The sequence below is a fragment of the Priestia sp. HNGD-A6 genome (assembly GCF_045784335.1).
Taxonomy (GTDB): Bacteria; Bacillota; Bacilli; order Bacillales; family Bacillaceae_H; genus Priestia; species Priestia zanthoxyli.
Genome location: NZ_CP138621.1, coordinates 922,743 through 1,038,085, shown reverse-complemented (window position 1 = coordinate 1,038,085; position 115,343 = coordinate 922,743). Strand labels below are relative to the sequence as shown.

The following is a 115,343-nucleotide window of genomic DNA, read 5'->3' as shown; positions in this document are numbered from 1 at the left end:
TGTCGCTACTGCTATGGGAACTATAGTTGGAGAGCTTGGTGGGCTCGATAAATTTGTCTGGGTTACATCAGCTTATATGGTAGCCGAAATGGCGGGAATGCCAATATTCGGTAAGCTCTCAGATATGTTTGGACGTAAGTTGTTTTTTATTTTTGGACTAATCGTCTTTTTAATTGGATCCATTTTGTGTGGTACAGCAGAAAGTATTATCCAACTCAGTATTTACCGAGCAATTCAAGGGATTGGCGGCGGAGCACTTATCCCAATTGCTTTTACTATTATGTTTGATACGGTTCCTGTTGAGAAACGTGGTAAACTAGGTGGTTTATTTGGAGCAGTTTTTGGTTTGTCGAGTATTTTTGGGCCTTTGTTAGGTGCTTATATTACAGATTACATCAACTGGCACTGGGTATTTTATGTGAATATTCCTTTGGGACTTCTAGCATTAGCATTTATCGTATTTTTCTACAAGGAATCACCAGTGCATACCAAACAAAAAATTGATTGGTGGGGTGCTGTAACTCTGGTTGGCTCTATTGTCAGCTTAATGTTTGCCTTAGAGCTTGGCGGTAATAAATATGAGTGGAGTTCTGGAGAAATCTTAAGTTTATTCATTGCTTTTGTCGTATTATTTGTTGCTTTTATTTTAATTGAAAGAAAAGTAAAAGATCCTATTATATCTTTTCAAATGTTCAAAGTTCGTTTATTTACTACAAGTAACCTCTTGGGTCTTTTTAGTGGGATGGCATTCATCACGGCTTCAGTTTATATCCCTATCTATATCCAAGGTGTGCTTGGAGGAACAGCTACTAACTCAGGTCTTGTATTGCTTCCGATGATGTTAGGCTCTGTCGTTTCAGCCACAACCGGTGGTTTTCTAATGAATAAATTAAGCTATCGTAGTATTATGATTGTCGTTACAATTATTCTAGGAGCAGGTGTATTCTTACTAACAACGTTGAGTCCTGATACAAGTCGTTTCTTGGTTACAATCTATATGATTCTTACAGGACTAGGAATTGGAGCAACATTCTCTGTTCTTAGTAACGCAGCAATTCATCATTTTGAGCCGGCACAAAGAGGATCCGTTAACTCAACCGTTTCTTTTATTCGCTCATTAGGCATGACGCTTGGTATTACCATTTTTGGAATCATTCAACGGGACGAATTTTCTTCTAAACTTAAGGAGATTTTTGCAGGACAAGATCAAATGGTCAACAACCCAACATTTAACGATCCTCGCGTAATTCTTGCGCCTGAGGCTCGTGCTCATATCCCAGCACCTGTGTTAGATAAAATTGTAGGAGTTCTTTCTTCTTCTATCGCCCATACATTTATGTGGGCGCTCATTCCTACCGTGCTTGCATTTGTGGCCGCACTAATAATGAGCAAAGAACAACTAAAAACATCTCTGGAAAATGAAATGTCGAATAAAAAAATGAAAATAAACAATTAAAGTAATTCAGTTATAATAAGAGTTAATAACTTTATAGATATTCATAATAAAAAAGAAGTTATCCCTTGATAACTTCTTTTTTATTTTAATATGCATGTGTAATCAATATCACAAGGAATAGTAGAGACCAAGCAGTTCCAAGAATCATGAATGAGACCCGCGTGAGTTTTTCTGCTGACACCTTTCTACATAAAAACAGCTTATATGGTTAAAGTAATAAAAACTAAAAGAAGGGTGTTTAAATCTATGCCTTCGTTTTTTAAAGATCGTAAACAAAAAAAGAAACGAACACAGGATAAAGAGAACCAAGATACTAATCATCAAGAAGAATTGATACAAATTTCTTTGTCAGACAATCTCAACATAATCAAACAAAAAACTGGAAATAGTTCAGATGTCGTCATTCGAGAGATAAAAATAGGAGAAAATTATAACATGAGAACGGCAATTGTCTATATAGAAGGAATTGTAGACAATCAATCGATTCAAGAGTACATTTTGCAATCTATCATGAAAGATAATAATAAGAACGAAATAAATCGATACAATGTGATAGATTTGTTTTCTAAAGATATAATGACGATTGGAAACATATCTCCCATCACTAATTTTGATGATTTATTTGGAGCTTTAATGGCAGGAGATACTCTTATCTTAGTGGATGGAGTAGAACAAGCGTTAAGTGCTAGTACAGCAGGCGGTGAGAAACGTTCTATTGCGGAATCTACTACCGAGATGGTTGTGCGAGGACCAAAAGGAGCGTTTACAGAGTCCCTGGGAACAAATACAGCTATGGTACGTCGCATCATTAAGACTCCCGATTTATGGATGGAATCTATAAAAGTTGGACGTGTAACAAAGACAGATGTAACGTTCATGTACATACATGGCATTGCCAATGATAAAGTTGTTAATGAAGTTCGTGAGCGATTAGAACGAATTGACATTGATAGCATCTTGGAGTCAGGTTATATTGAACAATTGATAGAGGATCAAACAGCTACTCCTTTTCCAACTGTATACAACACGGAAAGACCTGACGTTGTAGCAGGAAATCTGTTAGAAGGACGCATTGCTATATTTGTGGATGGAACCCCTTTTGTACTTATTGCACCAGCTGTGTTTATACAGTTTTTCCAATCGGCTGAAGATTATTATGCGCGTTTTGATATTGCGACTTCTATTCGTCTTTTGCGTATTTTGATGTTTATGATTTCGCTAATTGCGCCAGCTACATACGTGGCAGTTACAACTTTTCATCAAGAAATGGTACCAACAACTCTTATTGTCGCAATCGCAGCACAAAGAGAGGCCGTTCCCTTTCCAGCCTTCGTAGAAGCTTTACTAATGGAATTAACCTTTGAGATTTTACGAGAAGCAGGTATACGTTTGCCAAAAGCCATTGGTTCAGCCGTCTCGATTGTTGGAGCTCTCGTAATTGGTCAAGCAGCTGTTCAAGCAAGTATTGTGTCCCCCGCAATGGTCATTATTGTATCGATTACAGCCATTGCAAGTTTTGCTACACCTTCTTTTAATATGGCCATTTCAGCTCGCTTAATTCGTTTTTTATTTATGATTGGTGCAGCAACATTTGGTTTCTATGGTATTATTTTATGTCTTCTACTGATCGTTGTACATTTGTCTAGCTTACGGTCGTTTGGAATTCCTTATATGTCTCCATTTGCTCCCTTTATCCCCGTTGACAATGGTGACACTGTTGTAAGGCTACCATGGTGGACGTTGAGACAGAGACCTCGATTAGTTACTTCTAACACGATTCGGGAAGCTGAAGATCAACAGCCACGTCCTCCTGCATCTCGTAATATGGTAAATCGTGATTTTGAAGAGGGTGACAACAATGAAGCGTAGAGCAATTTTTCTATTATTGATAGCGACAATGACACTATTTCTTACAAGTTGTTGGAGTAAAAAAGAATTAACAGACCTTGCTATTGTCGCAGCTCTGGGCATTGATAAAACAAAAGATGGAAGATATCACATAACGCTTCAAATTATTAATCCTGGTAACGTTGCAGGAGGAATGCAAGGAGGAGGTGGAGGCACACAAAGCCCTCCTATTACAATCTATTCAGCTTCAGGGGATAATTTAGTCGAAGCAAGTAGACGAGCTTCCGGACGAATCTCTCGACGATTATATTATGCCCATACAAATTTGGTTGTAGTTGGAGAGAAATTAGCCAAAGAAGAAGGGCTAAATACCTTAATTGATGGTCTAGATCGAGATCCAGAGTTTCGGAATACATCAACAATTGTGATTGCTAATCATTCTTCTGCAGCTGATATTGTAAAAACGCTAACTCCCGTTGATAAGATTCCAGCAAACAAAATACTGAAAACCTTAGAATTTACACAAAGAAAATGGGGAGAGAATTTAAAAACATCCCTCCAAGAGGTGATGAAGAGCCTTGAATCTTCTGGAAGAGGAACCGTTGTATCAGGTTTTCGTCTAGTGGGTAATCCTCAGGAAGCACAAAAGCTAGATAACCTTCAGGAAAGTGCACCAGAAGCAACACTTCAAGCTTCTGGTATTGCAGTATTAAAAGAGGGAAAACTAGTCGATTGGTTATATGGAAAACCAGCACTAGGAACAGTATGGCTCCTTGATAAAGTTCAAGGTACTGATGTTGATATTGATTGGGAAGGAAAGAAACAAGCCATTGCTTACCAAACTGTAAGACAAAAAACAATTGTCACTGGGCAAGTAAAGAATGGCCAACCGCATATTTCTGTTCATACACGTGTTGAAGGAGATATTGGTGATATGGAGGTACCTGTTGATATTACGAATCCAGAGATCATCACAAAGATGGAACAATCCGTAAGGCAAAAGATTAAAAAAGACTTAAAGATGGCTATTAGACGAGCACAAAAAAACAGAACAGATATTCTAGGATTTGGCGAGGTAATTCATCGTACTAGACCGAATCAATTTAAAAAACTAGAATCAGAATGGAATGATGTGTATTTTCCAAAAATAGATGTGGATATTACAGTGGAGGCCTATATACGTCGAGCTGGTTTGCGAAATAAATCTTTCCTTTCAGGAGTAAAAGAAAATCAAAAGTAAAGAAAGGGAGGTGCCATTCAACTCTTTATTTTAATGGACCTATACCAACTAGGAAGTGATTTAATGGTACCTCTTGTTATCGTGATTTTTGTCATTCTTCTTTTGATAGATTTTTAAAAAAAGGAATGATATGGAGATAAAGTACGTTTAATTAGCTAAAAAAAGTATTTTTAGACTGTTGTTACTTTTATAAGAAATTCATTATCTATTGCAAAAAAATCCAAAAACAAAGGAAAATGGAAAGGAGGAGAACTAGATGGAAAAAGCTAAAATTAGTGCTAGTCAGCTTTTTATATTAATGATCTTATTTGAACTAGGCAGCGCTTTGTTAGTTCCTCTTGCAATTGATGCGAAACAAGATGCATGGCTTGCAATTCTACTTGGAATGTTGGTCAGCTTTGTTTTACTGCTGGTCTACCACAGGCTTTACCTCTATTACCCAGATATTTTGCCCACTCAATACATGCAAAAAATTTTAGGTAAAGTATTAGGCAGCATATTAGCCTTTGTTTACATTCTTTACTTTATGTACGACGCTTCAAGGGTTTTGCGTGATTTTGGTGAAATGCTATTGACTTTTGCCTATCCAGATACACCTTTATTTATCGCGAACGCCCTATTAATTCTTGTCATCATTTATACCGTTAGAAAAGGCATTGAGGTCATTGCTCGATCAGGAGAGCTACTTTTTATATTTATGTATGTTCTTGCAATTGGTGGATTCATTCTAATTGTATCTTCTGGATTAATTGATTTTAAAAATTTACAGCCTATTTTGGAAAATGGGTTATCACCGGTCTTAAAAGTGGTATTTACGCAAACTTTATATTTCCCATTTACTGAAGTTATTGTAATTACGATGATTTTGCCTTATTTGAACAATCCTAAGAAGGCAAAAGTGACTATGTTATGTGCAACCGGGTTAAGTGGAATTAATTTGGTTATTACGATGCTCATTAATATTAGTGTGCTCGGTGTTAATCTAACTGCACGTTCCCAATTCCCTCTTCTTAGTACAGTTGAAAGTATCCAGGTGGCCGATTTCTTAGAACGACTTGATGTATTTTTTATGCTTGGTTTAATTATCACTATTTTCTTTAAAATCTGCTTGTTATTTTATGCAGCTGTAATAGGAGCAGCTAATTTATTTCATGTGAAGTCGCCATCAAGGTTATCGTACCCATTTGGGCTAATCATTCTCTTTTTGTCAATTACTATTGCTAGCAATGTTCAAGAACATAACTATGAAGGACTAAAGATGGCAATGTTTGTTGTTCATATTCCTCTCGTAGCAATTATTCCGGTTCTGCTTTTTCTAGTTGCATTCTTGAAAAATAGAAAGAAGCAGAAAGCATAACAGGTTTGTTTACTAATTTTCAGGATAATAAAAAATTCAAACGCCACTAATAATTACGAAACATTAGTTATAAGCGCGAATTCCAATCATGAGAGGTGTTTTTTCTGTATACGTGGTTCTATGATCATTTTATCAATACGATCCTCTTTCCCCTTACATGCATTGTCACAGTATCTATTGCGCTAAGTGTATATGCATACTTTCAATTAAGAAAAAACTAACTATCTTAAGACTCCTTATTTAAAAAATATTCTATCTGCCATTAGTTATTAGTCCCCTGCAAAATACCTTTAAGCTGGCATCAAGACATGTAGGTATACTAGTGTAAACATGTCTTAGAAAACTTGATACTTGTTGACTATAAGTAAATGATAAGACACTTCTTTTTTCTACTTGGTACAATGTAGCTTACAGCGTAAAAAACACTAGCTTAAGGCTAGTGTTTTTTATCTATAGATAGTTACTTATCCAAATCCTATCCGAAGAACGAAAAACCAACGTATAAAACCACAGAAATACCTGCAGCTATCAGTGCTGGAACAAGTTTTGAACGAGCATATTTAACTACATCTATTCCTAAAACTGTACAGGTTGTCACGGTGTTGTCGCTGAGAGGGGACGCAAATGCTCCAAATGTACCACTAGCAAAGACAGCACCAATTGCCATTAAAATGCTTGTATGCGATTGGGTTGCTAATGTTACGCCGAGAGGCATTAAAAGTCCCCATGTTCCCCACGATGAGCCAATAAAATAGGAAATCACGGCTCCTAAGATGAAAAGTGATGGAGCAATAAACATATGAGGTATCCAAGATGTTAAATGAGAAGTAATGTACTTGGAAAATCCTAGATCTTCCGAAACAGCTGTTACAGCCCAAATAAGTGCTAACATAATGATAACGTTAACCAATTCGTTTCCACCCTTCACAAAATGGGTAACAAGGGTGCTAACTGGAAATCGCTGAAAGATAAAAATAGCAAATGCTATGATAATAGCGATTAATAACGAAGTTAACATGACTCCTAACATATCGCTCTTTATAAACGCATTAAAAAAGCCATTTGCTTTGGAATGACCATCCCACCAGCTGAGAAACAGAGTTAACAATAAAAATAAAGCTATAGGGACAATTAAATTCCACGGACGTATTGGCGTATCCTTAATATAGGCACGGTGAGCTGCATCTAAATCTTCTTGCTGATCCGCATGGTTTGGAGTGTTTCGATCAAACATTCCCGTCCTTTCCCCATGAATATCTGGTTCATCAACGATTGTTCCTGCCTCCATGTTAAATGAACTCTTTAAATTGCTTCTTTTAGCATTAAAAACAGTCGTGTGTGGTGGTTTATGTTTTGTATTTTCATTTTGATTAAAAGATTTTGCTTGATGATTCTTTTGGGCGTTCTCCATATGTTCGTCTTCGTTTTCTTTCTCTTTTTTGAAAAAACTGTAATATACGCCCACTAAGATAATGACAATGGAGAAAAAATTAAAAGGTATACTCTTTACATAAACCATGTAAGCTGATTCATGGATTCCAGATGTTTTGAGGGATTGGCCAATAATGGATACCATGTACCCTACAAAAGCCGTTGCAACTGGAATCAAAGCAATAGCTGGGTTTGCGGTAAATTCAATTGCATAAGCGATTCTCTTTTTAGACATACCAAGACGTTTACTTAATGCTTTCATAATCGGAGCAATCGTTACGATACGAAAATCAGGCTCGCTGAATGTACCAAGAGTGGAAACCCATGCAAGGATCATGGCACTCTTTTTTGTTTTTACCTTTTTACTAATTAAATGAACAAATCCTTTAATTCCTCCGGTTAATTTTATAATCCCTACTAGCCCAGCGAATGCATATAGAAAAACAATAATTCGAATATTATTTGTGACAACAATATTGTTAATTAAGTATTTAATTACGTGTTCAGCCCCACCTAATATGTCCGGATAAAGGAGGTAGCTCCCAACTAACAGCCCCACAAATAAACCAGACTGTACTTGTTTGGTCAATATTGAAATTGGAATTACGAGAATAAATGGAATTAGGCACGCCCAAGTTCCTGCCATAAAAACAACACCTCTTTCAAACACTTTTTTTTGTTCTTTTTGAAAAGAGGGTATCTTATGCATTTGAGCAATATCCTTCGAACAAACTACTTAAGAAGCATTGTAGCTCCACTTACAACCTAACGTACTTGTAGACATAGCTACCTTTATGAAAGGTAGCTTTTCATTTTTTAATAAATTGTCATACGTTCTAAAGGGCAAACATACTATTAAAAAAAGAACTCAACACACCTTTCTATGAATTGAGCTAGTAAATGCCCCTAAATTAGACCGTTTAGGGGCATTTACTTTTATATGGGTATGAAAATATTTTAACCGGACCAAAATAGAAAGGACGCTGTGAAGCGTCAGTTTGGTAATTCTCACTGTTGCAAATTGAAAATCGTGAACCAGAAAAAACTACTTGAAAAATCAACTGAACAATTAGATGGAGTGGTTTTTTCTGGTTTTCAATTTACTATGACACAGATACTTCATTTGTATAAGACTCTATTCTCAACACTATATCTAATCTTACCTTTTCGTTACATAACAACCTAGGTTTTGGAGCATGATGCAAATGATCGCATAAGGTCTCAATACGTTATCACCTAAAACTTTTGAGCGAATCTAAGCCAAGAGTTTTCTATCGTTGATGATAAATATGTTTCTTCTTTTTGAATCAAATGTTCTTAAAACGAACAACCTATTAAAGGTTTATTAAAGCTTCAAAATTACACTGTAAAGTATTGATGGTAAGAGACAAAAAAGCATCTTCGAGAGAAGGTGCTTTTTTGGTTGAAAGGAATAGATGACACGTGAAAAAAGCACTCAAATATTTGTTTTTCTTAATTGGTGGAGCTATTTGTATTAGCCTCTTGCTATTTTCCATCTACACCGACCTTACTTACCTTAATGGATACAGCCCTATTCCTGTTGAGAAGTAAAAAGTGCGCGTGCACACATATTTATACTGCGAATAAACTTGTTTTTTGAGTAGAAATGCGTTTTGATGCGTAAACTACCCAAGATGGATGGAATCATCAAAAATAAGATTGCGTTACAAAAGAAACTATCGCAGATGGGGTAGTTTCTTTTGTTTTTGAGACCTATTATTAAATTGAATTTCAATTAAAATAAAACGGATTTCAGGAACACATTACAATCTGCAACACCTGAATTATTCTTTTTTTCCTTTTTTAGCAATGCTGTTATCTATAAAATTAAATGTACCATCAGTTATACGACCCATACCACCACATTTAGGGCATGGTCCAGCAGTATTTCCCAAAAGAGTTATTTCTGATCCCTCTATAGATATTCCTGAAGGGAAAGGGCTTTTACAGTTATCACAAATTGCAGATACCATTGGCATATAATACCCTCCCGTTCTAAAAATGTATAAGCCAGCTATTCAATAAATTACCTTTATGTATAATAGATAAGTCTAGTTACCATTATGATTTTTCTAGGTATCATCATATGCTCTATTGATAGATAATACCTTATTAGCAAATATAAATTATGATATGGTCTGAAGAAAGATTAACAAACGAAGTATGATATAATGACAAGAGCCCTCTGATCGTAAAACGGTTAGAGGTTTTTTCTATTTTAACGAGAAATATATAGTGTTTCCTCCATATAACTAAAAGATAAAGGGAGCCATCTAACATGCAACTTATAACTATTGAGCAACTACATCCCATTAGAGATGCGATTATACAACGTAAAGAAGAGCTTGCTGAAAGAAAAAAACAAAACCTGGCTGTTCTTCATGATGTTTATACAGAATTAACCACCTTTCGACTCGACCTTCTGACTATTTATGCTGACTCTATTCTTGTAGAGAAAGACATTGCTGCTGATATGATTAAGGGATGGGGAGAGACTTTATCTAATCTACTTGTTAATCGCGGACTTCCTTTAGACCTAGCTTTAGATGAAATTAGCTACTACAGAGATATTATTGGAGAGATTATTAAAGACGAAGCAAACGATAAAAGATTCTCTGTTACCATGTTCTATGAAATCATTTCACATTTTAATACCATCGTAGATGATGCTGTCCAGTGGGTCAGTAGATCATACTTACAAGATTACACAAAACAAATAAAACATGCTCAATATGCAATTGATGAGTTATCCGTACCTATCGTCCAAATGACAAAAGAAACAGGTATTCTTCCTCTAGTAGGGGATTTAGATACTCAAAGAGCTCAGATACTGATGGAAAATGCATTATCTAAAGGGAGCGAGTACAAGTTAAAATGGCTCATTATTGATTTATCGGCTGTACCTATTATAGATACGATGGTCGCAGATCAGCTCTTTAAAGTCATTGCAGGATTACAACTAATAGGGGTAAGTGTGGTTTTAAGTGGTATTCGTTCAGAGATTGCCCAGACTATGGTCAATTTAGGAATAACAATTGATCACATTAAAACGTTTGCTAGCTTACATCAAGCTGTTTCTTATACAAATTCTTTTATCCCATCAGTAGGATAAATTATTTATATTAAGTATAAAAGCCAGATACACTAAGCACACTATATAAGATACCATCAGGTGTCATTGGATAAAGTCGTGCGACAAACCAGCCTTTAGGTACTTAAAGGTAGTTTTTTGCGTTTTCTGTAGTTAACATAAACACTCTTATAGGTAGTCATAATAAATAAAAAAGATAAGCCGTTAATTAAGGCTTACCTTTTTATTAACTTTGTAGTTGTTCGTGAGTATCTATTTTCTCCTTTTGTGTAACCTTACGAGGTTCAGGCAGTAACAAGTTTAAAATGCGTGCTCCTGCTAAGATCATAATTGAAACATAAAAAGAAATATTATAACTACCTGTTTCGTTATAAAATAAGCCTGGTAAATAAGCGCCCAATACCGATCCGATTTGATGACTAAGAAATAACCATCCTAAAATAAACCCAATGGAGTATTCTTTAAAATATTGAGTAGCTAGTAATTGAGTTGGAGCTACAGTTGCAAAGTCAACTAATCCAAATAATACTGCAAAAATAAGCAATAATGCAGAATTATGACTGTATAAGAGAATACAAATAGATATTGCCCTCATTCCATATAAAAGGAATAACATTTTGCGACTACTCCAGCGATCAGCCACAATAATACATAGTAAGATACTATAATATTAAAACAAGCAAGTATACTTACCCCAGCACAAGTAACACTTGTTGAGAATCCATGATCATGTGAAAAAGGAAAAAGGTGCGTATCCATTAATCCTGTTGAAATTTATGGTTTAAAATATAAAAAATAGATAAAATTGTTTATTTATTTTGAAACAAATGGTAGAATTATAATCGATTGTAAAAAATGTATATAAAAGGAGTATTTAATTATGAAAAAAATTGTCTCTACATTATTATTATCTGGTTGTCTGATTAGCAGTACAATAGGTGTATCTGCTGCTTCACTAGGAGATGGAAATACTGGAGAAGTAAACCTTGACAACTATAAACAACAATATGAGGCTTGGAAAGATACTCATACAACTGGTACTTTTAAGATTTTCCCAACATCTACTACTACAGATTCTGGATCTTACTCAACTGCCGCAGTTAAAAAGACTGACGCTGGAGGGGGGAAATTCTGGGTTGAATGGGGAGGAGACCGTCACTGGTCTAACTATGAACACGCAAAAAAAACTCATAGGTCAAGTGCATCAAATCATAGAGGTACAAATCGTAGTGATTGGATGCCAAAAGGAGAATTGGCGAATATAGGAATAAAATCATCTCTTTATGGAAATAAAGCAGGGTGGGCAACTAAATAATTAATAAGCCACTAGATGAGTATTAATACTCATCTAGTGGCTTATTAAACTTATTAAAAGGAGTACTATTTTGTGAAAAAGCTGCTTTATACATTGCTAGCATTAGTATTAATATTAGTAAATATATTTAGTTATTCTATATTGAATAATAAACGTTTCTTTGATTTTCTATATAATGATAACCAGGTTGTACATATTAATTATAATGCTTCTATAGCATCTATGAATAATTCAAAATTTATAAATGGTTTAATGAAGTTTTCTAAACAAAACGACGTTAATATCAGTCAGTATACTTTCTTAAGTGATACTGATTTAAATATATATTCTACCAATATAGAAAATGATCCGAAAGTTCAGTTGGTTTCAGGTTCGTTTCCCGTAGGGAGTAAGTACATTTCTAATGAAAATTTAAATCCTTTAAACGCTGAACAATCGGGTGTTTTTGCATTTCCATTATCTAGATTTCAAATTCATATCTATGATATTAAAGAATTTGAGAATGTTGGGCTGAGTAATGATTTTTATATAAGTGGAGCTAATAAAAATATTCTAGATGATTTTATAAAGGAATTTTCTAATTACGGTAAAATATCGAAGGTTGAAAAAGGTATTAACAGTCTAGTTATAATGAATGTACCCTTACTAATGGTAGTAATTCTCTCTTTTATAATCTTCCTTATTGTACTATTCTATTTCCTTATCCAAGATCGAAAGAATATTTTGTTACAGGAACTTTGGGGATATTCAAAGTACTTAGTCCTTTCTTCACTCTTTAAGAAATTTGCGAAATTTTTGTGTATATTCCTAATTTCTTTAATTTTAGGTGGTTTGTTGTTTGTATTACTTTATAACCAATTACATTTCTTAGTTTATTATATATTACTGTTTGTTATAACTAACACATTGACTATAGTTATACTTCTTTCTCTTATATTTTTAGGTGTAATTTTTGTACAAAGATTTAATACTTCAGCTGGAAATATTAGAGGAAAGCTGCCCTTTCAAAGAATACAATGGATATCTTTTATTATAAAGACAGTAATTTCTTTAGTATTATTTGGACTTTTAATAATGTCTCTAGATAATTTTTATTATTTAAAGAGAAAAGTGGATAGTCTACATTATTGGGAACATACACAGAATATATTTAAAGTTGAAGTAGGACCACTTAGCGAGGATATAGATAATAACTTAAAGTTAGATAGAGACTTAAATAATCGCCTTTTTAATTTCTATAAAAAGTTAGAATCTAATAATGATGGCTTTTTAATGAAGTCTAATAATTTTAATGTAGTTAACTATGTGGATAATAAACCTATTTATAGTTATAAATATAATGTAAATGATAAGAAAGAAATTTATTCTCCGCAAGGAAGAAGTGTAACAATAAACAGAAACTATTTGAATGTTAATCCTATAAAAACTATTAATGGAGAAAATGTTACTTCCCAGATAGATGATAGTAAAAATACTCTAAATGTATTAGTACCGATTAAATTCAAAAAGATGGAAAAAACAATTGTGGAATCTTATAAAGAATGGTTCTATTTCCAAAAAGTTGATGTTAATAATATGTATAATAAGGATTTAGGTTATAACTTAAATAAGACATCTATAACTGATCTCAACATTAATATTATATATACTGCAAACAAACAAAATTATTTTACATTTGATAGCAATACTGGTGATAAAAAGAATAATATACAAGATCCATTGGCAATTATATATAACGATACTATAGATACTTCAGCTATAGGTGCATATGCTACAACTTCCCTTTTCTTTTTGGATAATTCAAAAGGACAAGCTTTTGCAAATATTTCACCTTTATTAAATGAAACCAAGGTATCCGAAATACATAGTGTATCATCTATTTATGATGAGAATAAGAATGATATTGTCCAACAGAAATGGCTATTATTTCAGAAAATAGTCAGTTTAATAATCTCTATTATTTCTTCAACAATCTTTTTTATCATTTTTATTTGGTCTTACTATAAATCAAATATTTATCAAATAAATATCAAATATTTGTTTGGATATTCGTACCTGAAAAGAAATAAAACTGTTATACTGCTTGTTTCAATTTCTAATACCTTGTCAGGTTTAATAGTTTATGCTGTTTTTAATCGTCATATTATTTTCGTAATGTTAACGACAGTTTTAATAATAGATATAATTATCATAAGTTTGTTAAGCAATTATCTAGTTAAGAAAAATATTAACAAAGTCTTAAAAGGGGATCATACATGATCATATTAGAAAACGTAAATAAAAAATATGACAATAAGAGTATATTGTCGAATTTTTCACTAAATGTGGATAAAGGTGAGTTCGTCTCGATAATAGGTCCAAGTGGATCTGGTAAAACAACTATTCTAAACTTAATAGGGTTACTAGATAGTCCAGAATCAGGTAACGTTAGGATTGACAAGTATATGAACCCTAATAAAAAGGAAACAGTATATCTAAGACGTTACATTTATGGGTATATATTCCAAAATTATGTATTGATGGAAAATGAAACAGTTTCCAAAAATCTGTTGATTTCAAAAGCTTATAATCAAAATTTCACTCAAGAAATGATGGCCGAAACTCTCGAAAGTGTAGGACTTTCTTCTGCAATTCTAAATAAAAAAGTGTATCAATTAAGTGGTGGGGAACAACAGAGGGTTTCTATAGCACGAGTTATGTTAAAGCCTTGCAAAATTATTCTAGCTGATGAACCAACTGGTAATCTTGATAACTCTAATAAAGATATAATAATTTCCTTATTTCATTATTTTAAAAAAGTAGGAAAGACTATTGTCTGTGTAACTCACGATAAAGAAGTTGCAGGAAATTCCGACAGAATTATAACATTAAATTAATAAGGAGACATAACATGATCAAAATAATGAGTATTTCTTTGCTTAATTGTATTTTAATTCTTTTTACTATTTTAGTGCATAAACTAATTTATAGAGTAATGTTGTGGGACTATGCAAGCTTAACTAAGTATTGGACCCTTTTTATTGTTATATTCTTAATTTTAAACTTAATTACAAACTTTTTATTTCTTAAGCCTAAAAGAAATTAGGTTAATATATATTAACAAAAATTAGATAATTAAAGCAAAAATGTTTCTGTAATATACCTTCTAGAATAGACTGGTTGCAATCTCATTCTAGAGGGCATATATAGAATTAATGAAACAAATTAAAAGTTAAACGAACAATAGTGACAAGACAGTTATCTATTTTAACAATGGACATACCGAAATTATTTAGTACCATCAAAAAAAGAATAATTTTGATAGGTTCAGATAAATCTTCCAATATTCTATCAATGATATTAAATTATAAAGGTGGTTTTTGCAGTGAATAAACCTAATTTGATTTATCAAGATTTAAATAAGGTTAAAATAGATATAGAAAATTATGTTATATATGACCTTACCGCTGAAGAAAAAGACGTTCTCAAAAAGAAAATATTAAAAAAATTAAAGCTATAATGAAATAAAACTCAATTGTAGTAAAAAGGGGGAGCAAAATGTTTTGCCTTTTTGCTCTTCGCTATTTTACAACTAAACCAATAGATAAACACTTCATAATTATTAAACATAAATAATACTTCGAACTAAATCTACTATATTAATCTAACTTCTACTAATACTTTAAAATAGTTTGTGTACCAAAATTGCTGGTAAAGTAATAATATAAAGTCACTTTAAGTAAGCTTAAAGGTCTTAGTTTGTTTATAAAACCTCTAAGAGTTTTCTAAAGTTAAATAAAAAAATTTTATATGTATACGACTCTTTATTTCTATTTTTATACTCCTTTACCCTACTAAAAACCGTCCGTAAAAGTATACGTTTACAAACTCTTCTTGTATATAGGAAAACTATTATTTTCATTGTTCGCTTAAGTTATAAAAACAATTACGAACGTCTTCTGGAATCCATGCACTTTTACGAACGTTTTTAGTAATAAAAAAGGATTCATACCGGTTAAGCGATATGAATCCTTTTGAAACATAGTTATGTACCAATAGGTATTTCTTATAATAAAATTAATCCACCTATTATAAGAACAGCACCAAGCATAATACGGAACCCCGAAGACGACACTGGATCAGTAACTATATCGGATGCTACTGCTAAAAAAACTAAAGTTTTTTTAGTCTTTCCTTTTGTGTTTTTATCTTTTACGATGATTAAAATTCCCGAGACTAATAGATACAAACCAATTAGTAAAACTAATATAGGTATAAAAATTATTTCCACCTGCTCTTATGTATTATAGTGTATTTATTTTCTATGCTTTTTATAACGTACATAGCTCTTTGTGTATGTATAGATAAACCATTAGAAAACATTCAATATTGCTCCAACAATAATAGTAAGAGGTATAAAAATGTTTTTAGCAATAATATTCAACTCCTATTTAAAATACATTTAACAAAGTACCAACTCCTATAGAAGCTAAATAAAAGAAGAAGAAGATAACGGCTAAAAGGTGTTCCTTTGTTTCTCTTGCAAATTTCCATTCCATAAATATATTAAATCCCTGATAAACAATACAAAAAGCAGCTAAAATAATCCACATAGGAACTTGATTATAATAGCTTAGGGAAAATAAAAATATTATGTATAATACAACTTCTATTCTTGAGTGCCACCTGTTTACTTTTTTTCTATAAATATCTGGATCGGTTTCTAAGTGCATCTTTTTTCTTAAGTATTTTTCGACATAATGAGCGATATAAAACGCTACTATAATAAAAATCAAAAATTTGTACATAAATACCTCCTAATATCCAATAATATCATTTTTTTCTATTTTAATTAAATTAATCCACTTACTGTGGAATTAATCATATGATTTAAGGCAGGTTTTATTGAACAGTAAGAAGAGGCTTCACTTGTGAATGAAGACATAGTAGCAATTGAAAGTTATAAAATTGAGTTTTATAAAGATTTAAAATATATGTTACTGGAGAAGATGATGCAATAAAAAAATAACTGTGTGACGAAAAATATGAAAGGGTAAAGAGCCCTTGTATATCAAGAGCTCATATTTTGTACGATTCCGATAATCAAACGCATGTTAACTAAATTAGAAAAGAAAAAAGCCTGGATCTCCTTAGATACAGGCTTTTTCTCAACTCTGTTGTTTAAGTAGAAAAAAGTACTTACTTTAAATTCAAGGTTACTTCCTTATTTAGATATGGAGATGTAAAAGTTACTGTTTGTTCATTTCCTCATTGTGCATCATGAGCTCCTAAAACATTTAAATCGCTCATATCCGTATTTCGTGTCATAACATGAAGAGGTTCTTGATTTATTCGTTTTTTCACCAAAGGGAATTCCGTTTGTTTATAAAAATCATAGTAATGATTAGTTTCTCCAAGACTCCAATTAGAATAACCAATAATAAGTTTTTGGGTATTCTTAGGGGAACTTAGATCATAATAGTCAACTTTATTAGTATAAAAGAACGTGAACCACCCAACGATTGCCATAGGTACAATAAAAAACGGCCCAATTACTCCCCAAAACACTTTAGACTCTTTTGTTTTGCTAACGGTTATAAGGACTATGTATAAATAGATAAAGTGTAGAACAAATATCAGAAAATATATCGAAACCTTTGAAGAGAAAACGTATAGGCTCTTTAGTGCTAAAAGATAAAAGAATAGATCTATAGAAAGAAGGATGATAGCTAACATTTTTAGTATACTCTTATTATTTTTATATTTCATTGACTACGAACCCTCCTCCTTTTAATTTAGAAATGTTAAATATCGCTGCTATTAATATCAAGTGAGTAGCTACGAGGTATATAATTTTGGACTTTTCCAGGTGAGTTAAATAGATCACTCTTACTGAATATCGTAAATCCAACCTCTTCCACATCCACAAATGTATCGACTTTATCTATATCGACATTTTTAAATTCTATAGGTTTATTCCATTGTCTCGAAGGAATTAAATCCTGCTCTACAATACCTTCTCCGTAGAAAATGAATATACTCAGCCCATTATTAACTAATTCTTCTGCTAATCCACTAACATGGCTCAATTTTTCTTCAGAATCAACTTTAATAATAGCACCATCTAATGAATGCTCATAAAAAGGAATTTTATTTTTAATCAATGTTTCTTTTCCATGTCCAGAGAGCATTGAGTCTAAAACAAAAAAAACAGGTAAACCAAACATTTTTCGAACTAAAGAGATGATTAGATCATGATTAATGTCCCTAATCCCTACAGTAATAGATACAAATTTATCTTCTGGAAAGTCAAAACTATCAATTATACTTTGGTCTGAATATTGCACAAAATATTCTTTTTTCAACATTTATCCCCCTTTAGGGTTTAGTCTTTTTGAACTCTTACTATTACGTTATGTAGTAGTTACTTCTGTTAATGTAACAATAAATTCTATGCAAGTGATAGCAATAATCGGGAAAAATTTAGAATTTCCATTGAATAAAGAACGTTTGTTCGTATATAATAGAGAACAAACGTTCTTTATCTAAGGAGTTCTTTCAATGGATTATGCCCAGCTACCAAACAGAGTCATTATATGCATCGACATGAAAGCATTTTTTGCTTCAGTTTCTTCTGTCATACGGGGGTTAGATCCGCTGAAAACAAAGCTTGCGGTGGTAGGAGATATCAAACGGTCTGGATCGGTTGTGTTAGCTGCCACACCTTTATTAAAGAAAAAAGGAATCAAAACAGGAAGTCGTCTTTTCGACATTCCTAAAAGAAAAGATATCCATGTCGTGAATCCATCTATGGAGAGGTATATCAAAGCTTCGAACTATATTTCTAGTTTGGTGTTACAGTATGTGGCTCCTGAAGATTTTCATGCGTACAGCATTGATGAGTTGTTTATTGATGCGACAGCTTCGTTGCATTTATTCGCTAAAACACCAGAAGAATTAGCTCATAAAATCATCAACGAGATTTACCGTAAGACACGGCTGACAGCTACCGCAGGCATCGGTCCCAATCTCTTACTGGCAAAAGTGAGCTTAGATCATGAGGCTAAGAATAGCCCAACAGGAGTTGCTTATTGGCGATATGAGGATATTCCCTTTAAGCTGTGGTCCATTCATCCGATGAAGGATTTCTGGGGAATTTCGTCTGCTACGGAAAGACGCTTACAACGGTTAGGCATTCACACCATCAAAGAACTCGCTCTTTCTTCAAAGGAGATGTTACAAAAAGAATTTGGCATTCTGGGTGAAGAGTTGCATCAACACGCGAATGGGATTGATTACAGTCGCATTTCTGATGTGTACATTCCTAGCTCTCGTTCATTTGGAAAAAGTCAGATTCTATTCCATGATTATACAAACCGAAAAGAAGTGGAGTTATTGCTGTTGGAGCTATTAGACGATGTATGTTTTCGTTTACGCATGCATCAAGTAGTGGCTCAGACTGTTCATTTATCCATTGGTTACAGCAAACGAACAGGTGGAGGCTTCTCAAGACAAAAGAAAATGAGGAGAGCTTCGAATTTAAGCCAAGATATCTTTCCGTATTGTTTAACCATCTTACATACACATGATAGCGGAATGCCGATTCGTTCCATTGGGATTTCCTTGGCGAACACACGCATTCAAGAAGAAGAACAAATGAGCTTATTTGAGGATATTGATCAGCGGGAAAGAGCCTATGCACTTGCAAAAACGATCGATGACATTCGTCTTCGTTATGGAAAGAATAGCGTTCTACGGGCCTCAAGCTATCTCGATCATTCAACGGCTCGTTATCGAAACGGCCTTCTAGGAGGTCATAAAGCATAAAGGAGGAAGCTGCTATGCAGAACAGAGGAATGAAAAAATGGCGACCGTTCGCCACTATGCCAGAGCAATACAAAGGATTACAGGAAATTATAAAAAAACAAGCAGAAATACCACAACCTTTTTTAACAGAAGATCAAATGGAACAGATTAATTTCACTTTGATTGAAGCGCTTCATACACATAAAAAAGTGTACCTGACGTATTACAAGCATGGGCAGTGTATAACAGAAACAGGAGTTATTCAGTTCGTTGATTCTCTAGGAGGATTATTTGTTTTTATAGATGAGGGGGGTAACCAGGCAAATAAAATGAGGTTAAGCGAGCTAATTGATATTCGTTTCATGTAGTAGAAAGTAATAAAACAGTTTATTTACATAAGATTTCCATACATAATTAGTATAAGCTTAAAAAGTACAGAATCATTTTTCATAGATTCATTTAGTGATGTTATATAAGGAGGCCTTTAAAATGAAGCAGGTTTGGCATGAATTTGAACAGTGGTTGAGAATAAATCGTCCAGAAGCAGTAGGAACACTTAACGAAGCAGCTGCTGAATCAGAAATTGCAGCGGTTGAACAAAAGGTGGGACTAACCTTCCCCCAAAACCTTAAAGACTGGTTAATGATACATAATGGACAGAGCGATGAGTATATAGGAGTTATTGAAAATTATACTCTATTACCTCTAGAGGAGATTCTTTATACGTGGCAAACCTTAAAAGAGCTTTTAGACGGAGGAGAATTTGAAGATTTTCCAGAAGTAGAACCTGTTGGACCAGTGAAAAAAGAATTGTGGTGGAACCCGCGTTGGATTTCGATTGCCACGAATGGGGGAGGAGATGATATTTGTATAGACTTGGATCCGGCTGAAGGAGGAAAAGTCGGCCAAATTATCACCTTTTGGCACGATTGGGAACAGCGCGAAGTAATAGCAGACAGCTTAGAAGAATGGGTAATGGCCACGATAAATCATACAGATCATTAAAGGGGAGAAGCAAATGATAAAGCCGGATATAGAGAAAATCTATAAAATTCTTAAAGCACTTCCAGGTACGTCGGTGAAAGTAGAATTTGAAGATGAAGTGGGAGAAATTCTTTCTACTCCTTATTATATCTATCTTAAAAGCGAGTTTTTAGATGGACAATTAGGCTATAGAGAAGATCTAGAAGCCAATTTCCTTATAGGGAATCAAGAAGGAGATTGGCAAGAAAGCTGGTTTGTCATAGGGTATGATGAAGAAATCGGCGGTGACCCGCTTTTTATTGATATAGCGAATGAAGATTATCCAGTTTTCACAGCTGAACATGGTATGGGTGAATGGGACGCTTTAGAAATATATGATTCTCTGAAAGAGTTTGTAGAAGGTGTTACTTAATTGTGGGTTAGTTAAATACTTACCGAAAAGGCAGTTACTCCAAAAGAGTAACTGCCTTTTTTTCATTAGCAGTCATCAAATTTTCAAATTGACTTAGTACTTCTATACCTAATTCTGTAATCTCTGTTCCTTGTTTTCTCTTTCCGACTTTAATACAGTTAACCTTATTTAACATAGATAACCGATGCCTCAATTGTGAATCAGAAAGAAAATGGGGGAGCATTTCTTGTATAACTCCTCTTCCTATACTTAAGCCCTTTTTTTTACAAACCTTTAGTATTTTTAGTATAGATTTATAATCTTCTATGAACTTTCCATTTTTTAAAAAGAGAAGAGCTTCTTCAATCTCCGAAAATGAATCATTTGCTAAATTAGAAGTAGAAGTCCTTTGTGATGTCAAAATTTGATCTGGCAAGTGATTTTTAGTTACTGTATTACCTTCGACGATAACTATTAAATAGCGAATGAAATTTTCGAGTTCACGTATATTGCCTGGCCAATTATAATTTATTAAAAAATTTTTAACAATTGAATCGAATGTTAAACATTTTTTATTTAGCTTAAAAAAGAAATCTATTAATATGAATAAATCCTCTTTTCTTTCTCGAAGTGGCGGAATGTTTAGTGGTAAGACGTTGAGTCGAAAATATAAATCTTCTCGAAACGTACCTTCCTTAATCATTTCCTGTAAGTTTTTATTGGTTGCAGCAATTACTCGTACATTAATTGGTATAACTTTATGACCGCCTACACGCATTACCTGTCGTTCCTGAAGGACTCGTAAAAGGGATGCTTGAATACTTAAAGAGGCGTCTCCAATTTCGTCCATAAAAATAGTTCCATTATGAGCTAATTCAAACAATCCCATTTTGCCTTCCTTTTTAGCACCTGTAAATGCTCCACCCTCATAACCAAACAATTCACTTTCGATTAAAGTCTCGGTTAATCCTGCAAAGTTTACTGCTACAAACGGTCCATCTTTTCTTTCAGAATCATTATGTATAGCTTGGGCAAAGACTTCTTTTCCTGTCCCATTCTCTCCAGTAATTAAAACTGTATAGTCACTTTGAGCTAAACGATTTGCTTTCTGTTTGGCGGATACAATTAAATGGCTATTTCCAATAATATTATCAAATGAGTATTTAGTTGTTAGACCCAGTTCTGTACTTTTTCGTCTAATTTCTTGTTCCATTCTTTGAACTCTCGTAACATCTTGAAACGTAATGACCAGTCCTGTAAGTTTTTGATTAACGGTTAAGGGGACTTTTGACACTAGCAACGATCGGTTATTTATTTGAAATATGCTATTTAGTTGTTCTTTCTGCTCGTTTAAATTTTCACTTATCTGAAAATTAGGTATAACCTCATTGTAATGCTTTCCAATATAATTTATAGAAGGGAGTTGTAGAATTCGATGAGCATCTTCATTAATTAATGTAATGAATCCTTTTTCATCTAGTCCTATAATTCCTTCGTGCACTGCATTTAAAACAGATTCTAATTTCTGCGTTAACTCTTTCTCATTCTGAATAGATAATGATAAATTCCTTCCCATTTTCACAAAATCCCTAAAGAATTCTGCTGTATAAAAATGAGCATTTTCTAAAGATAGATTTAAAAGACGAGCAATATCGAGCATAGTGGTTAAATCGATCGGTCGGTTCTCTAAATCAATGATTTTTTTAATATGACTAGGAACTAACTCAACTTGTCCAAGTGTAATTGCTAGCTCGATATTGTGAGTCTCTTTGGCATTTGTAACTCCTGGAACATAAGGAATTAATGTTAAATGACCAAACCCAAACGCATGCAGAAGGTCAATAGAATCCCTAACATTCTGTATATAATTAGTAACCAATAAAATTTTTGTTTGAGGAGCCAAATCTAGAAGTTGCTCTAACTTCGCAATTCGGATAGATCGTCTAGCAAGCATAACAGGAATGCTCGGTTTCAGGACTTTAATAGTATCTTCAAGCACTGGGCTTGATAATACAACCAAATCTGCTTTATTGATCCTCTCCTTATTTAATTTTAGAGATTCATAACATGTCTCAATACGAATTTTTGATCCAAAAAACATCCTTAGATTTTCCTCAAACGTTTTGCATACTTTTTTACTGATAGTCACCAGAAGTATAGTAGGTTTTTTCATTCTTTTCTCCTTACCCCACGGTTGCATTTTGCTCTTATTCTATCAGATTTTAAATGGAATTAAAAAGGACCCCATTTTATTAATACACCAATCGTTAAAAAGATAGCAGCCAATACAGCCCAGATGACAGTTAAAGGAATCATAAATCTCAGCCATTTACCATATGAGATACCACTAGTAGCCAATATAGCCATTAAAACCCCTGATGTTGGATTAATACAGTTTACTACTCCCTCACCAAACAAAACGGACTGTACGGCTACTTGACGGGTAATGTGTAACAAATCTGCAAGCGGTACTAGTATTGGCATTAACATCGTTGATTCACCAGAGCCAGATGAAATTAAAAAGTGAATAGCGGCACTACCTATGAACATACCTAACGTTCCAGTAACTGGCGAAAGGGGCGCTAAAAGAGTTGAAAGGCCATGAACAATTGTATCTAAAAGTTGGCCTTGCTCAAGCAAAATAATGACTGCGCGTGCCATTCCTACAATTAAAGCTCCATATACAAGTTTTTGACATCCATCCATGAATGTTTTAGCAATATCATTAACTTTCATACGAGAAATAATCCCTGCACCTATAGCAATAAAAATAAACAAGCCTGCCATCTCGTTTTCAGTCCATTTAAAGATAAGTGTGCAGATAATGAATGCTAATAGAGAACCTCCTGAAAATAATAAAACAATTTTGTGTTGCAATGTTAATTTCTCTGTTTTTATTTCGTTCTCGTTTATACCTAAAGAATTAGGAAAACGTTCTAAACCCAAAATACTTTGGCTAATATCCTTCTTGATTTTACGTGCATACCAATAGATATAACATATGGTACACAATAGAAAAGTTAGATAAATCACAATACGAAAACTCATCCCAGATAACAAAGGAAGCTCCGCAATTCGTTGGGATAACCCTAAGGTTTGTGGACTTATTAATGAAACATTCCATCCTGCATACGTACCAAGATAGATAAGAGATACACCAAAAATGGCATCTAATTTTAATTTACGCGCAATCATTACTCCTATTGGAATAAAAGCTATAACAGAATTAACAATGATACCTGTGGTGCCTAGTATAGAAAACATTAAACAAATAGGAATGATAAGAAGAAGAACTCTTCCTTTACATAAATTTATAACATTACGAATAAATGTATCAATGGCTCCGGTTTTATCAATAACAGCTAGTGCGCCACCTGTAAATAAAATAAGGAAAATTAAGGGCGCTCCAGCTACCATTCCAGCTTGAATAGCTGTAAAAATCTCAAGGAAATTAACAGGAGTGGACTTAACCAAGTGATAGCTTCCAGGAACGGTCATGGTAATGTCACCTTTTTTTACTCGATCAAATACTCCAGATGGAACAAGGTACGTAGCAATAGTGCAGAAGATTAAAATATAAAATAAAAGGACATAGGCGTCAGGTTTAAATAACTTACGTTTAATAGGTTTATGGACTGTTTTTTCAGCTGTAGATTGCATAAATATAAATCCCCCTTCAATTTAACTTGTACACAGTTCAGAAAAATGCTCGCTCCTCTCTAATGATTTTAATTATTCAGAATTTTAAACCCCTGAAAATTTTTGTTACTTTACACACTTACAATAAATGCAAAAAGCATGCCAAATACTTAAACCCCTAAATTAAGCCTTTAAAGTATTTTACATTAAAAGAATAGAATTTATAGGATCATTTATAGGTTATTAACCAGACAAAAAACATCCTATAAAAAGAAAGTAAATTAAAAATATACAAATTTACTAAGAAAACAAAGTTGGCAAGGTTCTTGCATTGGTATTAATTGAGGCCGCGTACGGCTCACCAAACAGATATTGTAGAGCTCAGAGGAGGAATTATATTGGGTAAGCTGTTAACACCGCAAACTATTCATAGTTATTTAGAAGAACATGAACAAGCTATGCTAGATGATTTAATTAAATTTGTAAAAAAAGAATCGCCTTCACGTAATAAAAAGTTAGTAGACGAATGTGGTGCATATTTAACTGACCTGTTCCAATACCGATTAGATGTGGAACACTATGAAGTAATAAAAGAAGATAAAGTGGGAAATCACATGAAGTTTACAATGGGAAAAGGAGAACAACAAATTTTAATTATAGGACACTTTGATACGGTTTGGGAGAAAGGTAGACTTAAACTTAAAAAAGAAGGAAACAAGTTGTTTGGCCCTGGAATCTTGGATATGAAAGGGGGAATTATTCAATCTCTATGGGCAATAAAAGCAATTCAAGAATTGCAGCTTCCTCTTAATAAAAAAATTGTTTTTCTTTGCAACTCCGATGAAGAAATTGGTTCGATTGCCTCTAAAAAATATATTGAAGAGGAAGCTAAAAAAAGTGAAGCCGTGCTCGTTGCTGAGCCTGCTGTGGCTGGTTCAGGAGCCTTAAAAACTTCTCGTAAAGGGGCAGGGATTTTCAACTTAAAAATATGGGGACGTGCAGCTCATGCCGGTAATCATCATGAAGACGGTGTAAATGCGATTGAAGAATTAGCTAAACAAGTAATAGTACTACAAAGATTAACTGACTATCAAAAAGGGACAACTGTTAATGTGGGAACAATTACTGGAGGAAGTGGAATAAACGTGGTTCCCGAATACGCAGAAGCAAATATTGATTTGCGTGTCTCGACAGAAGAAGAGGCAAAAAGAGTGACGGACATCATTTTAAACTTAAAACCACTTTCAAAAGGAATCAAACTTGAAGTAACTGGCGGGATGAATCGACCTCCTATGGTCAAAACTGAACAAACAAAGGAACTATTCGAATGTGCTCAATCTATTGCTAACGAATTAGATATAGCGTTAACAGAGGAAGCTGTTGGAGGGGGCAGTGATGGAAATTTCACCGCCGCGATAGGTACTCCTACACTGGATGGTTTAGGTGCTTGTGGTAAAGGAATTCATGCTGCGCATGAACATATACAAATTGATAAGCTAGCTGAACGTTCATCTTTATTGGCTAATTTATTGTTGAAAATATAAGGATTACACTACAATTTAATCATTTTAGCCAAACGGAAAAACAGTACGCCGGGCGTGAAAATGAAAAAGTTCAGTTACAATTAAAACTCTATGAGCGCAGCAGTAGTATATAAAAACGCAATATTCTCTAGTAAACAAAGAATGTTTAATTAAAACAAATATATTATTTTAAGTAAATATACTTTAAAAAAGCACTCCTGTGAGTGCTTTTTCACTTTGCCTTAAGGAACAATTCTAAAAACAATCATTTTATGTATAGGTACTTCCACACTCTCCATGTGCAAAAAACTGGAAAAAACTCTCTCTAATAATTTATAATAATAGAGAACTATGTCGAATCCTAAATATTGGAGAGATTACTATATGAGAAGAATATTTCCTTTTATAATTTTTACCATTTATTGCATTCCATATGTTTATCTATCTATACGAAAAGATTTTGAAGATGATTCAAAAATAAACTATATAATCATGGCCATGGTTACAGTCGTACTATCTTATCTAAGCGGGCTGATTAGAGCAGATTTGTCACTTATTTTAGGAAATATCGTTTCTTTTAGTACTTCATATTTTTATAACGCGTTAAGACTTCCTGATCCAAAATGGGAAAAATACTTTTCGCCTGTTACTTCGGTTGAGCAAATCGTACTCATAAGCCTTGCGGCGCTTGTACTGCAGATGATTGTTTATACAGTTGCTAGAAAGCGAGCGAAGAGATACATTCGTAACGCTATGGTTTCAAAATAGCAAAAAAGAGAGTTAGTCATTTGATGGGCCAGACTCTTCAGATGACTAGCTGAAAGAAGGGGTAAAAAGAAATTCATTCTGTATGAGAAGATAAAGCGATTAAAAACATTGAAAAAAATTCTCTTGCAGTCAAACGAGGAGGGAAGAATAGAAGCGTTATTAGGCATATACTTACCTGCTTTAAACAGGATACGAATCAATTAGGTAAGCTATTTATTACAACTTTTAAATATGTAACCGCAAACAAAAAGGTATGTACTTCTCTTCCTACTTTAATTATACCACATAAAAAAATGCCGATATAGACTGTTTATTCTCATTTACTGCTGGTAAAATCAATAAAACATTACCGGTTAGGAGAGATGTTGAATGAACTCTTTAGTTCTTAGCTTTCAAGAAATAAAAGATACACAGCTTTCACTTGTTGGAGGAAAAGCTTTAAATTTAGGCGCGTTATCAAAAATTCAAGGAATACAAGTACCGGAAGGATTTTGTGTGACAGCGGCCGGGTATCAAAAAGCTCTTGAACAAAATGAAACATTTCAAGCGTTACTGAACCAGCTGACGATTCTAAATGCTGATGATCGAGATCAAATTGGTGAAATCAGCGAAAAAATTCGCCAAACCATTATGGAAATAAAAATTCCTTCTGACGTTGTAAAAGCAGTTATTCATTCTCTCTCTCAGTTTGGGGAAGAGCATGCTTATGCAGTTCGTTCAAGTGCGACAGCTGAAGATCTGCCACATGCTTCTTTTGCTGGTCAGCATGACACCTATTTAAATATCAGAGGCAAAGAAGCCATCCTTGAGCACATTAGCAAATGCTGGGCTTCCCTGTTTACAAATCGCGCGGTAACCTACCGTATAAAAAATGGATTTGACCATAGTCAAGTGCACGCATCGGTTATTGTTCAACGAATGGTTTTCCCGCAGGCTTCAGGTATTTTATTTACCGCTGACCCAATTACTTCTAACCGAAAGCTGTTATCCATTGATGCAGGATTTGGACTTGGAGAAGCGCTGGTGTCTGGTTTCGTATCTGCCGATTGCTATAAAGTACAAGAAGGAGAAATCGTCGATAAAAAAATAGCAGCTAAAAAGGTAGCTATCTACGGATTAAAAGAAGGTGGAACAGAAACCAAGGAAGTTCATTTTGATCTGCAAAAAACGCAAGCGCTCACTGACTCTCAAATTTTACAATTAGAACGTGTTGGAAGACAGCTTGAAGCTTATTTTGATTGTCCTCAAGATATTGAATGGTGCTTGGCTGATGATACATTTTACATTGTCCAAAGTCGCCCAATCACTACTTTATATCCAATTCCTGAAGCAGCTGATCAAGAAAATCACGTGTATGTATCTGTTGGACACCAACAAATGATGACCGATGCCATGAAACCACTGGGATTGTCTTTTTTTCTGTTAACGACTAATGCACCGATGCGTACAGCCGGTGGAAGGTTGTTTGTTGATGTCACCCCTATGCTGGCTTCACCTGACAGCAGAAAAATGATGTTAGGTGCCATGGGACAGCATGATCCGCTCATGAAAGACGCACTTACAAGCATAATAGAGCGAGGAGATTTCATAAAATTTTTATCTAATGATCAAAGTTCCGGTAAAAGCAATAAAAGCGTGCCGCCTACGAAACCTAAGGTACAAATCGAAAACGACTTTACAATCGTTTTTGACTTGATCAAGAAGAATCAAGCTTCAATAGAAGAGCTAAAACAAACCATCCAAACGAAGTCAGGGTCGGAATTAGTCGATTTTATTTCAGAAGATATCGGGACATTAAAGAAGATTTTATTTGATCCACAAAGTACAGCTGTGTTTATGGCCGCTATGGATGCTTCATCATGGATTAATGAAAAAATGGAGACATGGTTAGGTGAAAAAAACGCAGCAGACGCGCTTTCTCAATCCGTCCCAAACAATATTACTTCAGAAATGGGTCTGGCGCTATTGGATGTCGCAGATGTAATTCGCCCTTATCCAGAAGTCATTCATTATTTAAAACATGTAAAAGGTGATAACTTTTCGGAGAACCTGGTTAAGTTAGAAGGCGGACAGGAAACCCGAGACGCTATCTATGATTATCTCAGCAAATACGGAATGCGATGTCCCGGCGAAATTGATATTACGAAAACTCGGTGGAGCGAAAAGCCAGCTGCACTTATCCCTGTGATTCTTGGTAATATTAAAAACTTTGAGGCTAACGCCAGCAAACAAAAATTTGAAAAAGGTTTGCAGGAAGCCTTTAAAAAAGAGAAAGAGCTATTAAGTCGATTAAAGCAATTGCCCGATGGCGAACAAAAAGCAAAAGAAACAAAAGAAAGAATTGATCTCCTCCGAAATTTTATCGGTTATCGTGAATATCCCAAATACGGGATGATTAACCGTTATTTTGTTTATAAGCAGGCTCTCCTGAAAGAAGCCGCTCTGCTAGTAAAAGCCCGCGTTATTGATGAATCAGAAGATATATACTATTTGACGTTTGAAGAACTTCAAGGAGTTGTACGCACACGTAAACTAGATTACCAAATCATCAGTAAACGAAAAGAAGAGTACAAATTATATGAAAAGCTAACACCTCCGCGTGTGATTACGTCTCAGGGTGAAATTATTACAGGTGCGTACAAACGAGAAAACCTCCCGCCCCAAGCAATTGTAGGTTTACCGGTTTCTTCCGGAGTGATAGAAGGGCGCGCGCGCGTCATTTTAAACATGGAAAAAGCTAATCTATCAGATGGAGATATATTAGTCACTTCCTTTACTGACCCTAGCTGGACCCCGTTATTCGTAGGAATAAAGGGGCTTGTTACGGAAGTTGGGGGATTGATGACTCACGGCGCAGTCATTGCCCGCGAATACGGATTGCCAGCGGTTGTTGGAGTAGAGAATGCTACTCGGCTAATAAAAGACGGTCAGCGAATTCGCGTACATGGAACAGAAGGGTATATTGAAATACTGTAAAAGCCAAAAATACTTGCACTATTTTATCTAATTAATAGATGAAGATTTGTCTAGATTTCTTTGCGCATCTTCAGTTCATACAAAAAGGCAGGCCACAATGGCCTGCCTTTTTTATATTGGTAACAAAGTAGATTGAAACGTCAAATGCTGACTTTTTTCGTAGCTGTCTGCTGCACATGCTCCATAAACAGTTTAAACAAGTTCAGCATTGAAATATGTTCTTTTGCCATCATTTCTGGATGCCACTGGACGCCGACTACAAATTGATTTCCTTGTTTTTCAATGGCTTCAATGACTCCGTCTTTTGCCCATGCGGAAACTTCAAAGCCTGGCGCTACGTCTTTAATCGCTTGATGGTGAAACGAATTAATAAGAGCTTGATTACCGTAAAGGTCATGTAGGTGTGTTCCGTCTTTAATCATGATGGAATGAGAAGGGTCGCTTGTATTGTTGTATTGATCATGTTTGATAAATGACTCTTTAATGTCTGACATGTCTTGATAAAGCGTGCCGCCGTAAGCAACGTTTAAAATTTGTAAACCGCGGCAAATCGCTAATACGGGCTTTCCTTGATCAATCACATGCTTTAACAATAGATGTTCAGACTGATCTCGTGCTAAAAAAGGTGAACCTGTTTTTGTTGTAGGTTCTTCACCGTATAAAAGGGGATTGACGTCTTGTCCACCTGATAAAATCAACCCGTCTATACTTTCTGCCTGCGCTTTAATCATTTCTTCATCTTCTAGTACTGGCAAGATAAAAGGAACTCCGCCGCTGAGCGCTGTTGATTCGATATAGTCGTTATTCACATACGCTCGCTTATAGCCTGGAAAGCGTCCTCCTTGATCCACAATAATGCTTCCTGATATACCAATTAAAAATCCCACTGTTGTTTTCTCCTTTTTTGTTAAATTACCATTTCTTAAGATGTTTTCTCTTTTTTACTGCGTTGATAAAGTATTTTCAATCGCTTGCTTTATAAGAAATAAATGGTTCTTTTATTCAACTATTATACATATATACCATATTTATTTAATAGAAAATGGTATAATAGCCTCTGTGTGTCAAAAATACTAATTGCCAAAGGTAGAAGGTAGTGCTACAATTGTTCACATTCCTACTATTCTTCTTATTATAGTCGGATTAAAATTTTATACAAGGAAATAGGAGTGATTTTAGTGAAAAGGACTTATTTACTTTTCATCTCTCTTTTAACCATTGTCCTCATGGTAGCAGGGTGCAGTGGTAACGCAAGTAAAAATACTTCAAGTGAAAAAGAAGGAAAAGAAGGCGGAACGCTAAACGTCGCGTCTCAAAGTGAGCCAGCAACGCTAGATGCTCAAATCACTGGGGACTCAGATGTGAAAGATGCAACGCGCAGTATCTATGAAGGGTTAATGATTTTAGACGACAAAGGAAATCCTAAGCCTGACTTAGCGTCTAAAGTAGATATTAGCGATGATAAAAAAACATACACGTTCCAATTAAGAAAAGGGGTTAAATTCCATAACGGTAAAGAAATGACTGCAGATGACGTTGTCGCTTCTATTAACCGCTGGATTAAGCTATCATCCCTTGGGAAAACAAACTTCTCTGGTGCTGAAATGACAAAAACCGGTGATTATACGGTAGAGCTTCATTTACCATCACCAAATGTTAACACGCTATCTTTATTAGCTGATCCAATCCCCGCAGCAGCTATTTTACCAAAAGAAGTGGTTGACAATGCATCTGATGAAGGGATCAAAGACTACATAGGAACAGGTCCATATAAAGTAAAAGAGTGGAAGAAAAATCAATATCTTTTATTAGAAAAATTTAAAGATTATTCTTCGAAAGGCCGCGAAGTTAAGAAAACTCCTCACGTCGATGAAATTAAGATTAGTTTCGTAAGCGATGAGTCAACTAGGATTTCTGGTATTACAACCGGACAATTTGACGTTGCGCTATCTGTATCAAGCGATAATGCCAAACAAGTTGAAGGCAGTCAAAATGCAAAAGTAGAAACATCACCAGGCGGATTTATGGGACTTTTCTACAACGCAGATAAAGGCGTCTTTAAAGACATCAATGCGCGAAAAGCAGTTAACGCAGCTCTTAACTCAAAAGATATCTTAGACAGTTCTTACGGAAGCTCAGATTATTACAAGCTTTCTTCATCCATTGTGAACAAAGAGTATCCAAACTACTACAGTACAGCTGGAAAAGAAGAATATAACCAGCATGATAAGAAAAAAGCAAAAGAATATTTGAAGAAATCTAGTTATAACGGAGAAGAAATTCGCTTAATGGCGTCTCGCGATTACCAAGATCAATACAATACAGCTGTTGTGGTTCAACAAGAATTAAAAGACATTGGTATGAATGTAAAATTAGAAGTATACGACTGGGCGACATTCAGCGATAAAATGAGTGATACAAACCAATGGGACATCTATCCTGTTGACTGGAATGCTCGTTCTACCATCTTCCAAGGATTCTGGACGACAAAAGGTACATCAGTTGAAAAATCAATGGACTACTTAAACAAAATTAAAGCTGCTCCTTCTGTTAAAGAAGCTCGCGGTGACATTGATGCCATCCAGCAATACGTATGGGACGAGCTTCCATTCACGCTTATTGGTCATAAAGTGAACATCAATGCCGTTTCTAACAATGCAAAAGGCTATGAGTATAATTTAGGTCCAATTTTCTACAATATGAGTTTAACAAAATAATATCTTATCATTCTAATAAACAGAGGGCTTATGCTCTCTGTTTTAGAAAGGAGTTTACGATGGGAGCTTATACACTTAAGAGACTTTTTGCACTAATTCCTGTTTTATTCATTGTATCTATTGTTGTGTTCTTAATTACGCGCTTAACGCCTGGGAGTCCCGCAGCAATCATTTTAGGACAAGGCGCAAGTCCGGAACAAATTGCAGCGCTAAGCAAAGAAATGGGATTGGATGAGCCTGTTGTCAATCAATACTTTATCTGGCTATCTAACATCTTTCACGGAGATTTTGGTTATTCCTACTTTTTAAATAAACCTGTGCTCGGGGCAATTTGGGATAACGTAGGTCCTACGGTTTCTCTAGCTATACTTGCGCAAATTTTTGGCGTGGTGTTTGCTTTACTATTTGGTATATATGCAGCTAAACATAAAGGAACGATTCGTGATGAAAGCATTATGGGAGCCAGCCTTTTAGGTATCTCTATTCCTAGCTTTCTTCTCGGTTCATTCCTTATTTTGCTTTTTGCTGTACAGCTTCGAATTTTCCCTGTTTCAGGATACGTTCCGTTAAATGCCGGATTATTTGAATACTTAAAGTATTTAGTTTTACCAACGATTACGCTTGGAGCGATTCAAGCTGCATTAATTACGCGTATGACGCGTTCATCTTTACTCGATACCATTTCTGAGAACTTTGTTAAAACGGCAAAAGCAAAAGGATTAAATGAACGCACAATTATGCTTAAGCATACGCTGCGCGTGAGTTTTTTACCGATTTTAACAGTTATCGGAGAATCATTTGCGGGACTTGTGACCGGAGCGGCAGTAACAGAATCATTATTTAACATCCCGGGATTAGGGCAGCTGATTGTTTCATCAATTGAACGCCGAGATTACGCGCTTATTCAAGGAGCTGTACTTTTAATTACGGTTGCTTACGTGGTCATCAATTTAGTTGTTGATTTGCTGTATGCCGTGATCGATCCGCGTGTACGCAATTCTTATCATGATTAAAGGAGGGTGATGAATGTGAACGCACAACAAAATACAGAGACCATTTCAGTAACTTCAAAGAAAAAAAGAAACCCAGCGGCAGCGCGTTTCTTCTCAAATCGTTTGCTAGTAAGAGGAGCGATACTTATTTTATTATCTATTTTGATTGCTGTTTTTGCTCCGCTCATTTCTCCTTTTGGCAGCTTACAAATCGACCCTGCAAATCGATTAGCACCGCCGTCAAGCACGCACTGGTTTGGAACGGATAACTTTGGGCGAGATGTATTTAGTCGGACAATGTACGGCGTCAGAATATCGTTAATGATTGGAGCCGCAGTAACGATTATTGCTACTGTACTTGGTTTAATCGTTGGACTTTTATCTTCTTATTATAAAATTCTTGATTATATTTTAATGAGAATTTGTGACGGCTTGTTTGCTTTCCCGTCTATTTTACTAGCAATTGCCATCATGTCTGCTTTAGGACCTAAAACAAGCAATGTTATTATCGCACTGAGCCTTGTATTTATTCCTTCGATTGCGAGAATTGTTCGTTCAGCTGCGCTTGTTGTAAAAGAAAAAACATTTATTGAAGCGCTAAAAGCTCAAGGAGCAAGCTCACTTCGAATCATTTGTTTTCATATGGCACCAAACGTCTTATCACCTTTAATCGTTCAAGTAACATACGTGTTTGCCGTGACGATTTTAACAGAGGCTTCGCTAAGCTTTTTAGGAGCTGGAATTCCTGCGCCAACACCAAGCTTAGGAAATATGCTGTATGACGGAAAGCTTGCGATTTACAACGCGTGGTGGATGACCGTGTTTCCGGGTGTATTTATCATTTTAATTGTACTTGGCCTTAATTTATTTGGTGACGGTCTGCGCGATTGGTTAAATCCGAAAAACGTAATGCTGAAGAAAAGGAGGAAAAAACGTTGAGTAACGCCCTTTTAAAATTAGAAGACTTACAAGTAACTTTTACAACGTATAGCGGAGAAGTAACGGCTGTTGACAATGTATCTCTTCAATTAAATAAAGGAGAAGTATTGGGCATTGTCGGTGAATCCGGATCTGGAAAAAGCGTAACGTCCGAATCTATTCTTCAGTTATTAGATGAAGACCTAACAAGCTACGATGGTAAGATTTTGTTTGAAGGAAAAAACTTATTAGACATGTCTTCAAAGCAAATTCAAAAGCTAAGAGGAAACGCAATCTCAATGATTTTCCAGGATCCCATGTCGTCATTAAATCCCGTTATGCCAATTGGAAAACAAATTGCTGAAGTGATTCGTCTGCATCAAAAAGTCTCTAAAAAAGAAGCGCAAAAGAAAGTCGTAGAGCTTTTGAGACTAACTGGCATTCCGTCTCCAGAACAGCGAGCAAAAGAGTATCCGCATGAAATCTCGGGAGGAATGAGGCAGCGCACTATGATTGCGATGGCTTTAGCCTGTGAGCCGAAGCTTCTTATTGCCGACGAGCCAACAACGGCTTTAGATGTAACCATTCAAGCGCAAATCCTTGACCTTATGATGGATTTAAAGGACAAGCTCAACATGGGCGTGCTGTTCATCACCCATGACTTAGGCGTTGTCGCTAATATTTGTACAAAAGTAGCCGTGATGTATTTAGGACAAGTGATGGAAGAAACGGACGTTAAAACGCTGTTTTCAAAACCGCTTCATCCTTATACAATGGGCTTAATTAAGTCGGTTCCTCACTTAGATGGCGACAGAGCAAAAGAGCTTTCGTCCATTCCAGGAACGGTTCCGCCGCTTTCAAACGTGCCAGACGGCTGTCGTTTTGCACCAAGATGCCCGTTTGCAACGGAAAAATGCCATAAAGAAGTACCTGTTTTAGAGCATGCCGATGAGACGCATCGCGTTCGATGCTGGCACTATGAAAAAATTCAAGAAGGAGAGGTTGCGTATGTCTAGTGAAGCAAAGCAGCAAAGCGCCAAGCCCTTGCTTGAAGTTCGCAACCTGCAAAAATACTATCCGGTTCGTTCAGCCTTAGGAAAAGCGAAGGGACAAATCAAAGCGGTTCAAGATTTGTCTTTTGATATTTATGAAGGCGAAACGTACGGATTAGTAGGTGAATCTGGGTGCGGGAAAAGTACAGCGGGGCGCACGCTTTTAAAGTTAGTAGAACCAACGGGCGGGGAAGCACAGTTTAATGGAGAAAGTATTTTCGAATCTAAAGCATCACGCTTACGGACGATTCGTAAAGATTTGCAAATGATTTTCCAAGATCCGCATACTTCCCTTAACCCAAGGAAAAAGATTGGAGCTTCCATTCAAGAAACATTAACAATTCATAATGTAGGCGCAAAAAGCGAGCGAAAGCAGCTTGTCATTGAGTTATTAAAAAAGCTTGGATTTAACGAAGAAGATTACAACCGTTATCCGCACGAATTTTCAGGCGGCCAGCGCCAGCGTATAGGCATTGCGCGTTCATTGATTTTGAATCCAAAGCTTATCATTTGTGATGAGCCGGTTTCAGCGCTGGACGTATCCATTCAAGCACAAATCTTGAACTTACTGCGCAGTTTGCAAAGAGAAATGAAGCTTTCATATCTCTTTATCTCCCACGATTTAAGCGTTGTAAGACATATTGCAGACCGCGTTGGCGTAATGTATTTAGGAAGATTAGTAGAAGAAGGGCCAACAGATGAGATTTTTTCAAATCCTCGTCATCCTTACACAAAACTTCTTTTATCCTCTGTCCCGGCGATTCATGAACATGAAAAACGTGAAAAAATTGAGGTTAAAGGTGAAATTCCTTCTCCTCTTAATCCACCTTCAGGCTGTGCGTTTCATAAAAGATGCCCGTTCGCATTTAACCGCTGCATGAAAGAAACACCTGAAGATACAGTGATTGATAGCAAGCATAAAGTAAAATGTCATCTATATAGTTAAGGTGAAAATCTGTAGCGATAGAGAAAACAACCATATTGATGCAGCAGCATAATTGAATGAATAGAAATGAAAAAGTCACTAGTGTCTCTAGTGGCTTTTTTCTTTGAAAACATCGGGTTCCAAGGGTAGTGAAAAGTCATTATTTAGCATATTAGATTCATTTTTATATAAAAAACGAATATTTTAATGATAATATAGTTCTATAAATATACATAAAAAGGGGTTTTTAGATGAAAAAGGGATCTTTTGTTTTGGGAATTTCACTACTGTTATGTGTAGGTAGCTTAACCGGGTGTAGTTTTTCAGATGAAAAGGAAGCCGCTACAAGCTCTCAAGAAACCAAGGAGAACGCAACAAAGAAAAACGTAGAAGCAAAAGAAGAAAGTAACGAAGCAATCAAGAAAAAAGAGCCTCAAGACAATGCTACAGAAGAGTCGGATAAAAAAACAAATAAAGTCACAGAAAAAGAGAAAGAATCCTCAAAACCAGGGGATAAACAGAAAGAAGATTCTACGCAAGCAGCAGATAAAACTGAATCAGCGTCTAGTCAAGTTGACTGGGGTAGCACGTGGAGCAGAAATATTGATACAGACCCCGCTGGAATAGATATTACTAATTTAAAAGGCGACACGTTTAAGTTCAAATTAAACGCAAATCATTTTGACAACCCAGAAGATGTTAGTACAGGAATTGTGAGTGCAGGGGATGTGGAAGGAATTGCAAAGATTAAAGGAAATGTCGCTACTCAAATAACGGATGATATAGACGGTGGTTGTATGATTACGATGACTAACTATACAAGTTATATAGAAGTTAAAATTCAGCCGAGCTGCACTAGTTCTGGTGGTGGAGTAGGCGTTTATTATGATGGGAAATATCAAAAAGGTGATATAGTGTCACAAGAAGAGAACACCGATAACAATACAACTTCAGAAGATGCCGAACAAGAGAAGCAAGACCAAGAAAAGAGCGAAAAATCAAGTAAAAAAGAAATTCCATCAGGGAAATCACAAAATCTGTTGACACATGAAGAAGCAGAACAGCGTGTAAAAGAATTTTTGAGTTTATCAATGGATAATATGTATTATGTATATGACGGGGATACTCCAGAAGGAAATTATTCAATACGTGTCTATCAATATCAAGAGGCAACAGCCGATTCCACTGAACACGAAGCTTTTTATGGTTTTTATACAGTAAATCCGCAAACTGGAGAAGTAGCTGATGCATATGCTGATTTAAAAGAAAGTAACTAAAATATCTTTATAAACAAAAGACCCCTTACTAACCTATCCATCCTAATATATGGAGATATGAAAACAAAACGTGTTATGATGGTATCGGTGATAATTATGGGTAAAAAAGCAGATAAAACAAACGTAATGCGAATTTTAGATCAGAAAAAAATTGAGTACAATTATTATTCTTATGAAACTAAAAATCTGAGTGGGGTACAGGTAGCTACTTCGCTCGGAGAGGATCTTGCTAAAGTCTTCAAGACACTTGTGACCGTAGGGAAATCAAAAGAACATTATGTCTTCATGGTACCAGTTGAAAAGGAGCTTGACTTAAAGAAAGCGGCAAAAGCAGCTGGTGAAAAGTCCTTAGAAATGATTCCTCAAAGAGAGCTGTTGCCACTTACAGGATATGTTCACGGCGGGTGTTCTCCTATCGGAATGAAAAAGCAGTTCATAACCTTCATTGACTCTACAGCAGAAGACTGTGAAACGATTTACTTTTCAGGCGGGCGTGTAGGTCATCAGATACAGTTACCACTAAGTGACTTATCAAAAGTAATTCGTATACGTCCGGCAGACATCACAAAAGATAGTTGAAATGTAGTTCCCTTGAGCGAAACGCACTTAGACATAAGCGTTTCGCTTTTTTAGTTGCTTTAATTACTGTTGGAATAACGAAAAATAAAAGTAAAAATATAGAAAAAATGATATTATATAGATAATGCATGGGGGTTTTATAAAAAAACTAGGAGGAAGACAGAAATGATTAAATCAATTATTGGTGGGTTCATTTTATCTTTTATTCTTTTAGTAGCATGTACAATAGCTAACGTAAATTCAGAAACAGTACTTTTCACCGCTTTCATTATATTAGTGGGGCTAGCTCTTATCATATCTGGAGCAGCTGTAAGCGGTGATCGAATGAGAGCTAACCTTTCCACAGAATCAAAAACGGACAAGAAGTGGAGAATTACAAACTCTATAAACCTTATGTTAGCTGCCGCTCCAGTTCTCGGGGTATTTCTTCTCATTCATTACTTTGTATAGTTTATTCTTCGACATGTAAGAGCAAGCCGCAAGGTCCTAAAAAAACAAACTAATTATTTTATTCATAAGATAATAGTGAAAAGAGGTGCTAGGGTGAAAGAAATTACTTCAACTGCAGTGAATCCAACAATAAAAAAGCTGTTATCTTATGCCACTTTAGAAGAGAAGGTTAATGAGGAGTATAAAAAATACACGTGTTTGCCAAGTCGGAAATTATATAGTATTGAAGTAAATGGAGACACAGTTAGCTGTATGGGAGTTAAATTTCTTAACCCCAAGGAAGCTGTTATAAAACATATAGCTGTTTTACCAAAAGAGAGAGGGAAAGGAATAGGAAGCAGCATGATTCGCTTTCTTTGTAAGAACTATGATATACATTCTATTTTTGCTGAGACAGATAAAGAGGCAGTAAACTTTTATTCTAAGTTTGGCTTCCAAATAACAAGTTTAGGTGAAAAATATCTCGGAGTGGAGCGCTTTTTGTGTGAATTTAAAGTTCAATGAGATAAATTAAGGTCGCCGATGTAACAAAATTATAGAGCATCTATGGCTGTATATATAATAAGGGATAAGATTAAAATTCAATAATTATCTTAAATTTAGGTTAGAGCTCAGTACAAGTTATGTTTATTCTACATATTATGTCAATGTAAGCAGCTTACACTCACAAGTTGAAAAGAGTATTTTCTTAACCATGTTCTCACTTAAAGAACATGGCTTTTTTCTGTTTGTCATATAAATTAGAAAGCCGAACTTTGTAAAATTTTTGTATTAATAATTAGAAAATATTATATTTTCTAATTAATCAATAGTACAATATATAAATAGAAGGGAGGGTTAACACTACATATATAATAGACAGCAGCCGCTTTTAAAACCCTTATTTTGTTACCTATAAATGATATTGAAATGGATTATTCAACCTTTTTTAAGCGCTCTCATTATATAAGTGATTGGTTGAATAGGTTTTATAGAAAGCAATACAATCTAGCTGTTTAAAAAGATTTACTGGTAAATTACTTACTACTTCATGTTACAGGAGAACCAACATTAAACACTCAAAGAAAAGAGGGATTGCTCATGGCTCATACTAGTGAAGCTGCAAACAACAGGCGTGTTACAAGTAATATTTTTAAGGGGTCTGTTGGAAATTTAATTGAATGGTACGATTGGTACGTTTACTCTGCTTTTGCCGTCTATTTTTCATCGCAATTTTTCCCAGAAGGCGATCCAACAAGTCAGCTGCTTAACACAGCCGCAATCTTCGCTGTTGGTTTCTTAATGCGTCCAATCGGTAGTTTGCTAATGGGACGCTATGCCGATCGATATGGTCGCCGTGCTGCGCTTACCTTATCTATTACCATCATGGCGAGCGGTTCTTTGATTATCGCTTGTACCCCTAGCTATGGCACAATAGGGTTATTATCTCCTATTATTCTAGTACTCGCACGTTTGCTTCAAGGAATCTCCTTAGGGGGAGAATACGGAACGTCTGCAACTTATCTTTCTGAAATGGCGAGCAGCGGGCGAAGAGGATTTTATTCAAGCTTTCAGTATGTAACGCTTGTTGCTGGTCAGCTGGTAGCATTAGGTGTTCAAATTATTCTGCAAAACGTTCTTAGTGAAGCAGATATGATTTCATGGGGCTGGCGTATTCCTTTTGTTATTGGAGCCATCGGCGCGCTAAGCGTTTTATGGCTGCGACGTACCATGGATGAGTCAGAGCAATTTTCTAAAATGGACTCTGAAAGCCGTGAAAATGCAGGGACTATTAAAGCACTTATGAAGCACCCTAAAGCAGTGTTGACCGTTATTGGTTTAACATTAGGAGGAACGGTTGCATTTTATACGTATACAACGTATCTACAAAAATTCATGGTAAACAGTGTAGGGCTGGATAAAGGGGTCGTAAGCTGGATTAACTTCTGTGCGCTGCTTGTATTTGTTGTCATTCAGCCAATAGCAGGGATGCTATCTGATAAAATTGGACGCAGACCTCTGTTAATGAGCTTTGGTATTTTGGGAACATTGCTGACTGTACCGCTGTTTCTTTTTATGAAACAAGCACATAACCCAGTCATGGCCTTTCTATTAATGACAGTTGGACTTATCATTGTAACCGGTTATACATCTATTAACGCAATTGTAAAAGCTGAGCTTTTCCCAACGGAGATTCGAGCTCTTGGTGTAGGATTACCGTACGGACTTACAGTTGCCATATTTGGAGGGACAGCAGAATTTATCGCACTATGGCTAAAAAGTATTGGCCATGAATCAATTTTCTTCTTCTATGTAGCAGGGTGTATTGCCATCAGCTTTCTTGTTTATTGGCGTATGGGAGAATCCTCTAAAGATTCATATATAGAATCTGAGCTGAAGACAGATGACAAAGATGACAACGTCCCGCCAAATAATATCAGCTTTTAATTTTGGTTAAATAAATAATCGTTTGGTAACATAAAAAAGACGGGCTTTTTATAGCCAGTCTTTTTTTATACCCTTAATTCTATAATAGGATTTTCGTATATTATTTAGTGATAATAAGTCCTTGTATGATCTCATTCCAGTAATGTTTAAAACTAGGCTTTATTTTCGGCATTTTGAACACTCCCTTTAAAATTTTCCCAATTGGATAGTCGTTATAGTAAGTTTAATAAAATTAACCAAAGTTGTTACCCAACGCAGAGCGTAACTTACTCTATGAATTTGTACCACTAAAGAGTGAAGAGAAAAATAATGAAAGACATATATGAAAGATAAGATACATAATAAAAGGATTATTTTGTGATATAACGAAATAGAGAGTATATACATCAGAAATAGAGAGAGGGTAAACTTCGTGAATACTTTATGTTCCTTTTTTATGAATCCAGTTTTAAGCGCTTCAACTTTTTTAATAGAATTACAGAGTGCGTTCTTTCGCCCTATTTGGAAAGAGTATAATTATGATGATTACTTTACCTACAAGGTATATGTTCCAAGTACATATACTGGGTTAAGTAAAGTACCATTAATCGTTATGCTTCATGGGTGTCAACAAGACGCAGATGATTTTGCTGCGGGTACGGAAATGAATAAGCTAGCGGAAGAAAAAGGTTTTATTGTTCTCTATCCCCAAATGAATTACTTTGCTAATTCCAACGGGTGCTGGAATTGGTTTTATGAGTATAACCAGTTTCGCGGTAATGGAGAGCCAGACATAATAAAAGATATGATTGATCACATAACCACTAAGTATGCGATTGATTCTACTAATATATACCTTGCTGGCATGTCAGCTGGAGGCTTTATGGCGAATGTGATGGCTATTGCTTATCCTGATATATTTAAAGCGGTAGGCATTCATTCAGCAGGCAGTAATGCGTATGCTGTAGACCTCATAACAGCCGGAGAAGTTATGCTATATGGATCTCTAAATCCTGAATTTGACGGTGATGAAGCTTATAAGAAAATGGGATCTTACGCACGGCCTGTTCCCATCATTACGTTTCATGGCCAATCAGATACAACAGTTAATCCAATTAATGCGTCTACACTAATTCAGCAGTGGATTTATACATATAAGTATTTCGGTATCGACCTACATGAAAATGCTGCTTCTTACACTTCAAGGGAAAACGAAAATCATTATAGTTACATAACTTATGACTACGTAGATGCAGAAAATAAAATCTGGATGAAAAAAATTATGGTAGAGGATATGGGGCATGCATGGTCAGGTGGAAATGACAATGGATCAGATACTGATTCAAAAGGTCCTAATGCTTCAAAAATGATGTGGAATTTTTTTGAAGCACAGAATGTTTAACTAGAATATGAACGAGCGATCAAGATGTACTACTAAATAACATCAGCCTTCATTTTTTTGAAACAAATAATTGTCGACCAACAGCAAAAAAAGGATCTTATCGAAAGATCCTTTTTCTGTTATCAACCAGCATTTCTTAACAAGTAGCTTCAAACCGATTTAACAATACATCTAGATCCTGACTGATTTTAATCGTATTACTACTTGTAAACCCTTCTTCTAGGGCAATCATCATCATCATTTTTCGTATAAATTCTATCTTTATCAGCAGTAGTCTACATTTGAAACACATTAAGTTTCCTCCACTTGCCACGTCATTTTAAAGGTTTAAATTATTGAATTTTTTATGTAAAAACGGTTCAAATCTAAAAATAGAACCTAAAAAATATAGTAACAAATAGATAGTGTCGAAGTCTGTCGTATTTTGAATTCAGATATTTTCATTTAAAAAGAATTAACTCTTAAACGTTTTGCTGGAAGCTGCGCTCTGTCTTAATTATAATTGTTCCACCGGTTGTAAATAACTGACGGAGTAACAGAGCTTCCCCTGTTTTTTGGATATAGGCATAATCAGATTACATTTAGGCATGTTAACATAAGATTGGACTTATTTAAGTTAGTCAACTTTAAACAAAAACATATCTTTTTTTCATTTATTGGTTTCTGTTTAACTATTTATGGCTATCAGGCACTGACAAATAAAGATAAATGATAGGTGAGGGCCGTTTCTAACCGCTATAGACTTTGTAAAAAGCGCAACAAAAAAGCGTCTGTTAAGACGCTTTATATATAATACATATACTGCTCTTCTTTATTGGCATTTGTTGTTTCATGGATTATTTCTTCCGGGATATTGGACGTCCGGTTAGTAAAAAGCATAAACAACGCAATAATTGATGCCACAAAACCTAAAGTAACAATCACAATAAATCCCTCCCTTTAGAATATATATTCTACTTTCATCTTCATTTTCCTATATTTATTTTATACCCTTATTTTATTTTCTCAACACATAGAATAAAAAGAGGGTATGCATCGCCTGAATATCCATCCAAAGTAAATACAATCAAGGGAGCTTAAAAAAGTAGGAAAACATAAAAATTTCTTCGTATTCGGGGCATGAATCATTAAAATTATTAATCATTAAGATAACTTATTTATATTGTACGAATGAAAGAAATTTATATATATTAAAAATACGAAATATTCATTAAATTATACAAGGGTTTGTTTTAAGTTAAAAAGAAAAAAGCTGCTGCTTTAAAGGCAACAAGTAAGCAGTATAAGATTAAGGAGTTACACGGAATATAAAAGTTATAGAAATGAATACAAGTAGAATTCTTTTTGCTCAAATATTCACATAGTTTTCATTCGTAAAAAAGACTGAAAATTTTGATAATAAATTTCACTTTTATTAAGGGGGACTTTTTATGACAACAACGGTTTTAAATGTATCAACTTATTCTTTTTATCTGAATGGTGAGTGGAAAGAAAGCAAATCAGGGCAGACGATCGATATTGTTTCTCCATATCGTCATGATGTGATTGGAAAAGTGCAGGCTATCACAAAAGAAGAAGTCGATGAAGCGGTACATGCCGCACAGAAAGCTCAGCAAGGGTGGACAGAAACTTCTCTGCAAGACCGTGCCAAATATTTATATAAGTGGGCAGATGAGCTGGTAAAAATGCAGAGTGAAATTGCCGAAATTATTATGAGAGAAGTTGGAAAAAGCTTAAAAGATGCAAGGAATGAAGTCGTACGCACGGCAGATTTCATTCGCTATACAGTTGAAGAAGCTCTTCATATGAACGGAGAAAGCATGAAAGGAGATAGCTTTCCTGGAGGTTCTAAGTCAAAGGTTGCGATTGTTGAACGCGTGCCTTTAGGCGTGGTACTCGCGATTCCTCCTTTTAACTATCCGGTAAATTTGTCTGCTGCTAAGCTTGCGCCTGCTCTTATTTCAGGAAATGCAGTTATCTTCAAACCCGCAACGCAAGGAGCGATCAGCGGTATTAAGATGATTGAAGCTCTTGATCAAGCAGGGATTCCACAAGGACTTGTAAACGTCGTAACGGGCCGGGGATCTGTAATTGGTGATTACTTGGTTGAACATAAAGGCATTAACATGATTTCGTTTACCGGAGGAACAAATACGGGTACTCAGTTAGCTAAAAAGGCAGGCATGATTCCTCTTGTACTAGAACTTGGAGGAAAAGACCCGGGTATTATATGTGAAGATGCAGATTTACAGGAGGCAGCAAAACATATTATAAGCGGAGCATTTTCTTATTCGGGTCAGCGCTGTACAGCTATTAAACGTGTACTTGTACATGAAAAAGTGGCAAACGAGCTGGTCGACATCCTAAAAGAAGAAGTACATAAACTATCAGTGGGTTCTCCTGAAGATGGATGTACAATCGTTCCATTAATTGATAGTAAGGCAGCGGACTTTATTCAAATTTTAATTGCAGACGCGCTCGGAAAAGGTGCAGAAGTTGTGACTGGGAACAAGCGTGAAGGCAACCTTATCTATCCTACTCTTTTAGATAACGTGAATGATACTATGCGTGTAGCATGGGAAGAACCATTTGGTCCTGTGTTACCAATTATCCGCGTCGCTTCTGACCAAGAAGCCATTGACATCGCAAACGAATCAGAATTTGGCTTACAAGCAAGCGTTTTTACAAAAGATATTAATAAAGCTTTCTCAATTGCAAATAAAATGGAAGTCGGTTCCGTTCAAATCAACGGCCGCACAGAACGCGGCCCTGATCATTTTCCTTTTATCGGCGTAAAAGGATCCGGTATGGGCGCTCAAGGCATTCGTAAAAGCATTGAATCCATGACTCGTGAAAAAGTAACGGTATTAAATCTTCAATGATTGAATTCCAAGAGCTATCCAAATCGAGTCAGTAAAATGTAGAGAATCTCATGGAAAAAAGCCTGTGCTCCAAAAAGCACAGGCTTTTAAACGTCTTATTTACCTATCACTCGATTCCATCTTTATAGTTCTTATGCCAGTTTTTATCACCTTTGTGCTCGATATCTTCAACGGTTTTTTCGAGCTCTGACATAATGAGTGTTTTTACTTCATAGATGGTATCAAAAAAAGCTTTCTCTTCATCCGGATTCGGCTTTATTTTGGCTGCTGCCGAAATATCAACATATCTGCGATGTTCAGTTGTTAATTTATCAAGCGCATCAAAAATATGAGAGGTAAGAACAGCAACCTCTTTATGATTATCAGGCAGCTTTTCTTTTAATGTTTCAATTCTTTTATCCATGTTAAAGTCCCCCTATAACGTGTTGTATTTATGTAACTTTCCCACTAATAAAAACGAATAACCTTAAAAAGTAAAAAAATATGGGAATTAGCACGTGAAACAAAAGTATACTACAGGATATCATGTTAAAGTGAAAAATTGGTGAAATGGGTGGGTATATTTTCAATATAGAGAAGTTTGTACTAATAAAAGAAGAGGTCATTTAGCAGGTAACCTTTGTCCGTGTTTTCAAGCCTTACCTATATTTAATCGATATAAAGCTTTTTAAAAATATTTGTAAGTTGATTCATTTTGCATCAAAAGAATTTTTTGGTATATTATAGATGTGTTTAAAAATGCAACAGAAGGTGATTGAATGAAAGTACTGGCTATCGCTCCTTATAACGGTTTAAAAGAGCTAATGATTACCCTAGGAGAAAAAGAAGAGTTCGAGTTGCAAGTAGAGATAGGTGATTTAGAAGAAGGCCTGACTCTTGCTAAAGATGCAATACATAATGGCATAGATATCATCATCAGTCGAGGAGGAACGGCGGAACTCATCCAAAGAGAGTTGACTATCCCGGTTGTTGAAATTGAAGTTTCTGGTTACGATATGCTTCGCGTGCTGACGCTTGCTAAAGGTTACCCAGGAAAAAAAGCAATTGTTGGGTTCTCTCCTATTTCAGAAGGAGCTTCTACAATTTGTGAAATACTAGATATCAATATGTCTGCATACAAAGTCAAAAGTGAGAAAGAAATCGAGCCTATTTTAGTTCAATTACAGCAAGATGGATATACAAATATTATTGGAGATGCCATTACGGTAAAAATAGCTGAAAAGCTTGGACTCAATGGTATATTGCTGACTTCTGGAAAAGAAAGTGTTTTAAAATCTTTTCAAAATGCAAAGAAAATATATGGATTTCTTTCGTCTTTCAAAAAAAACTACTTGATGTCTTATGATATTATTCAAAATGAAATGGAAGGAATTGTTGTATACAATTCAACGTCTCGGGCTATTTTTTCTAATCCTTATTTTAATAAGAATTTTACTGACAGCTTTAAACAAAACCTCAATGTAGAAGAGGCTGTAAAGACTGTATGTAACACAGGTTCTTTTGAAACAGTCTTTAGTAGGAATGATGACTTTTGGACAGTAAAAGGATATCCTCTGGAAACCTCACATTCAAAATTGATTATGTTTCGCATTAATCAATATAAGTCCAATGAAAATCAAGGTATAGATGGAATCTCAATTGTGTCTTTACAAAACGAAGTAAGCTCTGCAAGTAACCTTACTACTATCGTCACAAAAAATGAGAGAATGCAAGGTGTTTTAAAAGCTGCAACTATTTATGCTGATACGGAAGAACCTGTATGGATTAGCGGTGAAGAAGGAACTGGAAAAGAACGACTAGCAAAGCTTATTCATCTTAATAGTGAAAGACGTGAATATCCACTGCTTATTATAGATTGTGAAGTTCTCTCAAAAGCACAGTGGGCGCGCCTTCTAGACAAAAGTTCCTATGATGATTTATTAGCCCATAATCCGCATGGAAGCGTTATTTTAAACAATATAGACCTTTTAGAATTGGATACTCAAAAACAATTAGCGAGTTATTTAAAAAAGAATTCAACTACGTGCCGTTTTATAACTTTATCGCGTAAAAGTATCGAATACTTAACTGAAACACAGCGTTTTGATCAAGAGTTGTATTATTTATTAGCTAGTTTAACCTTGGACCTTCCTTCATTAACAGAAAGAAAAGAAGATATCGAAAGCTTAGCTCTTTTCTTTATCGGAGAATACAATATAAAATTCGGCAAGCAAATCGTAGGGATACGTAGCGATGCAAACGAAAACTTAAAGAATTTTGAATGGACTGGTAATATAAAGCAGCTAAAACAGATCATTAAAGAGAGTGTACTATTAGCTGAAGGGGCTTTTTTAGAGCTTCATGATCTAAAGAAAGTAATAAGTACCATTCGCGTTACAAGTGACAATCAGGAAATTGATTTAAACGGAACGTTAGAAGAAATCGAACGAAAAATCATAAAAAGAATATGGTTAGAAGAGGGTATGAATCAAACAAAGACAGCTGAAAGGCTAGGTATAAATCGAACCACTCTGTGGCGGAAACTAAAATGAAATTTCCTATATATATTCGATTGAGTCAAATTTAAAACCACTTTATCTATAAGTTAGTAAAGATAAAGTGGTTTTTCCTGTTGAATTTTTAAACAATTTAGAAAAGATTAAATTTTACCACTTTTAACTGTTGATTAATTAAACGTTTATGTATATAATTCAAATTGTAAACGTTTTAAAAAAGTAAATCGTACATAAACGTTGCAAAAATAAACAATTAACTAAATTCAAATAGATAGTGTAGGGAGGAAGGAATATGGAGTTAAAAGGAATTATTCCAGCGTTATTAACGCCTTTAACAAAAGAGCAGAAAATAAACGAACCGGTACTGCGTCAATTAACTAGTCACCTTATTGAATCAGGTGTCCATGGCATTTTTGCTTTAGGAACAAATGGTGAATTTCATCTCTTCACAAAAGAAGAGAAATTAAAAATTGCTCAAGTGATCATTGATGAGGTCAAAGGAAGAATCCCCGTAATTGTTGGTACGGGAGGGAACAGTACAGAAGAAGTTATTGAATTATCAAAGCAGATGGAAAACCTTGGAGCAAATGCTCTTTCTGTTATTACTCCTTACTTTGTTACACCAACTCAAGAAGAAGTGATCGTTCATTTTCAGCAAATAGCAGAAGAAACATCATTACCAGTTCTTTTATACAATATCCCTTCAAAAACGGGAATGAGCTTAGAGCCCGATACTGTCGCCAAGCTAGCAGACGTTCCTAATATAGTAGGAATTAAAGATAGCAGCGGCAGCTTCGAAAATATCAAAAACTATATTCATGTAACAAAAGACAAAGACTTTTCCGTGTTTGCGGGAACGGATTCTTTAATACTAAAGACCTTAGAAGCAGGAGGAGTAGGAGCAGTTGCAGCAACTGCAAATATGGTCCCTGATATTGTCGTATCTATTTACACCAGCTGGTTAAAGGGATTTAATAACGAAGCGGAAGAAGCTCAAAAAAAATTACAGCCTCTTCGAGACACATTCCAATACGGTACGCTTCCATCGGCTTTGAAAAAAGCTGTAGAACTATATGGAATTCCGGTAGGCCCTCCTAAACTGCCAGTCTCTGAACTATCAGGAGAGGGCCTTGAAAAGGTAAAAGAAATGGTTGCGGGCTATAAAAAACAGAATGCACTTTAAAATAAACTAACTATAAGGGAAAGAGGTTAAAATGATGCAAAAGCTTTATCAATTTCAAACAGCAAATCATCTTATCGCAGGACCAAATTCAATTGAAAAAGTAGGAGAATACCTTTCTCTATTAGGTACAGAAGTCAAGTCAGCCTTAATTATTACTCAACCATCGATGAAAAGGTTAGGTTTTGTCGAGAAGCTTATGCATCATTTATCTGACAAAGGCGTATCAGCCTATGTGAATATTGATGTTCTTCCAGAGCCAACGCTTGAAAACATTGAAGAAGTTTTTCAAGCCATTAGCAAAGAACAGTATGATGTATTAATTGGATTTGGTGGAGGAAGCGTGCTGGATGCAACAAAAATTCTTTCAGTCTTACAAACAAATAACCAATCTATCCGTGAACTATTAGGTACAGATTTAGTTAAAAACCCAGGTACACCAACTATCTTAATTCCAACTACTTCAGGAACAGGTTCGGAAGTAACGCCTAATGCGATTGTTACACTGCCCGATGAAGAATTGAAGATTGGAATCGTAAGTAAGTATTTACTGCCTAAATTAGTGGTACTCGATCCAGTTCTAACATTAAGTTTGCCAAGACCTATCACAGCTGCAACCGGGATGGATGCATTTACTCACTCATTAGAATCATTTATTTCAAATAAATCAAATTTAATAAGCGATATGGTTGCATTAGAATCAATTCGTCTCATCTCGTCTAGTATTATAGAAGCTTATCAAAATGGGAATTCGGTCGAGGCGAGAGAAAAAATGCTTGTAGGTTCTATGTACGGCGGAATGGCTTTAACAAGTGCAGGTACTGCTGCGGTTCATGCATTAGCATATCCGCTAGGCGGAAAATTTAAAATTCCTCACGGTGTAGCTAATTCGATGCTTTTACCCCATGTGATGGAGTTTAACATGGATGCGATTGAAGATCGGTTGTTCCTCGTAGCTGAGCCTATGGGAATTAAAATAGAGGGTTTTTCAAAGACGGAAGTAGCTCAAAAAGTAGTAAATCGTATTGTAAAGTGGACAAACGTTTTAGAAATCCCACAAAATCTAAAAGAATATGGAGTAAAGGAAGAAGATGTTCCAGAGCTAGCTCTTTCCGCTTCAAAAGTAACGCGATTATTAAATAATAATCCTAAAGAAGTAAGTTTGAAAGATATGGAAGGAATTTACCGTAAATTACTTGTTTAAAAAGGTGATGACATTCTATGAAAATATCCGTTATTTCTGATGATTTAACAGGCGCAAGTGATTGCGGAGGACAATTAGTTCGTTATGGGTTAGATGTTTCTGTCGTTTTAACCGATGACAATAGTAATTTAAGTAAAAAAGAAGCTTTTATATTTAATACGGATAGCCGCGCTGTTTCAGGGAAAGAGGCTTACGAAAGAGTTAAAAACGTTTGTGAAAGAATTCAAGGTGAAACATTTGATGTTATTTACAAAAAAATTGACTCCACAATGAGAGGCAATATTGGACAAGAAATTAATGCTGTGTACGACGTATTTCAACCTGATTTTGTTTTTATCGCTCCAGCCTTTCCAAACGCCGGAAGACAAGTAATTAACGGCGTACATTTTCTGAATCAAAAACGTTTAGATGAAACTGAAGTAGCGAACGATCCTAAAACTCCCGTAAAGGATTCTTTAATTGCCAGACTGGTTAAAAACCAAGCGCAAAAGGAAGTGGGCCATCTTTCGTACAAAGATCTTCATGCAGGATATGAATTTATCTTCAAAAAGCTTAAAGCATACAAAAATCAAAACATTTCATACATCACAGTAGATTCAATTCATGAATCAGATCTTAAATGTCTCGTTGAAACGATAAAAAAGACGGAATTTTCTGTTGTATGGTCCGGTTCAAGCGGATTAATTAACTATTTACCTCAAGCTTATGGACTACAGCCATCCACAAAGAAAGTCAGTTTTCTAAGAAATGATCAACCCGTGCTATTTGTTATTGGAAGCGTAAGTAAAGTTGGAAGAAATCAGCTGAACCAACTATTACTATACTCTGACACCATTAGTGTAGAAATGAACCCATCAAAAATCATTTTAGACGGTGTTTCCAGACAAAAAGAAATAGATCAGGTAATAGAGAGGGCCTTAACATTTCTGAAAACAGGAAAAAGTATTGCTTTATTCTCTTCAGAAGAAGTAAAAGAAACACAAGAGATTGGTAAAAAACAAGGCTATAGCGCTATTGAAATAAGTGACTATATTTCAATGGCCATGGGAGAAGTAGCTGTAGATCTAATTAATCAATGTACTATTACTAATCTTTTTCTTACAGGAGGAGACACGGCTCAACAAGTGTTAAGTCAATTACAGGTTCATAGACTTCATTTGGTTGACGAAGTGGAGCCTGGTATACCGCTTGGCAAGTTAGATTATAAAAGAGAGATTTTTGCTGTAACGAAAGCAGGAAGTTTTGGTACAGATGTAGCTATGCTTAAAGCTAAATCGAAGCTGCAGGGGAAAAAAGATGTTTGGGAACCCTCTGTAAGATTAAGCAAATAATTAAACAGTGCAATAAAAATGGAAGTGAATTTTAAAGGAGGCATATGATGAAACCTGTTATCGGAATTACAATGGGCGATGCAGCTGGAGTAGGTCCAGAAGTTATTGTAAAAGCACTAGCAGATCCATCGGTTTATGAAGCTTGTCGTCCTATTGTTGTAGGAGACGCTAAGATAGTAGAAAGAGCGATCAAAATGACACGAACCTCGTTAACTGTCCATCGCGTTAACGAGGTAAATCAAGGAGAATTTACTCATGGCGTAATTGATTGTCTGCATTTGGACTTAGTGCCGGAAGATCTTCCAGTTGGAGAAATCTCATCATTAGCTGGGAGCGCAGCGTTTAAATTTATTAAAAAAGCGATTGAATTAGCAAAGCAGCAAGAGATACAGGCCATTTGTACGGCACCTTTAAATAAAGAAGCGTTACATAAAGGCGGCTACACTTACCCTGGCCATACTGAAATTTTGGCAGAGCTTACGAATACAAAGGATTATTCCATGATGTTATCTTCACCAAAGCTAAAAGTCATCCACCTTACTACTCATGTAGGATTAAAAAAAGCAATAGATGCTATTACACCGGAACGAACATACACCGTTATCAAACTTGCTCATGAAACATTAAGTCGCGCAGGGTATAAAAACCCGCGAATTGCCGTTTGCGGAATTAATCCTCACGCTGGAGAGAACGGTTTATTTGGAGAAGGAGAAGAGGAAGAAAAACTAATTCCTGGTATTCAAATTGCAGCTTCTGAAGGGATAAATGTTACAGGTCCATACCCTGCGGATACGCTATTTTTCCGTGCAGTTCGCGGAGATTTCGATATTGTCATCGCTTGTTATCACGATCAGGGACATGTGCCTATTAAAGTCCTAGGGTTAGAAGAGGGTGTCAACATCACAGTTGGTTTAAACGGCGGCGTTATTCGCACTTCTGTCGATCACGGTACAGCATTTGATATCGCAGGAAAAGGAATTGCTGATGAAAGAAGTATGTTAGCTGCTCTTCAATCAGCTGCTGAGCTATCACCTAAAAAGGTTTTAAATAAGTTTTAAAAGTGGCGTTGTTATCAATTTTTTATAAAATGTCTTCGGAGGAATTTGAACATCTTTTACTATGAGTATAGTAGTAATAATATGAATTGTAATCAAAGAACTCCGAAGACAGTGAGTTATATTTGGTAATGTTTTATTACTTCTTCACAGAACACAAATGAAAGCGCTTAATAAATGTCTGCATAAAAACGTTTGACTACTGACCAATGAATCTTTTTAGAACAGAAAAAATGGTAGAAGCATTGAGAAAAATAAATCCTAAAATATTGAAAGTTTTATCAACATATATCAAAATTCTGTTGTTATTATAGGAGGAAATCTATAATGAAAGCATTAAATCCTTCAAGCCTGGTTTTTGTTTTAGCAGTAATTGTTGTATATATTCTATTTACAACATGGTTAACAATGAGATTAAGAAGTAAATCCAGCGCGGAATTTAATAACGCAGCCAAAACATTGCCTGCGCTTGTAGTTGGAATCTTATTAATGTCAGAGTTTATCGGCACGAAATCAACAGTAGGGACTGCTGAATCATCATTTACTGGTGGTATCGCGGCTTCTTGGTCACTTATTACGGTAACAATTGCTTTTTTCCTCTTTTCATTCTTTTTGGTTAATAAATTTTATAGGACTGGGAAATATACTATTTCCGGTATAATTGAGCAGAAATTTGGAAGATCTACAAAAACGGTTGTATCAATTATTATGATAGCGGCTCTTTTACTTGTGAATCTAGGAAACTACTTGAGTGGTTCTGCGGCCATTGCTTCTTTGTTAGGTTTACCATTAATGACATGTGCTATTATTACAGCCATTGTCAGTACATTTTATTTTACATTTGGGGGAATGAAAGGGGTTGCTTGGGTAACCATTCTTCACTCATTCGTGAAATATGCGGGTGTCTTGATCACAGTAGGAGTGGCATTGTACCTTTGCGGTGGGTTCAAGCCTATCGTGCACGAACTGCCAAAAAGCTACTTTACATGGGATGGAACGATTGGTGGAGGGACTATTTTTGCATGGCTTATCGGGAATATGGGAGCTATTTTCTCTACACAATTTATTATTCAAGCCATTACGTCGTCAAAAAGTGCAAAAGCAGCTAAAAAATCAAGTTTATATGCAGCACTATTATGCTTGCCGCTTGCATTGGCAATCGGAGTGATTGGGGTATGTGCACGATATTTGTATCCAAATATCGATCCTATCTACGCGTTTCCAGTATTCTTAGAACATATGAATCCAGTATTAACAGCAATTGTAGCAACTTCCTTAGTAGCATCCATTTTCGTTGGGGTTTCAACCGTGGCTTTAGCTACAACAACATTAATTGTTGACGATTTTTATGTTCCAAAAGCTAAACCATCTCCAGAACAACAGATGAAGATGACTCGAATTATTTCTGTAGTTGTTGGTATCATTCCTTTACTTGGTGTGGTTTTAGCCCCAGAACTATTAACTTTATCTTTTTTCACTCGTGCATTGAGAACATCTATTGCTGTGGTAGCTGCAATGGGATTTTATCTTCCATTTTTTAGTTCAAACCGAGGTGCAACTATCGGCTTAGCAATGTCCGGTATTTTCACAACTGTATGGTATTTGCTAGGAAACCCTTTTGGTATTGACAATATGTATGTCGCTGTCATTACACCATTTATTGTGATGGTAATTGACCGATTTATCGGTGGAAAAGATAAAAAGTCTGAAAATACTGAATCCAATACTGTAGAATATATAGATGCAAAGTAGAAAATAGCTTAGTTTACGTTAATACGTTAAAAGGAGAGATATGTAATGAGTAATCAATCAACGACTATTGTAGCAGATGGAAAATTAAAAATGTGTCCAGACGGATTCGAACATGTAGAGGCATATATTCCCTCTGATTGTATACAAAATCATGCTTCTAATTTACTTGTGTTAGACAACGGTGACCTGTTATGCACTTGGTTTGGCGGCACACAAGAGGGAATAGCCGACATTCACATTTATCTATCAAGACTTAAAAAAGGCCAAAAAGAATGGAGTAAAGCTGTAAAACTTTCAGATGATCCCGCTCGTTCTGAGCAAAACCCCATTTTATTTCGTGCTCCAGACAATAAATTATGGTTATTGTACACGGCACAAAAATCCGGTAATCAAGACACAGCGATTGTAAGATATCGTATTTCGGAAGATGAAGGCTATTCGTGGGGACCTATTGAGACTTTATTTGATCAGCCAGGTACTTTTATTCGACAGCCTATTGTTGTATTAGATAACGGTGATTGGCTTTTACCTGTTTTCTATTGCATTACGCCTCCGGGACAAAAGTGGACAGGAAATAAAGATATAAGCGCGGTGAAAATCTCAAAAGATCAAGGTGAGTCTTGGGAAGAGTATGAAGTGCCTAATAGCTTAGGGTGTGTTCATATGAATATTGAAAAATTAGATGATGGTACGCTTTTAGCATTATTCCGCAGCCGCTGGGCTGATCATATTTATAGCAGCCGTTCAACTGATTACGGGAAAACGTGGAGCGAGCCCATTCCAACGCAGTTACCTAATAACAATTCTTCTATTCAATTCACAAAATTAAATAACGGGCATTTAGCGCTAGTTTTTAACAATATGAACGCCGATAATTGTACGGAGCGCAGGCTGTCGCTTTATGATGAAATTGAAGATGAAGAGGGTACGGATATTCTGTCTGCTAATCAAGATACGCCTGAAAAAGATGATGAAGGCAGACAAGCATTTTGGGGAGCACCTAGAGCACCGATGACAGTTGCGATTTCAGAAGATGGAGGTAGAACATGGCCATATAAAAAGGATATTGAAATAGGGGATGGCTATGCAATGACCAATAATTCAAAAGAAAAATTAAATAGAGAATACTCATATCCTTCTATTAAACAAAGCGCTGATGGAAAAATTCATATCGCTTTTACGTATTTTAGACAAGCTATTAAATATGTATGTGTGTCAGAAGAATTCATAAAGTCTTAATAGCTTCATATACTTCGGAGGGATAAAGTATGCTGTTGGAAAACAAGATTGCGATTATTACAGGAGCTAGTAGAGGTATTGGAAAGGCTATCGCTTTAACTTTAGCTAAAAATGGTGCCTCATTAGTTATACACGGTACGAATCAGACTTTATTAAATGAATTAGCTCTACAGGTTGAGGAATTAGGTAGAGAATGTATTGTAAAAGCTGGGGACGTAGCAGATCCAAATGTTGCAACCGAGGTTGTAAGAGCTGCTGTAGAGCGTTTTGGAAAAATTGATATTTTAATAAATAATGCGGGTATCAATATGCGCAGCTCAACATTAGAAATGACTTTGGATGATTGGAAAAAGGTATTGGATGTTAATTTGAATGGAACTTTATATTTCTGTAAAGCCGTCTTACCTTATATGATAGAGCGAAACTATGGGAAAATTGTCAATGTAAGTTCTACAACAGCCAAAACAGCGCATAGAAATGCAGCGCCATCTTACGGAGCTTCAAAAGCTGCAGTTAACTACCTTACGATGCATTTAGCTTTAGAAATGGCGCATCATAATATTTTTGTAAATGCTGTATGTCCAGGTCCTGTAGAAACGGACATGAGCAATCAATGGACAGATGAATACAGGAAAGAAGTAACAAAGCGAATTCCGTTAAATAAGTTAGGAACTCCTCAAAATGTTGGGGAAAGTGTTTTGTTTTTAGCTTCAAGTATGTCTGATTTTATAACGGGTGAATCTATTAATGTGAATGGCGGAACGTACATGAATTAGGGAATGAAAAGCCTAGAGAGTTGACTATCTAGGCTTTTCAATTGTTTCTCTAAAGAATAGAATATAAACAGGTGATTAAAATGGAATTTTTAACAATCCTATTACCTATTTTCGGCATATTTACACTAGGTTTTATTGGGCAAAAGAAAATAGGGTTCGATACAAAAATTATATCCACCATGGCGCTTTATTTAATGTCTCCGATATTAGTTTTTAGAACGTTTTATACGACAAAATTTCAGGTGGATTATTTATATCTTGCTTTTTATACGTTTGCCCTTTGTTTTACTTTAATTATAGTTGTATATATTGTGGCGTTTATTCAGAAGTATTCCACTCGAGAGACATGCGGAATGATATTAGCCTCTTCTTTTATGAACAATGGGAATTACGGTACTCCTGTGGTTTTACTAATCTTTGGAGTTTCAGGGCTTGACTGTGCAATCATTTTAATGGTTATTCAACAGCTGGCAATGTGTACAATTGGAGTCTACTACGCCGCAAAAGGAAGTGCAGAAGGAAATGGTATACGTTCAGCTATTCGTGCTGTTCAGCGCATGCCTGCTATATATAGCGCCTTTTTGGGAGCTTTTTTTCAATTTTTCAATATTCATTTAGGGAAATCAGTCCTCGAAGCGGTAGATTTAGTTGCGAATGCAGCAATACCTACGGTTATGATTGTACTCGGCATGCAGCTGGCAAAAATATCAGTTAAAAATTTAGCCAAAAGCAAAGTTTCTTTATCGCTTATAATTAAACTGATCATTTCTCCTGCCGTTGCTTATTTACTTACTTTGTTTCTTCCAGTTGATGACATGGTTAAACAGATTATGATTATTACGGCCGCTATGCCAACAGCAGCAAACACGACCATGTATGCGCTGCAATTTGATACTGAGCCAGAATTTGTTTCAAGTGCAACGCTTATTAGTACATCGTTGAGTTTAGCTACTTTACCCCTAATTTTTACAATTGTATTGTGAAAATCTTTTATGACTACGTAATTTTTATGTCATATGAACTTTTTTGACTACTTTTTACGATTTTATGACTTTTTTTGAATGAATTTGATTGTTTTTGATGATTTTTCGAATAATCTGATATATAATGAAAGCGTAAACAGTAAAACATGTCGGTTGGTTAAGAAAAACATCCACAAAAACTGGATTTGTTATTACATAAAATCAGACCTCTGTTTTTTTATAAAAATAAATAGAACTTGAGAAAGGGAGAATGAGAATGGACATATTGGATGCAAAAGTAGTGAATACAAAGTACGGTTTAGAAACATATCTGGATGTATCAGAAAGCGTAGAAATAAAAGAAATTCATATGCCAAGTTCAGAGAATCAATCTCATAAAATTAAATTTGGAATCAAGTATTTTCTTTTAAGAGAAGGAAAGTATTACGATAGCCAAAAAGGTTATTTCTGGCTTTGTATGAATCACGATTTTAGCAGCCTTATGCTGAGTGAAACGGAAACAGAGAGTTTGTTTGCAGTTAAAAGTGAAGAAGAAAGAGAAGCAACAAAAACGCTATTAGCAGAATGGTTTATCCAAACAAATGCGTACAAAGAAGTCATCAACGAATGTATCCATCAGATTAAAACGGAGAATATTCGTACAGAAGAAGACATTGAAGACCGAGTGGACGCTATACAATTTTTAGAAAAACTAAAGGTATTAACTGCAAAAGAGATTGAAAACGCTTCTATAGAAAATCTATATGCGCTGCAGCAAATTGGCTAGGCTATAGTTCGCGTACGCTGAAATGCAGATTGATGTACAACAATAAGGAGGAATAGTGAGATGAAATTTTTTATTGATACAGCAAACCTTGAGGATATTAAGAAAGCATATAAAGTTGGTGTTCTAGCAGGTGTAACAACCAATCCATCTTTAGTAGCAAAAGAAGGCGTAAGATTTGAAGACCGCATCGAAGAAATTCTTCAAATGGTACCGGAGGTTGAATCCGTTTCCGCTGAGGTAACGCCTGACGCACTTTCTGCTGAAGACATGATCGCTCAAGCTGAAGAACTGATTAAAATTAACGATGGAGATAAAAATATTACGATTAAGCTGCCTATGACATTAGCTGGCTTGGAAGCGACGCGCTACCTTGCAAAAAAAGGCGTAAAAACAAATGTAACCCTAATCTTTACAGTAAACCAAGCGCTTTTAGCAGCTCGTGCTGGAGCGACGTATGTTTCTCCATTTTTAGGACGTCTTGATGATATTTCAGAAGACGGAGTACAGCTGGTATCTAAAATTGCTGAGTTATTCCGCGTTCAAAACATCGACTCTCAAATTATCGCCGCATCTGTAAGACACCCGGATCATGTAACGCGCGTAGCACTTGCAGGGGCTCATATTGCCACAATTCCATACGCTGTTATTGAGCAATTAGCAAAACACCCGTTAACTGACCAAGGAATGGAAAAATTTGCAGCAGATTGGGAAAAAGCAGTTAAAGCTTAACAAAAAGTCATATCAATAAAAAAAGCTTGGGATAAGCATAGCTTATCCCAAGCTTTTTTTCGTTTAACTCGCTAGTTTCTTTTTACGTAGACGCTCTAAGCGGCGCTGCACGCTATTTCTTGAACGCCCGAGCAGCTGCCCAATTTCTCGCTGATTGCGCTTTTCCTGATAAAACATACGCCACAATTTAGCATCTTCTTCTGCTGTCCACTTTTTATGCTCGTATTTAGGACGCTTTACATAGTCTAGCCTTCTTTGTTCATTCACCCACGCTGGTTCTGGAATAAGCGTATTTTTAGGTATTTTAAAAAAGTTAAGGCACGATTTATTTTGTTCAGCCCACTTCCAAAAAGATTGAATGTCAATTCCCATGAATGTTCTTGTCTTGGCGATGATCATTTTATACGGTAGATTCTCTTTATGAATCCACTTGTAAATTGTATGAACATCTACTTCGAGGCAGGCTGCTAGCTCACACGCTGTGATATGTCCTACGTGCGATTTAGCTCCATACACCTCTAAACGACTTAACCTCGATTCTAGTGCCTGCACACTTCGCTGCAATTTCGCTGATATGCGCGAAAAGGGTTTTGTTCCGTAATACCTTAGCAAATATTCGTCTTCTTGTACGGTCCATCTTCGCATCGCAGTTTTTCGAGTTAAACCCAAAACTTTTATGCGCGTAGCAATAGAAGAAGGACTTCTGTCTAAGGAGTCTGCCATTTCACGGTTGTTCATGATATCAATGTTCTGCTGTAAAAAAGCATCTTGTTTCGGCGTCCACTTTTTACGTAAAGCTGTATCTGAAGCTCGAAGATTTAATCGAGTAAGCCGTTTATTAACCGATTCCTTGCTTCTATGTAAATGCTCACCCATCTTTTGAAGCGTCATAACGCCATAGTGTTGGATAAGAAATTTATCTTCTTCTTTTGTCCATCGCTTTTGATTTTTACTCACTGTTGTCTCACTCCAATTCACACGGAAAGCTCAAGATGAAAAAGCATCTAGTAATCTATTTTACGGATGAGCAATATCCATTCAGACTGATACTCACTGCGTTTTAGCCTATATATATTTTATCATATTTCTAGAGAAAAACCAAACGTGTGTTCTTATTTTGTTTTAGTCATCATAAAAGGAATTAGAAAAATAGTTGGCTCCTTTAATAGAAGCGAATTATGGTAAAATTGACTATAATCTCTAAAAGATTTACATAACTGACAGCTCAGCATCATTGCGTTGAGAAAGGAGAATGAGCATGAATTTTAATTTAAAAGAAGCGACCGAAATACTTGAGCGTACGCCTAAGACGCTTGAAAAACTTTTGTCGGGTCTATCTGCAGGGTGGCTGCAATGTAATGAAGGAGAAGGAACTTGGAGTACCTCGGAAGTAATAGAACATTTAATAGAAGCAGAAAAAAATAATTGGATACCAAGGCTAAAATTCATCCTTCAAGAAGGAAAAGGAGGAGCTTTCCCTCCATTTGATCGCTATGCTCATTTACACAAGGAATCTACTAGTTCTATTGAAGAAAAGCTTCTTGAATTCAACATGATAAGAATGCAGAATTTACAACAACTAAAGCTGTTAATTAAGCCTGAAAAGCATCTTGAAGTGAGAGGAGAACACCCGGAGTTTGGGGAAGTAAAAGTCAGAGAGTTGCTCTCGACTTGGGTTGCTCACGATTTAACGCACATTGCCCAAATTGTTCGAGTAATGGCAGAACGATACAGAGAAGATGTAGGGCCTTGGGAAGAATACTTAGGAATACTAAAGAAATAGCAATGACAAACAGTAGCCAGCCTTTATCATTCAAGCTTGAATTAGAAAATGTACACGATTACAATAAAATGAGAATAATGAAGATTCAGGAAGGATTGCAGAGGGAACTATAAGAACATATCCCATGTGTATAACATGTAGGGTCCGTTAAGCAATTTACGAATAAAAAGAGGATTGGACTGATTAAAAATGAAAGTGAATTTTGAGAAATTTGGCGAACTAAACAATCAAGCTGTACATGCTTATACCTTATTAAATGATGAAGGGCTTAAAATCACCTGCCTTGACTATGGATGTGTGATATCAAATATTGAAATGCCAGATTCTGAAGGGAAGATTGAAAGTGTTGTCTTGGGATTTGATTCAATAGAAGAATACCAAAAGTATTCTCCTTATTTCGGAGCTGTGGTCGGACGCGTAGCAGGACGTATAGGGGGAGCGGAGTTTCAGCTTAATAATGAAACCTATCGTCTAGAGAAAAATGAAGGAAACAACCATTTGCATGGCGGTTCAGAAGGGTTTAGCCACAAAATATGGCATGCAAAAACAATCGAGGCAAGTGATCACGTAGGTATTGAATTTACATATGTAAGTAAAGACGGAGAAGAAGGGTACCCTGGCAATCTTGAAGTGAAAGTTACGTATACGTTGACTAATAAAAATGAGTTTCATATCTCTTACGAAGGAACAACAGATCAAGACACTCTTATCAATTTAACAAACCATACGTATTTCAATTTAAGCGGAAATCTAAAGGAAACGGTCTTAGATCATGTTTTAAAGCTGAAAAGTAACGAATTCTTAGAGCTGAATGATGATCTTTTACCTACTGGAGAAACGATAAGTGTCACAGATACCCCATTTGATTTTAGAGAAGGACATAGCCTCAAGGAAGGAGTGGAATCTACACATCCGCAAAATGTATTAGTTGGTAAAGGATACGATCATCCATTTCTTTTAGAAGCAGAAGCTGAAAATCAGATGTCATTATTTGATCCAGCAAGCGGTCGCAAAATAGAAGTCAAAACGGATCAGCCTTCAGTTGTTCTCTATACGGGAAATCATCTAGATGAAGAATTTGAAATTAGAGGGGTTCACTCAGAGAAATACCTCGGTGTTTGCTTGGAAACACAAGGTTTACCAGACGCTATTCATCATAAGCATTTTCCTTCTTGTGTATTAAAGCCAGGTGAGAAATATGAAGCATCTACTCACTATACATTTATAACTGATCGCAGCCTGTAACAAAACGGAATGATAAAAAGGATTACAAACGAGCCTCTGCCGATTGTAATCCTTTTTTATTCTTACTTTTTCTTTTGGCTTTTTGCACGATTAGCGTCAAGCTCAGCCGCATATTCTTCTTGAGACTTTCCTTGCTTTTGACTCTCAGACTGAATCTTTTTAAATTTGTTATCGTTTAAATTTGGCATATTAGCACCTCCTTGCAGACAGGGTTATTTTGTACAAACATTAAGGATTTATATGCTAAAAAGTTTTAATGAACTTGATTAGAAATTTCGCTCAATGCTGCACCAGCTTCATCAACATATACGTTCACTGTCGCAAGGTCACCGATTGCACAGATTCCAACCATATTATTATTCTCCACTACAATAATGCGGCGAATTTGATGATCGGCCATCATACGTGCACATTCATGAATATCCGTATCTGGAGAACAAGTAATCACATCTTTAGTCATACAATCATGGCAATGCACAGTGTTGCAATCTTTTCCATCCGCCACGCAGTTTAACACGATATCACGGTCTGTGATCATTCCCATTACTCGATTTTCTTGACACACTGGCACAGACCCACAATTAATATCACGCATTAATTTTGCTGCAGCTGTTACTGGGTCGTGCGGTGCACAAGCTTTCACATCTTTAGTCATAACTTCACGTACTGTAGTCATTTTTAATTCCTCCTTTTAAACATTCACCTCCATATTTTCTCCATGCACATGCAGAATATGAGAATTAATAATTTCCTGAAAGCAAAAAATCTTGTAATAAAAGACGAATAAAAGAACGAACGCAGTGTAATAAACACATAAAAAAGAGCCTATTACACAAACTAAAGAGAATATGATTTAGCTTACATTTTCGTAACGGCAGGAGTTGGGTACATAATGAAAGGAAAGTTAACGCTTTTGGCAGTACTTTTATTGCCTTGGCTGTCTATAATAAAAGTTGATAAATTTGTCTTTAAAAGATACCTACCTGTTTTGACATTTAGTTCATTAGTTATTGCTTTTATCAGTGAGTTATCTAAAAGCTTTACATGGTGGAAAGTGAGGAAACCTCTTTTCCCTAAACTTTCAAGCGACGTTTCTTTTATATTTGGACCGTTTTTTATAGCTAATTTTTGGGTATTCAAGCTGACCTATGGGAATTTCAAAAAATATTTGTTAATTAACATCCTATTTGACTATCTATTTGCTTATCCCTTGACCAGTTTGGCAGAAAAATTAAAGGTATACAAGATGATCAACATGACGCGTTTTCAACTTTTTGTGATCTCGATTGCCACTGCTCTTATTAATTATTTCTATCATTATTTTATAGAAGATGTATTAAGGAAGAGAAGGCAATAGCTGATAGTTCGTTAACGAGCTCCTCGGCATTTAAGTTTCGCTTACTGTCAATCTTGAATGGTATTAAAGGTCTTCAAGTGTAGTACATAAATACTTAGCAGAGATACTAAAAGTCCAATAAATAGCGAAATAATAAAAAGAGAAGCGTGAGGGAGAAGACCAATCTCTTTCACGTTTCTCTTTTTTGTCATGTATATAAACTTTATCTGTACACGGTCATGGGCAAATACGTTAAAGATTGACCAGTAGCTGAAGCTGTTAAATTCGGTTCTAATTCAAAATTCAAAATGGGTAAATACGGAAAAACTACGGTGATAAGTTTCTTTGAAAAGAGAAATATTTCTCTTTTCAAAGAATGCTTCATCTTGAATATAAATAATGGAATAAGATCAAACACGGTTATATCCGCTTTTATAAATCAGATTATTCAAATTAATTGAGCGGACTCTGTTTCAAAAAAGAGAAAGTTAGTTGATAATTATAAATAAAGCAATAATCTACTCTCAAGTTATTATAGAAAGGAGCTTACAATACTGTGAAGAATACATTCCAAGAGCACATAGAGGTCGACTGCTCTTCTAAAAATTTTAACTGGTGGCATGCAGTTATAAATTCGATAAATGATGGTATTCTAGTTATCGACAGAGAAGGGATTGTCAGATTTATTAACCCAGAGTATACAAAGATTACAGGAGTAAAAAGTGATATTATTGGAAAGCCACTAATAGAATATCGCCCAGGAGCTCAGTTAACAAATGCTCTAAAAGACCAACAATGCAGAGTAGGTGTATATCGAAAAGAAAAAAATCGGGAATATATGGTGGATATGGCTCCAATTATAATAGAAGGTAAAGTTGCAGGAGCCGTATCGGTTTGTAAAAGTCTTAATGAAGTTGACAAGTTATCAAAGGAATTGAGAAGACAAACCGAAAAGTTAAAGAATTTAGAAAACCGAATGGATTCTATCTATGAAGCAAAATATACATTTGAACAAATAATTGGTAGGGAAGAAGGGTTAAGGCACGTCGTTCATATAGCTGAAAAAGTAGCAGAATCTCAATTTCCTATTCTTGTGACGGGAGAAAGCGGCACGGGAAAAGAATTATTTTCACAGGCTATACATAATAAAAGTGAGCGCCAGCATGGTCCTTTTATACCTGTAAATTGTGCGGCTATTCCTTCGTCTCTGTTAGAAAGTGAACTTTTTGGATATGGAGACGGTGCTTTTACAAATGCTAAAAAAGGCGGGAAGGCTGGACTATTCGAAATAGCAAACAACGGAACTATATTTTTAGATGAAATTGGAGATATGTCATATGATCTTCAAGCTAAGTTGTTAAGAGTTCTGCAAGAGAAGAAAATCAGAAGGGTAGGAGAAGCTACTGAACGAGAAGTTGACGTAAGAATTATTGCTGCTACGCACCGCAACTTACAGCAGCTTGTGAATAAGAAACAATTTCGAGAAGATTTATTTTATAGACTTAACGTTATTCAACTAGAGATACCTCCTTTGAGAGAAAGGAAAGAAGATATACGTAAACTCGTCTCCTCCTTTATTAAATACTCGACCGCCAATGCATCTTACAAAATTGACGAATATACACTAGGCTTTCTTCAATCCTATCATTGGCCTGGCAACGTAAGAGAATTAAAAAATGTGATTGACTATGCCACATGTATGGCAGAAGGTACAGATATTATGTTTCATCACCTTCCACAATTTATGATTAAAGATGAACAAAGCTTTTCAGACGTTCTAGGTAAGGTAGATAAACCTAATCAAACACTGCAGGAAGCTATACAGGATAAAGAGTGCGCATTTATTCAGGAAATATTAAGAAAATACCCAAATAATATTGGGGGAAAAAGGAAAACAGCAGAGGTTTTAGGTATTTCTTTAGCTACTTTATACAATAAAATGAAGAAATATCATATTCATTTCTAAGTCGTTAGAAAGATTTCTAGATTTTCAGAAATGCTGGAAACTATGTATTAAGAAACGTATCTCTTCACTGAGCGGTGATTATTTCTAAAATATTAGAATTTCAATTGACAAGAACAAAAAAAGAAAGCAGATTCATTGATAACGCTTTCTTTTTTTGTTGTGCAATAAATTTTTTTGTCACATTTTGAAAGGGTTTTGTAAAGGTTTGTTGCTGTTTTTACATATCCTTGGCATGAATCCTGCAAGAATAAAAAGTACAGAAGTTTTTTACATCCAAGATTCATCAATCTACAAATTTAGGGCAGGGGGGATTACATGTTAGCATTATTAGGATTTTTAATTATTGGTTTATTTCTATTTTTAATTATGACCAATCGTTTATCTGTATTGATTGCTTTAGTTCTCGTACCAACTGTTTTTGCATTAATAGGTGGATTTGGATTAGAAATGGGAGACATGATGTTAGAAGGCATTATAAAAGTAGCACCTACAGGCATTATGATTGTTTTTGCAGTTTTGTACTTTGGTTTAATGATTGATACGGGTTTATTTAATCCTATGATTTCTAAAATGCTTCGTCTAGTTAAAGGAGATCCATTAAAAGTAGTCGTAGGTACAGCTATTGTTACGATGCTTGTATCATTAGACGGTGACGGTGCATCTACTTTTATGATTACCATTACAGCGCTGCTACCTCTTTATAAAAGATTAAAGATGAATCCTCTTATTTTATCAGGAGTGGTTGCTTTAGGAGCAGGAGTTATGAACTTAGCTCCTTGGGGGGGGCCTACTGCTAGAGCCATGACTACATTTAATGCAGATTCTTCTCAATTATTTAACCCTGTTATCCCCGCGATGATTGCTGGGATTGTGTGGGTGTTAGCATCTGCTTTTTGGCTTGGGAAAAAGGAGCGGCAGAGACTAGGAGTCATTGAACTAGAAGAACATATACAAGGGTTTACAGAACATGCAGCTGCTCTAGAAATGAAAAAGCCCCAGCTTTTTTGGTTTAATCTTGCTTTAACAATTTTGCTTCTTATCGCGTTAATTAAAGTATGGCTGCCTTTACCGATTTTATTTATTGTCGCGTTTGCAATTGCTCTTTTAGTCAATTATCCAAATCCAGAAGAGCAGCAAAAACGCTTACTAAGCCATGCAAATAACGTTTTAATTGTTTCTACGATGATTTTCGCTGCAGGTATTTTCACGGGTATTTTGACAGGAACAAAGATGATAGATGGAATGGCTTCTGCAATGGTTAGTATTATCCCTGAATCACTAGCTTCTTACTTACCTGTACTAGTAGCAATTACAAGTATGCCTCTTAGCTTAGTGTTTACACCGGATGCCTACTATTTTGGGGTCTTACCAATTATTAGCCAGACGGCTTCTAACTTTGGCATCAATCCAATTGAGATTGGCAGAGCAGCTATTTTAGGACAGATGACGACTGGATTTCCATTAAGTCCTTTAACCGCCTCGACCTTTATCCTTGTAGGGTTAGCGGGAGTGAATTTAGGCGATCATCAGCGTTTTATCTTTAAGTGGGCATTTGGAACCACCATTGTTATGACGATTGTGGCATTAATAACGGGAGCAATTACTATTTGAGGTGATGAAAATGATAAGAATTGGATCAGGCGCGGGTTTTTCAGGAGATCGATTAGAACCGGCGGTTATATTGGCTGAAAAAGGAAATTTAGATTATTTAGTATTAGAATGTTTAGCTGAAAGAACAATCGCACTTGCCCAAAAAAGAAAAAGTCAAAATCCTTTAATGGGTTATGATCCCTTATTGGAAAAAAGACTAGAGCTTCTTTTGCCTATTATCAAGAAAAATAAAGTGCGAATTATTACAAATATGGGGGCAGCCAATCCAATAGGTGCTGCTGAAAAAGTTGTGGAAATGGCTAACCGATTGAACATTGAGATAAAAGTGGCGGCCGTATCCGGAGATGACGTACTAAAGTTGATAGATAGAAATGGATTGACTCTAGAAACAAATGAACCGATATCTCATTTTGGTAACGTTATATCTGCAAACGCTTACCTTGGTGTAGGAACAATATTGCCAGCTCTAGAGACAGAGGCTCAAGTTATTATTACCGGTAGAGTAGCAGATCCGTCTTTATTTGTTGCTCCAATGGTACACCACTTTGGATGGTCTTTAGACGACGTAGATAAAATTGCTCAAGGAACAGTAATTGGACACTTATTGGAGTGTGGGGGACAGGTAGCTGGTGGTTATTTTGCTGATCCCGGAAAAAAAGAAGTCCCAAAGCTTGCTGAATTAGGTTTTCCATTTGCTGATGTTAAAGAAGATGGGACAGCCATCATTACTAAAGTAGAAGGGACAGGAGGAGTCATCAACTTAGCTACTGTAAAAGAACAGCTTCTTTACGAAGTAACTAACCCTCATCAATATATAACACCGGATGTTATTGCAGATTTTACTTCCGTTCATTTACAGGAAATTAAATTGAACCAAATTCAAGTGTCTGGCGGAACAGGTATAACAAGGCCTGAAACGTTAAAAGTCAGCGTAGGTTACGAAGCAGGTGTTATTGGAGAAGGGGAAATTTCCTACGCTGGATCCAATGCTCTAGAAAGAGCTAAGCTAGCTGGTGAAATCTTATATAAGCGTTTAAAAGATAAAGTGGTCGACTTAAGAATTGATTATATCGGTATTTCTTCCGTTCATAGAGTCTCTTTTCAAGAATCAGATCCTTATGAAATCAGGCTGAGAGTAGCAGGGAAATGTCTTACTTTAAAGGAAGCAGCCAAAATTGGAGAAGAGGTAGAGGCTCTTTATACAAATGGGCCCGCAGGTGGAGGCGGAGCAAGAAAGTATGTTAATGAAGTAGTAGGAATTGTTTCTACGTTGATTTCACGTAACAAAATAGAAACCTACTTTACATTAAAGGAGAGCATAACAAATGAAAAAGAAATTATATGAACTTGCTCACAGTCGAGCTGGGGATAAAGGAAACACGCTTATGCTATCACTAATTCCGTATGACGAAAAAGATTATTTTTTATTACATGAAAAAGTGACTGCTTCGGAAGTGAAAAAACACTTAAAAAATATTGTAGAAGGAGACATTGTTCGCTATGAGGTTCCTAATATATCAGCGTTTCAATTTGTATGTCACCGCGCGTTACTTGGTGGAGTGACTACTTCTTTAGGAATGGATACGCACGGAAAAAGCTTAAGTTATGCCCTGCTGGAAATGGAAGTAGACATTTGAATAATAGTATAAAGGAGGTACTTTATCAGTGAACAATACGTCAATACAAAAAGTTCTAAGTTTTATTACTATAGGAGTTCTTATTCTAGCTTTCTTTCCTTTAAGTAGTGTTGCGGCAAAAGAAGAAAATAATTATAAAAACGTAAAAAAACCAACCTCTTCAGTTTTATCAGGTAACTATTATTTGGAGCAGAAGATTGAATTAAAGACAAGCACACCAGGTGCGAAAATTTACTATACACTTGACGGGAGCACTCCGATCAGTCAAAGCAATCAGTATTCGAACCCAATTATTATTAATAACGATACGGTGCTTAAAGCAATTTCCATAAAAGGAAACAGCGGCTTTTTCTCCAATTCATATGCCTAAGAATTCAGGTATTCCATTTATCATGTCGGTTTTCTGGTTCATTGCTGGTTTTGGCTTAACGTTCCACTGGGTATGGGTAGCGATATTCGGTTTGACAGGAGTAGGAGCTTGTTTACTAGCCCGTTCTTTTCAATACAACTCGGACTATTATATTCCCGTGGATGAAATTCGACATACAGAAGATTCAGTAGGGAGGGTCGGGTAACATGGCATATGCGACAGCGCATCACGAAGAACATCACCATGAACATGATGATGAAATCAAAGTTATGGGTTTTTGGCTTTTCCTCGTAACGGACTGTATCTTATTTGGAGCATTATTTGCTACATATGCCGTTCTTGTTAATCATACTGCGGGAGGCCTTACAGGAAAGGAATTTTTTGAAGTCCCAGGATTTGTTTCTGAAACGTTTATCTTATTAACGAGCAGCTTTACAAGCGGATTGGCCGTGTTAAGCATGCACAAAGGAAAAATAAAGCCTTTAATTGGCTGGCTAATTGTAACTCTGCTTTTAGGTGTATGCTTTGTTGGCCTTGAAATTCATGAATTTCAAACAATGGTTCACGAAGGAGCAACCATTTCTACGAGCGCATTTTTTACGGCTTTCTACACGCTGGTTAGTACACACGGGCTGCACGTTTCGGTCGGAATCATTTGGATGATTTCAATTACAATCCAGTTAAAACGATACGGAATTACCTCTGTAACAAAACGAAAAGTGACGATTATCAGCTTATACTGGCATTTTCTTGATGCTGTCTGGATCTTCCTTTATACGGTTGTGTATTTAATGGGGGTGATGTAGATGGAGAACCACGGGTCGTTAAAAGCTTATACAATCGGATTTGTTTTCTCGATTATTTTAACCATTATTCCTCTGCTGCTGGTATTAAACCACGTACTTGCTAAAAATATATTACTAGCTAGCATTCTAGGAATGGCCGTGCTTCAATTTTTTGTTCAATTGTTTTTCTGTATGCATATTAAAGACGGAGAAAAGCCTCGTTATAATGTGATGGCCTTAATACTTGGAATCGTTTTTGTTATTACGATTGTAGCAGGATCTATTTGGATAATGACTTTTAACTCTCAAGTTCAATAAAAATGGAGCCGTGCCCCCACACGTCTCTATTTTTTATTAATTTCTATAACTTGTGATAAAAATCACATACTTTCGCTTGCGCAAGAAGTACAATAAAAGTGTAGCAAAGAAAGTTCTTTATAAACGAATGTTAAAGGAGAGATTATGATGAATATGGCTTATCGTAACATCCTCGTAGCAGTAGACGGTTCTGTAGAAGCGGAGTGGGCATTCAAAAAAGCAGTTAACAGTGCGAAAAAAAATAACGCTCATTTGATAATTTGTCACGTTATCGACATACAGGCGTTAAGTCCATCACCTTATGCATTTTATACGGATACACGCTTTCAAGATGCAGAGAAATTTGCTGAAGAACTTTTAACCAACTATAGTAACCTAGCCATTAAGGCTGGAGTAACGAAAGTCGAGCCCTTAATTGAACACGGTTCTCCTAAAACAAAAATATCTAAAAAAATTGCTCCCGATAAGCACGTTGATTTAATTGTATGCGGTGCAACCGGGTTAAACGCGGTAGAGCGTATCTTAATCGGAAGTGTATCTCAGCATATTTTGCGCTATGCCAAATGTGATGTGTTAATCGTTCGCACCCCTAAAGAAGCTGAAGAGGAATCAAAGCCTTTACAAGTAGAACTAACAGAGTAGCAGGCACAGACGAGAAATAAAACTTGTTGTGCACAGCAAAATAAAAAGCTCTCACCATTTATTTAAAGAGAGGGGATAAACGTATTTTAGTTAAAAGAAGATCCGAACAAGGAGTCAAGGTTCTCAAGAGAGAACGTGACTCGTTCGGATTTTTTTATTGTGATGGTGAATGTATTTTTCGTGTATCCAGCTGTTGATTGAAGGGGAATGGCAGAAAGAAAGGGGAGGATAGTAGAGCACATCAAACATGTTTATGAAAGAAGAAGAGGGGAAGAACAAGCATATAGAAAACTTTTCCTTAGTTGGTTAAGGTTGATTTATAAAGGAGTGACGAATATGTCAAAGTTAAATAATCCATTAACTCAATATTTCCATGAAGACTATCCAAAGCAGTATCAAGAACCGCCTGGTGTACAAAAAGAAATGAACGTCATCCCAGACTGCGGGGAGAACAGTTACATAGGTGCAGGTAAATTAAAAGGCAGAAAAGCTCTTGTAACAGGTGGGGATTCAGGTATTGGCCGAGCAGCAGCTATCGCTTATGCAAGAGAAGGAGCTGACGTTGCGCTTAATTACTTGCCACAAGAGCAAACTGATGCAGAAGAAGTAAAAAAGCTTATTGAGGCAGAAGGCAGAAAAGCAGTACTCATACCTGGTGATGTAGGCGAAGAATCTTTTTGCAAGGAGCTAGTAGAAAAAGCTTATAAAGAATTAGATGGATTAGACGTTTTAGCGCTCGTAGCAGGTAAACAGCAGGCAGTAGAAGATCTTGCTGATTTAGAAACGGATCAGCTGCGCAAAACCTTTGAAGTAAATGTATTCTCTTTATATTGGACCGTAAAAGCAGCGCTGCCTTATTTACCGGCAGGTGCTTCTATTATTACCACAAGTTCTGTACAAGGCTATAGCCCAAGTCCTAATTTATTAGATTATGCAGCTACAAAGTTTGCCATTAACGGATTCACTCGCGGACTAGCCAAGCAATTAGCTCCAAAAGGTATTCGCGTTAACTCCGTTGCTCCAGGACCTATCTGGACGCCGCTTCAAATTTCTGGAGGGCAGCCAAGCGACGCTATTCCAGGCTTTGGACAAGATACACCTTTGCAGCGTGCTGGTCAGCCGGTAGAGTTAGCAAATGTATACGTATTTTTAGCTTCAACGGATGCAAGCTACGTAACAGCTCAAGTTTACGGAATTACAGGCGGAATAGAACTAGCTTAAAACAAAAAGACACGTGCAGTTATGAACTGCACGTGTTTTTTTGTTTTATCGTCTTTTACCTTTTAAAGTTTGTACACAAATGTAGCTAAGCGTAGCGAATAACGCTGTAATAAATGCCGAGTGAGACAGTGTAGCAAAGACATTTAAACGAGACATGACAACAAAGATACCGCTAAATATTTGAGCAAAGGTTAAAGCAACTGCAATGATAGACGCGTAGTAAATATCACGGCGAGTTTCTTTATACTGTTTGATAGCAGATACCATAATCCAAATGATAAGAACAAACAGCACAAGAGCAGCAAATCGGTGAGCAAAGTGAATGCCTGTTGTTCCTGATAGCTTTGGAATAAGAGTGTTGCCATAACAAGCCGGAAAGCTTGTACACGCTAAGCTTGCACCTTTGTGACGCACATATGCACCTAAATAAATATCGCAGTAGGTAAATATAAGCGTAAACCATGCGAGCCATCTAAATTTGCCTGTAACGGCTCCTTTAATAAAATGATCCGAACGGTCCTTTTGAATAACAAATATTGAAAGTAAAAATACACCGGTAAACGCAATAAGCGAAAGACCGAAATGCAGGGCTAGCGCCTCAGCTGACTGAGGCCAGATAACGGCAGAAGCCCCCAGCAACGACTCGATAACGATAAATGCAATACTCATGATCGCTAAAATTTTCACTTCACGGTTTCTGCGATAACGAATCCAAGCCCAAATAGAAAATGCTAAAACAAGAAGACCTGCAAATGCGGTAATCAAACGATGCGTATATTCAATCATTGTTGCTACTGCGTATTCGGGTATTAACTGCCCGTTACATAGTGGCCACTCGTTTCCGCACCCTAATCCAGACCCTGTGGTTGTGACCAGACTGCCGGCAATCATTAAAATAAACATAACAATCGTTGTAAATATAGCTGTTATTTTAAATAAATTTCTCATACGTTGACTCCCTTTGTTGAGTTACTAATTATGACTATAGATTTGATGAATACGATAGTCAAGTAGTAGAACGTAATTAACAAATAACTGTCACAAACTCGCACATGTTTTCCTTAAAGTTGATGTCAGAAAAGCTTTCTTCACTAAGCTTTGTAATGGTTTTTTTCTTTTAAACAATGTAAATATGCTTTCATACATAAGATATAAAAAATTATATTAGTGATTTTATACAATTTGCAAAAAAAACTTTAGAGAGAATGGAGATACAATCATATTCCAAAAGTGATAATATAAATATAAATCAAATGATGTTATAAAACCTATCATTTTATGTTAGATATAAAATAAACTTTTTTATCACGGAGAAACTTTATTGAAAGGAGAGATAACGATGAGCTTAGAAGCTTTAAATAAAAGAGTAGAAACCGATCTTTCTTACCTTTCTTTCAGGAAACCAACAGAAGTACAGCCAATTATCCCTAAAAGTGGACACGTATACGATGTAATCATTATTGGAGGAGGTCAAAGCGGTTTAGGAACGGCTTTTGGCTTGCTGCGAGAACGCGTGTCAAATATTCTTGTTATTGATGAAAACCGTTCGGGTTTAGAAGGTCCGTGGGAAACGTATGCACGAATGATTACGCTGAGAACGCCCAAAAACTTAACATCTATCGATTTAGGTATGCCTTCGCTTACGTTTCAAGCGTGGTGGGAAGCACAATTTGGCTCAGAGGGCTGGGAAGCTCTTGACAAAATTCCAAGAGGAGACTGGATGAATTATTTACGCTGGTACCGGAGTATTCTTAACCTTCCTGTGGCAAATGAAATAAAATTAACGTTAATTGAGCCGACGGAAACAGGTATTCATCGCTTGCATATTGAAGGAAATGGAGCTGCATGTCCTACACTGATGGCACGTAAAGTTATACTAGCTACAGGAATTCAAGGAGGAGGAGAGTGGCATGTCCCGCCTATGATTTCTGAAAAATTGCCGCCTCATCTTTATTCTCATACTTCCCAAACGATTGATTTTACTACGTTAAAGAACAAAAAAGTAGCTGTTTTAGGAGGAGGAGCTTCGGCGTTTGATAACGCCAACTATGCGCTTTCCGAAGGAGTTGCTGAAGCTCATGTATTTGTTCGACGAAAAGAACTTCCGCGTATTAATCCAATCAGACAAATGGAAGCTTCAGGAATGATTGAGCGTTTTCATGCTCTGTCAGATGCTGAAAAATATGAAGTAATGGCTCATTTTTTCGAATACAATCAGCCGCCTACGAATGATACATTTGGACGCGCTTCCTCATGGCCAGGTTTTCATTTGCACGTACATGCACCGTGGCTCGATGTCGAGGGAAAACAGGACAAAGCAGTTGTAACAACTCCTCAGGGAGTCTTTACATTTGACTATTTAATTATTAGCACAGGCCTTCTAACAGATCCGGCTCTTCGTCCAGAATTACGTCTTGTTGAAAAACACATCGCCCGCTGGAGCGATTATTACAAAGCACCGCATGAAATTGCCAATCCAGTATTGGATGCCCACCCTTACCTTAGTAATGGCTTTGCTTTTTCAAATCGCAATGGGGAAGGTCAAAAAATGGTATATGGCCTTTTTGCTTTTAATTATTCCGCTTTAATTAGCTGTGGAATTTCTGCTTCCGCTCTTTCAGGGCTGAAATATGCGATACCGAAGCTCGTATCAGAAGTCGCCAATCAGCTTTTTATTGATAACCGCCATGAGAATTTAACCAATTTCTTTGACTATAATGAGCCTGAATTTATCGGCAGCTGGTCAAAAGACGCTAATCAAGTGAAAACAACATAATAAAACTACATTTTTAACAATGAAAAAGGTGAAGCATATGGAGCCGATCTCTAAAAAGAAGATAGCTACTTTGTATACTCAAATTAGCCAAGAAATTTTTAATGTAGGCGTGAATACTCAAAAAATAGATATTATTGATAATAAAATTCTTATACTAGCTCAATCAAAAAGAATGCCAGCGCTAGACGCCCTCAGTGAAGAATATAAAGAATTAGTGATGTCTCTTGATGCGGCTTTGTCGACTAAATATAAAAAAATGCTAAAGCAAAAAGTGGAGCTATTATTCGATATCCAGGTCACTTCTTTATTTAGAGATTATGATCCTGCTACTGAGAATTCTTGTACGGTTATTTGCTTTAAATAACTTCTCTATATAAATGGCAAAACGTTCGATGAAATCGTTGGTTTTGCAAAAAACGTAAAAGACGGATGCTTATCTTCTGTTTACAGAAGCAAAGAGCCGTGAAGATAGAAGGGTTTCCTTCTGTTTTCACGGCTCTTTTTATACATATTTTCATAAAAAAGGAGTGGGGAAATGACTGAATATACACTTGTTGATAAAGCGGCTGTAAAAACTAGTTAAAAAAATCCAATCGATCATTAAAGGAGTGAAAAGCAAGTGGCGATAAATGAAAAAGTTGAAACTCAGCATATGGAACTAATAAAAAAATCAGCACCTAATCCTTCATGGGTAGATAAGCTGTTTCATTTAACAGAACGTAAAACAGATGTAAAAACAGAAATTCTTGCGGGAATTACGACTTTTGTGACGATGAGCTATATTATCTTTGTTAATCCGACGATTTTAGCAGATGCAGGCATTCCAAAAGAAGCGGCAATTGCGGCAACAATTTTTGCCACTGTTTTTGCAACTCTTTTGTTTGCACTGTGGGCGAACATGCCTATTGCAGTTGCACCAGGAATGGGGCTAAACGCTTTTTTTACGTATACAGTGGTATTGGGTGAAGGGTTAACGTGGCAAACAGGTTTAGGAGCCGTATTTATTTCAGGGGTTGTATTTTTTATTTTAACCATAACAGGCTTACGCAAGAAGATTATTGAAGGGATACCCGCTATTTTAAAAAGTGCTATTTCCGTTGGAATCGGTCTATTTATTGCTTTTATCGGTTTTAAGCAAGCTGGAATTATTGTAAGCAACAAAGAAAATTTAGTAGCGCTTGGACAACTGACAAAACCGGGCCCATTACTTGCTTTATTAGGTTTTATCGCGGTAACTGTATTAACTGCTCGAAAAATTAAAGGAGCAGCTTTGATTAGTATTTTACTAGTATCAATTGCAGGGATGGTGCTGGGCATAGTAGAAGCCCCTAAAAGCATCAGCAGCGTTGTGTCGTTTTCAATGCCAAGCATGTCAGAAACTTTTTTACAAATGGATATTAAATCTGCTCTCCACTACGGTCTTTTCTCTATTATTTTTTCATTTACGCTTGTGGAGCTATTTGATAATTTAGGATCGATGATTGGATTATCTAAAAAAGCTGGACTAATGGATGAAAAAGGAGAAATTAAAGGGTTAGATAAAGCGCTTATGGCAGATTCTCTTGCGACTGTAGCCAGTGCTGCTATGGGATCTACCGCAATGAACGCGTATGTAGAAAACGCGGCGGGAATTGCAGAAGGAGGCAAAACGGGTCTTAAAGCACTGGTTGTTGCCATGCTGTTTTTAGTCAGTATTTTGTTCACTCCATTGATCAGCATTATTCCTGCTTTTGCTACAGCGCCTATTTTAATTATGGTTGGAGCTCTCATGTTAACAGAAATTAAAAACATTCCTCTCGACGAAATAACAGATGCTGTACCTGCTTTTTGCACCATTATTTTGATGCCGTTAACATTTAGTATCGGCGAAGGCTTAGCGCTAGGGTTTTTATCTTATACGTTCGTTAAATTGTTAGCCGGCAAGGCGAAAGAAATCCACTGGATTATGTACATCATTAGCGCCGCTTTTATTATCAACTTCATCTGGGCTGCTTGAACGCATATATCTAGAGCAAAAAAGACTTCTCAGCTGAGAAGTCTTTTTTACTGATCGTGTAGATTTTAATCTCTCTCCCTTACAGAAATAAAAGATAGCGAAGGAAGATATATAACGTTGAAATTAAAAGAGATACAAGCATAATTGGAGCTCCAATTTTCAAAAAGTCCATAAACGAAAATTTATGTCCTTTTTTTACAGCCATGCCAGCTACAATGACGTTGGCAGATGCTCCAATTAACGTACCGTTTCCTCCCAAACATGCTCCTAGAGCCAATGACCACCATAGTACATTGATTTGAGCAGAATCAGGGCTCATTCCCATTCCATGAGCCATATCTTGAATAAGTGGAATCATTGTAGCAACAAAAGGAATGTTATCAATAACAGCTGAGGCAATGCCACTAATCCACAAAATGAGATAAGCTGAGAGTGCGATATTGCCGTCTGTAACGTTCAACGCGCCAGCAGCCAGCTTTTTAATAATGCCTACATCGATTAAGCCTCCGACAAGAACAAACAAACCTGCAAAGAAAATAATGGTTGTCCATTCAACAGAATCAAATGCGCTTTCTACTTCATCATGAGTTCTTAATCCAATTACCAGTAGTACAGCAGCACCTGTAATGGCTACCATAGCCGCATCAATGTGCAAAACAGAATGCAGGGTAAAACCTAGAATCGTTAATACTAATACAGTTAACGATTTTTTCATTAAAACAGAATCTTGAATATAATCTTTTTCATTTAAACTCATTAACTCTTGCTTTTTACTATCTTCTACTTTTAACTTTTTACGATAGATAAGAACAAGAATCCCCAGCGTAACAACACCGATAATCAGCACTGCAGGAGTTAAATTTAATAAAAAAGCATTAAAATCAAGGTGAGGATTCGCTGCCCCAATCATGATATTAGGGGGGTCGCCTATTAAAGTTGCCGTTCCTCCAATATTTGAAAACAGCACTTCTGATATAAGAAACGGAAAAGGATTAATGTTTAAAATAGTAGTAATCGAAAATGTAACCGGAACAATTAACAACACCGTTGTTACATTGTCTAAAAAAGCTGATCCGACGCCTGTTAAAATCGATAAAATAACTAGAATTCGAACCGGATCACCTTTAGCAATTTTAGCAGACTTGATGGCTGCGTATTGAAACACGCCTGTTTTGTTTGTGATGCCGACTAAAATCATCATACCCATAAGCAGGACAATCGTTTCCCATTGAATATGCTCCATAATGGCCTTATTAAAGTCAACAATACCTAACAAAATCATCAATATAGCACCTAAAAGAGCTGCTGAAGCGCGATTGATCTTCTCGGTCATAATCAAAAAATATGTAATGATAAATATAATAATGGCTGCGTATACATGAAAACTTGTAATGTGTTGAATTGCATTGTGCATAACAGTAACCTGGCGATATGTCATCTAGTGACGAGAACTTTGGATGTTGTCCAGGTTTTCACCTCATCTTTCATCGTTTAATTTACATCCAACTTTACGGTGAAACTTCTATAAAATCCGCTTTCCTTTAACCAACCTCCTTTAAAAGCTTTGGTGTTCTTCAAAATGCAGACGATTCCTTCAGCATTATATCATATTTACATAAAAGCTTTCTTGCTAATTATTCATGTGATTTTCAACCCACACGCTTATTATGCACCTTAAATTCAGTTTACATAATTGATTCCTCTAATATCGGACAAAGTTAGACAAAGTTGGAACAGTGTCCAATTTTGTCTAACTTTGTGAGAACAAATAAAACAATGGATTGCTAAGATAAAGCGGTTTTCATGTTGGCACGGTACTTGCAAGAGTAATTAAGTGAAGTTTGATAATCAAATGAGGAGGCTTACCATAATGAAAACTGCTCAAAATAAAACAGAAAAGCTTACGAAAGAAAAAGCCAGCTGGATGTATCAGAAAATGGTAGAAATTCGAAAGTTTGAAGATGAAGTACATCAAATTTTTGCAAAAGGTGTACTGCCTGGTTTTGTTCATCTGTATGCAGGTGAAGAAGCGATAGCGGTTGGAATGTGCGCTCACCTTAATGACAGTGACAGTATTACGAGCACTCATCGTGGACACGGTCATTGTATTGCTAAAGGCGGCGATTTAGATGGAATGATGGCTGAACTATTTGGGAAGGTAACCGGGTTAGGCAAAGGAAAAGGCGGATCTATGCATATCGCGGATTTAGATAAAGGAATTTTAGGAGCAAATGGAATTGTAGGAGGAGGATTTCCGCTTGCATGTGGTTCTGCTTTAACTGCTAAATATAAAAAGACAAGAGATGTAAGCGTTTGCTTTTTTGGAGACGGAGCGGGCAATGAAGGAACGTTTCATGAAGGAATTAACTTAGCAGCCATTTGGAAACTGCCTGTTGTTTTTGTTGCTGAGAATAATGGCTACGGAGAGGCAACTCCCTTTTCTTATGCTTCAAGCTGCAGCACGATTGCAGACCGTGCCGCATCTTACAATATTCCAGGCGTACGAGTGGATGGAAAAGACGTGATGGCTGTTTATGAAGCAGCTGCTGAAGCGATTCAACGAGCTCGCAGAGGGGAAGGCCCCACGTTAATTGAATGTGTAACGTATCGAAATTACGGGCATTTCGAAGGCGACGCACAAACGTACAAATCAGGCAGTGAAAAGAAAGAACATCTTCAGGAAAAAGATGCGATTGCTCTTTTTGAAAACTATTTGCTTTCAGAACAAGTAGTAACAGAAAAAGAGCTTAGAGATATTGAAAGTGACGTAGAAAAAGCAGTAAAACGCGCAGTTGAGCTAGCAGAAACAAGCGATTATCCTGATGCTTCCGAACTATTAACAGATGTTTATGTATCTTACTAATTAAAGGGGGAAAAGAAAATGACTAGAAAATTAAGTATGTCTGAAGCTATCAACGAAGCAATGAAACTAGCGATGCGAAAAGATGAGAATGTGATTCTGCTGGGAGAAGATGTAGCTGGCGGAGCGGAAATTGACCACCTGCAAGATGATGAGGCTTGGGGCGGTGTCCTTGGAGTGACAAAGGGACTTGTACAAGAATTTGGACGTGAACGAATTCTTGATACGCCTATTTCAGAAGCAGCTTATATAGGAGCTGCAATGGGAGCGGCAGCTACGGGGTTAAGACCGGTTGCAGAATTAATGTTTAATGACTTTATTGGCTGCTGCTTAGATCAAGTGCTGAATCAAGGCGCAAAATTTAGATACATGTTCGGAGGAAAAGCAGAAGTGCCCGTTACAATTCGAACGACTCATGGAGCTGGATTCAGAGCTGCGGCTCAGCATTCTCAGAGCTTGTATGCTTTGTTCACTAGCATTCCTGGCATTAAAGTAGTGGTGCCCTCTACCCCTTACGATGCAAAAGGTTTATTATTAGCAGCAATTGAAGACAATGATCCGGTTATCTTTTTTGAAGACAAAACATTGTACAACATGAAAGGTGAGGTTCCTGAAGGCTATTATACGATTCCATTAGGAAAAGCAGACGTGAAACGCGAAGGAACAGATTTAACTATTGTAGCGATTGGCAAACAAGTAAATACTGCACTTACAGCCGCAGATCAATTATCTCACAAAGGAATTGACGTAGAAGTAGTCGATCCGCGAAGTCTATCACCTTTTGACGAAGAGACGATTCTTTCTTCTGTAGAAAAAACGAATCGATTAATTGTTATTGACGAAGCTAACCCAAGATGCAGCATCGCAACAGATATTGCTGCGCTAGTTGCTGATAAAGGATTTGATATGCTTGATGCACCTATTAAACGAATTACAGCACCACATACACCTGTACCATTTTCACCTCCATTAGAAGATATTTATCTGCCAACACCGCAAAAAGTAATTGAAGTTGTATCGGAGTTGCTAGGAGATAAATCGCTTCTAAGCGTGTAAGTAAAGAGAAAGGAGGAGGAAGCAAATGGCTGCAGAGGTTGTAATGCCAAAACTAGGTATGGCAATGAAAGAAGGAACCGTTTCGACATGGAATAAAAAAGTGGGAGACTCCGTTTCAAAAGGAGATATGATTGCAAGTATTAATTCTGAAAAAATAGAAATGGAAATTGAAGCGCCGCAGGACGGTGTGATTCTTGATATCCTTGTGCAAGAAGATATAGGAGTGCCTCCTGGAACGATTATCTGTTATGTTGGAAAGCCAAACGAGCAGCTCACTGAGCAGAACCGTTCAGCAAATGAGCTGCAAGCGCCTAAAAACGAGGTAGCGGCTGCTGTCTCTTTAGAAGAGCCGCCAGCAAACGCAGCTTCATCAAAGAAGAGCAAAGAAACTGTGCGCATTTCACCAATTGCACGGAAAATAGCAGAATCTGAAAACCTTGACATTGAAATGATTAAAGGCACGGGACCAAAAGGAAGAATCACAAAAGCGGATGTAGAGAAAGTGCTGACAGAAAAAGCTTCAGAAACAAGTCATCCACCAGTTGAAATAGATAAAGCTACAAAAAAAGAAACGCTTCCAGTAGCGGGGATGAGGAAAGTCATTGCAGGCCGAATGCATAATAGCTTACTAAACAGTGCTCAATTAACGATTAATATGAAAGCTGACGTGACGGATTTGCTGTCTCTTCAACGAGAAATTAAAGAAGTGATTCAACAACGCCATAAGGTGAAAATCTCTCTAACTGATTTTATTGCTCGCGCTGTTGTTCTTTCACTTCAAGAACACAAGCAAATGAACAGTGCGTATATCGATAACGAAATTCATCTCTATCATCATGTTCATCTTGGAATGGCCGTGGCTTTAGAAAATGGGCTAGTTGTTCCTGTTGTGCAACATGCTGAAAAAATGCCGTTAGTTGAATTAGCTGCAGAGATAAAAACACGAGCAGCAGATGCTCGGCAAGGTCAGTTGAGTACTGATAGCATGCAAGGTTCCACATTCACTATTACTAATCTCGGTGCCTACGGAGTAGAGTATTTTACACCTGTATTGAACCCGCCTGAAACAGGAATCCTTGGTGTGGGAGCTACTGAAGATGTACCTATGTATATAGGAGACGATTTACAAAGAAGAAACGTGCTGCCTTTAAGCCTGACGTTTGATCATCGCGTACTGGACGGAGCACCTGCAGCTAATTTCCTTGGAACTATTAAACAATACTTAGAGCAACCTATTTTACTACTCTTATAGAAAGGTGGTGCATTCCATGAAACCTTTAGTTGTCATTGGCGGCGGTCCTGCAGGATATGTGGCGGCAATCACTGCCGCCCGGCAAGGAAAACAAGTTACGTTAATCGAACAAAAAGATTTAGGTGGAACATGTTTAAATGAGGGCTGCATGCCAACAAAGTCATTATTAGCAAGCGCGGAAGCCTATGAGAAAATAAAGCAAGCTGAGCAATTCGGCATCACTCTTCCTTTAGAACAAGTGAAAATTAACTGGGATGGCGTTCAGCATCATAAAACAACCATTGTTAAAAACTTGGTCAGGGGAATTGGCTATTTGATGAAAAAGAACAGTATTAAAGTCATGAAAGGAGAAGCTTCTTTTTTGACAAATCATCGCCTAGCCGTGCGAAATGAAAATCAAGTAGAAGAAATAGAGGCTGAACAGTTTATTATTGCTGCAGGTTCAGAACCTGCTAGCCTGCCGTTTGCTCCGTTTGATGGAAAGTGGATCATTCACAGTGGACAAGCGATGTCGCTGCCTGCTATCCCTTCATCTCTTTTGATAGTAGGAGGAGGGGTAATTGGGTGTGAATTTGCAAGCATTTACAGTCAAATGGGAACAAAAGTAACGATTGTGGAAGCGACAGATCAGCTGCTTTCTGGTGAAGATGCCGATATCGCCTTTATGTTGCAGGAAGAGTTAGAGAAAAAAGGCGTAACGATTTATACATCCGCTTCGCTAACAGAAATGCAGCCAGAAGATAAAACGGCTCTATTTAAACATAAAGAAGAACTGTATGAACTGCAGGCTGACTATGCATTAATTTCAATTGGGAGAAAGCCTAGAGTGCTAGGTTTAGGTTTAGAAAAGCTTGGCATACATTTTTCAAAACAAGGAATTGATGTTAATGAACATATGCAAACGAATATACCTAATATCTATGCTTGTGGAGATGTAGTCGGTGGAATTCAGCTTGCCCATGTAGCCTTTCATGAAGGCACAGTTGCTGCTTTGCACGCATACGGAAAAGATAAGAGCGTGAATTACCGAGCTGTATCACGCTGCATCTATACTCATCCTGAAATTGCAAGTGTCGGTTTGACAGAAAAACAAGCCCGAGAAAAATACGGTGATGTTCGTATCGGAGAATTTTCGTTTACGGCAAACGGCAAAGCGATGATTGCAAATGATTCTGTTGGAAAAGTGAAAGTAATCGTAGAACCGCAGTTTAATGAAATTATTGGGCTTTCCATTGTAGGTGCACATGCTACAGAATTAATTGGACAAGGAACTATCATGCTGCACGGGGAGTTGACCACGGATGTAATGGAAGACTTTATCGCTGCTCATCCTACATTATCCGAAGCGATTCATGAAGCTCTTTTGCATTCAGCGGGTCAGGCCGTTCACTCATGATTATACAAGTGCTCAAGTTATTAAGCTCTTTAAGAATGAAAAGTAAAAATGAATGATTCAAAAAGGTAAACTAGAGGATGAAGGAATCATGAAAGAGGGAGAGGGATTTTCCTGCATCCTCGTCTAGTTTTTCTATTAATTTTTACATAACGTGAGTTTAAGAATCTATCTTTGTTAATGATAACGTTTTCTTTGTGATTTATAATAATAGTAACAAGCCTTGATTTACTATATTCAATTAAGTTTATAGGGGAGAGGTAAGAAATGGAATCCACACTTTCTTTAAACACATGGAAACGTTTTGTAAACGAAGGAGCACTTGAATCTTCAAGGTTAAACGACATCATTGTAAAATCGTGGCACCGCTGTAAAAGCGCAGATGTTAACCCTTACCTAGATAAAGGCAGATCGATTTTAAGAAACGAAGATTTTCATTCTCGAAAACAAATGAACTCTTTATTTCTTGAAACGGCGTTGCCGCACTTAGAAAGAATCAGACAATCAGCGGCAGATTTAGGAATGGTTGCTCTATTAATTGACCCAGAAGGCTATATTTTATCTATTACAGGAAATAGACTTACACTGAATGAAGCAAGAAAAATTAATTTTGTGGAAGGTGCCTGTTGGACAGAAAAAGAAGTAGGAACAAATGCAATCGGGACGGCTCTGCAAACGGAAGAACCCATTATGATAACAGGTACAGAACATTATTCGATTGCTTCGCATCAATGGAGCTGTTCGGCGGCGCCTGTTCGAAATGACGACGGAAATTTAATTGGGATTATTAATATTTCCTGTCCCGTAAACAGAGCGCATCCTTATATGCTTGGAATGGTTACGTCCATTGCGTATACAATCGAACGGGAGTTAAGCATTCGAATGCACAAAGACGAAATTGAGTTGGTTCATGCTTCTATGAATTTTGTCGATAGCAAGCAGCTCTTGCTGCTTTGCAATTACAAAGAAGTGATTGTAGGAGCAAGTAAAACCGTTCGGGAATGTATACCTAAATGGTCAGGACAACAGTTGAATACAATTGTACAACAGGGATTTCGTATAGTGATGGAAGTGCCTGTCATTTCAAAAAGACACGGTCATTCTATTGGAAAGATTGTTTACTTATCAGAAGAAACGACTCATAACCAAACAACTAAACAGATCTCTGCTCAATCATTTTGTTTTAAAGGAGAAGCAGGCATAAGCCGATCCTTTCAGCGAACATTAGAAGAAATAAAGCAGGCGGCTCCTACGGATACAACGGTCTATATTTTAGGGGAAACAGGTACTGGAAAAGAAATAGTGGCGAGAACGATTCATGAAAACAGTTCGCGTGAAAACGGGCCTTTTATTGCTCTTAATTGTGGTGCCATTCCGAAGGAACTTATGGAAAGTGAATTATTTGGCTATGCAGAAGGAGCTTTTACAGGAGCACGGCGTCAAGGATATCAAGGGAAGTTTGAACAGGCTAATCATGGTACGATTTTTCTTGATGAAATAGGTGAGCTTCCTCATTCTATGCAAGTTTCTTTGTTAAGAGTATTGCAAGAGCGCAAGGTCACGCCTGTGGGAAGCAATCAGGAAATTCCGGTAAACATCCGGATTATTACCGCTACTCATCGAGATCTTCGCCAACTTGTCAATGAAGGGAAGTTTCGAGAAGATTTATACTACCGGCTTCACGTGTACCCCGTGCATGTTCCGCCTTTACGGGAAAGAAAAGAAGATATTCCGCATCTTATGCGGTACTTTTGTCAAACGAATGATTGGAATATGAATTTCCCCAAGGAACTAGTAGATAAATTGATAGATTACCAGTGGCCCGGAAACGTTCGAGAATTATTTAATGTACTTGAACGCTTGAAAATTTCACTAAACGCGGACACAGAAAAAGAGACAATATTGAGTTATTTGAGTTCTTTACATCTTGGTGGTCAGAGGACCATCTCTCACTCTGATACTTCACAAGAAATAGAAGAAAACGATTTTACGTCCCTATCCGCACTCACATTTCGCGAAAAAGTTCAAAAAGACTTGATGATGGATGCTTTACGTAAAACGCAGGGTAATGTGTCACTTGCCGCTAAACTGTTAGATATACCAAGAAGTACATTTTATAACAGACTAAAAAAATTCAATTTATAAGCTGAGAGTTTTTAGCTATTTTAAATTTAGACGAAGTAAAAAATGAACCATTGATCAAGATTTTCAATTAGTGGTTCTTTTTTTTTTAGGGTGAACGTACGTTCGATTTGTTTAGACCCTTCTAGCAGTTGATTGGAGGGCAAGACGAAAACTCCTGCGGGAAAAGCGGAACAGGTGAGACTCCACAGGAGCGTATGCGACGAGAAGGCTAAGCGGCCGCCTGCGGAAAGCGAAGTCTTGCACGGAACCAACTGACATGTCACGAGCGTTCAGCTCATGTATCCTATTTGTTCGTCGTTAGATTGAGTTGATTTCGTTATATCTCGATCTTTTTTAAATTTAATGAAGAATGTACGCATATTTTATTATCAGATTATTCTGTACTATATACAGTATATTGTATACAATATATAATTTAATCAATATCTAATTAACAAAACCAGAGGTGATGAGTGAATGACAGACAAACAGTTTAGAAATGTACAAGACGGCACAAAAGCGGTATGGGCAGGAGAAAAAGAATCGCTTGCTTACAATGCCACTCAAGTTCCCGTCGTCTTCAGCGTAGCTTACAATTATGATGATGTAGACGAATGGCAAGAAGTTGCGTTAGGAAACAAACCAGGCTATACGTATAATCGCATGAGTAATCCTACGGTTAAAGCTTTTGAAGAAAAAGTAAGGATACTTGAAGAAGCAGAAGAGTCGGTCGCATTTTCCTCCGGCATGGCGGCTATTAGCAGCACATTGTACACTTTTTTAAAACCCGGAGACCGAGTCGTATCGGTAAAAGATACATATGGAGGAACAAATAAAATCTTCACTGAGTTCCTTCCTAACATTGGAGTGGATGTAACCTTATGTAATACGGGAAATCATGAAGAAATTGAAGCGGAAGTAAATAAAGGATGTAAAGTGCTGTATTTAGAGTCACCTACAAATCCTACGATGAAAATTATTGATATTGAAAGAATAGCGAAAGCAGGAAAATCGGTAGGGGCAGTGGTCATTATTGATAATACGTTTGCGACACCAATTAACCAAAACCCTCTTCAATTAGGAGTAGATCTTGTCATTCACAGCGCCACAAAATTTTCAAGCGGACACGCCGATGCTTTAGGCGGGGTAGTATGCGGCTCTAAAGAATTAATGCAGCATGTGTATCACTACCGTGAGATCAATGGCGCGACCATGGACCCTATGTCAGCGTATCTTATTTTAAGAGGAATGAAGACGTTAAAGCTGCGTATACGTCAACAAGAACGAAGCGCTTTGGAAATTGCTAAATTTCTTCAAAAGAAAGAAGCTGTTGAAGCCGTCTATTATCCTGGATTGGAAACACACCCTCATCATCATATTGCCAAAAAACAAATGAAAGGCTTTGGCGGAATATTAAGCTTTGTGTTAAAAGGAGAAATGGAAGCTATTAAAATTTTGCTGCCAAAGTTAACGTATGCAAATAAAGCCGGTAATTTAGGAGCAGTTGAAACGATTTACGGTCCGGCAAGAACGACTAGTCACGTAGAATGTACGCTTGAAGAACGTAAAGCTCTTGGAATATCCGAAGGACTGGTTCGCATATCTGTAGGAATTGAAGATACGGAAGATTTAATTGCAGACTTAGAACAAGCATTTGCTCACTTAGAATCTGCATCACCTATTAGTAATTAAAAAGACATGTATTACTTTTTTAAATAAAAATAAGGTAAGCAACTCTTTTTAGTTGGTAGACGTTTCTTCAAAATTGCAGAGATATTGTGGAATAAAGCTGAGAAATTAAACTGCACGTGTATTTTTTCGTCTGATTTTGTAGGTATACTGATAAATTAGATGAAATAAAAATGTTTTTACACGCTTTAAAAATAAACTAACTTACAATAGCCTACAAATAAGGAATGATAGTATGTCGAAACAAGAAAATGAATACACAATAAAAGATGCATCATTGTTTGGATTTAAATTAATGCAGGTAAGTAAAGCCATCTGGCGAGCTGCAGAAGATGATTGGGAGCAATGGGTGAAACCTTATGGTCTGAATGTAAATGAGCATCATATTTTATGTTTGGCTAGCAGCACGGGAGAAATCTCGATGTCAGAGTTAGCTAACTTAGGCGCTATGCATATCTCTACAGCATTTAATTTTTCGAAAAAATTAGAAAATCAAGGGTATCTGCATCTATCCAAAAGAGAAAATGATAAAAGAAATACCTACATCAAACTGACTGAAAAGGGAGAACAATTATTGCTTGACACGCTCAAAGGGTATGAACCACATAACAGTAAGGTGTGCAAAGGCGCACTTCCTTTAAAAACGTTATACGGAAAATTTCCCGATTTTCCAGAGCTCGTAACCGTTGTTCGTCACGTTTGCGGCGGCGACCTAGTGACCGTTGCTGATCAACCTTTTGTGAATATAGAAGAAGCGGGAATAGAAGAAAAGGAAGATAAGAAAGAAGTCCAGCTAACTAGTAATTGAACGCGCTGAATAATGGGCAGAGAATAGGGCTTCGTAAAAATAAGTGAATAACAGACCGAGCTGTTTTATCCGTGAGAAACTTCACGTATAAAACAGCTCTTTTTTATTTTGTGAATAATGATTCTCCATTATATTATGAGAAATTTAGGATAAGCTACCAGTAGTAAATTTACCGGAGAGAAGGAGTGGTTACCATGAATAAGTCAGACTCAATTTCTGTTTTTCAGCTGATCCTTCTTTCGATGACGTTTATTGGCTTAAAAACTCATGTGATGCTTATATCTCCATTAATTAAAACGGCAGGGCGCGATGCTTGGATCACTGTTCTTCTTACTTGTCTTTTAACACTCATATGGGTTCCTTTACTCGTATATGTAAATAAAAAAACAAACGGCGAACATCTTTTTCAATGGATGAAAAAACATATGAATAAGTCATTTACCAATGTTGTTATTTTTCTTATAATCGCTTATTTGGCCATTATGGAAATTGCCACCTTACGAGAGACGATTACGTGGATCAATATTATTTTTCTTCAGCGAACACCTTTAATTATACTCGTTTTATTATTTGGTTTTACCTGTTGCTTACTTGCCGCTACGAGCATGAGAACGATTAGTATTGTAAACGTGTTTCTTTTATTTTTTATTGTACTATTAGGTTTTTTTGTTTCTTTTACAAACTTTCAATTTAAAGATTATTCTTTATTGCAGCCTGTTTTAGAAAATGGCTATTTTCCGGTTATTAAAAGTATTGTATTTCAAGGATCAGGGATGGTAGAGCTGCTGCTGCTTTTCTTGCAGCACAAAGTACCGCAGCCTATACGCTATAAGCATTTAGCGGTGGCAGGAATTCTCTTAACGGGCCTTACAATTGGGCCTCTTATTGGGGCAATTACTGAATTTGGTCCTGTAGAAGCCTCTAAGCAACGTTTCCCTCCCTATGAAGAATGGGGAATTGCATCACTTGGAAAGTTTATAGAGCATATCGACTTTTTATCTATTTATCAGTGGCTGTCGGGTACCTTCATCCGCATTTCGACCTTTCTTTTTATTATGAAAGAATTAGTTCCATTTCAAAAAGGCCACAAAAGGTTTCTTTTACTCATTTTAGTGGTTATCACTGTATGCACGCTGGCTCCTATAACAGACTTTACTTTTTCAAATCTTTTATTTTTTACAATCATACCGGCTACTTTCTGGCTGTTTGTTGCTTTTTCTCTTTTCTTAGTAGTCATAGTCTTTCTAATTTCTCATAAAACAAGGAGGGATAAAAGTGGAATTTTTTAAGAAGCAAAAAGACTACAGCTCTAAAAAACAAAAGACCGAAAGTCTTTTAAAAGAAAGTTCTTCTTGTTCTCAGATCATCAATGAGCGTACGTTAAGAGATTTATTTGGAAAATGCGGCGATATTAACTTCGAGACCGTTTATTTTTATAACAAACGAGTGCTTATGATTTATTGTACCGGTTTAGTGAGTACGGAAATGCTATATGGAATGATCCCTAAAAGATTAGAGGAATGCTGCGCTAAGTTAGAGGGGGAAGTAGAAGGAGACAAGATCATAAAATTATTAAACCTTCCCTCAGTTTCTATCGTTCAAAATGAAGAACAGGCAGTTTCGGAAATTTTTTCTGGGAAATTATTCATTGATTTTGGATTACCGAACGCTGTTGTATCTATTGATATTTCTGACCGTCCTCAAAGAAGTCCAGAAGAAACGAAAAATGAAGTAACCATATTGGGTCCTAGAGATAATTTTATTGAAGACTTACCTGTGAATATTGCTTTAATTCGTAAGCGTCTTAAATCGGTTTCCTTGTTAACAAAATCTTTAGAGATTGGAAAACGAACAAAAACAAAAGTAAGCATTTTATACATGGAAGACGTAGCTGACAAGAAGATACTTGACGAAATTATGGAGAAGTTAGGGAATATCGATATCGACGGTATTTTCAGCGGAACACAGCTAGAAGAGCTCATTAATAAAAATCCGTATAGCTTTTTTCCTCGCCACGCTTATACAGGAAGACCTGATTTTGCGGTTCAATCTCTGTTAAATGGCCGGTTCATTATATTAATTGATGGAACTTCATATGCGTATATTACACCTATTAACCTTTTTTACTTATTAAAAGGATCTGAGGATAAAGAAAATACATATTTATACAGCTCTTTTGAGCGTATTCTTCGAATCTTCGGGCTTTCTATCGCTGCTTTTTTGCCGGGGTTTTGGGTTGCAATGACGGCTTTTCATCAAAATCAGCTTCCGCTCAGCCTATTAGCTACGATTGTTGAGGCAAGAAGAGGTGTCCCGTTTCCTACCTCTCTTGAAGCGATACTAATGCTTCTTTTATTTGAATTGTTTCGAGAAGCAGGGTTTAGACTCCCGACTTCTGTCGGGCAGACACTCAGTGTAATCGGAGGTCTTATTATCGGTGATGCAGCCATTAGAGCTGGTTTAACAAGTCCTGCCATGCTTGTTGTCATTGCAGGCTCTACGATTGCTACCTTTACGCTAGCAAATCAGTCCCTTATAGGAACAATTTCACTGATCCGCTTTTTTAGTATTATCTGTGTTAGCATTTTAGGTTTTTTTGGCTTTTTTATTTCCATCTTTTTAGTCATGATCTATATTACAAACATTCGAACGTTTGGTGTGCCATATTTCGAATTAGCAACCCGATTAGACGCGAAAAATATTTTAAAATCCCTCTTCCGCCTGCCCGAAAGTAAAAAAGCAACGAGAGCTAGTATGCTTAACCCAAGCGATTCCACCCGCGAAGAAGGAGGAAGTTAGTGAAAAGGACCATAAGGAACTTACTTATACTTATTATGAGCTCTTTTTTATTGTTTCTTTCGGGGTGCTGGGATACGAATGAACCGGAACAAATGGTTTACGCACAGGGAATGGGGGTAGATTTTAAAGATAATCGTTACATTCTTTACCTGCAGACAATCAATTTAAGCTTATTGGCAAAATCTGAGGCAAGCGGTGCTGGCGCGGGTCAAGTCAAAGTAGAAGTTGGCTACGCAACAGGAAAAACCATTGATGAAGCTATTTTTAGGTATTATCAAATTTCTCAGCGCAGAATCTTTTTTGGGCACTTAGCTTTTCTTGTTCTAACGGACGATGCGTTAAAGCATGGCGCTGTCAAATCTGCGGTGGACTTTTTAGATCGTTATCGGGAAACGAGATATAACATTTGGATGTATGCGACGAAAAGCCCTTTGAAAAAAACGCTGTTAGCTACGCCGATGTTCGAAGTATCGAATGCTCTTTCTCGCTTGAACGATCCTAAAGTGATTTTCAAGCAAAACTCCTTTATTCCACCAGTTGATTTAAGAGAGCTCATTATCCATCTTAATGAACCAAGTCACGAAGTAAACATCCCTCTAGTTCAGACTAAAGAACATTTAACAACGGATCAAAAAAGTGAAACAGCTATTCAAGTAAACGGAGCAGTGGCTATTACATCATCTGAATTAAAAGGAGTTTTTTCTGAAAGTAAAATCAAAGGGCTTAGATGGATAACTGATGAATTTGTACGAGCTGGTTTACGGGTAAGGCTGCCTGATCATTCCGATATTGATCTTGTGGTAGACAAGAAAAAAGTAAAGATCGAACCTGTTCTAAAAGGTAGTAATCTAACCTTTAATATAAAAGTTCGGGCAAAAGCAACGATTTTAGTTATGCCGCAGCACGAAAAACTATCAACTATAAAAAAAGAAGCTGAACAGAAAATTAAGAAACAAATTATTGAAACATACGCGCAAGGCTTAAGTATAAACAGCGATGTTTACAGGCTTTCTCATGTTCTTTACAAAAAAGAACTGCGTAAATGGAAAGCTGTTCAAAGCAACGGGGCTATTCCTCTAACAAAAGACTCAATAAACGTGAAGGTCAATGTACAGGTTAAGCACGGAAACAAACAGCGAATAGGTCCTACTATAGACTAAAATACTGAAAACCTGCATTTATCACCTAATAATGTTAAATCAAAAGTGGAAGAATAGATAAAGTAGAAAAGACCAACCAAAAAGCAAATCGAATTAGGAGATTATAGATGGAAACAATCAAACCAACTAAAATAGGTTCAAAAAAAAACAAGCGTGAAAGAGAAATTAACAGCCCCCGAAATGGGTAAACTTTGGGCAACCTATATGGGCAACAACATGTCTTCACATATTTTAAGCTATTTTCTTGAACACGTTGAAGATCCGGATATAAAAAAGCTGTTACAACATGCAAAAGGTTTAACGGAAGAATTTCAAAGTAACGTAAAAGACATTTTCACAAAAGAGAATGTGCCAATTCCGTATGGATTTACGCAAGAAGACGTGAACCTAGGTGCTCCAAAGCTGTTTGAAGATGAATTTTACGTGCATTATTTAAAATATGCTGCTAAAGCGGGTTTAAGCATTTACAGTATTGCACTGCCGCTAATGTATAGAGAAGATGTAAAGACGCTTTTAACGTATTGTATGAAAGCAACAATGGAATTGATGGAACAAATAAAGGCAATCTTAATGGATAAAGGATTTATTATTAAGCCGCCAATTATTCCCGCACCAGAAAAAGTGAACATCGCTACTACTCATTATTTAAGCGGGTTTATAGGAGATGTTCGACCTTTGCACGCATTAGAAATTGCTCATCTGTATGATAACATCGAGAATAATGTGACAAGCAAAGCCTTAATTTTGGCATTTAGTCAAGTTGTTAAAAGTGAAAAAATTCGTGCATTATTTGTAAAAGGCGAAGATCTGACAAATAAAGCGGTAGAACGCTATGTTGAAAAGCTTCATCTAGATAATTTACCAGCGCCATCTTTTCTTGATCATTTAATTACTACTTCGACTTTTTCACCATTTTCCGATAAATTAATGCTGTTTCACAAAATGGATATGTTCTCAATGAAAATGAGGGCTTTTGGAAATTCGGTAGCCGTCAATGGAAGACATGATTTGGCGCTGTTATATGGAAAATCAATGACAAATATCTCAAAGTTTGTAAAGGAGGCTGCGGATATTATGATGGAAAATGGCTGGATGGAAACACCGCCAGAAGCAGCAGACAGAGGTCATTTAATCTCCAATTAGTTACTCAACGCGTCATAAAACAACGAGAACCAGTTTAGAAACAGGTTCTCGTTATCTTGTTAAGTTAAAGGAGCAGGATTAAACAGACATAAATCATTATGCAGCCCCCAATAATCACTCCACGTTTTCTTATGGCCGCTTGCAATTTCTATAATTAAGTGAAAGAGCTCCCAACCCACCTCCTCAATGGTTGCCTCTCCTTGTGCTATTCTTCCTGCATCTAAATCTATTAAATCGTCCCATTGCTCAGTTAATGAACTTCTAGTAGATACTTTAAGAACAGGTGCCATTGCCAGGCCATATGGAGTTCCTCTCCCTGTTGTGAAAATATGCATGTTCATCCCAGAAGCTAACTGTAATGTTCCGCATACAAAATCACTCGCCGGAGTTGCTGCATAGATTAAGCCTTTTTTAGTCGGCTTTTCTCCAGGCGATAAAACTTCGACGATTGGAGTTGTTCCTGCTTTAGCTATAGAGCCAAGTGCTTTTTCTACTACGTTTACAAGTCCGCCTTTTTTATTTCCAGGTGAAGGATTTGCACTTCTATCAGCTTCGCCTCTTTTTAAATATTGATCATACCACTTCATTTCATTAATTAGAGATTGACCGACTTCTTCATTAATTGTTCGTGGCGTTAACAAATGAATAGCATCTCGAACTTCAGTAACTTCAGAAAATAAAACAGTAGCGCCTGCTCTTACTAGTAAATCTGCCGCATATCCAACTGCTGGATTGGCGGTAACACCGGAAAAGGCATCGCTTCCTCCACATTGTAAACCTACCGTTAAATCAGATAGGGGGCAGGTTACGCGCGTCCTGTTATTTAGCTCAATTAATTTTCCCTCTGCCATCTCTATGATTGTAGCAACCATTTGCTTAAAACCTGTCTGGTCTTGCAAACGTGTTATATTTCCTGAATCCTCCTGGGGAATCAAACGTTCAGGAAGAAGCTTTTCACACCCTAAGCCAACTACTAAAACTTCACCCCCGAAATTTGGATGGGTAGAAAGATTTTGTAATGTACGAATCGGAATGACGGCGTCCGGTGCATTAATAGCAACTCCGCAGCCATAATTATGAGTTAAAGCTACTACATCCTCTACATTTGGATAAGAAGGAAGAAGCTCTGTTTTGATTTTTTTAACCGCATAATCAAGTACTCCTGCTACACATTGAACACTTGTCGCAATCCCAAGTATATTTTTTGTTCCAACACTTCCATTTGTATTTTTATAGCCTTCAAATGTGTAACCTTCTAAAGGAGGTAAAGGGGCAAAAACTTTAGTTTCCAAAGGCAACTTTTCTAAAATAGGAGGATCAGGCAGGGTAACATATGATTCTTTTACCCAAGTTCCCTGAGAAATTGGTGAGGAAGCAGTTCCGATAATTTCTCCATAGCGAATAATTTTGTCATCTTTCTCAAAGTTTCTTAATGAAACTTTATGCCCTTGAGGGATATATTCTTTTAACTCTAACCCAGATGGAAAAACAGTTCCTTTCGGCAATCCTTTTGAGTTTACAATAGTAGCAACATTATCGTTTTCATTTACTTTGATATAAAGGGGTTTTTCCGTTTGATTGATTTGCAAAGACATGATTCATCTCTCCTTAATCGTTTTTAATTTCTTTCTAAACATGTTCATCTTTATTGCAATAAGCATGCCAAGTGCTTTAACGGGTAAAAAAGCCTTTATATCGTATAAAAGTGATGAAATATACAACAATTGTTGTACATAAAGCAACAATTGTTGTGTCAATGCGTTATAATAACTAGAATATTCTAACTAATAAGGAGGGAACGAATATGTCAAAAATTGCTTTTATTGCTCCAGATAAACAACTGTTTTTACAAGGGAGAAGAGTAATTCAAGAGTTAGGATTACAAGGAGAGGTTGAAATCTATCTTGCAAGGTTAAGTCGCGCCGTAAAACTCGCCAATACATTAGAATCCAGTTGTGATGTTATCGTTTGCAGAGGAGGGACTGCAAGGTTAATTACTGATTCTGTAAGCAGAATTCCTCTAGTTGAAATTCCAATTACAGGACAAGATTTAGCTCAAGCCTTTTATAAAAGCAAGAAGGCAACAGACTTAGAGAATCCTAAAGTGGCCATGCTCGCTTTTCAGAATATGAAAAATGATGTGGAAATTTTAGCAGATATTTTGGGTATCAACCTTTCTATTTATCCTCTTAATTCAGTTGAAGATATTCCAACTTGTATTGAGCAACTTTCTTCGATAGAAACAGATATTGTTATTGGTGGAATGAAAACAACTACTTTATCGCTTAGGAAAGGCTTTAAGGCAATTCCTATTGAATCTGGAAACTCCGCTGTTAGAACAGCATTTTTAGAAGCTAAAAAGATTTCTTTAGGAAGAAAAATTGAAAAAGAGCGTTCCCAAACAGTTAAAGCCCTTATTGATTATTCTATACAAGGAATTATTAGTATTAATAGAAATAAAAAAGTAGAAGTATTTAATCATGCTGCTGAGCATTTACTAGAATTAAAAAGGCAAGAAGTGCTAGGAAAGCAGATCGATGCTGCTATGCCTTTTTTGCCTATTAAAAATTGTTTTGAAGGAGAAGAGCATCTAGGTATAATCAAAAAAATCAAAAATAAAAGTTTAATATTTAATATTGCTCCAATTAAAGTGGAGAAAGACATTATTGGAGCAATGATAACTTTTCAAGATATTACAAGTATTCAAGAAATGGAAGCTAAAATTAGAGGGGAAGTACTGTCAAGAAAGTTCGAGACACGCTACACATTTTCTGATATTTTAGGACATTCTAAGCATATTTGTGAAGCCAAACGGATTGGACAGACAGTGTCTTCGGTAGATGCAACCGTTCTAATTTATGGGGAGTCTGGCACTGGGAAAGAGTTATTTGCTCAGAGTATTCATGCAGAAAGTTTGCGGAAAAACGGTCCTTTTGTTGCTGTTAATTGTGCCGCCATTCCGCCTAATTTACTGGAAAGTGAGTTATTTGGATATGTAGAAGGGGCCTTTACTGGGGCGACCAGAAAAGGAAAGCAAGGTTTGTTTGAAATGGCGCATCGAGGAACGATTTTTCTGGATGAAATCTCTGAGATGGATACATATGGACAATCGCGCTTACTTAGAGTTTTACAAGAAAAACAGGTTATGCGCTTAGGTGATAATAAATATATTCCTGTAGATGTAAGAGTTATTGCAGCAACGAACAAAAATTTATTAAAAGTCGTAGAAAAAGGCAAATTTCGAGAGGATTTACTTTACAGGCTTAAGGTCTTAACTATAAATATTCCACCGCTCCGTAAAAGAAAAAGTGATATCCGTTACCTTGCTCAGCATTTTTTAGTCTATTATACGAAACTCTATCAAAAGAAAAATATAGAGATTACAGAAAAAGCTTATTCCCAATTAACTACCTATGAATGGAAAGGAAATGTAAGAGAATTGATGCATTTTATTGAAAGGTTAGTAGTGATCAGTAAAAATAATGTAGTTTCGGATCAGGATATAAAAGAGCAGCTAAACGAAAATGCTTTTGAAACAAATTACATCGGTGAAGAAGCAGAAACCACCAATCATCTTCAACCTGAAAAAGAGCAAATTTTACTTGCTTTAACAGAAACTCATTCCAATATATCTCAAGCAGCTAAATTGTTAGGAATTGATCGAAGTACACTTTACCGTAAGTTGAGAAACTATGAAATTGAAATAAAAAAGGCGTATAAATAGAAACAAAAAACATCTCCTTCTTAGGGGTGTTTTTTGTTTCTATTTTAAAATTCTTTATTTAATAATTTAAGCTTATTTATTTTATTGACAAACAATTTAATTTGTCTTACAATAAAAATGTAAAAATTATCTGAAAATTTATAGGAGGATATGCATGTGAATATGAATAGAAAAACACCTACAGGAATTTTAGGTTTCCCCGTTGCTCCCCTTAATAACCAAGGAAAATTAGATGAAAAGGCTTTAGAGGCGAATATTCAATTTTTATTAGACGAAGGGTTGGAGGCTATCTTCATCGCTTGCGGTTCAGGGGAATTTCAATCCTTAAGTACAAAAGAATATACAGCAATGTTAGAAGTAGCTATATCTGTCGTCAACGGAAAAGTTCCCGTTTATACAGGGGTGGGCGGTAATCTTTCTACAGCTTTAGAGTGGGCTCGTATTTCAGAGGAAAAACAGGCAGATGGCTATTTAATTTTACCTCCATACTTAATTGAAGGTGAACAAGAGGGCCTTTACAACTATCTAAAAGCAATCATTGAGCATACAAATTTAAACGCAATTGTTTATCAAAGAGATAATGCTATTTTAAAGTTGCCAACTTTAGAAAAGCTTACAGAATTAAACCAACTAGTAGGATTAAAAGACGGATATGGAAATATGGAATTAAATATAGAATTAACTCAGTCTTTAGGAAAACGACTAAGCTGGCTAAACGGAATGCCAATGGCTGAAGTAACGATGCCAGCATACGCTCCAATTGGATTTGATTCTTATTCGTCAGCAATCTCTAACTATGTCCCGCACATATCAAGAATGTTTTACAACGCTTTATTAAGTCATGATCAAGAGTTACTAAGTGAACTCTACCAAAATATAATTCTTCCAATTAACGATATTCGCAAGCAAAAAAAAGGATATGCTGTTTCATTGATTAAAGCAGGGATGGAAATTATAGGTTTACCTATTACAGATACAGTAAGGCCTCCTATTGTTTCAGTAGATAAAGAACATTACGCACAGCTTGAAAAGATTTTAACACAAGCATTTGATCAATATCCTAAATCCTCTAAACAAGTTTTATCTTAATCAATAAAATGTAAACGCTTTATAAAAAAGGAGAGTTCATATGACAATTAGTGTTCAAGACAAACAATACTTAAATTTTATTAACGGAAAAGGTGTTCCATCATCGTCTCAAGAGATGATGGAGAGTCTAAACCCAGCCAATAGGAAAGAGGCTGTAGGATATGTACAAAAATCAACTCTTGAAGATTTAAATCTAGCGGTAAAAGCAGCTAAACAAGCTCAAGAAAAATGGAAGCGCTTGTCAGGCGCAGCTCGCGGACAGTACCTTCACAAAGCTGCGGATATTATGGAAGATAGACTAGATGAAATTGCGGAATGTGCTACACGTGAAATGGGAAAAACCTTGGCTGAAACAAAAGGAGAAACAGCTCGCGGAATAGCTATTCTTCGATACTATGCAGGGGAAGGTATGAGAAAAATGGGAGATGTAATTCCTTCTACGGATGCTGAAGCATTGATGTTTACATCTCGAGTACCGTTAGGCGTTGTTGGAGTTATCACTCCATGGAACTTTCCTATTGCTATTCCTATATGGAAAATAGCTCCGGCACTTGTTTACGGAAATACTGTAATAATTAAGCCAGCTACTGAAACAGCTATTACGTGTGCTAAGATTATCGAATGTTTTGAAGAAGCAGAAATTCCAGCGGGTGTAGTAAATATGATTACGGGCTCTGGATCAATCATTGGTCAAGCTATTGCTGAACATCCAGAAATTAATGCGATTACATTTACAGGATCCGATCGAGTAGGCAAACAAATTGGTCAACAGGCTTTCGTTCGAGGAGCTAAATATCAGTTAGAAATGGGGGGGAAGAACCCGGTAATTGTAGCGGCGGATGCAGATTTAGATTTAGCAGTAGAAGGTACGATCAGCGGTGCATTCCGTTCCACAGGTCAAAAATGTACTGCGACTAGTCGGGTAATTGTTCAGCACGAGGTATATGAAAAATTCAAACAAAAGCTATTAGCAAAAACAAAAGAAATTACCGTTGGAGAAGGGTTAAACGTGGAAACGTGGATGGGGCCATGTGCAAGCGAAAATCAGTTACAAACCGTATTGTCATATATTGAAAAAGGAAAAAGTGAAGGTGCAACTCTTTTATACGGAGGACGTCAGTTAACTGACGGGGAATACGAAAATGGATTTTACGTAGAACCTACTATTTTTGAAAACGTAGAATCGAATATGACGATTTCACAAGAAGAAATTTTTGGTCCTGTCATAGCGCTGATGAAAGTAGAATCCATCGAGGAAGCATTAGCACTAGCTAACGATGTTCAATATGGGCTAAGCGCTTCTATTTTCACTACAAATATTTCTCATATGCTTTCATTTATTAATGAAATGGATGCTGGACTTATTCGAATTAACTCGGAAAGCGCAGGCGTTGAACTTCAGGCACCGTTTGGAGGCATGAAACAATCAAGTTCTCACTCTAGAGAACAAGGGGAGGCTGCTAAGGAGTTTTTCACTGCTATTAAAACTGTTTTTATAAAAAGTTAAGTACCTTTATTGTATTATGAACCTTTTATTCTCTTGAAAAGGAGGAAAATTCCTTCTTTTTAAGAGAGATAAACATAGGAAAAGAACAAGACGATAAAAGGGGGATGGAATAGGTGATTATGCAAGCTAAATCAAAATTGGAAGCGGGAAGCAGCAAAAAAAGCCATGTACGCTGGTTTGTCGTATTTATGCTTTTCGTTTTGACAACGATTAACTATGCCGATAGAGCGACGCTGTCCATTGTAGGAGACTCTGTTCAAAAAGAATTAGGCTTAAATTCAGTTTCAATGGGGTATGTTTTTTCAGCATTTGGATGGGCTTATGTAATTGGTCAGCTTCCTGGAGGTTGGTTTTTAGACAAATTCGGATCAAAGATAATCATTGCATGCAGTGTATTTTTTTGGTCTATTTTTACCTTTTTTCAAGGATTTATCGGCTTTTTTAGTGGCGGTGCTGCTATAATTATCTTATTTACGCTTCGTTTTATGGTTGGGTTAGCTGAAGCCCCTTCTTTTCCAGGAAATAGCCGTATTGTAGCGGCCTGGTTTCCAAAATCTGAACGGGGGACAGCCTCTGCGATTTTTAATTCGGCTCAGTATTTTGCACTAGTATTATTTTCGCCTATTATGGCATGGCTCACTCACAGGTTCGGCTGGCATTTTGTATTTATTATTATGGGTGTCTTAGGGGTAATCTTAGCTGCTGTTTGGATGAAAGTGATCTACAGTCCAAGCAAACATCCTCGCATTACAAAAGGAGAAGTAAATTATATCCAGCAGGGCGGCGGGCTCATTGATATGGATGATAAAAAAATAGAAAAAAAGAAAAATACCGGCCCGGGATGGAATCAAATTAAACAACTTCTTAAGAGCAGAATGTTGTTAGGGGTTTATATTGGACAATATTGTATTACGACGCTCACTTATTTCTTTTTAACATGGTTTCCTGTTTATTTAGTTCAAGCACGCGGAATGTCAATTTTGGAAGCTGGATTTATTGCTTCTCTACCTGCTATATGCGGATTTTTAGGAGGGGTGTTAGGGGGAATTGTATCTGATTTCTTTTTAAAGAGAGGTCGTTCATTAACGTTTGCACGTAAAACACCTATCGTTATTGGCATGTTGCTTTCCTGTAGCATGGTTGCTTGCAATTATGTAGATGCTGAATGGATTGTTGTAGTAATTATGTCACTTGCTTTTTTTGGAAAAGGATTTGGAGCATTAGGGTGGGCTGTTGTCGCTGACACTTCCCCTAAAGAAATAGCGGGTTTAAGTGGCGGGCTTTTTAATACATTTGGAAACATTGCTTCTATTACAACACCTATTATTATTGGGTACATTGTCAATGCAACAGGCTCTTTTAATGGAGCATTGGTTTTTGTGGGCGCTAACGCTCTTGTAGCTATTCTCTGCTATCTTCTTTTAGTGGGAGAGATTAAACGAGTAGAACTAAAGAATATCCCCGCAAAGGATGAAAGTACGTTTAATATGTAAGCGGATACAATAAAACCTAAATTAGGAGTGGAAATCATGAACAATTATGTCCTTACAAATAGTGAAATTCAAAACGAAAAAAAATCGTCTACGCCTCAAATTATAGATATGCAGGTCATACCAGTGGCTGGGTATGATAGTATGCTGCTTAATCTCAGCGGAGCTCACAGTCCCTTTTTTACTCGAAATATTGTTATTTTAAAAGACAGTACCGGAAGCACAGGGGTGGGAGAGGTACCTGGAGGTGAAAACATTCGTCAAACGCTTGAAGATGCGAAAACATTTGTAGTAGGTCAATCAATCGGAAATTATAATAACATTTTAAATACAGTACGTAAAAAATTTGAAGATCGAGATATGGCAGGTCGAGGCCTTCAAACATTCGATTTACGGACGACTATTCATGCCGTTACAGCGTTGGAGGCGGCGTTATTAGATTTAGTAGGGAAATTTCTTGATGTACCAGTTGCAGCATTATTAGGAGAAGGACAACAAAGAGAATATGTGGAAATGCTAGGTTATTTATTTTATATTGGAAATCGCAAAAAAACCGACTTGGACTATCTAGGTGGTGAAAATGAAAAAGTGGAGTGGTTCCGACTTCGTCATGAAGAAGCTCTGACTCCTGAAGCAATTGTAAAACTTGCACAGGCAGCTCATCAGCAGTATGGATTTAATGATTTTAAATTAAAAGGCGGTGTACTTCAAGGTGAGCAAGAAATAGAAGCGGTAGCAGCATTAGCTGCAAAATTCCCTGAAGCTCGCATTACCTTAGACCCCAACGGAGCTTGGTCTTTGGAAGAAGCTATTCAACTATGTAAAAATAAACATCATATATTGGCCTATGCAGAGGACCCTTGCGGAAGCGAAAATGGATATTCAGCAAGAGAAACAATGGCGGAATTTCGCAGGGCAACTGGACTGCCAACTGCTACGAATATGATTGCTACAGACTGGCGTCAAATGGGGCATGCTATCCAGTTAAACGCTGTAGATATTCCTCTAGCAGATCCCCATTTTTGGACGATGCAAGGCTCAGTTCGTGTAGCTCAAATGTGTCATGATTGGGGTCTTACATGGGGATCACATTCAAATAATCATTTTGACATTTCCCTGGCCATGTTTACTCATGTGGCTGCTGCCGCTCCTGGAAAAATAACGGCTATTGATACGCATTGGATTTGGCAAGATGGTCAGCGATTGACAAAAGATCCTTTTAAAATTGAGGGAGGAAGAGTAGCAGTACCTAAGAAACCAGGACTTGGCATAGAGGTGGATTTAGAACGAATCGAGCAAGCACATCAGCTATATAAGAAAATGCAATTAGGAGCACGTGATGATTCAAAAGCTATGCAGTATTTAATTAAAAATTGGAGCTTTGATAATAAACGTCCTTGTCTGGTACGTTAAAAATTTTTTCAAAAATAATTATAGGGTGCTTTTAGCTCGAACAATTCTACGTCTTTGTTCGAGCTTCTGTTTTTATAATAACGAGCAGTTTAATACATAATCTTATGTAGACAAGAAATAAGAATAGTTAAGAAGTAGCGGTTGGTAATACATAAAAAAATTCTATATGATATAATTAGTCTTACAAATAAACAATATTCAGAAAAGGGTGGATGAAGATGAGTGGTTCGACTAAAAAAGTGTCATTTGAATCCGTTAATCGTAATACGCTGGCAAAACAAGTAGTCGACCGTATTATTCAGTTATTGGTCAGCGGGCAATTAAAGCCAGGAGACAAACTGCCAACTGAAATGGAGTTATTAGACGTACTGAATGTAAGTCGCCCTGTATTGAGAGAAGCCTTGAGTGCATTAGAAGTACTTGGTGTAATTACAAGAAAAACTCGTGGAGGTACGTATTTTAATAACAAAATAGGAGCACATCCTTTTTCCGTTATGTTAGCGTTATCAATCGATAATTTACCTGCAGTAGTGGAGGCGCGCATGGCACTAGAACTGGGCCTAGTAACCATGGCAGCGGAAAAAATAAACGATGATCAATTAAGCCAGTTAAAAGAAACGATCGAGGAAATAAAAAAGAGCACAGATAACAATTACGGTGCAGCGGATAAGGAATTCCATCGAATTATTGCTGTTAGCGCGGATAATCCGGTGGTAGAAGGTATGATTAATTCCCTGCTTTTCACTCATGAAAAAACAGATAGCGAAATTACCTTTAGAGAACCAGCACTTACTGTAGAACATCATACCGCTATTTATAATGCGTTAGCTAATCATGACCCAGATGATGCATTCAAGAAAATGTATCATCATCTTAAATATGTACGTGATAAAGTTCTTAAACAATATAATCCTACTAAATAAAAAAAACACACAAAGCAGATGTAAAGAATTTGTTTTGTGTGTTTTTTTATGAAGTGATACAGATACATGAAGTAAGAAAGAGAGTTTCCATTTTATAGGATCGCTTTTTTCAGTGAGTTATATATTTTAATTTAATGCATCCAGATATATGAATTATATTTATTCGCTGCTCTTTATTTTAAAGAAATTACTATACATTTATAAGAGATTAAAAAGAAATTAAAGAGATTATAAACATTGTTAAAAATTATATTGGTAAAAGCCTTCTGCTGACTGAGTTTAAGGGGTATTAAGGAATCAAAAAAACTGCAGTTAACAACAAGAATTTTCACGAAAAAATATAGGATTTTTTTATAACAGTCATATTTTCTACGCAATCGATCGGAAAATAACGTTTATTTATTGTATTTTTTGTTCATTTAGTTGATTTTTTTCATGAAAACGAAAATCATTATCATTTAAAGAGATTTATTATAGCTGAGAGACAAATATGTTTTAGTAAGTTAAAGAGAAAAGAAGAGTAGGAGGGAAATAGAGTAGAGATGAGGAAAAAAGGCATAACAAAAAAGAGTATTATAGAGCGTTAATTTTTGCCTGATAATACCCGTTGGCAATTTTGCGGATATACGTAAAGAAGTTTGACTCCATTTCATGCACAAGAGGGCGAAATGCATCCATACTTTCTTCTATGTAAGTTTGTTGCAGGTAAAGCTGAACGGACGTTAATGATTTTTCAATTATATCTAAACCGAACTCATGTACAATGGAATGAATATCTTCCTTTTTAATTGAATAATGACCAAAAGATTTAAAGAAATTCTTAAACTGAGCAAATGCATGCTCTCCACGGATCTTTTCGATTTCTTTTTGTTTTTTACTATCATGAGCACCAGTTAAATTAAAGCTTAGAATAAAACCATCCTTGATTTTTTCAATAATTGATTTTCTTGGCTGCTTTTCTTCTAATAATGTTTTGACACAATCATCTTTTTCTAGTATATCGATACGGAAAATTGTACTCAATTTACTAGCCATTTCTTTAATAGCAGCTTTATAGCCAATGTATTTTGGAAGAATGTGTTTTACCTCAGTGTAAGATAAAAGTGCTTCTGAATCTTTCTTTACGTTTACATCAGATTCGTATACATACAAAGCACGTAAAGCCAGGCGCAGCATGTTAATATTTTTGATAGCCAGCAATTGATAAATCACTTCCATTGAAACAGAAGTGTAACCACCTTTTGAAGTATATGTATTGTGATCTTTATCAAGCATTTCCGGAGTATATGATATGTTTTGAGCATCAGCAGCTTCTTTTATATGTAAATCTAAAAAATCCTCTAAATAGTTGTTTAAAGAAACTTGAATATAGTCTCCCCATAAACGATCCCAGCGAATGATGTCATAGTCTTCTAAAAGCTTATTATTATTTTGAACGGTCCGAACGGAACATTGGATTGTATTAGCCAGTTCTTGCTCAGAAATAATTGAAATATGACCTTGGCTGTTACATTTGGCTACGTAAGCTAAAATTTGCTTCATCAGAGAACCCGTCCACTTTATGTCTACAAAGTTTTTTGCTAGACCAAATGAATGTTTTTCATAGTAATAGCTGTTGTCTCGTTTCGTCTCTCTATTTAAACCGCTCATGACAATCAGCAGCTTGTTTGCTATCAGAGTGTGCCGTTTTAGTGCCAGCTTTTGTATACTCATGTAGTTACCTCCTTTCCAAAACTATATACGTCATCTTTTACAGTATAGACACAGTCATATAGGCTGTAAAATGACATATTTGCACGGAAAAATGGTGCATTTTTTTAAAAGACTAGTGATACCAAGGGACGAGACATCTATTTACAAGGTGACATATTTGCACGGAGATGTGGAGCAAAAATAGCGTTACATTTCATAAACGTTGATAAAACAGCATTCTTAAGACAAATGTCGTATTATGACGGATGAAATACACGTAATGTGAAAAATTCAAAAAAAAATTTGATGTAAAAATGACATATTTGCACGGAGAATAGGAGCAAAAATGATAAAAATAAAGATTTGGGCAACAAAGTGACACATTTGCACGGAAAATAGGGACATAAAACAAAAAAATGCCCTTTTTTAGACACAGAAAGTTCACATTTTTACAAAGAATAAATGAACATTTGCAGAAAAAATCGCGCTTTTTTTAAAAAGTGGCATGTTTGCACGGAAATCTGGAGCAAAAAACACTTTTGTACGGAGATTTGGAGCAAAAAATGCAGAAAACGAAGGGGGAAAGTCGCTGTCTCAAGAAAAATTATGTAAAAGTGGCATATTTGCACGGAAGATTGGAGCCAAACTTATAGTAAATGCAGTATAGAAAGAAAAAAACACTTTTGCACGGGAACCTGGAGCAAAAATTAGTTATAACACTTCTTTTAGACACAAAAAGTTCACAAAATGATAGGGAAGGTGAAGTTTAATAACTATATCAGCAGGGGAAATAGTATGTTTATATGGAGAATTGGAGCAAAAAAACACTTTTGCACGGAAATGTGGAGCAAAAAATGCAGTAACTAATGGTAGGCTAAAAAAAGAATGCTCTTATAAAGATCATAAGAGCATTCTTTTTTTAGCCTATAGAACTTGTTACGTTTTGATAGATAGAAAGGGGAGCATATTCGTAATCACCGGCTAATAAGTCTTTTACTTCACTTTCTCCCACAGGAATAAAGGTAATCTGAAACACTTGGCCCACTCTTTTATAAGATTGGACAGCTAGTTTTTGTTCGACTAGCTCATCTAAGGCTGTTTCAATTTCGACAAGGTTTTCTTTTTTGCGTCTTTTTCGAAAGCGGACTCTTGTCGAAAAATATAAATAATCTCTTGTGACATTGTATGAAGATTTTGTTTCATAGCAAATGAGACGCTCTTTTTGCATAACGAATAGCAAATGGTAAGCGGCGTCTAAACTTAATTTTTCTACTTTATTTTTGTAAATACGCACCGTTTGGCGTTGAATATAGTCTCTATATATCACTTCATTGACGTGAATTTCAGCAATTCGCGTTCCGTTTGGCATCGTAGTAATATCCACAAAGTCAAAAATACCATAGGCAATTGTCTTATTATGCTGTACTTTTGACATGCTGTAGTGCTTCATTTTTGTAATTCTTTCTTCTATCATCTGATAGTTGCGCTTACTGTCTGTTTTATAAAGTGCTTTCACAAGGTCACCAATCTTTACATTAATGATTTTTTGTGTAGCGAACAACTCGTCGCGCTGGCTCATGATCTCTAAAAACACTTTATAATCAAACCGATCTAAATCACTAATTTTATTTCCATTTTCTTCAGCGTATTCTTTTTCTATTAACAATTCGTAATCTGTCCCGTCTTCAGAGTTATAAGTACTTAAGAAATATTCTTTTCCTTCTTTCTCTAATAGGGGTTGCTCGACGAGAAGCTTTGCTCTTGAGTTAGAGAAAAAAGGGTTCTCTACAGTTGAAAAAGGGCTTTCAATAATACTATGGTTTCCGTTTTGGAAGCTAGGGTCCAGTATAGTCAGCCCAATAATAATAGATATATCCGTATGAATTGCTTTTTCTCGCTGCGTTTTGGTTTTTTGATGAATATAAGGATAATCAGTTAAGAAGAAGCTATCTTCTTGACTCCATTCACGTAGGATATCAATTCGTTTATTAATGACTTCTTCCGGAGACGGTATGTTTTCAAACTGTTTGCAAAAGAGTTCTTTTCCGTTTGTTTTATAATAAGCTGTTAGCGCTCTGTATTCCCCAATCAGCTCTTTATTCTTCTTGGGCTTTTTTTGCTCATAGTCGCGTATAGCAGCATCTAACCATCTGCGTTTCGTACGATTGAGAAAGTCTTTTTTTAAAATCCTCAACGCTTCGTTTACATCCTTATTTTCAAAGTGCTGCTGATAAAGAGGGAGGATGGTGCTCTCTAAATCACCTTTTATACTTTCGTTATAAACGGATAAGAGGCGTAATTTAGATACTCTATCAATGACTTCGCGTATGAGTAAAGATGAATAATCCATACACATCTAACCTCCTTAATCTTAAGTTAGTCATTTTAATCCTTAGTCGGATAGTAGCTTTAAATCTATTGTAATGCACGAAAGTTCGATGCCACAAACAAAAGACGGCTACTATCTATAGTCTATTTTTCATTATACACGTGCAAAGGGGGCGAAGGGGGGGATTTTCTTATTTTCTTTTTTCGTAATCTAAATTTGGTCATGAAGTATATACATTTGCTGTGTAGCTTATGTAAGAAGGATAACTCTGTTCGCAAGACTGCTAATTCTGCCGCGGAGTTTACTGGATGAATAGCAAGCAATTTAACATAAAAGGATATCAGCGGTTAAAAGAGAATACTTTCTAAAACTACTAAACATACCCTGGAGGTCATGAATGAACCCTATATTAAATGAAGTAGGCACGATTTTTATTCCTGTAGAAGATATACAAAAAGCACGAGACTGGTATTGTGACGTGCTAGGTTTGCCGGCAGATGGAGACATTTTATATGATCATTTATATGTGATACCTATGAATGGAACAGGAATTGTATTAGATAGCAAAACTTATTCAAAAAATACGCTTTTTAAAACACCGGCTTTTCATTTGAATACAAACGATATCAAAGAAGCTTATGAGTATATGAAACAGAAAAAAGTAGAGCTAACGACAGGAATTGAACACAATCACTGGTTTATATTTAAAGATCCAGATGGAAATCATCTTATGGTGTGTGAATGCTGAACCTATGGAATAATAAAAGGACCTTCAAGAGAAGGTCCTTTTATTGTATTGCCTTTGCATTTTATAACTTGATAGATTTGTTTCTGAATTGAATCATTCTTACAATATTTATCACAATTGTTTTTGTTACAGCATAAGCCGGAATCGCTAAGATCATTCCGAGTATTCCTGCAATATTACCCGCAACAAGCAATAAAATAATAATCGTTAAAGGATGAGTGTTTAATTTCTTTCCAATTACCAGCGGAGAAATAATGTTCCCATCTAGCTGTTGAACGATTACGACGACAATAATTACTAATATCGCTTTTGTAGGAGAGTATAATAAGCCTACGATTAAAGCGGGTGCTACGCCAATAAAAGGGCCGACGTACGGGATAATATTAGTAAGGGCTCCTATTAGTGCGAGTATTAATGCATAAGGCAACCCGATGATGAGGTAACCAATGAATGTACTAATACCGACAAACAAACAAACGAGCATTTGGCCTTGAATATAAGTAGCTAGCGTATTTGTTGTTTCTTTCATTGTACGCAACGTTTCTTTTCGATAAGAAGCAGGAACCATACGCAGCGTATTTTTACGAAGTTTATGGCTGTCTTTGAGCATATAAAAAAGAATGAAAGGAACGGTTACAACCGTAAGTGTAATATTTGTTACGACGCTTAAAACAGATGAAATACTGTTTGTGAGATTCGTAGGTAAAGTAGACGCGTAGTTTAAAAGTGACTCTTCAATATGATCGAGCGACACATATTTTTGTTCAACGAGCCAGTTAAACCATCTTGAATTAGATAAATCATTTATGTACTCTCTCGTTTCTACAATGTAAGACGGAATATTCTTAGCCAAATCAGTTAATTGTTTAGATAAAGTAGGTCCCACACCGCCTACAATAGAAGCAATTACGCCGATAAAAACAACGTATAATAGTAAAATGGCCAGTGTTTTTGGCACTTTTTTTCTTGTGAGAAATGACACAATTGGTTCGAATAAAAAGAAAAGAAAACCAGCTACAAGAATAGGGAAAAACAAAGTGGAGATAAACACACCGATTGGTAGAAAAACAAACGAAATATGTTTACAAATGTAAATCAGTAAAGCAATCATTAATAGTTCTAATGTCCAAAAATGCAGTTTCGATTTAAACAAAAAGTTACCCTCTTTCTTTACTATTTTTTACTATCATACATCAAAAAAGAAACCCACTGCACGTTAAAAGTGGGCTTTTTTAGTCTGTATAACTTTCATTTAAATAAAAATTAGGCTTTTTCCTCTTTATCTTCAGTAGTATCCTCTGGAGTTTTTTCGTCGTCATCCTGTATAATTCCTTCTGCTGCATTTTTAAATTCTCGCAGGGAATGTCCAAATGCTCGTCCTATGTCCGGCAATTTACTTGGTCCAAATACAATTAAGGCAGTAATCCCGATTACGACCATGCTTGTGGCTCCTGGCATGATATCCTCTCCTTTAAAAGCAATGAATATATAAAATTAAAAAGAGATAGTAAATAAAGTGCATGTTTATACTATTCACTTTTCTCTTTAAAATTCCTTTATTTTAAATGATGCGAAAATAAGGTGCAGCGATTATGTATGATTTAAATGCTTGTAGTGATACTTTTTTCTTTCGCATCCGACGCTAATTATAGCATTAAAGATAGCTATTCGTCTTAGTAACCTTATAAGCTCTATGTAAAAAAGTCTTCATAAGAATTTGCAAAGCAATGGAGGGAAATACGGCTTATGGATTGGAGCCTATGAACGTTCTCCCGTTACAAACCTAACAATTCGCCATTCTAATTTCCAGCATGTTGCAACCCCATTGTTAATGGAGAATGTAAAGAACCCTGTGTTTGAAGAGTTTTGTATAAATGGCAGCTGCATGAATACAAATCCGTAAAAGGGCGTGTTCATAATCAGATGCAAGTAAGAGGTAGAACAAACGTATTTTAGCCCAAGAAGTATCCGCACAATGAATCGAGATTATCGATTCATTGTGCGGTCTTTTTTTGTTGTGATGGTGAACGTAGGATCAATGTGTTAATAATGGTAAAAACCTGCTCTGGAATTTTTACTATTTTATAGATAAGTAAAATGACTCTTACTAATTGATAGATAACATGTATGAAAGAAATGACTTTTGAAGATTGTTTTCTAAGCAATTTATTACCTAAATGTGGATGTGGGGAGTGTGAGGGAAGATATATAAAAGAATTATAAAAACATTTGTCTTTGTAAGCGTTTTATTCTTTATTTTAATAAAGAGCAAAAAAAGGATGTTTTTCTCTAAATTTTTACCATTGAATATTTTGAATAAAGTTCATAAAATAAACTTGTAAGCGTTTTAAAAGATTAGAAAGTATGTATCTTAAAAGTTGAATAGAGAATTATTTATGAAGACAGGAAATGTGATTTTTTTGCTTTTGATCACCGTTTCCAAGAATACCTTAACAAGTAACAGCAAAACGTTCATTTAATGAAATAAAGAAATAGATAGGAGTAGAGAAAAATGTACATCGGCGTCGATTATTACCCTGAACATTGGCCAGAGAATATGATAGAAGAAGATATCCAAGGTATTAAAGAGTTAGGATCAAATATGGTGAGAATAGGGGAGTTCGCTTGGCATCTTATGGAGCCTAAAGAAGGGCAATATGACTTTTCTTTTTTTGATAGCGTTATCAATAAGCTTAAAAAACAGAATATTGACGTTATGTTTGGTACCCCTACTGCCACTTTTCCGGCTTGGCTTGCGAAGCAGCATCCTTCTATTTTATCAAAAGATGAAAATGGGGCGGTCAGAGCATTTGGAGGAAGACGTCAATATTGTTTTAATTCTCCTCTTTACCGGCAGTATAGCGCTCAGATTACAGAACAACTCGTAAAGCACTACTGCTCAGAAGAAGCAATCGTAGCATGGCAAATTGACAATGAATTTGGCCATGAAGGCAGTGATATGTGTTACTGCGAACAATGTCATAAAGAGTTTCAGCAGTTTTTGGAAAGAAAATATAAAGATATTAATGAGTTAAATGAAAAGTATGGCACTATTTTCTGGGGACAAACGTATAACGACTTTACCGAAGTGCCTATGCCTGTAAAAACAATTACGACACACAGCCCTTCGTTAAAGCTAGACTGGGCCCGCTTTCGCTCTTTTTCGTTAAACAGATACGCTCACGAACAAACAGCGATTGTGAAGAAATATAAAGGTGATCACCAGCTGTTGACCACGAACGTATCAGGAGGCTTTTTTGATAAATGGTTCGATCATGAAGAAAACCTAGAAGTAATGGACTTTGTATCCTATGATAATTATCCGGTATGGGGCGGTCAAACAGAGCCAATTACCCCTGCTCATATTGCACTGGGACATGATTTTAATAGAGGTCTGCTACATAAAAATTTCTGGATTGTAGAGGAATTAATGGGTGCTCAAGGTCATGATATCATCGGTTATCTACCGCGACCTAATCAGGCAAAAATGTGGTCTTATCAAGCTTTTGCTCATGGATGCACGAATATGCTGTATTTTCGCTGGCGCGGAATGACAAGAGGAGCTGAGCAATACTGCTACGGAATTGTAGGTCACGATAATCACTATGGAAAACGTTACAAAGAAGTTCAGTCGTTATTTAGTGAAATCGTTCATTACGAACATGTGCTTGAGTCTGATATTAAATCGGAGATTGCCGTTTTATATGACTATGAAAATATATGGTCATGGCGTTTTCAGCAGCAAAGTGAAGGATTTGACTTTACGCAAGAGCTTCTTAGAGGATATACACCGTTTTATAAGTTGAATACACCAATTGATGTTATTCCTGCTACAAGAGGTTTTTCAAGCTATAAAGTACTGATTGTTCCAGCTTTGCAAATCATTGATAAAGAACTAGGTAAAAGATTTACTGAATTTACTGAAAACGGAGGCGTCATCGTTTTTACGTTTAGAACCGGCATTAAAGACAAACAAAATAATATTCACTTTAAACAGACGCTACCTGGATATGTAAAAGAAATAACAGGGATTGAAATTCATGAAGTGGAAGCACTGTCTTCTACTCAAAAAGCAGCTATTAAAGGAAAAGGACCGTATGAAGGAGAACAAGCAAGCGCATCCGTGTGGAGAGACATTATCACACCTGTAACAGCTGAAGTGCTGTATGAGTATGATGATCCATTTTATAATCAAGCGGCTGTAACAAAAAATCAGTTTGGTCGCGGGACGGTTTATTATGTAGGCTGTGGAATTGAAGGGCAAACGTTTGAAAAAATGGCGCTTGATATTGTAAAACAGCAGCAGATTGAGCATACGGAAAGTGAAGATGGAGTTGAAGTATATCCTCGCAAGCTTGGAGAGACAAGTTATTACTTCCTTATGAACCATACGCCAGAAGTAAAAGTATTTAAAGATATTGTTCTGCAGCCTTACGAAAGTCGAGTTGTAGAAAACATGTAGTAGCAACAGGACACTAGAATCTCATAAAGCAATGAGATTCTAGTCACTCATAATATGATATGAAAGCGTTTTATAGGAGAAGGGAGTTAGGTTACATGAACATGGGGGTACAGTCAAAAGTTTCTCTCAAAACCGTATTATCATACGGAATGGGGAGTTTTGGAAACAATATTATTTATGCATTAACAAGTACATATTTAATGATTTTTTATACGGATAGTGTAGGATTAAATGCTGCAGCCGTAGGAACCTTATTTCTTATTGCAAGGATATGGGATGGAATTGCAGACATTATTATCGGAATGATTGTTGATAATACAGAAACGAGATTTGGTAAGTTTAGGCCCTATCTTTTAATAGGCGGATTTTTTGCAGCTGTTGCTACAGTCGCGTGTTTTATTAGTCCTGATCTTTCTCACACAGGAAAATTAATTTATGCTTATATCACTTATATCGCGTGGGGAACAAGCTTTGCTATCATGGATATTCCTTATTGGTCGCTTTCAGCAACGATTACACAAGATGTAAAAGAACGAAACAAAGTTGTGGCTTTTCCTAGAACCATTGCAGCAGTAGGGTCTTTATTTGCTAGTTTATTAACTCTTCCACTAGCTCATTATTTTGGAAACTGGTTTATGCTTAGTCTTATTTATGCGTGTATCTTAATGATTACAATGATCATCACATTTTCAGGAGTAAAAGAAAACTATACCGTAAAAAGACAGGAAAAGCAGACGCCAAAAGCAGTTTGGAACTTATTTATTCAAAATAGACCGTTGCGCTACCTGATTTTCTCAATGCTTTTAGTTGAAACAATTTTAACGATTCGAACTACGTTTTCTATTTACTATTTTAAATACAATTTAAATGCAGAGAACATCGCGTCTCTTTATTTAACCTTATTTTTTACAGCACAAATTGTAGGAGCGATCGCGTCTCCTTTCATTTCAAATAAATTTGGAAAGAAACGTGCAGCAATAGGGGGAATTGCCCTAAATGCTGTAGCCACTCTTACAATGTTTGCAACGGGTTTCCACGTTATGCCAGTGATGATTTTAAGCTTTTTAGCTTCTTTTGGCGGTGGGGTTAGTAACATTGCTCAAACATCTATGCTCGCTGACTGTGTAGAATACGGCGAATGGAAAACGGGGAACCGAGCAGAAGGAATGGTGTTTTCTACGAATATTTTCAAAACAAAGGTCGCTTCAGCAGTGGGTGGAGCAGTAGGTGGGTACATCCTTTCAGCAGTAGGGTACGTGCCAAATCAAATTCAGTCACACAGCACGCTCATTTGGATTGCTTTAATCTTTACGATTATTCCGGGTATTCTTTGCTTGTTATCACTTGTCCCACTCGTAAAATATGAGTTGACGGAAAAGAGATATTTAGAGATTTTACAGGATATGAAAAAACGCTCAAGCCGCATAAAAGAAAAAACGGCTATGAAAGTGTCTAGCTAATTCAAATCAACACAAGCATTGTACACAAAAATCACAAGAAAAAAAGACTGCATTTTCTCAGCTCCTCTTGCTATGATGTCAGGTAGACAGATATCAATGTAAAGAGGAGTTTTGTTTATGTTTATTAATTTTTCAAAAGAAGACAAAGATAAAATGCTGAATGAAATTCAAACGTTTTTTTATAAAGAACGAGATGAAGAAATCAGTGAATTTGCAGCGGAAAATGTATTGGAGTTTATTAAAGAACATATAGGTCCTCACTTTTATAACCAAGCCATTAAAGATGCGGAAGATATTATGAACCAGGTCATGCTTTCTGCAGAAGAAAATTTACATGCATTAAAAAAACCAATCGAAAAGTAGTTCGAAAAAGAAAATATGAAATAGGAAAAAGCGTTTTATGTACAAAAACATAAAGCGCTTTTGTTTGTTTATGAAACAAATTATTTGTTCGCCCAAGTGATATATGATACATTCGTTTTAAGATAACATTAACGTTAACGTAAATGTTATATTTAAAGTGTTTTGATTTAACTTGATGAGGGCATAACTTCAGCAAGCAGGGACATAATGAGGTAATTATATGAGGAAAGAAGGGACTACACATGAGCAACATTACGAAAGGTCAGCTAACAAAATCTATTGTGAAAGCAAATGAAAATCGTTTAACGGATAATAGTGATTTTGATATCTATCAAGAGCTGGAAAATGTGCTTCAAGGAGTCGACTTATCAGCAAAAGACAGTGGAGGAAACATTACATTTTACGGAGAAGATCCGATTGTTCCTAGTACGCTGCGACTTGCCTCAGCAGCAGCTATTGCACTGGTTGCTAAGTCAGTAGCTGTCTCAAAAATTTGGAGAATACGCGGAGGAAAAGGTCAAGATATTCATATGGATTTACGAAAAGCGATCCGAAGATTATCACCTTTTTACGATAAAAAATGGGAAAAGCTTAATGGGTACGCACCGAGTAAAGCAAATGATCCTTATAATCCATTAGGCTTTCGCTTTTATCAAACAAAAGATGGCAAATGGGTAATGCCGCTGAATCCGTATCCACGCTCTAAGCATGAAACGCTCAAGCTATTAAATTGTATAGAAGACCCTGATGCAGTGGCAAAAGCGATTCGCGGATGGAATGCAGAAGAATTGGAAAAAGCTGCAGCGGAGCGAGGAGTTATTATGCCTGTTGTGCGGACAATTGAAGAGTTTATGAATGAGTCCGTGTATGAAGAAGTAGCGCAGCTTCCTTTGATTGAAATTGAAAAGATTGGAGAAAGTGAGCCAATTCCTTTTTCCAAGAACCCTAAAACGCCGCTAGACGGTATTCGAGCATTAGGGCTTGGTCACGTTATTGCAGGAGCCGGATTTGGTAGAGCTCTTGCTTTACACGGTGCGGACGTCTTAAATATTTGGAAGCCAACGGATTGGGAGCATGATACGATTTACGCTACGTCTAATGTCGGTATGCGCTCTTCAACGCTGGATGTCGGTGAAAAAGAAGGAAAAGAAAAAATGGTTGATCTTCTAAAAGAAGCCGATATCTTTTTTGGGAACCGTCGCTACGGATTCCTAGAGAGATACGGTCTAACAGCTGAA

The 115,343-nt window shown here is 36.3% G+C and carries 98 protein-coding genes and 2 pseudogenes (2 of these 100 cut by a window edge); 78 read left to right on the top strand and 22 right to left on the bottom strand.

Annotated features, from left to right (window positions below):
- The 4 genes from SCI76_RS05275 to SCI76_RS05260 all read left to right on the top strand — a co-directional run.
- Window positions 1-1,456, top strand: the 3' portion of a protein-coding gene (locus SCI76_RS05275; protein ID WP_063247035.1) for an MDR family MFS transporter. Its footprint begins 83 nt before the window's first position; only the last 1,456 of its 1,539 coding nucleotides appear in the window; its start codon lies off the left edge, out of view; its stop codon occupies window positions 1,454-1,456.
- A 246-nt stretch (window positions 1,457-1,702) separates the two neighbouring features.
- A complete protein-coding gene (locus SCI76_RS05270) occupies window positions 1,703-3,325 on the top strand; it encodes a spore germination protein (protein WP_168760637.1) in 1,623 nt (540 codons plus the stop codon).
- On the top strand, window positions 3,315-4,544 hold the full coding sequence (locus SCI76_RS05265; RefSeq protein WP_221833565.1) for a Ger(x)C family spore germination protein: 1,230 nt from the start codon (window positions 3,315-3,317) through the stop codon (window positions 4,542-4,544). The genes SCI76_RS05270 and SCI76_RS05265 overlap by 11 nt, the downstream gene beginning before the upstream one ends.
- Window positions 4,545-4,800: 256 nt before the next feature.
- Window positions 4,801-5,901, top strand: coding sequence for a GerAB/ArcD/ProY family transporter (locus tag SCI76_RS05260; protein ID WP_063247038.1), 1,101 nt, complete (start codon window positions 4,801-4,803; stop codon window positions 5,899-5,901).
- Window positions 5,902-6,376: 475 nt separating this feature from the next.
- Here the strand turns inward: SCI76_RS05260 and SCI76_RS05255 are convergent, their stop codons facing one another.
- On the bottom strand, window positions 6,377-7,978 hold the full coding sequence (locus tag SCI76_RS05255) for a Na+/H+ antiporter NhaC family protein (protein ID WP_063247059.1): 1,602 nt from the start codon (window positions 7,976-7,978) through the stop codon (window positions 6,377-6,379).
- A gap of 1,159 nt (window positions 7,979-9,137) precedes the next feature.
- Window positions 9,138-9,332 carry a hypothetical protein gene (locus SCI76_RS05250; RefSeq protein WP_063247039.1) on the bottom strand — a complete coding sequence of 65 codons (195 nt, stop codon included), beginning with the start codon at window positions 9,330-9,332 and terminating at the stop codon, window positions 9,138-9,140.
- Window positions 9,333-9,631: 299 nt separating this feature from the next.
- On the opposite strand from SCI76_RS05250, the gene SCI76_RS05245 reads away from it, so the two are divergent.
- Complete coding sequence (locus SCI76_RS05245) at window positions 9,632-10,465, top strand: STAS domain-containing protein (protein WP_063247040.1); 834 nt, start codon at window positions 9,632-9,634, stop codon at window positions 10,463-10,465.
- A 205-nt stretch (window positions 10,466-10,670) separates the two neighbouring features.
- Here the strand turns inward: SCI76_RS05245 and SCI76_RS05240 are convergent.
- Window positions 10,671-11,215: pseudogene (locus SCI76_RS05240) on the bottom strand (MFS transporter); the annotation flags it as partial.
- 109 nt (window positions 11,216-11,324) lie between these two features.
- Between SCI76_RS05240 and SCI76_RS05235 the strand changes: the two are divergent.
- The 5 genes from SCI76_RS05235 to SCI76_RS05215 all read left to right on the top strand — a co-directional run bounded on the left by SCI76_RS05235 (window position 11,325) and on the right by SCI76_RS05215 (window position 15,258).
- A complete protein-coding gene (locus tag SCI76_RS05235; protein WP_243494498.1) occupies window positions 11,325-11,759 on the top strand; it encodes a lactococcin 972 family bacteriocin in 435 nt (144 codons plus the stop codon).
- Window positions 11,760-11,831: 72 nt separating this feature from the next.
- Window positions 11,832-14,018 (top strand): DUF1430 domain-containing protein, encoded by a 2,187-nt coding sequence (locus tag SCI76_RS05230; protein WP_328174771.1) that lies wholly within the window; start codon window positions 11,832-11,834, stop codon window positions 14,016-14,018.
- Window positions 14,015-14,635, top strand: a complete 621-nt coding sequence (locus SCI76_RS05225; RefSeq protein WP_243494501.1) for an ATP-binding cassette domain-containing protein — start codon at window positions 14,015-14,017, stop codon at window positions 14,633-14,635. The genes SCI76_RS05230 and SCI76_RS05225 overlap by 4 nt, the downstream gene beginning before the upstream one ends.
- Window positions 14,636-14,649: 14 nt before the next feature.
- On the top strand, window positions 14,650-14,844 hold the full coding sequence (locus SCI76_RS05220) for a bacteriocin-like WGxF protein (protein WP_407545083.1): 195 nt from the start codon (window positions 14,650-14,652) through the stop codon (window positions 14,842-14,844).
- A gap of 279 nt (window positions 14,845-15,123) precedes the next feature.
- On the top strand, window positions 15,124-15,258 hold the full coding sequence (locus SCI76_RS05215; RefSeq protein WP_328174772.1) for a hypothetical protein: 135 nt from the start codon (window positions 15,124-15,126) through the stop codon (window positions 15,256-15,258).
- 931 nt (window positions 15,259-16,189) lie between these two features.
- Here SCI76_RS05215 and SCI76_RS05210 read toward each other — a convergent pair.
- The 3 genes from SCI76_RS05210 to SCI76_RS05200 all read right to left on the bottom strand — a co-directional run bounded on the left by SCI76_RS05210 (window position 16,190) and on the right by SCI76_RS05200 (window position 18,106).
- Complete coding sequence (locus SCI76_RS05210; RefSeq protein ID WP_048021439.1) at window positions 16,190-16,546, bottom strand: DUF4181 domain-containing protein; 357 nt, start codon at window positions 16,544-16,546, stop codon at window positions 16,190-16,192.
- Between the two features lie 460 nt (window positions 16,547-17,006).
- A complete protein-coding gene (locus SCI76_RS05205; RefSeq protein WP_407545082.1) occupies window positions 17,007-17,507 on the bottom strand; it encodes a hypothetical protein in 501 nt (166 codons plus the stop codon).
- A 35-nt stretch (window positions 17,508-17,542) separates the two neighbouring features.
- The gene (locus SCI76_RS05200; protein ID WP_230684700.1) at window positions 17,543-18,106 is read right to left on the bottom strand and encodes a hypothetical protein; all 564 of its coding nucleotides are present in this window, start codon (window positions 18,104-18,106) and stop codon (window positions 17,543-17,545) included.
- A 193-nt stretch (window positions 18,107-18,299) separates the two neighbouring features.
- On the opposite strand from SCI76_RS05200, the gene SCI76_RS05195 reads away from it, so the two are divergent.
- The 4 genes from SCI76_RS05195 (at window position 18,300) to SCI76_RS05180 (ending at window position 20,940) form a co-directional block, all read left to right on the top strand.
- Window positions 18,300-19,565: a DNA polymerase thumb domain-containing protein gene (locus SCI76_RS05195; RefSeq protein ID WP_048021437.1), complete on the top strand. Its 1,266-nt coding sequence runs from the start codon at window positions 18,300-18,302 to the stop codon at window positions 19,563-19,565.
- 14 nt (window positions 19,566-19,579) lie between these two features.
- Complete coding sequence (locus tag SCI76_RS05190) at window positions 19,580-19,912, top strand: YolD-like family protein (protein WP_048021435.1); 333 nt, start codon at window positions 19,580-19,582, stop codon at window positions 19,910-19,912.
- A gap of 121 nt (window positions 19,913-20,033) precedes the next feature.
- Complete coding sequence (locus tag SCI76_RS05185; protein WP_048021433.1) at window positions 20,034-20,549, top strand: SMI1/KNR4 family protein; 516 nt, start codon at window positions 20,034-20,036, stop codon at window positions 20,547-20,549.
- A 13-nt stretch (window positions 20,550-20,562) separates the two neighbouring features.
- Window positions 20,563-20,940 carry an SMI1/KNR4 family protein gene (locus SCI76_RS05180; protein WP_394557064.1) on the top strand — a complete coding sequence of 126 codons (378 nt, stop codon included), beginning with the start codon at window positions 20,563-20,565 and terminating at the stop codon, window positions 20,938-20,940.
- A 34-nt stretch (window positions 20,941-20,974) separates the two neighbouring features.
- Here the strand turns inward: SCI76_RS05180 and SCI76_RS05175 are convergent, their stop codons facing one another.
- A complete protein-coding gene (locus tag SCI76_RS05175) occupies window positions 20,975-23,092 on the bottom strand; it encodes a sigma-54 interaction domain-containing protein (protein ID WP_394557065.1) in 2,118 nt (705 codons plus the stop codon).
- Between the two features lie 59 nt (window positions 23,093-23,151).
- Complete coding sequence (locus SCI76_RS05170; RefSeq protein ID WP_407545081.1) at window positions 23,152-24,579, bottom strand: YfcC family protein; 1,428 nt, start codon at window positions 24,577-24,579, stop codon at window positions 23,152-23,154.
- Between the two features lie 377 nt (window positions 24,580-24,956).
- Here SCI76_RS05170 and SCI76_RS05165 point away from each other — a divergent pair, with 377 nt between their 5' ends.
- The 3 genes from SCI76_RS05165 (at window position 24,957) to ppsA (ending at window position 29,825) form a co-directional block, all read left to right on the top strand.
- Window positions 24,957-26,102, top strand: coding sequence for a M20 family metallopeptidase (locus tag SCI76_RS05165; RefSeq protein WP_394557067.1), 1,146 nt, complete (start codon window positions 24,957-24,959; stop codon window positions 26,100-26,102).
- Between the two features lie 363 nt (window positions 26,103-26,465).
- Window positions 26,466-26,849, top strand: coding sequence for a hypothetical protein (locus SCI76_RS05160; protein WP_028413758.1), 384 nt, complete (start codon window positions 26,466-26,468; stop codon window positions 26,847-26,849).
- Window positions 26,850-27,218: 369 nt separating this feature from the next.
- On the top strand, window positions 27,219-29,825 hold the full coding sequence (gene ppsA / locus SCI76_RS05155) for a phosphoenolpyruvate synthase (protein ID WP_394557068.1): 2,607 nt from the start codon (window positions 27,219-27,221) through the stop codon (window positions 29,823-29,825).
- A 140-nt stretch (window positions 29,826-29,965) separates the two neighbouring features.
- Here the strand turns inward: ppsA and SCI76_RS05150 are convergent, their stop codons facing one another.
- Window positions 29,966-30,712, bottom strand: a complete 747-nt coding sequence (locus SCI76_RS05150; protein WP_048021418.1) for a gamma-glutamyl-gamma-aminobutyrate hydrolase family protein — start codon at window positions 30,710-30,712, stop codon at window positions 29,966-29,968.
- Window positions 30,713-31,003: 291 nt separating this feature from the next.
- On the opposite strand from SCI76_RS05150, the gene SCI76_RS05145 reads away from it, so the two are divergent.
- The 11 genes from SCI76_RS05145 to SCI76_RS05095 all read left to right on the top strand — a co-directional run bounded on the left by SCI76_RS05145 (window position 31,004) and on the right by SCI76_RS05095 (window position 42,543).
- Window positions 31,004-32,542 carry an ABC transporter substrate-binding protein gene (locus tag SCI76_RS05145; RefSeq protein ID WP_407545080.1) on the top strand — a complete coding sequence of 513 codons (1,539 nt, stop codon included), beginning with the start codon at window positions 31,004-31,006 and terminating at the stop codon, window positions 32,540-32,542.
- A gap of 59 nt (window positions 32,543-32,601) precedes the next feature.
- A complete protein-coding gene (locus SCI76_RS05140; protein ID WP_028413754.1) occupies window positions 32,602-33,555 on the top strand; it encodes an ABC transporter permease in 954 nt (317 codons plus the stop codon).
- A 9-nt stretch (window positions 33,556-33,564) separates the two neighbouring features.
- Entirely contained in the window at window positions 33,565-34,473 is a 909-nt protein-coding gene (locus SCI76_RS05135; RefSeq protein ID WP_034264721.1) for an ABC transporter permease, read from the top strand.
- Window positions 34,470-35,468 carry an ABC transporter ATP-binding protein gene (locus SCI76_RS05130; protein ID WP_407545079.1) on the top strand — a complete coding sequence of 333 codons (999 nt, stop codon included), beginning with the start codon at window positions 34,470-34,472 and terminating at the stop codon, window positions 35,466-35,468. Before SCI76_RS05135 ends, SCI76_RS05130 begins: the two co-directional genes overlap by 4 nt.
- On the top strand, window positions 35,461-36,450 hold the full coding sequence (locus SCI76_RS05125; RefSeq protein WP_394557070.1) for an ABC transporter ATP-binding protein: 990 nt from the start codon (window positions 35,461-35,463) through the stop codon (window positions 36,448-36,450). Before SCI76_RS05130 ends, SCI76_RS05125 begins: the two co-directional genes overlap by 8 nt.
- Window positions 36,451-36,680: 230 nt before the next feature.
- Window positions 36,681-37,706, top strand: coding sequence for a hypothetical protein (locus SCI76_RS05120; RefSeq protein WP_394557071.1), 1,026 nt, complete (start codon window positions 36,681-36,683; stop codon window positions 37,704-37,706).
- 96 nt (window positions 37,707-37,802) lie between these two features.
- Window positions 37,803-38,285, top strand: coding sequence for a Cys-tRNA(Pro) deacylase (gene ybaK, locus SCI76_RS05115; RefSeq protein ID WP_048021514.1), 483 nt, complete (start codon window positions 37,803-37,805; stop codon window positions 38,283-38,285).
- A 165-nt stretch (window positions 38,286-38,450) separates the two neighbouring features.
- Entirely contained in the window at window positions 38,451-38,735 is a 285-nt protein-coding gene (locus tag SCI76_RS05110; RefSeq protein WP_048021410.1) for a DUF5316 family protein, read from the top strand.
- A gap of 93 nt (window positions 38,736-38,828) precedes the next feature.
- Window positions 38,829-39,239: a GNAT family N-acetyltransferase gene (locus SCI76_RS05105; RefSeq protein WP_048021407.1), complete on the top strand. Its 411-nt coding sequence runs from the start codon at window positions 38,829-38,831 to the stop codon at window positions 39,237-39,239.
- A 576-nt stretch (window positions 39,240-39,815) separates the two neighbouring features.
- Window positions 39,816-41,162, top strand: a complete 1,347-nt coding sequence (locus SCI76_RS05100; RefSeq protein WP_048021405.1) for an MFS transporter — start codon at window positions 39,816-39,818, stop codon at window positions 41,160-41,162.
- Between the two features lie 412 nt (window positions 41,163-41,574).
- A complete protein-coding gene (locus tag SCI76_RS05095) occupies window positions 41,575-42,543 on the top strand; it encodes a PHB depolymerase family esterase (protein WP_275211204.1) in 969 nt (322 codons plus the stop codon).
- A 136-nt stretch (window positions 42,544-42,679) separates the two neighbouring features.
- Here the strand turns inward: SCI76_RS05095 and SCI76_RS05090 are convergent, their stop codons facing one another.
- A complete protein-coding gene (locus tag SCI76_RS05090; protein WP_016763750.1) occupies window positions 42,680-42,835 on the bottom strand; it encodes an aspartyl-phosphate phosphatase Spo0E family protein in 156 nt (51 codons plus the stop codon).
- A 491-nt stretch (window positions 42,836-43,326) separates the two neighbouring features.
- Window positions 43,327-43,467: a hypothetical protein gene (locus tag SCI76_RS05085; protein WP_165573386.1), complete on the bottom strand. Its 141-nt coding sequence runs from the start codon at window positions 43,465-43,467 to the stop codon at window positions 43,327-43,329.
- 506 nt (window positions 43,468-43,973) lie between these two features.
- Here SCI76_RS05085 and SCI76_RS05080 point away from each other — a divergent pair.
- Entirely contained in the window at window positions 43,974-45,425 is a 1,452-nt protein-coding gene (locus SCI76_RS05080; protein ID WP_407545078.1) for an NADP-dependent glyceraldehyde-3-phosphate dehydrogenase, read from the top strand.
- 106 nt (window positions 45,426-45,531) lie between these two features.
- Here SCI76_RS05080 and SCI76_RS05075 read toward each other — a convergent pair whose 3' ends face one another.
- A complete protein-coding gene (locus SCI76_RS05075) occupies window positions 45,532-45,828 on the bottom strand; it encodes a hypothetical protein (RefSeq protein WP_028413740.1) in 297 nt (98 codons plus the stop codon).
- 355 nt (window positions 45,829-46,183) lie between these two features.
- Between SCI76_RS05075 and SCI76_RS05070 the strand changes: the two genes are divergently transcribed.
- The 11 genes from SCI76_RS05070 to fsa all read left to right on the top strand — a co-directional run bounded on the left by SCI76_RS05070 (window position 46,184) and on the right by fsa (window position 58,935).
- A complete protein-coding gene (locus SCI76_RS05070) occupies window positions 46,184-47,956 on the top strand; it encodes a PrpR N-terminal domain-containing protein (protein WP_407545077.1) in 1,773 nt (590 codons plus the stop codon).
- A gap of 256 nt (window positions 47,957-48,212) precedes the next feature.
- On the top strand, window positions 48,213-49,103 hold the full coding sequence (dapA, locus tag SCI76_RS05065) for a 4-hydroxy-tetrahydrodipicolinate synthase (protein ID WP_033578697.1): 891 nt from the start codon (window positions 48,213-48,215) through the stop codon (window positions 49,101-49,103).
- Between the two features lie 34 nt (window positions 49,104-49,137).
- The gene (locus SCI76_RS05060; protein ID WP_328175217.1) at window positions 49,138-50,304 is read left to right on the top strand and encodes an iron-containing alcohol dehydrogenase; all 1,167 of its coding nucleotides are present in this window, start codon (window positions 49,138-49,140) and stop codon (window positions 50,302-50,304) included.
- Between the two features lie 17 nt (window positions 50,305-50,321).
- Window positions 50,322-51,635, top strand: a complete 1,314-nt coding sequence (locus tag SCI76_RS05055) for a four-carbon acid sugar kinase family protein (protein ID WP_034264664.1) — start codon at window positions 50,322-50,324, stop codon at window positions 51,633-51,635.
- Between the two features lie 44 nt (window positions 51,636-51,679).
- The gene (gene pdxA / locus SCI76_RS05050) at window positions 51,680-52,693 is read left to right on the top strand and encodes a 4-hydroxythreonine-4-phosphate dehydrogenase PdxA (protein WP_033578700.1); all 1,014 of its coding nucleotides are present in this window, start codon (window positions 51,680-51,682) and stop codon (window positions 52,691-52,693) included.
- Between the two features lie 324 nt (window positions 52,694-53,017).
- Entirely contained in the window at window positions 53,018-54,442 is a 1,425-nt protein-coding gene (locus SCI76_RS05045) for a sodium:solute symporter family protein (protein ID WP_328174779.1), read from the top strand.
- Between the two features lie 45 nt (window positions 54,443-54,487).
- The gene (locus SCI76_RS05040) at window positions 54,488-55,681 is read left to right on the top strand and encodes an exo-alpha-sialidase (RefSeq protein ID WP_328174780.1); all 1,194 of its coding nucleotides are present in this window, start codon (window positions 54,488-54,490) and stop codon (window positions 55,679-55,681) included.
- A gap of 29 nt (window positions 55,682-55,710) precedes the next feature.
- On the top strand, window positions 55,711-56,457 hold the full coding sequence (locus tag SCI76_RS05035; protein ID WP_034264655.1) for an SDR family NAD(P)-dependent oxidoreductase: 747 nt from the start codon (window positions 55,711-55,713) through the stop codon (window positions 56,455-56,457).
- A gap of 80 nt (window positions 56,458-56,537) precedes the next feature.
- Window positions 56,538-57,440: an AEC family transporter gene (locus SCI76_RS05030; protein ID WP_407545076.1), complete on the top strand. Its 903-nt coding sequence runs from the start codon at window positions 56,538-56,540 to the stop codon at window positions 57,438-57,440.
- A gap of 256 nt (window positions 57,441-57,696) precedes the next feature.
- Window positions 57,697-58,206: a hypothetical protein gene (locus SCI76_RS05025; protein ID WP_025749002.1), complete on the top strand. Its 510-nt coding sequence runs from the start codon at window positions 57,697-57,699 to the stop codon at window positions 58,204-58,206.
- 60 nt (window positions 58,207-58,266) lie between these two features.
- Complete coding sequence (gene fsa / locus SCI76_RS05020) at window positions 58,267-58,935, top strand: fructose-6-phosphate aldolase (RefSeq protein ID WP_013082751.1); 669 nt, start codon at window positions 58,267-58,269, stop codon at window positions 58,933-58,935.
- Window positions 58,936-58,998: 63 nt separating this feature from the next.
- Here fsa and SCI76_RS05015 read toward each other — a convergent pair whose 3' ends face one another.
- Window positions 58,999-59,892 carry a sigma-70 family RNA polymerase sigma factor gene (locus SCI76_RS05015; protein WP_328174782.1) on the bottom strand — a complete coding sequence of 298 codons (894 nt, stop codon included), beginning with the start codon at window positions 59,890-59,892 and terminating at the stop codon, window positions 58,999-59,001.
- 301 nt (window positions 59,893-60,193) lie between these two features.
- Between SCI76_RS05015 and SCI76_RS05010 the strand changes: the two genes are divergently transcribed.
- Window positions 60,194-60,718: a DinB family protein gene (locus SCI76_RS05010; RefSeq protein ID WP_028413738.1), complete on the top strand. Its 525-nt coding sequence runs from the start codon at window positions 60,194-60,196 to the stop codon at window positions 60,716-60,718.
- A gap of 189 nt (window positions 60,719-60,907) precedes the next feature.
- Window positions 60,908-61,963, top strand: a complete 1,056-nt coding sequence (locus SCI76_RS05005) for an aldose epimerase family protein (protein WP_048021397.1) — start codon at window positions 60,908-60,910, stop codon at window positions 61,961-61,963.
- A 62-nt stretch (window positions 61,964-62,025) separates the two neighbouring features.
- On the opposite strand, the gene SCI76_RS05000 is transcribed toward SCI76_RS05005, so the two are convergent.
- The gene (locus SCI76_RS05000) at window positions 62,026-62,151 is read right to left on the bottom strand and encodes a hypothetical protein (RefSeq protein WP_013056562.1); all 126 of its coding nucleotides are present in this window, start codon (window positions 62,149-62,151) and stop codon (window positions 62,026-62,028) included.
- Between the two features lie 65 nt (window positions 62,152-62,216).
- The gene (locus tag SCI76_RS04995; protein WP_013056563.1) at window positions 62,217-62,639 is read right to left on the bottom strand and encodes a CBS domain-containing protein; all 423 of its coding nucleotides are present in this window, start codon (window positions 62,637-62,639) and stop codon (window positions 62,217-62,219) included.
- Window positions 62,640-62,855: 216 nt separating this feature from the next.
- Here SCI76_RS04995 and SCI76_RS04990 point away from each other — a divergent pair, with 216 nt between their 5' ends.
- The 11 genes and pseudogenes from SCI76_RS04990 to SCI76_RS04940 all read left to right on the top strand — a co-directional run bounded on the left by SCI76_RS04990 (window position 62,856) and on the right by SCI76_RS04940 (window position 71,849).
- Window positions 62,856-63,320 (top strand): hypothetical protein, encoded by a 465-nt coding sequence (locus SCI76_RS04990; RefSeq protein ID WP_407545075.1) that lies wholly within the window; start codon window positions 62,856-62,858, stop codon window positions 63,318-63,320.
- A gap of 535 nt (window positions 63,321-63,855) precedes the next feature.
- Window positions 63,856-65,265: a sigma-54-dependent Fis family transcriptional regulator gene (locus SCI76_RS04985; protein WP_081213978.1), complete on the top strand. Its 1,410-nt coding sequence runs from the start codon at window positions 63,856-63,858 to the stop codon at window positions 65,263-65,265.
- A gap of 315 nt (window positions 65,266-65,580) precedes the next feature.
- Window positions 65,581-66,876 carry a CitMHS family transporter gene (locus SCI76_RS04980; protein WP_048021391.1) on the top strand — a complete coding sequence of 432 codons (1,296 nt, stop codon included), beginning with the start codon at window positions 65,581-65,583 and terminating at the stop codon, window positions 66,874-66,876.
- Window positions 66,877-66,886: 10 nt separating this feature from the next.
- The gene (locus SCI76_RS04975; RefSeq protein WP_048021389.1) at window positions 66,887-68,221 is read left to right on the top strand and encodes an acyclic terpene utilization AtuA family protein; all 1,335 of its coding nucleotides are present in this window, start codon (window positions 66,887-66,889) and stop codon (window positions 68,219-68,221) included.
- Window positions 68,202-68,513 carry a hypothetical protein gene (locus SCI76_RS04970; protein WP_048021387.1) on the top strand — a complete coding sequence of 104 codons (312 nt, stop codon included), beginning with the start codon at window positions 68,202-68,204 and terminating at the stop codon, window positions 68,511-68,513. Before SCI76_RS04975 ends, SCI76_RS04970 begins: the two co-directional genes overlap by 20 nt.
- Before the next feature lie 28 nt (window positions 68,514-68,541).
- Window positions 68,542-68,883 carry a chitobiase/beta-hexosaminidase C-terminal domain-containing protein gene (locus SCI76_RS04965; RefSeq protein ID WP_407545074.1) on the top strand — a complete coding sequence of 114 codons (342 nt, stop codon included), beginning with the start codon at window positions 68,542-68,544 and terminating at the stop codon, window positions 68,881-68,883.
- A pseudogene (locus tag SCI76_RS04960) lies at window positions 68,846-69,088 on the top strand (cytochrome ubiquinol oxidase subunit I); the annotation flags it as partial. The gene SCI76_RS04965 and the pseudogene SCI76_RS04960, both read left to right, overlap by 38 nt.
- A 1-nt stretch (window position 69,089) precedes the next feature.
- A complete protein-coding gene (gene cyoC, locus SCI76_RS04955) occupies window positions 69,090-69,689 on the top strand; it encodes a cytochrome o ubiquinol oxidase subunit III (protein ID WP_154989028.1) in 600 nt (199 codons plus the stop codon).
- Window positions 69,690-69,986, top strand: coding sequence for a cytochrome o ubiquinol oxidase subunit IV (cyoD, locus tag SCI76_RS04950; RefSeq protein ID WP_407545073.1), 297 nt, complete (start codon window positions 69,690-69,692; stop codon window positions 69,984-69,986).
- Window positions 69,987-70,133: 147 nt separating this feature from the next.
- Window positions 70,134-70,628, top strand: coding sequence for a universal stress protein (locus SCI76_RS04945; protein WP_063247227.1), 495 nt, complete (start codon window positions 70,134-70,136; stop codon window positions 70,626-70,628).
- Window positions 70,629-70,964: 336 nt separating this feature from the next.
- On the top strand, window positions 70,965-71,849 hold the full coding sequence (locus tag SCI76_RS04940) for an SDR family oxidoreductase (RefSeq protein ID WP_048021377.1): 885 nt from the start codon (window positions 70,965-70,967) through the stop codon (window positions 71,847-71,849).
- A gap of 45 nt (window positions 71,850-71,894) precedes the next feature.
- Here SCI76_RS04940 and SCI76_RS04935 read toward each other — a convergent pair whose 3' ends face one another.
- Window positions 71,895-72,797 (bottom strand): heme A synthase, encoded by a 903-nt coding sequence (locus SCI76_RS04935; protein ID WP_014460550.1) that lies wholly within the window; start codon window positions 72,795-72,797, stop codon window positions 71,895-71,897.
- 391 nt (window positions 72,798-73,188) lie between these two features.
- Between SCI76_RS04935 and SCI76_RS04930 the strand changes: the two genes are divergently transcribed.
- The 3 genes from SCI76_RS04930 (at window position 73,189) to SCI76_RS04920 (ending at window position 76,621) form a co-directional block, all read left to right on the top strand.
- Window positions 73,189-74,625 (top strand): NAD(P)/FAD-dependent oxidoreductase, encoded by a 1,437-nt coding sequence (locus SCI76_RS04930; RefSeq protein ID WP_328174786.1) that lies wholly within the window; start codon window positions 73,189-73,191, stop codon window positions 74,623-74,625.
- Window positions 74,626-74,662: 37 nt separating this feature from the next.
- Entirely contained in the window at window positions 74,663-74,989 is a 327-nt protein-coding gene (locus SCI76_RS04925; protein ID WP_014460548.1) for a Na-translocating system protein MpsC family protein, read from the top strand.
- 255 nt (window positions 74,990-75,244) lie between these two features.
- On the top strand, window positions 75,245-76,621 hold the full coding sequence (locus tag SCI76_RS04920; RefSeq protein WP_063247230.1) for an NCS2 family permease: 1,377 nt from the start codon (window positions 75,245-75,247) through the stop codon (window positions 76,619-76,621).
- A 79-nt stretch (window positions 76,622-76,700) separates the two neighbouring features.
- On the opposite strand, the gene SCI76_RS04915 is transcribed toward SCI76_RS04920, so the two are convergent.
- Window positions 76,701-78,035 carry an ArsB/NhaD family transporter gene (locus SCI76_RS04915; protein WP_033579516.1) on the bottom strand — a complete coding sequence of 445 codons (1,335 nt, stop codon included), beginning with the start codon at window positions 78,033-78,035 and terminating at the stop codon, window positions 76,701-76,703.
- 456 nt (window positions 78,036-78,491) lie between these two features.
- Between SCI76_RS04915 and SCI76_RS04910 the strand changes: the two genes are divergently transcribed.
- The 11 genes from SCI76_RS04910 (at window position 78,492) to SCI76_RS04860 (ending at window position 92,905) form a co-directional block, all read left to right on the top strand.
- Window positions 78,492-79,484 (top strand): thiamine pyrophosphate-dependent dehydrogenase E1 component subunit alpha, encoded by a 993-nt coding sequence (locus SCI76_RS04910; RefSeq protein WP_063247231.1) that lies wholly within the window; start codon window positions 78,492-78,494, stop codon window positions 79,482-79,484.
- Between the two features lie 18 nt (window positions 79,485-79,502).
- Entirely contained in the window at window positions 79,503-80,537 is a 1,035-nt protein-coding gene (locus SCI76_RS04905) for an alpha-ketoacid dehydrogenase subunit beta (RefSeq protein WP_028413711.1), read from the top strand.
- 25 nt (window positions 80,538-80,562) lie between these two features.
- Entirely contained in the window at window positions 80,563-81,789 is a 1,227-nt protein-coding gene (locus tag SCI76_RS04900; protein WP_048021372.1) for a dihydrolipoamide acetyltransferase family protein, read from the top strand.
- 16 nt (window positions 81,790-81,805) lie between these two features.
- On the top strand, window positions 81,806-83,185 hold the full coding sequence (gene lpdA / locus SCI76_RS04895) for a dihydrolipoyl dehydrogenase (RefSeq protein ID WP_328174787.1): 1,380 nt from the start codon (window positions 81,806-81,808) through the stop codon (window positions 83,183-83,185).
- Window positions 83,186-83,449: 264 nt separating this feature from the next.
- Window positions 83,450-85,327 (top strand): sigma-54-dependent Fis family transcriptional regulator, encoded by a 1,878-nt coding sequence (locus tag SCI76_RS04890; protein WP_221833510.1) that lies wholly within the window; start codon window positions 83,450-83,452, stop codon window positions 85,325-85,327.
- A gap of 456 nt (window positions 85,328-85,783) precedes the next feature.
- The gene (locus SCI76_RS04885; RefSeq protein ID WP_407545072.1) at window positions 85,784-86,998 is read left to right on the top strand and encodes a cystathionine gamma-synthase family protein; all 1,215 of its coding nucleotides are present in this window, start codon (window positions 85,784-85,786) and stop codon (window positions 86,996-86,998) included.
- A gap of 232 nt (window positions 86,999-87,230) precedes the next feature.
- Complete coding sequence (locus SCI76_RS04880) at window positions 87,231-87,803, top strand: HTH-type transcriptional regulator Hpr (RefSeq protein ID WP_063247236.1); 573 nt, start codon at window positions 87,231-87,233, stop codon at window positions 87,801-87,803.
- Between the two features lie 194 nt (window positions 87,804-87,997).
- A complete protein-coding gene (locus SCI76_RS04875) occupies window positions 87,998-89,092 on the top strand; it encodes an endospore germination permease (protein ID WP_407545071.1) in 1,095 nt (364 codons plus the stop codon).
- The gene (locus SCI76_RS04870; protein ID WP_168760657.1) at window positions 89,079-90,602 is read left to right on the top strand and encodes a spore germination protein; all 1,524 of its coding nucleotides are present in this window, start codon (window positions 89,079-89,081) and stop codon (window positions 90,600-90,602) included. The genes SCI76_RS04875 and SCI76_RS04870 overlap by 14 nt, the downstream gene beginning before the upstream one ends.
- Window positions 90,602-91,762, top strand: coding sequence for a Ger(x)C family spore germination protein (locus SCI76_RS04865; RefSeq protein WP_231099196.1), 1,161 nt, complete (start codon window positions 90,602-90,604; stop codon window positions 91,760-91,762). The genes SCI76_RS04870 and SCI76_RS04865 overlap by 1 nt, the downstream gene beginning before the upstream one ends.
- A gap of 180 nt (window positions 91,763-91,942) precedes the next feature.
- Window positions 91,943-92,905, top strand: coding sequence for a DUF3231 family protein (locus tag SCI76_RS04860; protein ID WP_231099197.1), 963 nt, complete (start codon window positions 91,943-91,945; stop codon window positions 92,903-92,905).
- 59 nt (window positions 92,906-92,964) lie between these two features.
- Here SCI76_RS04860 and garD read toward each other — a convergent pair whose 3' ends face one another.
- Complete coding sequence (gene garD, locus SCI76_RS04855) at window positions 92,965-94,500, bottom strand: galactarate dehydratase (protein ID WP_063247240.1); 1,536 nt, start codon at window positions 94,498-94,500, stop codon at window positions 92,965-92,967.
- 209 nt (window positions 94,501-94,709) lie between these two features.
- Between garD and SCI76_RS04850 the strand changes: the two genes are divergently transcribed.
- The 6 genes from SCI76_RS04850 (at window position 94,710) to SCI76_RS04825 (ending at window position 103,051) form a co-directional block, all read left to right on the top strand.
- Window positions 94,710-96,629, top strand: coding sequence for a sigma-54-dependent Fis family transcriptional regulator (locus SCI76_RS04850; RefSeq protein ID WP_168760658.1), 1,920 nt, complete (start codon window positions 94,710-94,712; stop codon window positions 96,627-96,629).
- Window positions 96,630-96,785: 156 nt separating this feature from the next.
- Window positions 96,786-97,718 (top strand): 5-dehydro-4-deoxyglucarate dehydratase, encoded by a 933-nt coding sequence (gene kdgD, locus SCI76_RS04845; protein WP_063247242.1) that lies wholly within the window; start codon window positions 96,786-96,788, stop codon window positions 97,716-97,718.
- A gap of 40 nt (window positions 97,719-97,758) precedes the next feature.
- A complete protein-coding gene (gene gucD / locus SCI76_RS04840) occupies window positions 97,759-99,225 on the top strand; it encodes an alpha-ketoglutaric semialdehyde dehydrogenase GucD (RefSeq protein ID WP_063247243.1) in 1,467 nt (488 codons plus the stop codon).
- Between the two features lie 119 nt (window positions 99,226-99,344).
- Window positions 99,345-100,718: an MFS transporter gene (locus tag SCI76_RS04835; protein WP_063247306.1), complete on the top strand. Its 1,374-nt coding sequence runs from the start codon at window positions 99,345-99,347 to the stop codon at window positions 100,716-100,718.
- 36 nt (window positions 100,719-100,754) lie between these two features.
- Entirely contained in the window at window positions 100,755-102,128 is a 1,374-nt protein-coding gene (gudD, locus tag SCI76_RS04830) for a glucarate dehydratase (protein WP_063247244.1), read from the top strand.
- 218 nt (window positions 102,129-102,346) lie between these two features.
- The gene (locus tag SCI76_RS04825) at window positions 102,347-103,051 is read left to right on the top strand and encodes a FadR/GntR family transcriptional regulator (RefSeq protein WP_045289477.1); all 705 of its coding nucleotides are present in this window, start codon (window positions 102,347-102,349) and stop codon (window positions 103,049-103,051) included.
- 573 nt (window positions 103,052-103,624) lie between these two features.
- On the opposite strand, the gene SCI76_RS04820 is transcribed toward SCI76_RS04825, so the two are convergent.
- Entirely contained in the window at window positions 103,625-104,764 is a 1,140-nt protein-coding gene (locus SCI76_RS04820) for a hypothetical protein (protein WP_221833504.1), read from the bottom strand.
- 898 nt (window positions 104,765-105,662) lie between these two features.
- Window positions 105,663-107,093, bottom strand: a complete 1,431-nt coding sequence (locus SCI76_RS04815; protein ID WP_028413700.1) for a hypothetical protein — start codon at window positions 107,091-107,093, stop codon at window positions 105,663-105,665.
- 376 nt (window positions 107,094-107,469) lie between these two features.
- Between SCI76_RS04815 and SCI76_RS04810 the strand changes: the two genes are divergently transcribed.
- Window positions 107,470-107,820: a VOC family protein gene (locus SCI76_RS04810; protein ID WP_063247246.1), complete on the top strand. Its 351-nt coding sequence runs from the start codon at window positions 107,470-107,472 to the stop codon at window positions 107,818-107,820.
- 61 nt (window positions 107,821-107,881) lie between these two features.
- Here the strand turns inward: SCI76_RS04810 and SCI76_RS04805 are convergent, their stop codons facing one another.
- Window positions 107,882-108,973, bottom strand: coding sequence for an AI-2E family transporter (locus SCI76_RS04805; protein ID WP_025751972.1), 1,092 nt, complete (start codon window positions 108,971-108,973; stop codon window positions 107,882-107,884).
- A 110-nt stretch (window positions 108,974-109,083) separates the two neighbouring features.
- Complete coding sequence (locus SCI76_RS04800; protein WP_221833502.1) at window positions 109,084-109,278, bottom strand: twin-arginine translocase TatA/TatE family subunit; 195 nt, start codon at window positions 109,276-109,278, stop codon at window positions 109,084-109,086.
- Window positions 109,279-110,332: 1,054 nt separating this feature from the next.
- On the opposite strand from SCI76_RS04800, the gene SCI76_RS04795 reads away from it, so the two are divergent.
- The 4 genes from SCI76_RS04795 to SCI76_RS04780 all read left to right on the top strand — a co-directional run.
- The gene (locus SCI76_RS04795; protein WP_243494536.1) at window positions 110,333-112,282 is read left to right on the top strand and encodes a beta-galactosidase; all 1,950 of its coding nucleotides are present in this window, start codon (window positions 110,333-110,335) and stop codon (window positions 112,280-112,282) included.
- A 95-nt stretch (window positions 112,283-112,377) separates the two neighbouring features.
- Window positions 112,378-113,742 (top strand): glycoside-pentoside-hexuronide (GPH):cation symporter, encoded by a 1,365-nt coding sequence (locus SCI76_RS04790; RefSeq protein WP_407545070.1) that lies wholly within the window; start codon window positions 112,378-112,380, stop codon window positions 113,740-113,742.
- 117 nt (window positions 113,743-113,859) lie between these two features.
- Window positions 113,860-114,105, top strand: coding sequence for a DUF2164 domain-containing protein (locus tag SCI76_RS04785; protein ID WP_243494537.1), 246 nt, complete (start codon window positions 113,860-113,862; stop codon window positions 114,103-114,105).
- A gap of 242 nt (window positions 114,106-114,347) precedes the next feature.
- Window positions 114,348-115,343, top strand: the 5' portion of a protein-coding gene (locus SCI76_RS04780; protein ID WP_243494538.1) for a CoA transferase. 501 nt of this gene lie beyond the right edge of the window; the window shows 996 of its 1,497 coding nt (coding positions 1-996); it begins with the start codon at window positions 114,348-114,350; its stop codon lies off the right edge, out of view.

Bases quoted from the DNA above. Each gene is read 5' to 3' on its own strand.
- SCI76_RS05270 (WP_168760637.1), top strand. From the start codon at position 1,703: ATGCCTTCGTTTTTTAAAGATCGTAAACAAAAAAAGAAACGAACACAG.
- SCI76_RS05265 (WP_221833565.1), top strand. From the start codon at position 3,315: ATGAAGCGTAGAGCAATTTTTCTATTATTGATAGCGACAATGACACTA.
- SCI76_RS05260 (WP_063247038.1), top strand. From the start codon at position 4,801: ATGGAAAAAGCTAAAATTAGTGCTAGTCAGCTTTTTATATTAATGATC.
- SCI76_RS05255 (WP_063247059.1), bottom strand. From the start codon at position 7,978: ATGGCAGGAACTTGGGCGTGCCTAATTCCATTTATTCTCGTAATTCCA.
- SCI76_RS05250 (WP_063247039.1), bottom strand. From the start codon at position 9,332: ATGCCAATGGTATCTGCAATTTGTGATAACTGTAAAAGCCCTTTCCCT.
- SCI76_RS05245 (WP_063247040.1), top strand. From the start codon at position 9,632: ATGCAACTTATAACTATTGAGCAACTACATCCCATTAGAGATGCGATT.
- SCI76_RS05235 (WP_243494498.1), top strand. From the start codon at position 11,325: ATGAAAAAAATTGTCTCTACATTATTATTATCTGGTTGTCTGATTAGC.
- SCI76_RS05225 (WP_243494501.1), top strand. From the start codon at position 14,015: ATGATCATATTAGAAAACGTAAATAAAAAATATGACAATAAGAGTATA.
- SCI76_RS05220 (WP_407545083.1), top strand. From the start codon at position 14,650: ATGATCAAAATAATGAGTATTTCTTTGCTTAATTGTATTTTAATTCTT.
- SCI76_RS05210 (WP_048021439.1), bottom strand. From the start codon at position 16,546: ATGTACAAATTTTTGATTTTTATTATAGTAGCGTTTTATATCGCTCAT.
- SCI76_RS05205 (WP_407545082.1), bottom strand. From the start codon at position 17,507: ATGAAATATAAAAATAATAAGAGTATACTAAAAATGTTAGCTATCATC.
- SCI76_RS05200 (WP_230684700.1), bottom strand. From the start codon at position 18,106: ATGTTGAAAAAAGAATATTTTGTGCAATATTCAGACCAAAGTATAATT.
- SCI76_RS05195 (WP_048021437.1), top strand. From the start codon at position 18,300: ATGGATTATGCCCAGCTACCAAACAGAGTCATTATATGCATCGACATG.
- SCI76_RS05190 (WP_048021435.1), top strand. From the start codon at position 19,580: ATGCAGAACAGAGGAATGAAAAAATGGCGACCGTTCGCCACTATGCCA.
- SCI76_RS05185 (WP_048021433.1), top strand. From the start codon at position 20,034: ATGAAGCAGGTTTGGCATGAATTTGAACAGTGGTTGAGAATAAATCGT.
- SCI76_RS05180 (WP_394557064.1), top strand. From the start codon at position 20,563: ATGATAAAGCCGGATATAGAGAAAATCTATAAAATTCTTAAAGCACTT.
- SCI76_RS05175 (WP_394557065.1), bottom strand. From the start codon at position 23,092: ATGAAAAAACCTACTATACTTCTGGTGACTATCAGTAAAAAAGTATGC.
- SCI76_RS05170 (WP_407545081.1), bottom strand. From the start codon at position 24,579: ATGCAATCTACAGCTGAAAAAACAGTCCATAAACCTATTAAACGTAAG.
- SCI76_RS05160 (WP_028413758.1), top strand. From the start codon at position 26,466: ATGAGAAGAATATTTCCTTTTATAATTTTTACCATTTATTGCATTCCA.
- ppsA (WP_394557068.1), top strand. From the start codon at position 27,219: ATGAACTCTTTAGTTCTTAGCTTTCAAGAAATAAAAGATACACAGCTT.
- SCI76_RS05140 (WP_028413754.1), top strand. From the start codon at position 32,602: ATGGGAGCTTATACACTTAAGAGACTTTTTGCACTAATTCCTGTTTTA.
- SCI76_RS05135 (WP_034264721.1), top strand. From the start codon at position 33,565: ATGAATGTGAACGCACAACAAAATACAGAGACCATTTCAGTAACTTCA.
- SCI76_RS05125 (WP_394557070.1), top strand. From the start codon at position 35,461: ATGTCTAGTGAAGCAAAGCAGCAAAGCGCCAAGCCCTTGCTTGAAGTT.
- SCI76_RS05120 (WP_394557071.1), top strand. From the start codon at position 36,681: ATGAAAAAGGGATCTTTTGTTTTGGGAATTTCACTACTGTTATGTGTA.
- ybaK (WP_048021514.1), top strand. From the start codon at position 37,803: ATGGGTAAAAAAGCAGATAAAACAAACGTAATGCGAATTTTAGATCAG.
- SCI76_RS05110 (WP_048021410.1), top strand. From the start codon at position 38,451: ATGATTAAATCAATTATTGGTGGGTTCATTTTATCTTTTATTCTTTTA.
- SCI76_RS05100 (WP_048021405.1), top strand. From the start codon at position 39,816: ATGGCTCATACTAGTGAAGCTGCAAACAACAGGCGTGTTACAAGTAAT.
- SCI76_RS05090 (WP_016763750.1), bottom strand. From the start codon at position 42,835: ATGTGTTTCAAATGTAGACTACTGCTGATAAAGATAGAATTTATACGA.
- SCI76_RS05080 (WP_407545078.1), top strand. From the start codon at position 43,974: ATGACAACAACGGTTTTAAATGTATCAACTTATTCTTTTTATCTGAAT.
- SCI76_RS05075 (WP_028413740.1), bottom strand. From the start codon at position 45,828: ATGGATAAAAGAATTGAAACATTAAAAGAAAAGCTGCCTGATAATCAT.
- SCI76_RS05070 (WP_407545077.1), top strand. From the start codon at position 46,184: ATGAAAGTACTGGCTATCGCTCCTTATAACGGTTTAAAAGAGCTAATG.
- dapA (WP_033578697.1), top strand. From the start codon at position 48,213: ATGGAGTTAAAAGGAATTATTCCAGCGTTATTAACGCCTTTAACAAAA.
- SCI76_RS05060 (WP_328175217.1), top strand. From the start codon at position 49,138: ATGCAAAAGCTTTATCAATTTCAAACAGCAAATCATCTTATCGCAGGA.
- SCI76_RS05055 (WP_034264664.1), top strand. From the start codon at position 50,322: ATGAAAATATCCGTTATTTCTGATGATTTAACAGGCGCAAGTGATTGC.
- pdxA (WP_033578700.1), top strand. From the start codon at position 51,680: ATGATGAAACCTGTTATCGGAATTACAATGGGCGATGCAGCTGGAGTA.
- SCI76_RS05045 (WP_328174779.1), top strand. From the start codon at position 53,018: ATGAAAGCATTAAATCCTTCAAGCCTGGTTTTTGTTTTAGCAGTAATT.
- SCI76_RS05040 (WP_328174780.1), top strand. From the start codon at position 54,488: ATGAGTAATCAATCAACGACTATTGTAGCAGATGGAAAATTAAAAATG.
- SCI76_RS05035 (WP_034264655.1), top strand. From the start codon at position 55,711: ATGCTGTTGGAAAACAAGATTGCGATTATTACAGGAGCTAGTAGAGGT.
- SCI76_RS05030 (WP_407545076.1), top strand. From the start codon at position 56,538: ATGGAATTTTTAACAATCCTATTACCTATTTTCGGCATATTTACACTA.
- SCI76_RS05025 (WP_025749002.1), top strand. From the start codon at position 57,697: ATGGACATATTGGATGCAAAAGTAGTGAATACAAAGTACGGTTTAGAA.
- fsa (WP_013082751.1), top strand. From the start codon at position 58,267: ATGAAATTTTTTATTGATACAGCAAACCTTGAGGATATTAAGAAAGCA.
- SCI76_RS05010 (WP_028413738.1), top strand. From the start codon at position 60,194: ATGAATTTTAATTTAAAAGAAGCGACCGAAATACTTGAGCGTACGCCT.
- SCI76_RS05005 (WP_048021397.1), top strand. From the start codon at position 60,908: ATGAAAGTGAATTTTGAGAAATTTGGCGAACTAAACAATCAAGCTGTA.
- SCI76_RS05000 (WP_013056562.1), bottom strand. From the start codon at position 62,151: ATGCCAAATTTAAACGATAACAAATTTAAAAAGATTCAGTCTGAGAGT.
- SCI76_RS04995 (WP_013056563.1), bottom strand. From the start codon at position 62,639: ATGACTACAGTACGTGAAGTTATGACTAAAGATGTGAAAGCTTGTGCA.
- SCI76_RS04990 (WP_407545075.1), top strand. From the start codon at position 62,856: ATGAAAGGAAAGTTAACGCTTTTGGCAGTACTTTTATTGCCTTGGCTG.
- SCI76_RS04980 (WP_048021391.1), top strand. From the start codon at position 65,581: ATGTTAGCATTATTAGGATTTTTAATTATTGGTTTATTTCTATTTTTA.
- SCI76_RS04975 (WP_048021389.1), top strand. From the start codon at position 66,887: ATGATAAGAATTGGATCAGGCGCGGGTTTTTCAGGAGATCGATTAGAA.
- SCI76_RS04970 (WP_048021387.1), top strand. From the start codon at position 68,202: ATGAAAAAGAAATTATATGAACTTGCTCACAGTCGAGCTGGGGATAAA.
- cyoC (WP_154989028.1), top strand. From the start codon at position 69,090: ATGGCATATGCGACAGCGCATCACGAAGAACATCACCATGAACATGAT.
- cyoD (WP_407545073.1), top strand. From the start codon at position 69,690: ATGGAGAACCACGGGTCGTTAAAAGCTTATACAATCGGATTTGTTTTC.
- SCI76_RS04945 (WP_063247227.1), top strand. From the start codon at position 70,134: ATGAATATGGCTTATCGTAACATCCTCGTAGCAGTAGACGGTTCTGTA.
- SCI76_RS04940 (WP_048021377.1), top strand. From the start codon at position 70,965: ATGTCAAAGTTAAATAATCCATTAACTCAATATTTCCATGAAGACTAT.
- SCI76_RS04935 (WP_014460550.1), bottom strand. From the start codon at position 72,797: ATGAGAAATTTATTTAAAATAACAGCTATATTTACAACGATTGTTATG.
- SCI76_RS04930 (WP_328174786.1), top strand. From the start codon at position 73,189: ATGAGCTTAGAAGCTTTAAATAAAAGAGTAGAAACCGATCTTTCTTAC.
- SCI76_RS04925 (WP_014460548.1), top strand. From the start codon at position 74,663: ATGGAGCCGATCTCTAAAAAGAAGATAGCTACTTTGTATACTCAAATT.
- SCI76_RS04915 (WP_033579516.1), bottom strand. From the start codon at position 78,035: ATGCACAATGCAATTCAACACATTACAAGTTTTCATGTATACGCAGCC.
- SCI76_RS04910 (WP_063247231.1), top strand. From the start codon at position 78,492: ATGAAAACTGCTCAAAATAAAACAGAAAAGCTTACGAAAGAAAAAGCC.
- SCI76_RS04905 (WP_028413711.1), top strand. From the start codon at position 79,503: ATGACTAGAAAATTAAGTATGTCTGAAGCTATCAACGAAGCAATGAAA.
- SCI76_RS04900 (WP_048021372.1), top strand. From the start codon at position 80,563: ATGGCTGCAGAGGTTGTAATGCCAAAACTAGGTATGGCAATGAAAGAA.
- lpdA (WP_328174787.1), top strand. From the start codon at position 81,806: ATGAAACCTTTAGTTGTCATTGGCGGCGGTCCTGCAGGATATGTGGCG.
- SCI76_RS04890 (WP_221833510.1), top strand. From the start codon at position 83,450: ATGGAATCCACACTTTCTTTAAACACATGGAAACGTTTTGTAAACGAA.
- SCI76_RS04885 (WP_407545072.1), top strand. From the start codon at position 85,784: ATGACAGACAAACAGTTTAGAAATGTACAAGACGGCACAAAAGCGGTA.
- SCI76_RS04880 (WP_063247236.1), top strand. From the start codon at position 87,231: ATGTCGAAACAAGAAAATGAATACACAATAAAAGATGCATCATTGTTT.
- SCI76_RS04875 (WP_407545071.1), top strand. From the start codon at position 87,998: ATGAATAAGTCAGACTCAATTTCTGTTTTTCAGCTGATCCTTCTTTCG.
- SCI76_RS04860 (WP_231099197.1), top strand. From the start codon at position 91,943: ATGGGTAAACTTTGGGCAACCTATATGGGCAACAACATGTCTTCACAT.
- garD (WP_063247240.1), bottom strand. From the start codon at position 94,500: ATGTCTTTGCAAATCAATCAAACGGAAAAACCCCTTTATATCAAAGTA.
- SCI76_RS04850 (WP_168760658.1), top strand. From the start codon at position 94,710: ATGTCAAAAATTGCTTTTATTGCTCCAGATAAACAACTGTTTTTACAA.
- gucD (WP_063247243.1), top strand. From the start codon at position 97,759: ATGACAATTAGTGTTCAAGACAAACAATACTTAAATTTTATTAACGGA.
- SCI76_RS04835 (WP_063247306.1), top strand. From the start codon at position 99,345: ATGCAAGCTAAATCAAAATTGGAAGCGGGAAGCAGCAAAAAAAGCCAT.
- gudD (WP_063247244.1), top strand. From the start codon at position 100,755: ATGAACAATTATGTCCTTACAAATAGTGAAATTCAAAACGAAAAAAAA.
- SCI76_RS04825 (WP_045289477.1), top strand. From the start codon at position 102,347: ATGAGTGGTTCGACTAAAAAAGTGTCATTTGAATCCGTTAATCGTAAT.
- SCI76_RS04820 (WP_221833504.1), bottom strand. From the start codon at position 104,764: ATGAGTATACAAAAGCTGGCACTAAAACGGCACACTCTGATAGCAAAC.
- SCI76_RS04815 (WP_028413700.1), bottom strand. From the start codon at position 107,093: ATGGATTATTCATCTTTACTCATACGCGAAGTCATTGATAGAGTATCT.
- SCI76_RS04810 (WP_063247246.1), top strand. From the start codon at position 107,470: ATGAACCCTATATTAAATGAAGTAGGCACGATTTTTATTCCTGTAGAA.
- SCI76_RS04800 (WP_221833502.1), bottom strand. From the start codon at position 109,278: ATGCCAGGAGCCACAAGCATGGTCGTAATCGGGATTACTGCCTTAATT.
- SCI76_RS04795 (WP_243494536.1), top strand. From the start codon at position 110,333: ATGTACATCGGCGTCGATTATTACCCTGAACATTGGCCAGAGAATATG.
- SCI76_RS04790 (WP_407545070.1), top strand. From the start codon at position 112,378: ATGAACATGGGGGTACAGTCAAAAGTTTCTCTCAAAACCGTATTATCA.
- SCI76_RS04785 (WP_243494537.1), top strand. From the start codon at position 113,860: ATGTTTATTAATTTTTCAAAAGAAGACAAAGATAAAATGCTGAATGAA.